96 protein-coding genes, 4 tRNA genes and 3 pseudogenes (1 of these 103 only partly in view) are annotated in these 115,343 nt (G+C 69.6%); 68 read left to right on the forward strand and 35 right to left on the reverse strand.

Going from position 1 to position 115,343, the window contains the following annotated elements; genetic code table 11:
* Window positions 1-1,605, forward strand: partial view of a polysaccharide biosynthesis tyrosine autokinase gene (locus tag MK786_RS08310; RefSeq protein ID WP_241111761.1) — the 3' portion only. 186 nt of this gene lie to the left of the window's left edge; only the last 1,605 of its 1,791 coding nucleotides appear in the window; its start codon lies beyond the left edge, outside the window; the stop codon is at window positions 1,603-1,605.
* Window positions 1,605-2,204: a hypothetical protein gene (locus MK786_RS08315; RefSeq protein WP_277397416.1), complete on the forward strand. Its 600-nt coding sequence runs from the start codon at window positions 1,605-1,607 to the stop codon at window positions 2,202-2,204. The genes MK786_RS08310 and MK786_RS08315 overlap by 1 nt, the downstream gene beginning before the upstream one ends.
* Here the strand turns inward: MK786_RS08315 and MK786_RS08320 are convergent, their stop codons facing one another.
* Window positions 2,205-3,350 (reverse strand): glycosyltransferase family 4 protein, encoded by a 1,146-nt coding sequence (locus tag MK786_RS08320; protein WP_241111763.1) that lies wholly within the window; start codon window positions 3,348-3,350, stop codon window positions 2,205-2,207.
* Window positions 3,350-4,666, reverse strand: coding sequence for an O-antigen ligase family protein (locus tag MK786_RS08325; RefSeq protein WP_241111764.1), 1,317 nt, complete (start codon window positions 4,664-4,666; stop codon window positions 3,350-3,352). The genes MK786_RS08320 and MK786_RS08325 overlap by 1 nt, the downstream gene beginning before the upstream one ends.
* Window positions 4,667-4,729: 63 nt before the next feature.
* Between MK786_RS08325 and MK786_RS08330 the strand changes: the two genes are divergently transcribed.
* Window positions 4,730-6,049 carry a glycosyltransferase family 4 protein gene (locus MK786_RS08330; RefSeq protein ID WP_241111765.1) on the forward strand — a complete coding sequence of 440 codons (1,320 nt, stop codon included), beginning with the start codon at window positions 4,730-4,732 and terminating at the stop codon, window positions 6,047-6,049.
* Here MK786_RS08330 and MK786_RS08335 read toward each other — a convergent pair.
* Genes MK786_RS08335 through MK786_RS08345 form a run of 3 tightly spaced genes read right to left on the reverse strand, consistent with a single transcriptional unit; the run spans window position 5,957 to window position 8,956 of the window.
* Window positions 5,957-6,967: a glycosyltransferase family 2 protein gene (locus MK786_RS08335; protein WP_241111766.1), complete on the reverse strand. Its 1,011-nt coding sequence runs from the start codon at window positions 6,965-6,967 to the stop codon at window positions 5,957-5,959. The two genes, MK786_RS08330 and MK786_RS08335, sit on opposite strands and share 93 nt — an antisense overlap.
* Window position 6,968: 1 nt before the next feature.
* Entirely contained in the window at window positions 6,969-8,132 is a 1,164-nt protein-coding gene (locus MK786_RS08340) for a glycosyltransferase family 4 protein (protein WP_241111767.1), read from the reverse strand.
* Window positions 8,132-8,956: a hypothetical protein gene (locus MK786_RS08345; protein ID WP_241111768.1), complete on the reverse strand. Its 825-nt coding sequence runs from the start codon at window positions 8,954-8,956 to the stop codon at window positions 8,132-8,134. Before MK786_RS08345 ends, MK786_RS08340 begins: the two co-directional genes overlap by 1 nt.
* Window positions 8,957-9,069: 113 nt before the next feature.
* Here MK786_RS08345 and MK786_RS08350 point away from each other — a divergent pair, with 113 nt between their 5' ends.
* The 3 genes from MK786_RS08350 to MK786_RS08360 all read left to right on the forward strand — a co-directional run bounded on the left by MK786_RS08350 (window position 9,070) and on the right by MK786_RS08360 (window position 12,105).
* On the forward strand, window positions 9,070-9,996 hold the full coding sequence (locus tag MK786_RS08350; RefSeq protein WP_241111769.1) for a glycosyltransferase family A protein: 927 nt from the start codon (window positions 9,070-9,072) through the stop codon (window positions 9,994-9,996).
* Between the two features lie 76 nt (window positions 9,997-10,072).
* Window positions 10,073-11,284 (forward strand): polysaccharide ABC transporter ATP-binding protein, encoded by a 1,212-nt coding sequence (locus MK786_RS08355; protein ID WP_241111770.1) that lies wholly within the window; start codon window positions 10,073-10,075, stop codon window positions 11,282-11,284.
* Window positions 11,281-12,105, forward strand: a complete 825-nt coding sequence (locus tag MK786_RS08360) for an ABC transporter permease (protein WP_241111771.1) — start codon at window positions 11,281-11,283, stop codon at window positions 12,103-12,105. Before MK786_RS08355 ends, MK786_RS08360 begins: the two co-directional genes overlap by 4 nt.
* Here the strand turns inward: MK786_RS08360 and MK786_RS16535 are convergent.
* A pseudogene (locus MK786_RS16535) lies at window positions 11,988-12,287 on the reverse strand (glycogen debranching N-terminal domain-containing protein); the annotation flags it as partial. The gene MK786_RS08360 and the pseudogene MK786_RS16535 overlap by 118 nt on opposite strands.
* Here MK786_RS16535 and MK786_RS08365 point away from each other — a divergent pair.
* Window positions 12,177-13,136: pseudogene (locus MK786_RS08365) on the forward strand (glycosyltransferase family 4 protein); the annotation flags it as partial. The pseudogenes MK786_RS16535 and MK786_RS08365 sit on opposite strands and share 111 nt — an antisense overlap.
* 24 nt (window positions 13,137-13,160) lie before the next feature.
* On the opposite strand, the gene MK786_RS08370 reads toward MK786_RS08365, so the two are convergent.
* On the reverse strand, window positions 13,161-14,075 hold the full coding sequence (locus tag MK786_RS08370; RefSeq protein WP_241111961.1) for a glycosyltransferase family A protein: 915 nt from the start codon (window positions 14,073-14,075) through the stop codon (window positions 13,161-13,163).
* A gap of 186 nt (window positions 14,076-14,261) precedes the next feature.
* Here MK786_RS08370 and MK786_RS08375 point away from each other — a divergent pair, with 186 nt between their 5' ends.
* On the forward strand, window positions 14,262-14,891 hold the full coding sequence (locus MK786_RS08375; protein ID WP_241111772.1) for a hypothetical protein: 630 nt from the start codon (window positions 14,262-14,264) through the stop codon (window positions 14,889-14,891).
* Here the strand turns inward: MK786_RS08375 and MK786_RS08380 are convergent.
* A complete protein-coding gene (locus MK786_RS08380; protein WP_241111773.1) occupies window positions 14,875-16,044 on the reverse strand; it encodes a GNAT family N-acetyltransferase in 1,170 nt (389 codons plus the stop codon). The genes MK786_RS08375 and MK786_RS08380 overlap by 17 nt on opposite strands.
* Before the next feature lie 217 nt (window positions 16,045-16,261).
* Here MK786_RS08380 and MK786_RS08385 point away from each other — a divergent pair, with 217 nt between their 5' ends.
* The 4 genes from MK786_RS08385 to MK786_RS08400 all read left to right on the forward strand — a co-directional run bounded on the left by MK786_RS08385 (window position 16,262) and on the right by MK786_RS08400 (window position 21,017).
* A complete protein-coding gene (locus tag MK786_RS08385; RefSeq protein ID WP_241111774.1) occupies window positions 16,262-17,734 on the forward strand; it encodes a glycosyltransferase family 39 protein in 1,473 nt (490 codons plus the stop codon).
* A gap of 81 nt (window positions 17,735-17,815) precedes the next feature.
* On the forward strand, window positions 17,816-18,874 hold the full coding sequence (locus MK786_RS08390) for a Gfo/Idh/MocA family protein (protein ID WP_241111775.1): 1,059 nt from the start codon (window positions 17,816-17,818) through the stop codon (window positions 18,872-18,874).
* On the forward strand, window positions 18,871-19,872 hold the full coding sequence (locus MK786_RS08395; RefSeq protein WP_241111776.1) for an NAD-dependent epimerase/dehydratase family protein: 1,002 nt from the start codon (window positions 18,871-18,873) through the stop codon (window positions 19,870-19,872). Before MK786_RS08390 ends, MK786_RS08395 begins: the two co-directional genes overlap by 4 nt.
* A complete protein-coding gene (locus tag MK786_RS08400) occupies window positions 19,869-21,017 on the forward strand; it encodes a DegT/DnrJ/EryC1/StrS aminotransferase family protein (RefSeq protein ID WP_241111777.1) in 1,149 nt (382 codons plus the stop codon). The genes MK786_RS08395 and MK786_RS08400 overlap by 4 nt, the downstream gene beginning before the upstream one ends.
* 6 nt (window positions 21,018-21,023) lie before the next feature.
* On the opposite strand, the gene MK786_RS08405 is transcribed toward MK786_RS08400, so the two are convergent.
* Window positions 21,024-21,983, reverse strand: a complete 960-nt coding sequence (locus tag MK786_RS08405) for a family 16 glycosylhydrolase (protein ID WP_241111778.1) — start codon at window positions 21,981-21,983, stop codon at window positions 21,024-21,026.
* Window positions 21,984-22,132: 149 nt separating this feature from the next.
* Here MK786_RS08405 and MK786_RS08410 point away from each other — a divergent pair, with 149 nt between their 5' ends.
* Entirely contained in the window at window positions 22,133-23,239 is a 1,107-nt protein-coding gene (locus MK786_RS08410) for a DegT/DnrJ/EryC1/StrS aminotransferase family protein (RefSeq protein ID WP_241111779.1), read from the forward strand.
* Window positions 23,240-23,261: 22 nt separating this feature from the next.
* On the opposite strand, the gene MK786_RS08415 is transcribed toward MK786_RS08410, so the two are convergent.
* Together MK786_RS08415 and MK786_RS08420 are read right to left on the reverse strand one after the other, a co-directional pair.
* Window positions 23,262-24,242: a GNAT family N-acetyltransferase gene (locus MK786_RS08415; RefSeq protein ID WP_241111780.1), complete on the reverse strand. Its 981-nt coding sequence runs from the start codon at window positions 24,240-24,242 to the stop codon at window positions 23,262-23,264.
* A gap of 147 nt (window positions 24,243-24,389) precedes the next feature.
* Entirely contained in the window at window positions 24,390-25,421 is a 1,032-nt protein-coding gene (locus MK786_RS08420; protein WP_241111781.1) for a glycosyltransferase family 2 protein, read from the reverse strand.
* 199 nt (window positions 25,422-25,620) lie between these two features.
* On the opposite strand from MK786_RS08420, the gene MK786_RS08425 reads away from it, so the two are divergent.
* Window positions 25,621-26,445: a polysaccharide deacetylase family protein gene (locus MK786_RS08425; protein WP_241111782.1), complete on the forward strand. Its 825-nt coding sequence runs from the start codon at window positions 25,621-25,623 to the stop codon at window positions 26,443-26,445.
* On the opposite strand, the gene MK786_RS08430 is transcribed toward MK786_RS08425, so the two are convergent.
* Entirely contained in the window at window positions 26,446-27,480 is a 1,035-nt protein-coding gene (locus MK786_RS08430) for a glycosyltransferase family 2 protein (protein WP_241111783.1), read from the reverse strand. It lies immediately after the preceding gene.
* Window positions 27,481-27,523: 43 nt separating this feature from the next.
* The gene (locus MK786_RS08435; protein WP_241111784.1) at window positions 27,524-28,513 is read right to left on the reverse strand and encodes a glycosyltransferase family 2 protein; all 990 of its coding nucleotides are present in this window, start codon (window positions 28,511-28,513) and stop codon (window positions 27,524-27,526) included.
* A gap of 122 nt (window positions 28,514-28,635) precedes the next feature.
* On the opposite strand from MK786_RS08435, the gene MK786_RS08440 reads away from it, so the two are divergent.
* Together MK786_RS08440 and MK786_RS08445 are read left to right on the forward strand one after the other, a co-directional pair.
* Window positions 28,636-29,511, forward strand: coding sequence for a glycosyltransferase family 2 protein (locus tag MK786_RS08440; RefSeq protein WP_241111785.1), 876 nt, complete (start codon window positions 28,636-28,638; stop codon window positions 29,509-29,511).
* 102 nt (window positions 29,512-29,613) lie between these two features.
* Window positions 29,614-30,747 (forward strand): acyltransferase family protein, encoded by a 1,134-nt coding sequence (locus tag MK786_RS08445; RefSeq protein ID WP_241111786.1) that lies wholly within the window; start codon window positions 29,614-29,616, stop codon window positions 30,745-30,747.
* Here MK786_RS08445 and MK786_RS08450 read toward each other — a convergent pair.
* Genes MK786_RS08450 through MK786_RS08460 form a run of 3 tightly spaced genes read right to left on the reverse strand, consistent with a single transcriptional unit; the run spans window position 30,733 to window position 33,815 of the window.
* On the reverse strand, window positions 30,733-32,175 hold the full coding sequence (locus MK786_RS08450) for an NAD(P)/FAD-dependent oxidoreductase (protein WP_241111787.1): 1,443 nt from the start codon (window positions 32,173-32,175) through the stop codon (window positions 30,733-30,735). The genes MK786_RS08445 and MK786_RS08450 overlap by 15 nt on opposite strands.
* Window positions 32,176-32,187: 12 nt before the next feature.
* Entirely contained in the window at window positions 32,188-33,273 is a 1,086-nt protein-coding gene (locus tag MK786_RS08455) for a hypothetical protein (protein ID WP_241111788.1), read from the reverse strand.
* Complete coding sequence (locus MK786_RS08460) at window positions 33,270-33,815, reverse strand: hypothetical protein (protein ID WP_241111789.1); 546 nt, start codon at window positions 33,813-33,815, stop codon at window positions 33,270-33,272. Before MK786_RS08460 ends, MK786_RS08455 begins: the two co-directional genes overlap by 4 nt.
* Window positions 33,816-34,037: 222 nt before the next feature.
* On the opposite strand from MK786_RS08460, the gene lhgO reads away from it, so the two are divergent.
* Window positions 34,038-35,228 (forward strand): L-2-hydroxyglutarate oxidase, encoded by a 1,191-nt coding sequence (gene lhgO, locus MK786_RS08465; RefSeq protein ID WP_241111790.1) that lies wholly within the window; start codon window positions 34,038-34,040, stop codon window positions 35,226-35,228.
* Window positions 35,229-35,340: 112 nt separating this feature from the next.
* Window positions 35,341-37,215, forward strand: a complete 1,875-nt coding sequence (locus MK786_RS08470) for a glycosyltransferase (protein WP_241111791.1) — start codon at window positions 35,341-35,343, stop codon at window positions 37,213-37,215.
* Between the two features lie 9 nt (window positions 37,216-37,224).
* On the opposite strand, the gene MK786_RS08475 is transcribed toward MK786_RS08470, so the two are convergent.
* Window positions 37,225-38,370 carry a glycosyltransferase family 4 protein gene (locus MK786_RS08475; RefSeq protein ID WP_241111792.1) on the reverse strand — a complete coding sequence of 382 codons (1,146 nt, stop codon included), beginning with the start codon at window positions 38,368-38,370 and terminating at the stop codon, window positions 37,225-37,227.
* A 404-nt stretch (window positions 38,371-38,774) separates the two neighbouring features.
* On the opposite strand from MK786_RS08475, the gene MK786_RS08480 reads away from it, so the two are divergent.
* Window positions 38,775-40,232, forward strand: a complete 1,458-nt coding sequence (locus MK786_RS08480; protein WP_241111793.1) for a sugar transferase — start codon at window positions 38,775-38,777, stop codon at window positions 40,230-40,232.
* A 7-nt stretch (window positions 40,233-40,239) separates the two neighbouring features.
* On the opposite strand, the gene MK786_RS16440 is transcribed toward MK786_RS08480, so the two are convergent.
* Window positions 40,240-41,358: a glycosyltransferase gene (locus MK786_RS16440; RefSeq protein WP_241111794.1), complete on the reverse strand. Its 1,119-nt coding sequence runs from the start codon at window positions 41,356-41,358 to the stop codon at window positions 40,240-40,242.
* Entirely contained in the window at window positions 41,355-42,371 is a 1,017-nt protein-coding gene (locus tag MK786_RS08490; RefSeq protein WP_241111795.1) for a glycosyltransferase family 4 protein, read from the reverse strand. Before MK786_RS08490 ends, MK786_RS16440 begins: the two co-directional genes overlap by 4 nt.
* A 77-nt stretch (window positions 42,372-42,448) precedes the next feature.
* Here MK786_RS08490 and MK786_RS08495 point away from each other — a divergent pair, with 77 nt between their 5' ends.
* Both MK786_RS08495 and MK786_RS08500 read left to right on the forward strand, forming a co-directional pair.
* Complete coding sequence (locus MK786_RS08495; RefSeq protein ID WP_241111796.1) at window positions 42,449-42,808, forward strand: hypothetical protein; 360 nt, start codon at window positions 42,449-42,451, stop codon at window positions 42,806-42,808.
* Window positions 42,809-42,841: 33 nt separating this feature from the next.
* On the forward strand, window positions 42,842-43,348 hold the full coding sequence (locus MK786_RS08500; protein ID WP_241111797.1) for a glycine cleavage system protein R: 507 nt from the start codon (window positions 42,842-42,844) through the stop codon (window positions 43,346-43,348).
* A gap of 154 nt (window positions 43,349-43,502) precedes the next feature.
* Here MK786_RS08500 and MK786_RS08505 read toward each other — a convergent pair whose 3' ends face one another.
* On the reverse strand, window positions 43,503-45,203 hold the full coding sequence (locus MK786_RS08505) for a hypothetical protein (protein WP_241111798.1): 1,701 nt from the start codon (window positions 45,201-45,203) through the stop codon (window positions 43,503-43,505).
* A 342-nt stretch (window positions 45,204-45,545) separates the two neighbouring features.
* Here MK786_RS08505 and MK786_RS08510 point away from each other — a divergent pair, with 342 nt between their 5' ends.
* Window positions 45,546-46,211 carry a DUF305 domain-containing protein gene (locus MK786_RS08510; protein ID WP_241111799.1) on the forward strand — a complete coding sequence of 222 codons (666 nt, stop codon included), beginning with the start codon at window positions 45,546-45,548 and terminating at the stop codon, window positions 46,209-46,211.
* Between the two features lie 380 nt (window positions 46,212-46,591).
* On the opposite strand, the gene MK786_RS08515 is transcribed toward MK786_RS08510, so the two are convergent.
* From MK786_RS08515 to MK786_RS08525, 3 genes are all read right to left on the reverse strand, one after another.
* Window positions 46,592-46,664 (reverse strand) — tRNA-Phe (locus MK786_RS08515).
* Window positions 46,665-46,740: 76 nt separating this feature from the next.
* Window positions 46,741-46,814: transfer RNA gene (locus tag MK786_RS08520), tRNA-Asp, on the reverse strand.
* A 29-nt stretch (window positions 46,815-46,843) separates the two neighbouring features.
* Window positions 46,844-46,916, reverse strand: a tRNA-Glu gene (locus tag MK786_RS08525).
* A gap of 219 nt (window positions 46,917-47,135) precedes the next feature.
* On the opposite strand from MK786_RS08525, the gene MK786_RS08530 reads away from it, so the two are divergent.
* Window positions 47,136-48,494, forward strand: a complete 1,359-nt coding sequence (locus MK786_RS08530) for a peptidoglycan DD-metalloendopeptidase family protein (RefSeq protein ID WP_241111800.1) — start codon at window positions 47,136-47,138, stop codon at window positions 48,492-48,494.
* 186 nt (window positions 48,495-48,680) lie between these two features.
* Here the strand turns inward: MK786_RS08530 and ppa are convergent, their stop codons facing one another.
* Window positions 48,681-49,214, reverse strand: coding sequence for an inorganic diphosphatase (gene ppa, locus MK786_RS08535; protein ID WP_241111801.1), 534 nt, complete (start codon window positions 49,212-49,214; stop codon window positions 48,681-48,683).
* 205 nt (window positions 49,215-49,419) lie between these two features.
* Here ppa and tilS point away from each other — a divergent pair, with 205 nt between their 5' ends.
* The 14 genes from tilS (at window position 49,420) to lysS (ending at window position 62,013) form a co-directional block, all read left to right on the forward strand.
* Window positions 49,420-50,424: a tRNA lysidine(34) synthetase TilS gene (gene tilS, locus MK786_RS08540; RefSeq protein ID WP_241111802.1), complete on the forward strand. Its 1,005-nt coding sequence runs from the start codon at window positions 49,420-49,422 to the stop codon at window positions 50,422-50,424.
* Between the two features lie 9 nt (window positions 50,425-50,433).
* Window positions 50,434-50,985: a hypoxanthine phosphoribosyltransferase gene (gene hpt / locus MK786_RS08545; protein WP_241111803.1), complete on the forward strand. Its 552-nt coding sequence runs from the start codon at window positions 50,434-50,436 to the stop codon at window positions 50,983-50,985.
* A gap of 183 nt (window positions 50,986-51,168) precedes the next feature.
* Window positions 51,169-53,175: an ATP-dependent zinc metalloprotease FtsH gene (gene ftsH, locus MK786_RS08550; protein ID WP_241111804.1), complete on the forward strand. Its 2,007-nt coding sequence runs from the start codon at window positions 51,169-51,171 to the stop codon at window positions 53,173-53,175.
* 9 nt (window positions 53,176-53,184) lie between these two features.
* Complete coding sequence (folE, locus tag MK786_RS08555; RefSeq protein WP_191765278.1) at window positions 53,185-53,772, forward strand: GTP cyclohydrolase I; 588 nt, start codon at window positions 53,185-53,187, stop codon at window positions 53,770-53,772.
* A complete protein-coding gene (gene folP / locus MK786_RS08560) occupies window positions 53,769-54,611 on the forward strand; it encodes a dihydropteroate synthase (RefSeq protein ID WP_241111805.1) in 843 nt (280 codons plus the stop codon). Before folE ends, folP begins: the two co-directional genes overlap by 4 nt.
* Entirely contained in the window at window positions 54,584-54,958 is a 375-nt protein-coding gene (gene folB, locus MK786_RS08565) for a dihydroneopterin aldolase (protein ID WP_241111806.1), read from the forward strand. The genes folP and folB overlap by 28 nt, the downstream gene beginning before the upstream one ends.
* Window positions 54,955-55,488, forward strand: a complete 534-nt coding sequence (gene folK / locus MK786_RS08570; RefSeq protein ID WP_241111807.1) for a 2-amino-4-hydroxy-6-hydroxymethyldihydropteridine diphosphokinase — start codon at window positions 54,955-54,957, stop codon at window positions 55,486-55,488. Before folB ends, folK begins: the two co-directional genes overlap by 4 nt.
* Window positions 55,485-55,979, forward strand: coding sequence for a DUF3180 domain-containing protein (locus MK786_RS08575; RefSeq protein ID WP_241111808.1), 495 nt, complete (start codon window positions 55,485-55,487; stop codon window positions 55,977-55,979). The genes folK and MK786_RS08575 overlap by 4 nt, the downstream gene beginning before the upstream one ends.
* Window positions 55,924-56,505, forward strand: coding sequence for a PH domain-containing protein (locus tag MK786_RS08580; protein ID WP_241111809.1), 582 nt, complete (start codon window positions 55,924-55,926; stop codon window positions 56,503-56,505). Before MK786_RS08575 ends, MK786_RS08580 begins: the two co-directional genes overlap by 56 nt.
* On the forward strand, window positions 56,502-58,340 hold the full coding sequence (locus MK786_RS08585; RefSeq protein ID WP_241111810.1) for a PH domain-containing protein: 1,839 nt from the start codon (window positions 56,502-56,504) through the stop codon (window positions 58,338-58,340). The genes MK786_RS08580 and MK786_RS08585 overlap by 4 nt, the downstream gene beginning before the upstream one ends.
* Complete coding sequence (locus tag MK786_RS08590; protein WP_241111811.1) at window positions 58,330-59,043, forward strand: DUF2520 domain-containing protein; 714 nt, start codon at window positions 58,330-58,332, stop codon at window positions 59,041-59,043. Before MK786_RS08585 ends, MK786_RS08590 begins: the two co-directional genes overlap by 11 nt.
* Complete coding sequence (gene panC / locus MK786_RS08595; protein WP_241111812.1) at window positions 59,040-59,888, forward strand: pantoate--beta-alanine ligase; 849 nt, start codon at window positions 59,040-59,042, stop codon at window positions 59,886-59,888. The genes MK786_RS08590 and panC overlap by 4 nt, the downstream gene beginning before the upstream one ends.
* Window positions 59,889-59,929: 41 nt before the next feature.
* A complete protein-coding gene (locus tag MK786_RS08600) occupies window positions 59,930-60,343 on the forward strand; it encodes a hypothetical protein (RefSeq protein WP_241111813.1) in 414 nt (137 codons plus the stop codon).
* Between the two features lie 140 nt (window positions 60,344-60,483).
* Window positions 60,484-62,013: a lysine--tRNA ligase gene (gene lysS, locus MK786_RS08605; RefSeq protein ID WP_241111814.1), complete on the forward strand. Its 1,530-nt coding sequence runs from the start codon at window positions 60,484-60,486 to the stop codon at window positions 62,011-62,013.
* A gap of 113 nt (window positions 62,014-62,126) precedes the next feature.
* Here the strand turns inward: lysS and MK786_RS08610 are convergent, their stop codons facing one another.
* Window positions 62,127-63,314 carry a DUF4192 family protein gene (locus MK786_RS08610; protein ID WP_241111815.1) on the reverse strand — a complete coding sequence of 396 codons (1,188 nt, stop codon included), beginning with the start codon at window positions 63,312-63,314 and terminating at the stop codon, window positions 62,127-62,129.
* Between the two features lie 160 nt (window positions 63,315-63,474).
* Between MK786_RS08610 and MK786_RS08615 the strand changes: the two genes are divergently transcribed.
* From MK786_RS08615 to MK786_RS08630, 4 genes are all read left to right on the forward strand, one after another.
* Window positions 63,475-63,681 (forward strand): hypothetical protein, encoded by a 207-nt coding sequence (locus MK786_RS08615; RefSeq protein WP_241111816.1) that lies wholly within the window; start codon window positions 63,475-63,477, stop codon window positions 63,679-63,681.
* A gap of 58 nt (window positions 63,682-63,739) precedes the next feature.
* Window positions 63,740-65,206 (forward strand): cardiolipin synthase, encoded by a 1,467-nt coding sequence (gene cls / locus MK786_RS08620; protein ID WP_241111817.1) that lies wholly within the window; start codon window positions 63,740-63,742, stop codon window positions 65,204-65,206.
* A gap of 129 nt (window positions 65,207-65,335) precedes the next feature.
* Complete coding sequence (locus MK786_RS08625; RefSeq protein WP_241111818.1) at window positions 65,336-66,073, forward strand: hypothetical protein; 738 nt, start codon at window positions 65,336-65,338, stop codon at window positions 66,071-66,073.
* A gap of 447 nt (window positions 66,074-66,520) precedes the next feature.
* Window positions 66,521-67,387, forward strand: coding sequence for a hypothetical protein (locus MK786_RS08630; RefSeq protein ID WP_241111819.1), 867 nt, complete (start codon window positions 66,521-66,523; stop codon window positions 67,385-67,387).
* A gap of 323 nt (window positions 67,388-67,710) precedes the next feature.
* Here MK786_RS08630 and MK786_RS08635 read toward each other — a convergent pair whose 3' ends face one another.
* The 3 genes from MK786_RS08635 to MK786_RS08645 are packed head-to-tail and all read right to left on the reverse strand — an operon-like array spanning window position 67,711 to window position 69,503.
* Entirely contained in the window at window positions 67,711-67,944 is a 234-nt protein-coding gene (locus MK786_RS08635) for a helix-turn-helix transcriptional regulator (protein ID WP_241111820.1), read from the reverse strand.
* Between the two features lie 46 nt (window positions 67,945-67,990).
* The gene (locus tag MK786_RS08640; RefSeq protein ID WP_241111821.1) at window positions 67,991-68,725 is read right to left on the reverse strand and encodes a hypothetical protein; all 735 of its coding nucleotides are present in this window, start codon (window positions 68,723-68,725) and stop codon (window positions 67,991-67,993) included.
* A gap of 40 nt (window positions 68,726-68,765) precedes the next feature.
* Window positions 68,766-69,503 carry a hypothetical protein gene (locus MK786_RS08645; RefSeq protein ID WP_241111822.1) on the reverse strand — a complete coding sequence of 246 codons (738 nt, stop codon included), beginning with the start codon at window positions 69,501-69,503 and terminating at the stop codon, window positions 68,766-68,768.
* Window positions 69,504-69,687: 184 nt separating this feature from the next.
* On the opposite strand from MK786_RS08645, the gene MK786_RS08650 reads away from it, so the two are divergent.
* The 3 genes from MK786_RS08650 to MK786_RS08660 all read left to right on the forward strand — a co-directional run bounded on the left by MK786_RS08650 (window position 69,688) and on the right by MK786_RS08660 (window position 73,598).
* Window positions 69,688-72,210 (forward strand): ATP-dependent Clp protease ATP-binding subunit, encoded by a 2,523-nt coding sequence (locus MK786_RS08650; RefSeq protein WP_241111823.1) that lies wholly within the window; start codon window positions 69,688-69,690, stop codon window positions 72,208-72,210.
* A gap of 80 nt (window positions 72,211-72,290) precedes the next feature.
* The gene (locus MK786_RS08655) at window positions 72,291-72,794 is read left to right on the forward strand and encodes an amino-acid N-acetyltransferase (RefSeq protein ID WP_308220033.1); all 504 of its coding nucleotides are present in this window, start codon (window positions 72,291-72,293) and stop codon (window positions 72,792-72,794) included.
* Between the two features lie 105 nt (window positions 72,795-72,899).
* Entirely contained in the window at window positions 72,900-73,598 is a 699-nt protein-coding gene (locus tag MK786_RS08660; RefSeq protein ID WP_241111824.1) for a hypothetical protein, read from the forward strand.
* Between the two features lie 878 nt (window positions 73,599-74,476).
* On the opposite strand, the gene MK786_RS08665 is transcribed toward MK786_RS08660, so the two are convergent.
* Window positions 74,477-76,201, reverse strand: coding sequence for an amino acid permease (locus tag MK786_RS08665; protein ID WP_241111825.1), 1,725 nt, complete (start codon window positions 76,199-76,201; stop codon window positions 74,477-74,479).
* A gap of 163 nt (window positions 76,202-76,364) precedes the next feature.
* Between MK786_RS08665 and MK786_RS08670 the strand changes: the two genes are divergently transcribed.
* The 7 genes from MK786_RS08670 (at window position 76,365) to MK786_RS08700 (ending at window position 82,743) form a co-directional block, all read left to right on the forward strand.
* Window positions 76,365-77,720 (forward strand): glutamine synthetase family protein, encoded by a 1,356-nt coding sequence (locus MK786_RS08670; protein ID WP_241111826.1) that lies wholly within the window; start codon window positions 76,365-76,367, stop codon window positions 77,718-77,720.
* Complete coding sequence (locus tag MK786_RS08675; RefSeq protein ID WP_241111827.1) at window positions 77,707-78,474, forward strand: gamma-glutamyl-gamma-aminobutyrate hydrolase family protein; 768 nt, start codon at window positions 77,707-77,709, stop codon at window positions 78,472-78,474. The genes MK786_RS08670 and MK786_RS08675 overlap by 14 nt, the downstream gene beginning before the upstream one ends.
* Window positions 78,471-79,835, forward strand: a complete 1,365-nt coding sequence (locus tag MK786_RS08680) for an aldehyde dehydrogenase (protein WP_241111828.1) — start codon at window positions 78,471-78,473, stop codon at window positions 79,833-79,835. Before MK786_RS08675 ends, MK786_RS08680 begins: the two co-directional genes overlap by 4 nt.
* Before the next feature lie 61 nt (window positions 79,836-79,896).
* Window positions 79,897-80,676, forward strand: a complete 780-nt coding sequence (locus MK786_RS08685; protein ID WP_241111829.1) for a 3-oxoacyl-ACP reductase — start codon at window positions 79,897-79,899, stop codon at window positions 80,674-80,676.
* 112 nt (window positions 80,677-80,788) lie between these two features.
* On the forward strand, window positions 80,789-81,505 hold the full coding sequence (locus MK786_RS08690) for a FadR/GntR family transcriptional regulator (protein WP_241111830.1): 717 nt from the start codon (window positions 80,789-80,791) through the stop codon (window positions 81,503-81,505).
* A gap of 359 nt (window positions 81,506-81,864) precedes the next feature.
* Window positions 81,865-82,272 (forward strand): dehydrogenase, encoded by a 408-nt coding sequence (locus MK786_RS08695; protein ID WP_241111831.1) that lies wholly within the window; start codon window positions 81,865-81,867, stop codon window positions 82,270-82,272.
* A gap of 78 nt (window positions 82,273-82,350) precedes the next feature.
* Window positions 82,351-82,743 (forward strand): hypothetical protein, encoded by a 393-nt coding sequence (locus MK786_RS08700; protein ID WP_241111832.1) that lies wholly within the window; start codon window positions 82,351-82,353, stop codon window positions 82,741-82,743.
* Between the two features lie 21 nt (window positions 82,744-82,764).
* Here MK786_RS08700 and radA read toward each other — a convergent pair whose 3' ends face one another.
* Window positions 82,765-84,135: a DNA repair protein RadA gene (gene radA / locus MK786_RS08705; RefSeq protein ID WP_241111833.1), complete on the reverse strand. Its 1,371-nt coding sequence runs from the start codon at window positions 84,133-84,135 to the stop codon at window positions 82,765-82,767.
* A gap of 58 nt (window positions 84,136-84,193) precedes the next feature.
* Here radA and MK786_RS08710 point away from each other — a divergent pair, with 58 nt between their 5' ends.
* Complete coding sequence (locus tag MK786_RS08710) at window positions 84,194-84,661, forward strand: SRPBCC domain-containing protein (protein ID WP_241111834.1); 468 nt, start codon at window positions 84,194-84,196, stop codon at window positions 84,659-84,661.
* 22 nt (window positions 84,662-84,683) lie between these two features.
* On the opposite strand, the gene MK786_RS08715 is transcribed toward MK786_RS08710, so the two are convergent.
* Window positions 84,684-85,457 carry a hypothetical protein gene (locus MK786_RS08715; protein ID WP_241111835.1) on the reverse strand — a complete coding sequence of 258 codons (774 nt, stop codon included), beginning with the start codon at window positions 85,455-85,457 and terminating at the stop codon, window positions 84,684-84,686.
* A 3-nt stretch (window positions 85,458-85,460) separates the two neighbouring features.
* A complete protein-coding gene (locus MK786_RS08720; RefSeq protein ID WP_241111836.1) occupies window positions 85,461-86,414 on the reverse strand; it encodes an L-lactate dehydrogenase in 954 nt (317 codons plus the stop codon).
* A 97-nt stretch (window positions 86,415-86,511) separates the two neighbouring features.
* On the opposite strand from MK786_RS08720, the gene MK786_RS08725 reads away from it, so the two are divergent.
* On the forward strand, window positions 86,512-87,399 hold the full coding sequence (locus tag MK786_RS08725; RefSeq protein ID WP_241111837.1) for a class II glutamine amidotransferase: 888 nt from the start codon (window positions 86,512-86,514) through the stop codon (window positions 87,397-87,399).
* On the opposite strand, the gene MK786_RS08730 is transcribed toward MK786_RS08725, so the two are convergent.
* The gene (locus tag MK786_RS08730) at window positions 87,375-88,769 is read right to left on the reverse strand and encodes an MFS transporter (RefSeq protein WP_241111838.1); all 1,395 of its coding nucleotides are present in this window, start codon (window positions 88,767-88,769) and stop codon (window positions 87,375-87,377) included. The two genes, MK786_RS08725 and MK786_RS08730, sit on opposite strands and share 25 nt — an antisense overlap.
* 236 nt (window positions 88,770-89,005) lie before the next feature.
* Between MK786_RS08730 and MK786_RS08735 the strand changes: the two genes are divergently transcribed.
* From MK786_RS08735 to MK786_RS08745, 3 genes are all read left to right on the forward strand, one after another.
* Window positions 89,006-95,860 (forward strand): DUF6603 domain-containing protein, encoded by a 6,855-nt coding sequence (locus MK786_RS08735; protein WP_241111839.1) that lies wholly within the window; start codon window positions 89,006-89,008, stop codon window positions 95,858-95,860.
* A complete protein-coding gene (locus tag MK786_RS08740; RefSeq protein WP_241111840.1) occupies window positions 95,860-99,612 on the forward strand; it encodes a hypothetical protein in 3,753 nt (1,250 codons plus the stop codon). Before MK786_RS08735 ends, MK786_RS08740 begins: the two co-directional genes overlap by 1 nt.
* A gap of 56 nt (window positions 99,613-99,668) precedes the next feature.
* Window positions 99,669-99,759: transfer RNA gene (locus MK786_RS08745), tRNA-Ser, on the forward strand.
* A gap of 107 nt (window positions 99,760-99,866) precedes the next feature.
* Here MK786_RS08745 and MK786_RS16540 read toward each other — a convergent pair.
* Together MK786_RS16540 and MK786_RS16545 are read right to left on the reverse strand one after the other, a co-directional pair.
* Window positions 99,867-100,037: a hypothetical protein gene (locus tag MK786_RS16540; protein ID WP_374200458.1), complete on the reverse strand. Its 171-nt coding sequence runs from the start codon at window positions 100,035-100,037 to the stop codon at window positions 99,867-99,869.
* A 6-nt stretch (window positions 100,038-100,043) separates the two neighbouring features.
* A pseudogene (locus MK786_RS16545) lies at window positions 100,044-100,154 on the reverse strand (hypothetical protein); the annotation flags it as partial.
* 165 nt (window positions 100,155-100,319) lie between these two features.
* Here MK786_RS16545 and MK786_RS08755 point away from each other — a divergent pair.
* The 12 genes from MK786_RS08755 to MK786_RS08810 all read left to right on the forward strand — a co-directional run bounded on the left by MK786_RS08755 (window position 100,320) and on the right by MK786_RS08810 (window position 114,138).
* Window positions 100,320-101,572 (forward strand): IS3 family transposase gene (locus tag MK786_RS08755; protein WP_241111841.1). Its coding sequence is split into 2 segments (ribosomal slippage): window positions 100,320-100,602 and window positions 100,602-101,572, totalling 1,254 coding nucleotides; the frame shifts between segments, so codons are not numbered across the junction.
* Between the two features lie 430 nt (window positions 101,573-102,002).
* A complete protein-coding gene (locus MK786_RS08760) occupies window positions 102,003-102,917 on the forward strand; it encodes an ABC transporter substrate-binding protein (protein WP_241111842.1) in 915 nt (304 codons plus the stop codon).
* Window positions 102,914-104,323 carry an asparaginase domain-containing protein gene (locus tag MK786_RS08765; RefSeq protein WP_241111843.1) on the forward strand — a complete coding sequence of 470 codons (1,410 nt, stop codon included), beginning with the start codon at window positions 102,914-102,916 and terminating at the stop codon, window positions 104,321-104,323. The genes MK786_RS08760 and MK786_RS08765 overlap by 4 nt, the downstream gene beginning before the upstream one ends.
* 75 nt (window positions 104,324-104,398) lie before the next feature.
* Complete coding sequence (locus MK786_RS08770) at window positions 104,399-105,301, forward strand: amino acid ABC transporter permease (protein ID WP_241111844.1); 903 nt, start codon at window positions 104,399-104,401, stop codon at window positions 105,299-105,301.
* Window positions 105,298-106,065: an amino acid ABC transporter ATP-binding protein gene (locus MK786_RS08775; protein ID WP_241111845.1), complete on the forward strand. Its 768-nt coding sequence runs from the start codon at window positions 105,298-105,300 to the stop codon at window positions 106,063-106,065. The genes MK786_RS08770 and MK786_RS08775 overlap by 4 nt, the downstream gene beginning before the upstream one ends.
* Window positions 106,066-106,079: 14 nt before the next feature.
* A complete protein-coding gene (locus MK786_RS08780) occupies window positions 106,080-107,708 on the forward strand; it encodes an NAD(P)/FAD-dependent oxidoreductase (RefSeq protein ID WP_241111846.1) in 1,629 nt (542 codons plus the stop codon).
* Window positions 107,705-108,802, forward strand: coding sequence for a pyridoxal phosphate-dependent aminotransferase (locus MK786_RS08785; RefSeq protein ID WP_241111847.1), 1,098 nt, complete (start codon window positions 107,705-107,707; stop codon window positions 108,800-108,802). Before MK786_RS08780 ends, MK786_RS08785 begins: the two co-directional genes overlap by 4 nt.
* Before the next feature lie 31 nt (window positions 108,803-108,833).
* Window positions 108,834-110,012 carry a Xaa-Pro peptidase family protein gene (locus tag MK786_RS08790; RefSeq protein ID WP_277397419.1) on the forward strand — a complete coding sequence of 393 codons (1,179 nt, stop codon included), beginning with the start codon at window positions 108,834-108,836 and terminating at the stop codon, window positions 110,010-110,012.
* A 20-nt stretch (window positions 110,013-110,032) separates the two neighbouring features.
* Entirely contained in the window at window positions 110,033-110,728 is a 696-nt protein-coding gene (locus MK786_RS08795; protein ID WP_241111849.1) for a GntR family transcriptional regulator, read from the forward strand.
* Entirely contained in the window at window positions 110,725-112,173 is a 1,449-nt protein-coding gene (locus tag MK786_RS08800) for an aldehyde dehydrogenase family protein (RefSeq protein ID WP_241111850.1), read from the forward strand. The genes MK786_RS08795 and MK786_RS08800 overlap by 4 nt, the downstream gene beginning before the upstream one ends.
* A 33-nt stretch (window positions 112,174-112,206) precedes the next feature.
* Entirely contained in the window at window positions 112,207-112,812 is a 606-nt protein-coding gene (locus MK786_RS08805; RefSeq protein WP_241111851.1) for an amino acid synthesis family protein, read from the forward strand.
* Between the two features lie 9 nt (window positions 112,813-112,821).
* Window positions 112,822-114,138, forward strand: a complete 1,317-nt coding sequence (locus MK786_RS08810) for an allantoate amidohydrolase (protein WP_308220034.1) — start codon at window positions 112,822-112,824, stop codon at window positions 114,136-114,138.
* The last annotated feature ends 1,205 nt before the right edge of the window (window positions 114,139-115,343 follow it).

Consider the following 115,343-nt stretch of genomic DNA (forward strand, 5'->3'; position numbering starts at 1 on the left):
GTCTCCGTCGACGTGAGCCCCGAGGCGGTGACGGGGCCGACCGTCCTCGAGGCGGCGGCCGCGCAGCTCGGAGAAGACCCCGCCGCACTCGCTGGTGCCGTCCGCGCGAACGTCGACGACTCGACGTCTCTCGCACGCATCCACATCAGCGCGATGGGCACCACCCCCGAACAGGCGCAGGCGCGAGCCGACGCGGTTCTGACGGCGTACGTCGCCCACGTCGACGAGCAGCTCAACCTGGCGCTGACGACCCTGCAGCAGCGGCAAGCCGAGGCCATCCAGAACGCGCGGGATCTGCAGCGCGAGGTCGCCGAGAACCCCGGCGACTCGATCGCGGCGACCAACCTCGCGACCGCACTCTCTCAGATGACGTCCGTCAACCTCGCCATCGAAGACGTCAACGACGCCGGTGCGGCGACAGCCATCGTGACGCCTCCGTCAGCAGGGGGTTCGACCGTGCCGTCGGTGCTGATCGTCCTGCTGCTCGCGCTGGCCACGGGTCTGATCGTCGGAATCGCGGCCGCACTCATCCGGGATCAGTTCGACAACCGCCTGCGTGGTGAGGACGAGATCGAGGCCATCTCCGGCGCCCGGTCGCTCGGCGAACTGAGCTGGGACCGCGGGGTCGCCGGGATGGATCCGCCTCTCCCCGTCGCGCACAACGAGCGCACCGACCTGAGCGAGCGGCTCCGCACGCTCCGCTCCACGCTGCAGGTCTTCCTTCCCCGACGGGAGGCCGTCGCTGTCGTCACGAGCGTCGAGCCCGGAGACGGCAAATCTTTCGTCTCGGCCAACCTCGCGATGGCCTGGGCTCGCGCGGGAAAGACCGTCATCCTCGTCGGTGGCGACCTGCGACGTCCCGATCTCGGGCGCTACTTCGGCGACGCGGCCGACGGAGACGGCCTCGCCGACATCCTGAGCGATCACGAGGTCGGAGAGACGCTGTCGCGCGGCGATGTCGAGTCTCGCCTGAACACCACGCGCTACCGCCGTCTGCGCATCCTCCCTGCCGGTGCCGAGCCGCCCGACCCCGCCGACCTGCTCGCCCGTCCGGTCCTCGGCGAATTGGTGGCGCACCTGCGCACGCTCGCGGACGTGGTGATCATCGACTCCCCTCCCGCGATCGGGATGGCCGATGCGGCACTACTCACACTCCAGTCCGACGGCGCGGTCGTCATCTCCTCCGTTCGCAAGACCGACCGCGTGCTGCTGTCCGATACTGTGGCCGCCCTGCGCGCCGCCGGCGCTGACGTGATCGGCGTCGTGGCGAACCGCAGCCGACGCAAACTGCCGAAGACCTACTCGTCGTACTACGTGTCGCAGCGGGCCGGGGATTCTGCGCCGCGGGCAGCCGCTCCGGTCATCGCAGACGACGTGACCCCCGGCGACGTCGAAGACCTGCGCAAGATCCTCAAGACCGGATCCACGGATGACCTCCGCTCGCGCAACCGGAACGGCACGCAGAAGTCGGGGACGACCGAGAACGAGCTCACGTCCGGCCCGGGCATCGCTGCGGACCTCGATGTCGATACCGACCTCGATGTCGATACCGACCTCGATGTCGACTCCTCCCAGGCGGAGAAAAGGACGTCCAGCGACCTGTGATGGCGCGTTCCCGCAGCCTCTCCCTGCCCGTCCGGTCACCAGACCGCGAGCACGGCGTCACACACGTGCTCTTCGTCTGCCAGGCGAACCGCTGCCGTTCGCCCTACGCTGCCGAGATCATGCGCCTTCTCGCAGATGATTCCCTCGACATCCACTCGGGGGGCCTCATGGCCGGGGGGCACCCGATGCCGCCCGCAGGGGTACAGACCGGCGCCCACCTCGGAATCGACTTCTCGTCGCATCGCAGCCGCGAGCTCGACCGGGGTGATCTCGGCGGATTCGACGTCATCCTCACCATGGCACGGGCACAGTCCCGCGAGCTCGCCGCCGACGACCCGCACGTGATCCACCGCATCTTCACCGTCAAGCAGTTCGCTCGATGGCTCACCGATCACCCGATCCCCGCCGGCATGGCCCTCGGCAAGTGGCTCGACGAGGCAGCGCACGATCGGTCGCGAGACGACTTCCTCGGCGATGACGAGAGCGACGATGTCGCCGACCCGATCGCGTCACCGCCCAGCGCCTGGGTCGCGATGGTCCGTGAGCTCACAGCGGTGCTCTCGACGATCGTCGTGGCGCTCGGAGCGGCGCGCGACTGATCACGCGAGTTGGTCGAGCGCCGCCCGCAGCTGTGCCCACGAGTGAGACCAGGAACGATCCTCTGCACGGCGACGGGCGGCGACTCCGATAGTGCGCCGCTTCCCCTCGTCGTCGAGGAGGGAGCGCAGCGCGTCGGCGAGGGCAGACTCGTCCCCAGGGCCGACAAGAACCCCGGCATCGCCGATCACGCTCGGGATACCGCCGGCGTCGCTGGCGACCACAGGAAGTCCGGTGGCCATCGCCTCGCCGACCGTGAGCCCGCTCGGCTCGGGCCAGCGGGAAGGTGCGACGAAGATGTCGGCCGACTGCAGCAGAGCCGGGAGCGCCTCGCGATCGACGAATGGGCGGAAGTCGACCCCGCCCGGCACCTGGGCGGCGAGTGCGCGAAGCTCCTGCTCGTAGCCGGACAGTTCGGCTGCGGGGTCGAACCCCTGGCTCCCGACGATCACGATCTCGAGGTCGTCGCGCTCCAGCATCCCCCCGGCGCGCAGCAGGACGTCGGGTCCTTTGTCGGCGACGACGCGTCCCACGAACATGACTCGCGTCCTCGCCGGCGCGGCGTCAGCGTCTCGCGGTCGGAACGCCTCGGTGTCGACGCCGTTCTCGACGACCCTGATCCGTCGCGCGAGCGACGGCGACACCCGTGCGGCGATGCGCTCGGCGAGGTCGTCGCTCACCGCGATCACGGCGGCCGCGGGCTGAAGGGCGCGGTCGGCCTCTGCCCGCGACATTCCTCGCGGCAGCTCGTTGTGGGCGTAGTAGACGGGGGTGTGCGCGGTGCGGGCGAGCATCGCCGGCAGGATCGGCGCGTTGTGGGCGACGACGACGCTCGCGGGCTGCCCCTCAAGCGCCGTGACCATCGGCTGGTACGAGCGTCGGGCGCGAACCCGCGGAAGGCCGACCTTCGAGAGTCCGAGGTCGACGGCTCGTTCCCAGCGACCAGGGAAGCCCGCCCCGACGTACTCGATCGCGTCGGCGCTCGAGTATCGCGGACGATAGGTCGACTCGTCGAGCAGGACGCGGTGCGTGTAGCGATCGTCGGATGCCGCGGCCTGGGCGAGCCCGTGCACGACCGTGGGGATCGCCGAGCCGGTCCTGGGTGAGAAGTGGTCGCCGGGGGTCAGCGCATGGACGACACCCCGCATCAGATGCGAACCCCCCGCGTGCGCCGCCAGAGCGTCTGCACGGGGTGGGGGATCCGCTCGATCCCGTCGGCTCTGTCGCGTTCCTGGACGCCGTAGCAGATGCCGGCGATGATCCAGAGGATGGAGGCGTGGCCGGCGACCCAGTAGAGGTCGAACTGGCTCTGGGCCAGCTTGGCGGCGACGACCGCGAGGCCGAGCGTGCCATACACCGGGTTCATCCGCGCGAGCGCCCAGAGCGCGCCGGCGAACATACCGAGGAAGCCGATGAGTCCCAGCACGCCTACGGTCGTCAGCACCTCCAGCTCGGCGTTCGGAGGCTGGAATCCGCCGAACCCGGTGTGCCACGTCGTCCACCATCGGTGGCCGACACCGAAGATCGGCGACTGCAGCCACACGATGATCGATTCGCCGTACCAGGTGATCCGCTGGGCGGCCGAACTGAAGTCATTGTCGGACGCGAGCTGGGAGGCGACTTCTTGGTAGACGAACCATCCGGTGGGGATGAGGATCAGCCACATCCACCTCGAGCGCTTCCCGTTGTGGAATCGCGGCCGGAGGCCGACGACGAAGATTCCGATCAGCCCCCCGACGATCGCCTGGCGCGACTGGGCGGCGGCCATGCCGACACCGCAGATCACGAAGGCCCCCCACGCCATCCACCCCGGCCAGCCCAGCCACGGGGGGTTGGCGAAGGCGATGACGAGACCGACCATCAAGAATGCGCCGATCGCATTCTTGTGCCACACGCCCAGGTAGACGGGCTGGAGTCCGTTGCCCAGCGCCATGACCCCGGCCGTCGCGCCCATGGCGACGCAGATCGCGACGAAGATTCCCAGTGCGAGACGGGCATGGCCCTCTCGGCCGATCACGAACCCGACGACCATCGCGCCGAGAACCAATACCAGTTCGTGGGCCCACTCGATGTAGTTCTCGGCGTAGCGGTTGAGGATGAGCTGAGGGGCGGTCAGTGCGACGTAGAAAGCCCCGGACCACAGCAGCGGCTGCATGGTGTGGAGACCGCGGCCGCGCACCAGCACCAGCGAGACCAGCACGGCTATGCCCAGGAGGAGGTCAGATCCGCTCATCGGGCCGATCCGCTGCACCGCGAAGACGGCCGGAACGGCGAGCACCGGCACGAGCGAGAGGTCGATCGCGGCGACAGCGATGAGCAGAACACCCAGCGCGAGGTAGATCGCGTAGTCGGGCAGGCGCGCGCTCGCCAAGCCCATGGAGGCACCGAGGACGAGCAGCACGAGGATCCCCAGGATCGTCGTGCCCACTCCCCGGATCGTCGTGCCTGTGGGCTGGAAGGTCACAGGGCAATGGTAGGGCTCGATCGCGGTGTACCGCTCGGCGAGCCTCTCCCTTAGGGTGTGCAGGTGGCATCTCCTCCTCGCAGCGCCCCTGCGCGGGTGGTGGTCGTCTCCCACACCGCAGATGTCGGGGGCGCAGAGATCGCGATTCTGCGTCTGCTCCGCGCTCGCGACCGCGACGCTTTCGACGTCTCGGCGATCGTGCTCGAGGAGGGTGCCTTTCCCGACCTCCTGCGCGCGGCCGGGGTGCCGACCGAAGTCATCGCGACCGCGGCGGTGCACCGCGTCACCCGCCGTGAGGCGGCGTCCGTGGGCGCTCTATGGCGAAATGCCGTCGCCACTCTGGCCGTCGCGCGCACCGTGCGCCGGAAGCTCCGTGGCCTCCGCGCCGAGTTGGTCGTCGCCAACTCGCTCAAGGGCGCTGTCATCACTTCGATCGCCCGTCCGCTCCGCACGCCATGGGTGTGGCACCTGCATGACCGGCTCGCACCCGACTACCTCCCCGTCCCGTTCGTCTTCGCGATGCGCGCTCTGGCGCGCTGGAGTCCGCGACTCGTGGTGGCGAACTCGTGGGCGACGGCGCAAACCCTTCGCTCGACGCCCGCCGAACGCATCGTCGTCGCGTATCCCGGGCTTCCTCGCGAAGCGTTCGCGGATCAGGGGCATCCGCCGGCAGCGACCGTGGGGATCGTCGGGAGGATCAGCGCCACGAAGGGCCAGCGTGTCTTCCTCGAAGCCGCCCGACGCGTCCTCGCCGAGAACCCCGCCGCGCGGTTCCGCATCGTCGGGGGCGCCCTGTTCGAAGACGCCGCCGAGGAGAACGAGCTGCGCACGCTCGTCGAGACCTCACCCGACCTGAGAGCCAGCGTGGAGTGGACCGGCTGGGTCGCAGACACCCCGGCCGAGCTCCGCCGGCTGTCGCTGGCGGTCCACGCGTCGCCGGTGCCTGAGCCATTCGGTCAGGTGATCGTGGAGGCGATGGCGGCCGGCGTGCCGGTGATCGGCACCGATGCCGGGGGAGTTCCCGAGATCATCGACCCCTCCTCGTGCGCTGTCGAACTCGCCGATGGCGTGCGTCGGAGCGATCTGGGACTGCTCGTCCGCCCCGGCGACGATCTCGCCCTCGCTCGGGCGATCGGGTGGATGCTGCGCCATGACATCGAAGCGCAGGTGATGGCGTCGGCCGCGCGGGAGGCAGCGTGGGAGCGCTACGGGATCACCCGCACGTGGTCCGTCGTCGGCGACGCGTGGGGGACCGCCCTCGACGCCCGCCGTGGGGAGCGCGGCGCAGGCTCAGGGGGTGCCGACCCCAGCGCGGCGGTCGCGACGACGACCGTCGATCCCCGCCCAGACGCCGGCGAAGAGACCCGCGATCTCGACGACTGACCGAGTGAGGATGATCGGCGAGGTCACGCGCCGCTGCATGGTCGCCTTCTCACCCTCAGCATCGCGCCCCTTCGCGATCAATCGACCGACCAGCGAGAAGTAGTGGCCCTGCTGTCGGAACGCCGTCACGTAGTACCGACGCAGATACGGGGTCCGCCAGCCGAACACCCGCGCCAGGAGCATGACGTGATTGCGGCGGGAGTAGTACAGATAGCGCCGGTCGAAGCGCTGGCCGCCGATCTGGTACGGCGCGGCCACGTGGCGTACCAGCGCCCGAGGCGCGAAAACCAGTCGGTACCCGGCAGCGGTGAGCCGCAGGCACGTGTCAGACTCTTCGCGCAGGCAGGTGCCGGGATAGTTGCCGCGGATGCCGCCGATCGATTCCAGGATCGAGCGCCGATACGACTGGTTCGCGCCGAGGAAGTGATCGACGTCGACCGGACGCAGCGAGTTCGCGCCGAAGTATCCGGTGAGATCCCCGTTGGGAAGCAGTCGGCCGATGGTGCCCACACCCTCGCGATCCTCGCCGGGGATGCCGTTGTCGGCACGTCCGCCTACTCCGGCGACGGTCGGGTCGTCGTCATAGACGCGGGTGAGCTCCGTCAGCCACTCGCGGTCGGCGTACGCGTCGTCATCGATGAATGCCACGATGTCTCCGGTCGCCGCCGCCAGCCCGAGCTGGCGCGATTCGGGCATCGTGCCCTTCCCCAGTTGGTGGCGGATGTACACGACATCGGGATGTTCAGCCGACACGAGGTCGCGCGTGCGGTCATCCGGCGAGCCGTCGACCACGATGATCTGATGCGGCCGGCGGGTCATCTCGTACAGATGGCGCAGGCACTCTGCGATGTACTGCGGCCGCGCGTACGTGATGATGATGACCGAGACGGTCGGGGCGGGCGGGTCCGGTGTGGTCATGTCAGTCGATTCCTCGGTTCTGCATCGCCGGGCGGTCCGCGACGACCGCGCTGCGGAACACCTCTTCGTAACCGTCGGCCACGCGATCCCACGTGAACCTGCGCACTGCGTCGCGGCCGCCCGAACCGAGCCTCGCCCGCAGCGGGGCATCCTCGGCCACGCGCGTGAGCAATCGCGCGAGTCCCTCGGGATCGCGGGGGTCGAAGAGCAGGCCGTCGGCGCCGTCGGTCATGAACTCGCCAGGGCCGCCGCGCTGTGTCGCCAGCACGGGGACGCCCGAACGCCACCCCTCCAGGATGACGAGCCCGAACGCCTCGACGTGGCTCGGTACGACGTGCACCAGGGCACCGTCAAGAAGAGTGCGCACCTGCCCGCGCGGGAGCGCCCCGACGAACCTCACGTGCGCGTCCACGCCGAGCTCGCGCGCCCAAGATTCGAGGTCGGCCCGTCGTGGACCGTCGCCGGCGATGATGAGCTCGGCGCCTCCCAGCCGGTCACGGGCGCGGGCGTACGCCTCGATCAGCACATCGAACCCCTTGTTCTCGACAAGGCGCCCGACGCCGGTGATGTAGGCGGCCGGCAGCGCGACAGCGAGAGACGAAGCCTCCGCGTCGAGGTCGATTCCGTTGCCGACGACCGCCACCTCGCGATGCGCCCCGAAACGATCGAGATCGGCAGCCGCGTAGCTCGAGCACGACGTCACGGCCCGCGCGTCGCGGAGCACGTCGGCGAGCGATCGGCGCAGAAGCTGGGAAGAGGCGAACGCGTCGTGTGCGTCCATGAACGTTTCGCCGTGGTTCGCGTAGACGAGTGGGATGCCTGCGCGCTTCGCGACGTGCGCCGCCCAGGGGCCGTTGGCGCCGAAGCACTGGACGACGATCACCTCCGGCGCATCCTGCCGCACAGCAGCGCGCCACGACCGCAGGGCGCTCGGTGCCGCGAGCGCGAACCGCATCACGCCGCCGGGCGATCGAGTCGGCAGCGGCGTCGGAAGGTACCGGAGCGGCGGGCCGTCGTCCTGGGGCGGCGCCTCGTCGCCCTGATCGACGGCCCACACGGTGACCTCGTGCCCCCGGGCTCGCAACCGGCGCCCGAGATGGAACACGTGCTCCTCGACTCCCCCGAGCCGGGGGAGGTATGAGCTCGCGACGAGGGCGATCCGCATCATGCGCCCTCGCCGGGGAAGTCGCGGACGCGGCTGAGCCGGTAGTGCCGCCACAGCGGGGCGAAGGGGGTCTTGAGCACGGTCATCCGCGGCCTGCGGGTCGAGTGCAGCCACATGCCGTACTTACCGCTGTGGCGCCATTCCTCGGAGTGCCCCGACCAGCCCACCTTGCGTGCGATGTCGGCAGCTGAGCGCACCCAGCTGTAGTGCAGCACGGCGGCCTCCGGCGATATCACCTCGTTGACGATCGTCTCGGGCGAGGCGGCCGGATCGGTGTTCCACGGGCGCACGTCCACCCGGTAGATCGGGAAGTCCGTCTGTCGCGCCAGCCGCAGCGGAACGCCGACCCGCACCGCGAGCGGGCCGGGGAACGAGCAGGCCAGTCGCCAGAATCGAGTGCTCGCTTCGAGGAATCGGCCCGGGGCGACTCGCGTGTACAGCCACCGTGCGGGGTAGTCCAGCGCCCAGGCGCCCGCGCGGTGCGCGCGCCGAACCATCTCGACGAAGACGTCGGGCTGTGGCATCACCTCGTCGGTGTCGAGCTGCAGCACCCAGTCGGCACCTTCTGCGGCCTGTACCAGCGCCGTCTGGCGCTGGTAGGTGTCATTCTCGAGCGGATCGAAGCCCTCCCGGCCGAAGTGCCCGGGGCGGTAGTCGCACTTGCCCTCGGTATCGACCTCGCGCAGGATCTCGAGGCAGCGCTCGATCGGGAGCGGCGTGCCCGTCCACGACGTCGCGCTCTCGTCGTACGACACGACGATGCGGTCCACGATCGAGTAGTAGGAGCGCACGCTCGGACCGAGGAAGGCAGGGTCACCGAGCATGATGTAAGCGTTGAGTCGCATCTCCCACAGATCTCGTCATGTGCGGTGGCCGGGCGGTCCGATCCTAGCCCGACGACGTCGGGTACTGTCTTTGCGATGTGGGATGGGGCGAGATGACCGACCGGACAGGGCTTGTGAGCGTCGTCGTGGCCACGAATCGAGCTTCGCCCTATCTGGCGGAGGCTCTTCGCTCCGTCGCCGAGCAGACGTACTCGGACTGGGAGCTCGTGATCGTCGACAACGGAGTGCCCGACCCGGTAGCTCTCGCAGAGCTCGTCGCCCAGCTTCCGCGATCGAGAGTGTTCCACGTGCCGCCGCCGGTGACGGTGTCGCTCGCCCGCAACGCCGGGGTCGCGGTATCCGAGGGGGCGTTCGTCGTCTTCCTGGACGACGATGACGTCTGGCACCCGGAGCGCCTCCAGACCCAAGTCGCGCTGCTGCGCGACGCTCCCGACGCGCCCGCCTCGTACTGCGGCGGATGGCACATGGATGCCGCGAGCCGGCGAATCCCGCCGTCGTGGCCTGCGTCGGTTTCGACGGCGCAGGACATGCTCGCCGGCAGGGCGCGGATGCCCCACATCTGCGGCGCGCTCTTGATCCGCCGCGAGTCCTTCGCCCAGGTCGGCGGATTCAGCCCTGAGCTGTCGATGATGGAAGACTTCGAGCTCATGCTGCGCCTGCTCCAGCGCGGAGACCTGGTGTGCGCACCGGGGGAACTCGTCGGCTATCGGCGGCACGATCGCAACGCCACGAGCACGTCGCTGTCCAACCTGCGAGTGCGGCGGGACGCCATTGACGGGATCCTTGCGCGCCACGCCTGGGCCGCGCGCATACGTGGCGATGCGCAGTCCGCAGCGCTCCTCGACTCCCACCGTGCGTTCGAGCGCCGGCGAGCGGCACGTGAGGCCTCGAGGGCGACTCTCTGGGCGGCGAGACGACTGCGGCTCGCGGATGCTCTCACTGAAGCGACATGGGGACTCCGGCACGATGCCGCGGGGTACGCCGGCGAATTCGTCCGACGGCTCGCCCGGCGCCGGTGACCGCGCGGGCGATGCTAGCCTGTTCGGCGTTGCGTCCTGCGCAGCGGGGTGGCGTGTCTTGGGGGGATGAAGCCGAATGGCCGATACAGCGATCACGGTCTCGAACCTGTCCAAGGCATACCGCATTCAGGTGACCGGTGCACAGACAGACCGAATCACGACCGCTGTGCTCAACCGCATCCGGCACCCGCTCACCCGAACGCACTTCGAGGACTTCCACGCGCTGACGGACCTATCGTTCGAGATTCCGTGGGGGGAGGCGGTCGGCATCGTCGGCAGGAACGGCGCCGGCAAGAGCACGCTCCTGAAGATCCTCACGCGGATCACCGCGCCGACCGCGGGTGTCATCGATCTCGGCGGGCGTGTCGGCTCGCTGCTCGAGGTGGGCACCGGCTTCTCGGGCGAGCTCACCGGTCGCGAGAACATCTATCAGAACGGCGCGCTGCTCGGCATGAGCCGCAAAGAGATCAAGCGCCGTTTCGACGAGATCGTCGACTTCTCCGGCGTCGAGAAGTTCCTCGACGTGCCGGTCAAGCGCTACTCATCGGGCATGTACGTGCGCCTGGCCTTCTCCGTCGCCGCCCACCTCGACACCGAGATCCTGGCGATCGACGAGGTGCTCGCCGTCGGCGACGCCGAGTTCCAGCGCAAGTCGCTCGCCAAGATGCGCGAGGTGGCACGCGACGGACGAACCGTGCTCTATGTGAGCCACCAGATGAACACGGTGACCGCCCTGTGCACCTCGGCGATCTTCCTCGACAAGGGCAGGCTCGGCTACCACGGGTCGGTCGACGGTGCGATCACCCACTACCGCGACACCTTCGAGAAGTTCCAGGTGCAGCAGCAGGACGCGGCTTCGCGTCCTGGAACGGGCGAGCTCCGACTGCAGCGGGTCGGCGTGACCGAGCAGACTCAGGAGCCCGCCGACGAGAAGGTCATCGAGTTCAACGTCGGGCGCAACCCCCACATGATCGGCAAGTACTTCGTATCGGCCCACATCACCGACGCGAACGGCGCCGTCGTGGTCCAGTGCGACTCGCGCCTCCTCGGCCAGTGGTTCGACCCGAGCAAGGAGCAGGCAGGCACTCTGCGCATCCAGAACCTCTGGCTGCGGCCCGGGCGGTACACGGTCGACATGTTCGTGTGCCAGGCGGGCATCCTCGACGCGTGGGAAGGGGCGGACGTCATCGAAGTCGTCGAGCACAGCCCGTACCCCGAGCTCGCGACCGACGACGCCCTGAGCCATGGCATGGTCCTGGCCGACTTCGAATACGAGGCGACCCGATGAGCCACCGCACCGTCATCCATCCCCCGGGGCGGTTCAATCTGCCGAACTGGGGTGAAGTCTGGGCGGCGCGCGAGATCTTCTTCCGGTTCGGTCAGAAGGAGATCCTGCTTCGTTACCGCCAGACCGCGGTGGGCGTGGCATGGGTGTTCGTCCAGCCGTTGGTGGCGGCCGGCGTCTTCACCATCGTCTTCGGCGGCATCGCGCAGCTTCCCAGCGGCGGCGTTCCCTACTTCATCTTCGCCTTCGCCGGCCAGATGGCGTGGTCGCTGTTCAATAACATCGTCAATCGCGGAGCAGGGTCGCTGGTGGCCAACCTGGCCCTCGTGCAGAAGGTCTTCTTCCCCCGCATCATCGTGCCGCTGTCGGTGCTCACCTCGATCCTTCTCGACTTCGCCGTCTCGTTCGGGCTGTTCGTCGTTCTGCTGTTCGTCTTCGGCATCAACCCGGGCTGGCCGATCCTGCTCCTGCCGATCTGGGTGCTGATGACGGTACTGCTCGCGATGGGCATCGGTCTGGCCGCGTCTTCGTGGATGGTCAAGTACCGCGACGTGCAGTACTTCCTGCCCTGGTTCATGCAGATCCTCATGTACGCCTCTCCGATCGCGTACTCGATGGAGGCCGTGGACGATGTCGGGCTTCAATGGCTGTTCAACCTGAATCCGATCACGTGGCTCATGGAGGCCTATCGCTGGTCGCTGCTCGGTCAGACGGCGCCGGAGGCGTGGCAGGTCATCGCTCTGGCGGTGGCTGCGCTCGTGTCGATCTCGTGGGGCATCCTGGTCTTCCAGCGCACTGAGCGCCTCTTCGCCGACATCATCTGAGCGGACCGTTCGTGCGCGTGGCGATGATCTCGTACTACCTCCCGAGCGGGAGCAAGATCGGAGTCGGATTCCAGGCTCACGAGCTCGCGAACGCGCTCGTGCGGCGCGGGCACGAGGTCGACATGTTCTCGGAATGCCCGCCGGTCGACGGCGCGCTCTACGGGCACCGTCAGGTGCACCTGGCGGGGTCGCTGCGCACCTTCCGATTCGCCTGGGCTCTGCGTCGGTTCGATTTCCGCGCGTACGACGTGATCCACGCCCATGGCGATGACTACTGGCTCTGGCGGCGCCGGGTGCCGGTGCACGTGCGGACGATGCACGGGTCGTCCTTCGAAGAAGCCGGGCGGGTACCGGGACTCTGGGAGAAGCTGCGGATGCTCCTGCTGGGGTTGAGCGAGGTCCTGGCGACAGCGGTGGCCGACGTGACGGTGGCAGTGTCTCCGGCGACGCGGCGGTGGACTCCATGGGTGCGACGCGTGATCCCCAACGGCGTGGACGTGGAGCGCTTCAGACCGGATCCGGAGAAGACGTCCTCGGTGCCCACCGTGCTGTTCGTCGGCACGTGGCGTAACCGCAAGCGCGGGCGCGACCTCGCTGCGGCATTCCAGCAGGTCGTGCTGCCGGCCGTTCCCGAGGCGCGGCTCCAGATGGTGTGCAGAGATGCGCCGGACGACCCTGGCCGCGGTATCGAGGTGCTGGGCGAGCTCAGCGCTGCTGAGCTGGTCGAGGCGTATCAGCGGGCGTGGGTGTTCTGCCTCCCGTCGGATTACGAGGGCTTCGGCATCCCCTATGCCGAGGCGATGGCCTGCGGATTGCCGGTGGCGGCGACTCCCAACGTCGGCGCGAGGTATGTGACGGACGAAGGGCGGGCGGGGGTCCTCACCGATCTCGGATCGCTCGGCGATGCCCTTGTCCGCATCCTGACCGACGAGGGGGAACGAGGGCGGCTCGCGCTAGCGAGTCTGGAGCGTTCGCGCGCGTTCGCGCTGACCTCGGTCGTCGACGAGTACGAGCAGCTCTACCGCCGTTAGCCGTTCGTCTCACTGCGTCTTCCATCAGGCGCGGCGCCGGCTCAGCCGTCGCACCACCGCGTCCAGCGGCGCGAACGGTGCGAACCGCAACGCCCACAACGCGTCGGAGACAGCCGTCCTGAACCTCCTCTGCGTCGCTTCGGTGCGGGCATGCCTGAGTGCGGCCCACCACGCGAACCTGTCGTTCGCGCGGAGACTCTCGCGATGGGCCGCGACGAGATCCCGATCACCAGCCTGACGCGCGAGAGCCATGTGTGCGCGCACGATCCCGTCGATCGAGATGGCCAGTTCCCGGTGGCGGGAGGTGTTGTTGGCGCCGTGCCAGCGGTAGTCGAAGAGTGCCTCCGGCGCGAACTCGAATGGCCCGCGCTCGGACAGACGCAGCACGAGGTCCAGGTCCTCTGCGAGGAGCAGACCGGCGTCGAAGCCTCCGACAGCAGCGAACTCGCTGCGGCGGATCATGAGGTTGCCGAGCAGGATGCCGGTTCGCCGCCGGGCGATCTCGATCCTGTCCCTGGCCGCGGTCTGGTCGGCCTCGACGAGCACTCGTCCGTCGGCGTCGATGGTGCGCATTCCGCAATAGCAGGCGACGGCTCGGGGTGAGGACGCGAGCGAGGCAGCCTGCCTCGCGAGGCGCTCCGGGTGTGACACGTCGTCGTCGTCCGCGAAGACGAGCAGGTCGCCCTCCGCGATCGCGGCGCCTGCGTTACGAGCGGCGGAGACTCCGCCGGGCTCTCGTCTCAGCACCCGCGCCGCGGGAATCACCGCACGGACGACGGCTTCGACAGACGAAGGATCGGGTGACCCGTCGTCGACGACGATCAGCTGCACATGCGGATGCGTCTGATGTGCGATCGACTCGAGCGCGGCTGTGAGAAACGGACTCACCCGATTCGTCGCGAGGACGACGCTGACGAGCGCCACAGCGCTGCTCTGCATCACGTCGCTTGCCCCCTCGATCCACCCGACCTCGCAGACCCACCCAGGGGCAGCACCGGGATTCCCATTCTGGCAGTATGCCTCCGGCCGCCACCCGTACTACGATTTGCCCACATCCAGCGGCCACACACGCAAGGCGGCGCGTCGGGTGGATCGAAACCGTTCACTGGGGAAGGTCGGTTCGGCATGGCATACCTCAAGCGGTTCGCGCGACGCGCGCGCCGCACCTTCGGGCGACAGGAGTCGTCGGCCGAGGCCGGCGGAGCCCCGGCTCTGCCGGCGTTCCCCGCGGACGGGCTCATCGGCACGTACGCGATCGTGCGGGCTTACCTGCGGGAGGATCTCCCGGGCCGCGCCGCGCTGGAGGAGAGTCAGGGCGTCCAGTGGGCGCAGATGCCCAAGATCGCCGACCGCATGGACTCCTTCTTCACCGAGTCGCATGCCGCTCTTGCGAACGGTCGAGGGCCATATCAGCTCGCGGTCGTCGGCAAGGCGGACGGCCGGTATGCCGGCGAGGTCTACGTCGAGACGTCCGGTGAGGCGAGCGCGACGTACGCCGCCGCGTACCTCCCCGAGTTCCGGCACACTCGAGTGTCGATGGAGTCGCTCATGCTGATCCCGGACTGGCTGATGACGACGTCGCTCCATCGCCTGGAGGCCAGCCACAGCATCGAGAACGTCCCCGCACATCGAGCGCTTCTGCGCATGAGCTTCCCCGTGGAGGGTGTGAAGCGCTTGGCCTACCCGCTCCGCACAGCCGACGGCATCGAGTGGTACGACGAGTGCTGTCACGCGATGGTCAACGAGAACGCCTGACCCGCCGGCGGAGGGCACCGATCGCCCGAAGAGCGAATCGATCCGCCCTGTTGGCGAGGTCCAGGGCCCTCCGCACGGCAGCGGAGCGCTCCGCCGGCGCGATCAGCCGAACGACCGTCGCGGGCACGAGCCCCACACCGACGACGACGTCGAGAAACTCCCGGCGATCGGGATAGATCTTCGACGCCTCGGGGTACTGGTCGTAGATGCCCGGGTTCATGCCCGTGATCTCCGGCACGCTGCGCAGGTGCGAGCACACCGCGGTGCGCGCAAGGCTTCCCGGCGAATACTGGCCGAACTCGTGCTCATAGGCGTCGAGGTAGCCCACCGCCACCCCGTCGGCGACGAAGATCACGGTGGTGTAGACGCAGTGCTCGCCGGCCCACAGCTCGAGTACCCTCAGATCGCCGGTTGCGCGGAAGGCATCGACCTTCTCGCGGAACGCCCGCTCGGCGCGGTGGTCGAGCGCGAGCGCGGTCCCCCCGCGATTCTGATCGCCTTTCCATCCCGATGCCTGAACCGAGACGAAGCGGTCGATCGCCGAGGGGTCGGCAGTGGCGTCGTGCAGGGCGAGGGGGCCTCCCGCGGCTTCGGTGAGGCGGCGGGCGCTGTTGCGCAGGACTCTGCGCGAGCCGTAGCTGCGGTACGGGGGCTCGACGTCGGCGGGGAGCACGTCGGCGCCTCGTGCGGGTGGAACCAGGTCGGGAGCGGGGTACGCCCATGCCGCCCAGCGGGTCCCGAGCACGTGAGTGCGGATCGTTGGCCGGTCGACGCCCCCGAGCGCATCCGCGAGGGGGCCGGTGGCAGGGTAGCCCCTCAGGATCAGATATCCGCCGCGAAGCAGGTGGCGCACGCCGTGCGCGATCGTGATGAGCGCCTCGGCCGTGCGACCCCGGTCGAGGACCGGATGGCACGGCCCGGCCACCGGGGGGTCCCACGTGCCGTACCCGGGCAGCATCAGCGATGACGGGGCCTGTGTGGGAAACACCCTCAGCACGCCGAACCACGCGTCGTCTTCTTCCGCCACGACGAACAGATGATCCTCGTCCGGACCCTTCCGTTCCGACGACAGGAAGCGCGGGTCGAGCACGACGTTCGCTTCGGCTGCCCGCTCGGCGAGAGCGGACCAGCGTGCGAAGTCTGAATCTGTCACGTCGGCAAGCCTCAGCAGCCTCGGCCGCATGTCGTCCTCCGTTCGGCGCACGATCTCCACCAGGTGCCGAGCGCGCCTGTCCCCGGCATCAGCCTAGTTGCGTCGACTTTCTCTCGGCGCGGAGGCCCCGCCGTGGCCTAGCATTGCGCCATGCGCGGGCTGTGGGCGCGCACCGCACTGCGCCGTGGGGCCGCGCAGGAAGACGCAGGGGAAGCGAATGCGAGTGAAGATGCAGCGGGCGCCGGACCCGCGCGCGTGGCCGTGGGCGGTCGTGCTCGGAGCGGTGGCCGTCCTCATCGGCGTGTGGCGGATCGGCGAGCCCTCCCTGATGGGTGATGAGGCGGTCACCGTCTCGATCGCGACGCGTTCGCCCGGCGCGCTGTGGGCGATGGTGTCGGCGAACATGGATGCCGTGCACGCGGCCTACTACGCCGGGATGCACGTGTGGTTCTCCATGTTCGGAGCGGATGCGGTGAGCCTGAGGGTGCCGAGTGCGATCGCTGTCGGGGTCGCCGTGGCCGGGGTCGTCCTCATCGGCAGTGTGTTCGTGTCACGGACCGTGGGAATCGTGGCCGGCATCCTGCTGATGGTCACCCCGGCGTCGCTTCTGGTCGCTACCATCGGGCGTTCCCAGGGTGTGCAGCTTGCGCTCGTGACCTGGCTCGCGTTCCTCCTACTGCTCGCGCTGGAGCGCGGGAGGACCTGGCGGTGGATCATCGTCGGGGCACTCGTGGCGCTCGCGATGGTCACCTTCCTGTTCACGGTCTTCGTCGTCGTCGCGTTCGGTGTGGCTGTCCTCATCCACCGGCCGTGGCGTTCGCGGCTTCTGCCGTTCATGGCCGCGGTCTTCGTCGGCGGGCTCGCCGCCGTGCCCGTTGCGCTCCTCGGCTACCGACAGCGCGGCCAGGTGTCGTGGATCGAGCCGATCGGATGGGACGTCTTCGACAACGTGCTGGTGAAGCAATGGTTCTCGGGGGTGATCTGGGTCGACTCCGCGTATCCAGGGTGGGTGGCCTACGTCACCGCAGTGATCTTCCTCGGTCTCGCCGTCCTCGGCGCCGTCGTCGGTGTGAAGGAGGGCGGGGTGTTGCGGGGCGTCACGTCGTTGAGCCTGGCCTGGATGCTGCTTCCCACCTTCCTTCTGGTCGCCGTGTCGCTGGTCGGAACGCCCTTCTACTCACCGCCGTACCTCGCCATGTCGGTCCCCGCGGTTGCGCTCCTGGGCGCCCTGGGCGTCGCGTCGCTCACCGCACGCTGGCTGCGGGTGGCGCTGGTCGCCGCGCTGATCGCCCTCGCGGTGCCGCCGTATCTTGCGATGCGTGCGGAGACGGCACACGGGACCGACTGGACCGCGATCGCGCGGACGCTCGACAGCGAGGGGGAGGCGGGTGATGCGGTGCTCGTCGAGAGCGAGCCGTGGGATCAGCCGCACCTGCTGTTCGAGCTGTATCCGGATGAGACGCGTGGGCTGCGCGACGTCGCCCTCAGCGGTCATACGAACCCTGTCGCGCTGTGGGGGGACCGGGCGGCGCCCGGCGACCTGCAGATCGCCGGCGACGTGGAGCGGGTGTGGATCGTCTCGACCTCCGACGGCAACGGCGAGTGGGACCAGCAGCTCCGTTCGGAGCGATTCCGCGAGGATACGGTGATCGAGCTCTCCTTCAGCACTCTGACGCTCTTCTCGCGCTGATCTCCCCTCGCGATACGCGCGCACGGCTTCCGTGCCATAAGGTCGGACGTGGGGCGAGTAGGGGATCAGTCAGGGGGGTCCATGCAGGACGATCGATTGAGCGTTGCCGTGGTCGGCGCCGGCTATTGGGGCCCGAACCTCGTACGGAACTTCAATCTCAGTCAGCACTGGCACGTCGCGGCGGTGTGCGATCTGGATCTCGAGCGGGCTGAACGACTGGCGCTGACCACTCGATCGGCGGTCGCGGTCCGATCGGTCGAAGAGGCGCTCGCCATCGAAGGGGTCGACGCGATCGCGATCGCCACCCCCGCTCGTACCCACGAGCCGATCGCCCTCGCCGCGATCGCGGCCGGCAAGCATGTGCTGACCGAGAAGCCGCTCGCCGACAGTGTGGGCAGCGGCGAGCGCATGGTCGCGGCGGCGGAGGCGGCCGGTGTCGTCCTGATGGCCGACCACACGTTCTGTTACACGCCGGCCGTGCTCAAGATCGCCGAGCTGATCGCGGAGGGCGAGCTCGGCGACATCACCTTCGTCGACTCTGTGCGCATCAATCACGGCCTCGTTCAGCCCGACGTCGACGTCTTCTGGGACCTCGCCCCGCACGATCTGTCCATCCTGGACTTCATCCTCCCTGACGGGCTGCGCCCCAGCGCGGTCTCGGCGCACGGCGGCGACCCGCTCGGTCTGGGGAAAGCGTGTGTCGGGTATCTCGTCATGCAGCTTGCGGACGGTGTGATCGCGCACGTCCACGCCAACTGGCTCAGCCCGACGAAGATCCGGCAGCTCGTCGTCGGCGGAACGCGCCGCACGCTGGTGTGGGACGACCTCAACCCCACTCAGCGCGTGAGCGTGTACGACCGGGGGATCGACTTCGTGACGGTGACCGAAGACGCCGAGCGAGCGGCGGCCCAGGTCTCGTACCGCTACGGCGACACCTGGGTGCCGGCGCTCCCCGAGGTCGAGGCGCTGTCTCTGATGGTGGGCGAGTTCGCCGCGGCCATCCACGAAGGTCGTGCCCCGCGTACTGACGGCCGGGCCGCGTTGCGCGTGCTGAAGGTATTGGACGCGACGTCGAGAAGCCTCGAGGCGCACAGCGCACCAGCCACAGTGGGTGCGGAGAAAGAGGAGACGATCGCATGACGGAGTTGGCAGGTGCCGACGTTCTCGTGACGGGGGGCGCAGGGACGATCGGATCCACGCTGGTCGATCAGCTGCTCGACGCGGGCGTGGCCCGGATCGATGTGCTCGACAACCTCGTGCGCGGCCGGCGCGCCAACCTCGACGCCGCTCTCGAGTCCGGGCGGGTGACGCTCATCGACGGCGATGTCCGCGACCGCGACACGGTTCACGACGTGGTGAGGGGCAAGGACGTGGTCTTCCACCAGGCCGCTATCCGCATCACGCAGTGTGCCGAAGAGCCGCGCCTCGCACTGGAGACGATGGTGGATGCCACGTTCAACGTTCTCGAGGCATCGGCAGAGCACGGGGTCTCCAAGCTCGTGGCCGCCTCGTCGGCCTCCGTCTACGGCATGGCCGAGTCGTTCCCGACGAACGAGCGTCACCACCCGTACAACAACGACACGTTCTACGGCGCGGCCAAGACCTTCAACGAGGGGATGGCGAAGAGCTTCCGGGCGATGTACGGCCTCGACTACGTCATGCTGCGCTACTTCAACGTGTACGGGCCGCGCATGGACGTCCACGGCTTCTACACCGAGGTCCTCGTGCGGTGGATGGAGCGGATCGCCGACGGCAAACCGCCCCTGATCTTCGGTGATGGCAAGCAGACGATGGACTTCATCTTCAGCGCCGACATCGCCCGATCGAACGTGCTCGCGGCGACGTCCGGCGTACAAGAGGGCACCTACAACATCGCCAGCGGCACCGAGACGAGCCTCCTCGAGCTCGCCGAGATGCTGCTGAAGGTGATGGAGTCCGATCTTCAGGTCGAGTTCGGTCCCGAGCGGGGCGTGAACAACGTCGTGCGACGGCTCGCCGACACGAGTGCCGCCGAGCGCGATCTCGGCTTCACGGCGACGACAGGCCTCGAGCAGGGGCTTCGGGAGCTGGTCGAGTGGTGGCGTCCTCTGCGTCAGGAGATCGCGGCAGGCCGGGAGCTGCGAGGTGACGACGCATGACGCGCGTCAACGTCATGAAGCCGTGGCTCGGGCCCGAAGAGGTCGCGGCGGTCACCGAGGTGATCGAGTCGGGCTGGGTCGCGCAGGGCCCCAAGGTGGCCGCCTTCGAAGAGGCATTCCGCACGAGGCAGCAGGCCGAGCACGCGGTGGCGGTGTCGAACTGCACGACCGCTCTGCACCTCGCCCTCAAGGTTGTCGGAGTCGAGTCGGGAGACGATGTCGTCGTCCCGTCGTTCTCCTTCATCGCGACGGCGAACGCGCCGACGTATCTCGGTGCGACTCCCGTCTTCGCCGAAATCGACCCGATCACCGGCAACCTCACCGCGTCGACCGTCGAGGCCGCGCTCACACCGCGCACCCGTGCGGTCATCGCCGTGGATCAGGGCGGTGTGCCGGTCGACCTCGACGCGATCCGCGAGGTGTGCGATCCGCGCGGGATCGTCGTGATCGAGGACGCCGCGTGCGGCGCGGGCTCCACGTACAAGGGCCGTCCTGTCGGCGCGGCGGCTGTGATCGCCGCGTGGTCGTTCCATCCGCGGAAGATCCTCACCACCGGCGAGGGCGGGATGATCACGACCTCGCGTGCCGACTGGGCCGACCGCGCGCGCTCGCTGCGGGAGCACGCGATGAGCGTGTCAGCGGCGGTGCGTCATGCCAGCGTGGTCGCACCCAAAGAGGCGTACACCGAGATCGGGTTCAACTACCGGATGACCGATCTCCAGGCCGCCGTCGGACTCGTGCAGCTCTCACGCCTCGATGAGGTGGTGCACCGACGTCGCGAGATCGCGTCGGTGTATGCCGACGCCATCTCGAAGATCGACGGGCTCCGCGCGGTGGCCGACCCGGCATACGGCACCGCGAACTTCCAGTCGTTCTGGGTCGAGGTCGAGCCCGGCTATCCGCTCGACCGTGAGCAGCTTCTGGCCGCACTGGGCGCGGCCGATGTCTCAGCCCGCCGCGGGATCATGGCGGCGCACCGCGAGCCGGCCTATGCGCACACCGGGGCCGCGCTGCCGGCGACCGAGCGTCTCACTGACAACACGCTCATCCTGCCGGTGTTCCATCAGATGACCGAGGACGAGCAGACACGGGTCATCGACGTCCTTCGCGTGAGCGCGGCAGCGGCCGGTTCCGAACCGGCGTAGCGAGGGTCACGGCGGCTTCGGCATCCACGACTCGGGCACGGTGCGCAGCTCCGAGTCGTACACCCGCACGTAGTCGACGAGCATCGCGGCGGGAAGGACGGCGTCCTCGATGTCGTCGCTGGGCCACCGCCCGCCGACAGCGACGTTCACGATGATGTGCGACGGGTTGTCGAACGTCCAGAGATTCCCCTCCTCGAGGTCCGACTTGCGGAAGGTGCCCAGGTCGCTGCCGTCGACCGAGTACGTGATCGCGTCGGGCGACCAGTCGACGGCGTATACGTGCCACTGCCCGCTCCAGCCGCCCTCCTCATCCGGGCGGGTCACGACCCAGTTCCACGGGTTGTCTTCGGTGTCCACCCCGATGGCCGCGCTCTGCAGCGTCATCGCCTTGTCGACGTACTCCATCATGTCGAGCTCACCGCGGCTGGCCCACGGCGCCCCGGGGGTGTGCTCGGTGCCCAGCATCCAGAATGCCGACCAGAGGCCGTAGCCGGAGGGGACGTTGATGCGCGCTTCGACGCGCCCGTACCGGAAGGTCTCGTAGGTCATCAGGCGCGCGGATGTGTAATCGGACCGATTCCCCTCGGCATCCTCGCTGGACTCCTTGCGCACCACGATGTGCAGGACGCCGTCGGCGACGAAGGAGTTCTGGGGGGAGGACGTGTAGTTCTGGAGCTCCTCGTTGCCCCAGCCGCGCGCACCCTCCATGCGCTTCCACGTCTTCCAACGGTCCGGGGAGTCATCGTCGAACTCATCGGCCCAGACGAGCCCGGTTCCGGCCTCCACGGACTCGAACGGCTGCGAGCCGCCAAGCGGTGCCGAAGGGGCTGCCGACGTCGTCGGCGGCGCGGGTGACGTCGCGCCGCCGCCGGTCTCGGCGGAGCATCCGGTCAGAATCGCGAGGGCGACCGTCGTGAACACACCCCATCGGATGAGTCGTCCTGGCCGTTCCTCTGTCTGCCGCATCGGCCCGACCCCCCGTTGCGCGGCATACGGCCGCAGATCCCCATTCTCGGCACTGCGTACTCCCTTGGCCATCGTACAAGCGCGTCAGCGACCGAGGGCCGGCCGGTAGTGTCGGAGTCTGTATCGTCCGGAGCCCGAGGAGTTCGTCCATGCAAGCACGGCGCACCGTCCCCTTCGTCGACCTCGCGTGGCAGACGGCGAGGATCCGCGAAGTCACGGATGCCGCGATCGCCCGGGTGATCGACTCTTCTGCGTTCATTCTGGGCGACGCAGCAGAGGCGTTCGAGCGTTCATTCGCGAGCTATTGCGGGGTCGACCACTGCCTCGGAGTGGCGAACGGCACCGACGCACTCGAACTCGCCCTCGAGGCGGTCGGGGTCGGTGGCGGCGACGAGGTCATCCTTCCGGCGAACACGTTCGCCGCCACTGCCGAAGCGGTCGCCCGTGTCGGCGCCGTCCCGGTGCTGGTCGACTGCACCGACGACTACCTGATCTCGGTCGAGGCGGTCGCCGAAGCAGTGACGCCGCGCACGCGCGTGGTGGCCGCCGTGCATCTCTACGGGCAGGCGGCCCCCGTCGAAGCGCTGCGCTCGGTCGTCGGTGACGACGTGCTCATCCTCGAAGACGCCGCCCAGTCCCAGGGTGCGCTCCGCGGCGGGGTGCCTGCCGGTGGTCTCGGCGATGTTGCCGCGACCAGCTTCTACCCCGGCAAGAACCTCGGCGCATTCGGGGACGCGGGAGCGGTGATGACCGACGACGTCGATCTCGCCGACACCATCCGCAAGCTGCGCAACCACGGCGGCATTGCCCGCTACGAGCACAGCGTCGTCGGCCGCAACTCGCGGCTCGACGGCATCCAGGCCGCCGTACTGTCGGCGAAGCTCGAGCACCTCGACGAGTGGAATCAGCTCCGCCGAGACGCCGCCGCGCGCTACGGCGACCTGCTCGGAGGCGACGAGCGTGTTCGGCTGCCGCTCGTCGCCGACGGCAACGAGCACGTCTATCACCTGTATGTCGTGCGGGTCTCCGACCGCGACCGAGTGCTCGCGGGTATGGCCGAGGCCGGCGTCGGCGTCGGCGTCCACTACCCGAAACCCATCCATCTCTTGCCCGCGTTCGGGTTCCTCGGCCTGGGTGAGGGCCGACACCCACGAGCCGAACGCTTCGCGACCGAGATCATCAGTCTGCCGATGTATCCGGGCATCACCGCCGACGATCAGGAGTACGTCGTCCACACCCTGCGTTCTCTGCTCTGACAGCCCGGTCCGGGATGTGCGACTAGTCCGCGTGCCGCCCGCGGACGGATGCGGCGAGCCGGCGTCCGCGACGCTTCACCGCGCGCGCGGCGCGCTCGGCCTGGGCGACGGTGTCCGCGGCGACGAGACGAGGTTCGATCTCGACGTTGTACGCCGTGCGCCCGGCGGGGGCGAGACGGCGCTTGTAGTGGTCGTGGAACCCTCCGATGTCGACCTTGGCAAGCCCGGCCCTGCGCGCCGCGTCGAAGCACTCGACTGCCACGAGCGTGCCGATCGATCCGACTCCCTGGACGCTCATGTCGCGGGCGGTGATCAGACCGACGAGCGTGTCGCCGTCGACGAGGTTGACGTTCGACGCGACGGGCGCGCCGTCGGCGGTGACGAGAGCGGTCGACATGAGCCGCCCTCGCCGAAGAAGCTCCGGCCAGATCGCTCTCAAATCCGCGGCGGCGCCGGCCTCTTCGTTGGGGTGGTCGGTCCAACGGCCTTCCCAGGTGTCGATCGACCACTTCACGATGTCGGCGTCGTCCTGCACGACCTGAAAGTCCGAGGCCTTCCGCTCGGCGCGGCGGATGTCTTCGCGCAGCCGGGTCGAACGCCAGTATGCGTCGAAGTCGAAGCCGTGCAGCGGTGCCACGTAGGAGTCGAACGGGTGGAGCTTCTGTCGAGGGAAGTCGCCCTTCGCATCACCGACGTGGTCGATGATGAGGATGGGGAGACCCAGTGCCGACAGGGCCGGCTCGAGCATCCCCTCCCGGTGGGGGATGGCGAACGCGGGGGCCGCGGTCGTGCTGGCGAGCTCCCAACGTTCCTGTCGCAGACGCAACGTCGTCGCGAGGACCGGCTCACCACGGTGCAAGACGACGACGTTGCGCTTGGGTACATCCGTCGGCTGAGCGAGGGTCGTGTGCACGAATCGGGCGAGGTCGTCGTCGGCCGGGACGAGGTGCTCCAGAGCGCGCGAGAACTCCCCGCCCGGGCGCTTCTCGATGACAACCTGCAACCCTCGCCACCGAGCCCTCAGCGTTTCCGCCAACAGGCTCACACGCTCCACTGCACCCACCGCGGCCCCCACTCTCTACACGGCAGTTCAGGTTCGAAGACCAAGCTAGCAGTCGCCGTCAGCCATCCTGACTGGACCGCGGGGTGGTCAGTAGACCCCGGTATCCTCGTTCGCGGCCTTGCTCCGGTCGGTCTGCCGCACCCGAGGCGCCACGACGATCCTGCGCACGCCGGTGCGAGCGAGGGTCTGCGCGAGCATCCGCCGTGTGCGCGACGCCGCCCACGCCGCTCGGCGCCGCGCTGCGGGGTCGAGCTCGGAGGCAAAGGCAACGAGCTCGTCGACGAAGTCGGGGTCTGCCGGGGCATCCCGCGCGATCCGGGCCAGCATGAGCGTGTACTTCGCGACGGCCCGCCGCGCCGCATTCAGGTACCGCGCTCCGCGGGGGAACTCCCTGGACGCGGTCTCGAACGCCGCCATGCGATGCCGCAGCTCGCTGAGCTCCCTGCGGTCGCCGACCATCCCGCCCTGTGTCATCGACATGTTGGACCCGTGCACGCGGTAGTAGGCCTGGGTGGTCCCGGCGACGAACCCGATGTTCGTCTGCGCGGCGAACCGCAGCCACATCTGCAGGTCGGAGGTGTACGGCACTGCTGGGTCGTAGTCGCCCACCTCGCGCATCGTCGACGCGCGCACGACCGCCTCGGGCGAGTAGATCTGATTCGCACCGTTGCGGAAGATCCGCTCCGCCCACGCCGTACCCTCCCAGATCACCCAGTGGCTGGCGGGGGCAGGCACGTCTGTCGGCAGATCCGGACCTGTCGAGTACACCACCGGGCCGTACGTCAACCCGACGTCCGGGTGGGCTTCCATGAGCGCCGCCGCACGCGACAGTGCCCCGGGAGCCAGCGCGTCGTCGGCCGAGATGAGCAGCGCATACGTACCGGTCACCATCGCGAGGCCCTTGTTGGCCGTGCCGATCAGTCCGAGGTTCTTCTCATTGTGAACGACCCGCACGCGGGGGTCGCGGGCGGCCAGCGCCTCCGCCACCTTGAGGCTGTCGTCGGTCGAGCAGTCGTCGATGATGATGACGTCGACTTCGACGCCCTCCTGTGTGCTGACGCTCTCGACGGCGATCGGCAGGTAGTGCGCGTAGTTGTAGCAAGGGATCACGACGCTCACGGTGGGCGTTGTGTTCAGTGCGACAGGATCGGCTTTCCTCATCGTGCGTGGTTCCCTCCGCGACAGGACGTGGTGACCGGCCCGCGATCCGAGCCGGCGTCCCCACCGTCGGCTCGGCCCCGCCGAACAGGTCCGTAGCCGAGCAGGTCCATAGTAGGGGGCGCCGGGCCACCCCAGCCGGCTCGGTTAGAGTGCGACGGTGGAGATCCGATTCGGACTGGGGATCCGCGCCCGCCTCGCGGCCGGCGCGGCGGCTGCGAAGGGCGGCGTGGAGGCCGCGCGACTCTTCATCGACCGACACACCTTGGCGAGCTTCGGCCGGGACACCCCTCGCGCGGGCGGCCGCATCCTGTGTTATCACTCGGTCGGACAGCCGCGGTGGGGCATCAACGACGTGGGCGTGCGTCGCTTCCACCGCCAGATCGAGTCTGCGCTCGATGCGGGCTATCGTTTCGTTCCGGCCGCCCAGCTGGCGCGCACGGGCGGGGGGCCTCGCGATCTCAGCATCACGTTCGACGACGGTCCTCGCAGCATCCTCACGACAGCCGCTCCCATCCTCGCTTCCTACGGCATCCCCTTTTCGGTCTTCGTCGTCTCGGGCTGGTCGGAGGACGGTCTCGGGGGCGATGCGTTGAGCTGGGCCGACGTGAGCCGTCTCGCCGAGCTCGGAGCAGACATCGGAAACCACTCCGCCACACACCCCGACTTCTCGCGCATCGACAAGGAGCGCGCGCTGCACGAGATCGGCGACGCGGAGGAACTCATCGCGAAGCGCACCGGCATTCGCACCACCAGCTTCGCCATCCCCTGGGGGCAGTCGCGCAACTGGCCCGCCGACGCCCACCAGGCCGCGCAGGAACTGGGCTACGACGTGATCTACGCGCAGGCGGAACAGACGAGGGTGCCGGGGACGGTCGCCCGCACGTTCGTCACGCGCGTCGACTCGCCGCGGGTGTTCGACGCGCTCCTGCGCGGTCGGTACGACCGCTGGGAGGAGTGGACCTGGCGCCTGCCCGCCAGATGACTACTCCGCGGGCGCCGCGAACGGCCGCTCCCGCTCGAGATAGCGACGGGCGAGGGATGCCTCCACCTGCGGCTCCGATGTGTCCACCCGGCCGACAACCCGCCCGAGGAAGAGACCGAGTGAGACGGCGGCGCGAAGGCGCAGCGATCGCACCGTACGGCGCGTGAACTGACTGCGCTCCTGACCGTCTCTCAGATAGAGCATCACGCGCCCCATGCGGGAGGGGGGCGGCTGCACGGCAGGCTGGGCCGCGCTCACCACCCCCGTTTCCCAGCCGGCCGCAGGTGCGCTCCCGCGCGCGGTGTCGAACTCCTCGATCACACGGGCGTAGCGGTGCCGCAATTGGCGCCTTCCGCGCTGGTAGCCGGCGAACTGACGCACCGTCGCAGCGAAGCCGTCCCGATGATGATGGACGATGAGCGCGTCGGGGGAATCGTTGAGGTGATATCCGGCGAGCTGCAGCCGCCACGACAGGTCGACGTCTTCACCGGTGCGCAGCGACTCGTCGAAGCCCCCGACGGCGGCGAACGCTTCGGCGCGCAGAGCGAGCCGCGAGCTGCTCCCGAACGCCAGCTCGGGAAGGAAGGGCATCCGCAGTGTCGTCACGAGGTCGTAGAGGGGGCGTTCGGGCGTAGAGTACGGCGACTCGACGCGCGCGCACGCGACGACGACCTCAGCCTCCGCGAGCGCGCGGAGCAGATGGGCGAGCCACTCATCGGTCACCTCGTCGTCGGCATCGCAGAAGGCGAAGAGGGGCGCGCGGGCGGCATCCGCGCCCGCATTCCGTGCCGCAGCGGGGCCGCGTCGCTCTGACGCGTCGACGACGCGCAACGGCAGTCGATCGGCCCACTCGCGGGCGATATCGGCGGTGCGGTCGGTCGAGCCGTTGTCGCTGACGATCACTTCCCAGGCGGCGTCGACCCTCTGGCGCGACAGCGCCGCCAACTGCCGGCCGATGGTCGCAGAGGCGTTGTACGCCGGGATGATGACACTGACAGCCGGAACAGCACCGCCGGGAGGATCGTCAGGTGTCACCCGGTGATCGTAGCGCGAGGCTCGCGCGCACCTCGGCGGCCGGTCAGAGGATGCGCGCCGCCGGCGGAAGCGGGTCGGGGACCGATACGTGCGTCACCTGGTCGACTCGTGCGGTGCGGTATCCCCACGCGAACGCGAGCGCGGCCACGTAAGGAGTGATCGCGGCCGGGTTTCGCGCGATCTCGGCCACCTTGCGCGGCACCCTCCGAAGCCGGTCCGCCGCGGCCGCCCAGCGGGGCCGTCTCGCGTCGGCCGAAGGGACAGGCATGGGATCGGTCACGGACGCGCCGGCGGCAGCCGGACGGGCTTCGTGCGCGTACGCCTCACGCACGAGCGCGAACCTCTCCGCGAGAATCCGGGTGCCCTCGCCCTTGGCGCGGCCCTGGCGAACTGCCGCGCGCAGCCCTCCCCGCTTGCGATAGTGGATGATCGCCGACGGGACGCCGACAAGCTGATGCCCGGCCAGCTGCACGCGCCAGGAGAAGTCGAGATCCTCGCCCGCACGGAGCGATTCGTCGAAGCCGCCGACTTCATCGAAGACCTCGCGGCGTACTCCCATGTTGCCCGAGCCGCAGGCGGGGAACTGCGGCAGTCCCGGATCGGAGAACAGAGGCTCGTTCCAGCCGAAGTCCCACTCCCGCCCCGGATTGAGCAGTCTGTGTTCGACGGCGCCGGCGACGAACACCGCGGCGCCCAGCGCGTCGTACAGCGAGCGCACCCACGTCTGCCCGACGACGTCGTCGGCGTCGCAGAACAGGAGCCGGGAGCTCCCTGCGGCATCCGCCCCGATGTTCCGCGCAGCCGACGCGCCACGGCGCGCCGACGCGTCGACCAGCCTCAGCCCCGCGAGTCTGGGCGTGAAGTCCTGCACGATCGCGGGTGTTCCGTCGGTGGAGCCGTTGTCGCACACCAGAACCTCGAAAGACGGCGCGTCGTGCTGGTCGGAGAGCGCACCGAGCTGCTGAGCGAGGAAGTCGGCGGCGTTGTAGGCGGGGATGATGACGCTTGCGGCAGGCCGATCGGGCGAAGCCATCTCTCGCTCCCCTCCCTCAGCCCACCGCGTCCCTGGACGCTGATTCCATCATGGGGGATCGCGGGCGTGGGGCGCGCGCTCCCCTAGGCTGGACCGCGCAGGCCAGGGAGGCGCCGTGCGCGATGGGGGATGCGATGGTCGACGGGCTCGAAGCCGGAGTCGAGATCGTCGTCGTCGCCTACGGCGCGCCCGACCTGATCCGCGAGGCGCTCGCCCCCGTCCGCGACTTCGCGGTGACGGTGGTGGACAACTCCTCGATGCCCGAGATCGAACGGATCGCTCGCGAAGCCGGTGCGGCCTACTGGGACACCGGGGCCAACCTCGGATTCGGCGGCGGCGTCAACCACGCGCTGGCCCGTCGGCGCCTGCCCGGTTCCGATGTGCTGCTGCTCAACCCCGATGCCGTCGTCAGCCCCGAAGTGATCTCCCGTCTGCACCAGGCCCTTCACGCGCAGCCGATGATAGCGACGGTCGGCCCGGCGCAGGTCTATGCCGACGGCAGTCACCAGCAGGTCACCTGGCCGTACCCGAAGCCGGCGCAGTTTCTGGCCGACGCGGTGAAGCTGGGCCGTCTCGTGAAGAGCGAGCCGCGGTACGTGATCGGCTCGGTGCTGCTGATGAATGCCGCAGCGCTCGAGGCCGTCGGCGGATTCGACGAGGACTTCTTCCTTTATGCCGAAGAGGCGGACTGGCAGTACCGGGCAATGAGGGCAGGGTGGCGCAACATCGCGGTCGAGGACGTCACCGCGATGCACGTGGGTGCGGGCACGAGCACTGACCTCGACCGCCGTGAGGTATTCCTGCAGGCGGGGCTCGAGCGATTTCTTCGCAAGCACCACGGCTGGCTCGGCTGGCAGCTCAGCCGGTGGTCGATCGTCATCGGCGGGGTTCCGCGGGTTCTCGTCTTCCGCGGTGAGCGGGGCCGCGCCGCGAGGGCGCGGATGGCGCTGTTCCGTCGCGGACCGGTGGCCGTCGAGGCCGGCATCCGCCCGAAATGATTCCCTGTCGGCATCCGGCTGTTCGGGGGTAGACTGCCCAGCGCAGAGTCTCGGGCCTCGCCCGCGACTGGGGATCTGCAGATGGGGAGCGGGGGTCTACGCATGCCCTCAGACAAGCCGCGCGAGCGTTGGATCGACATCGCGAAGGGGATCGCGATCATCTTGGTCGTCTTCCTCCATGCGACCTTTCCGGTGGTCACCGACGCGCACACCTGGCGCTGGGGTGACTGGTCGGTCGTCCTCGAGTCGTTCCGTATGCCGTTGTTCTTCTTCACGGCGGGGATCTTCGCCTCTCGGGTGCTATCGATGCGTTTGCGCGATGTGGTCGATCTGCGGGTCCTGAAGTTCACATGGCTCTACGTGCTCTGGTCGATCCTGACCGGTGTCCTCATCGTGTGGGGCGTCTTCCACGCCGTTGACCTGCCGTCGCAGGCCACTGATCTGCTGCTGGACGCCGGCGGGCCCAACGGCGCGACGTGGTTCATCTTCGCCATCGCCTTGTACTTCTTCGTCGGATGGTTCGTGAGGAAGCTGCCCCTTGCCGTGCAGCTCGGGCTGGCCTTCGTCCTCACGATGCTCTGCGAGTCGGGGCTCATCGTCGACCCCGCCAGCTCGTGGGGCAAAGTCGGGAAGTACTTCTTCTTTTTCCTGCTGGCGGTGGAGTTCGGCCCGCGACTGCGCCAGCTCGCGCCGCGGCTGCGTGCGTGGCACACCTTGATCGCTCCCGCCGTGTACGCTGCGCTGGTCGTCGCCGTCCGCAAGCTGGGGTGGCTCGGGACCGAATCCGGGTCCGCGCAGCATCTGGCCGTCTGGTTCCTGCTGAGCGTTCTCGCAGTCGTCGCGGGCTGCAGCGTGGCCATCCTCCTTGCCCGGTGGGCAGCATTCGACTGGCTGTTCTGGCTAGGATCGCGCACACTCTACGTGTATCTGCTTCAATGGTACCCGCTCGCCGCAGGCTGGCTCCTGATTGCGTCGCTCGCGGGCATCCCATCGGTGATCGAGCCATTCCTCGTACCGCTGCTCACCGCTTTCACGATCACCGTCGCCCTCGTGATCCACCGACTGACCAGACGGGCGGTGTTCCTCTACGAGCAGCCGCCGTGGCTGCATCTTCCACGGCGGCGACCGAGCACATCTGACTCCGGCACCGAGCCGGCGGATGCCGGGAAGCCCGCCGAGGCCGGGACGCAGACGCCGCCGGCAGTCAAGACCGCGGAGAGGTCATCGGAGCCGTAGATCGGGCGTCGCGAGGTCGCAGATGTCGCGCAAGGCGAGTCGCGCGGCATAGAACCCGCTCAGCCCGTGCACACCGCTCGCCGGGGGAGTGGACGACGAGCCGAGGTAGACACCGCGAACGGGTGTGCGCCACGGATGAGGCGAGAGGCGGGGACGCGCGATCAGCTGGGGCAGGGTGATGGCGCCGGCGGAGATGTCACCCCCCACCAGGTTCGGGTCCAGCCGTTCGAGCTGATGCGCCGTGTAAGCGTTGCTGGCGAGCACGAGGTCGCGAAAGCCGGGCGCTGCCGACTCGACCATCCGCATGACGTCGGCGGTCGGATCGTGTGCCGAACCGTGCGGCACGTGTATGTATGCCCAGAGCACGTGGCGCCCGGCGGGCGCCCGGCTGGGATCGACGATCGTGGGCTGGCTGACCAGCACGTAGGGGGCTTCGGCCGTGACTCCCGATGCCACGGCGGCTTCGGCTGCCCGGATCTCCCATCGCGTGCCGCCCAGGTGCACGGTGGGACTTCGCCGAGCGGGTTCGTACGCCCACGGCACGGGTCCCGAGAGTGCGAAGTCGACCTTCGCGACCCCGTCGCCGTACTTCAATCGGTCGAGCCGGCGCGCATATCGGCGGGGCAGGACCGATCGGCCGATCCGGGCCAGTGCGCGCGCCGATGTGTCCGCGATGACGATGCGGGCCCCTGCCAGTTCTCGCAGATCGGTTACCTCCACCCCGGTCTCGATGACGCCGCCGTGCGCCACGAGGTCGTCGGCCATGGCGTCGATGATCGCCTGGGAGCCGCCGATCGGTACCGGCCATCCCCGGGCATGCCCGTGCGCGGCGAGCACGAGGCCGACGGCGGCAGACGCCAGGCTGGGGATACGGCCGATGCTGTGACCGATGACGCCCGTGAGCAGGGCCGGGGCACGGGCTTCACGGAAGCGGACGTTCCAGAGTGGACTCCCCTGCTCGAGCGCGCGCAGACCGAAACGAGCGGCGGTGACCGGCGATCTGGGCAGTCGCAGCATCTGGTTTGCGGTGAAATCGGTCACGGAGTCGATGTGGCGAACCAGAGGACCGAACAGGCGCACCCAGGCGGATCCGTCCCGGCCGAGCTCAGCGGCTGTGCGTCCGAGCGAGCGGTAAGCGGCTGCGCCGGCCGCTCCCGCCAGCGGCTGCGCATATGAGACGTCGGGGACGGTGAGCTGGATTCGGCGGTCGAGTTCGAAAGCACGGAAGAACGGCGAGGCCAGCGCGAGCGGGTGGATCGCCGCTCCGACATCATGCCGGAACCCACTCAGCGTGAGCGGAAGGGTGCGCGCAGCTCCCCCGATGGAGTCCTCCTTCTCGAGCACGCGCACGCTCAGCCCCGCGCGGGCCAGGGTGACGGCAGCGGCCATTCCGTTGGGGCCGCTGCCGATGACGACCGCGTCATCCATCCCTGCGTCCTCTCACGGGCGAGGAGCTCCCGCCTCGTCGAGTGGAGCAGGCGAGGGCGCAGGTTCGGCGTCGGGGTGATCGGTGGCTCGCCTTCTCTGCGCGAGTCGCGTGAGGAAGGGAATGATCCGCTCCCACTCGATGAGGAGGAGGCAGACGATCTGGTACTCGTAGAACGGCAGGCCCATGAGGAAGCCGATCGTGGAGTGCATGCAGATGTATCCGACGAGCAGGGCGCTGCGCAGCCTCGGCACGAAGAGCAGGAAGCCGGCCAACTCCAGCAGGACGGTTGCGATGGAGAACGCCGCTGAAACGGCCGGCGTGTGCGCCATCCAGTCGACCAGGTTGGCCAGGACCGCCGGCTCGTAGTGACCGAACCTCGGGTTGGCGAAGGTGTACATCTGCAGCCCGAGGTCGTCGCGCCACGTGGGCGGGCCTCCGCCGACCGAGTACACGGTCTCTGTGGCCGTGACGCCTCGCAGGTAGAACCCGAGCGTCTCGCCGTTGAGCCATTGAAGTCCGCCGAAGCGGAGCTTCGACAGCCCGGATGCCGTGTAGGTGACGGCGAGCAGCGCCAGGATGAGGTACACACCCCATTGCCGATACGGGGTCGTCAGCGACGCCAGGAGATCCCTCCGTCCACCCCGCCACCACCGGATGAGGTGCTCCACCGAGACCGAGTTGGTGCCGGGAGCGAACACGAGCACGAACAGCACCTGCGTGGTGAGCGAGGACTCGTGGTCGAAGATCCCGTTGTTCCACGACATCGCGCGCGCGATAAGGCCGATGAGCACCAGCAGGAACAGCGCGGGGCGTGTCCCCAGCCCGATGACGCTCAGCACGATGAGGACGACGACGACCGCCGCCACGCGATTCGGATGGCTCACAAGGAGCTGGGTCACCGACTCGGGGACGACGCTCATCACCCAGCCGTGGCCGCCGTTGCGCGGGACGCCGACGTGCCAGGTTCCGATCAGGGCGAGTGTGCGCTCCCCGAAGGCGAGGGCGAGCGCGATCCGCATCCAGCTCAGCCGACCGATCCACACCAGGGAGAGGGCTCGCGTCAGTCGTGTCTCCGGTGCCGGTGTCTCAGTCGTCATCGCGACACCTCGTACGTCTGCGTGTACGTCTGGGTGGATGTGTCGTATGTCCCCACGGGCTTGGATTCGATCAGGGTGCCCGAGCTGTCCACGATGTCGACATACAGGCCGACAGAGTCGTACTCGATTCCGCGCTGGTCACGCAGAAAGCTCGTCAACGCGCCGAAGTACCCGGACATCACCGACGTGAAGCCCTCGGGACTCGATGCCTCGCCGCTCAGGTCACGGAACGGCGCATTGTCTGCGAGGGGCCGGTAGTACCACGATGCCAGCTGCCGCTGGAACTCGATCGGGTTGAGATTCGTCTCCTCGATCGGAAAGGGCTCGGCCGTGCCGTCTTTGACGACCTCGAGGCGCAGCGCGTACAGCTCGGAGTCGGGCCCGACGTAGTGGGCGAACATGGGCGCGGTCGTGAACGGGAAGTCCTCGACGCCGAGAGCGATCACCACGAGGTTTGGTATGAGCACCACGGCGGACACGACCGCAGGCAGGATGAACGAGCGTGCCCTCCTCGGGGAGGAGAGTTCGGATTGCGTCCGCATCGGGCGATCCCTTCGTAGAGTTGGGGGCCTTCCCATGCGGCTTGGGGGATCGGCTGGCGCCGACCGCAGGTGGATGCTGATACTGTAGCCCCTCCTTTCTTCTCCGTCAGCCGCGGCTGTGCGCGACCGCGCTCACCGGGGGCGTCGCTAGGCTGACAGGGGAAGGGCGCGGGCCCGTGTCCGTCGAGGCGGGAATCCGGCGAGGATGAGGGAGTTCGACCGGTGACAGAGCGCGTCGGTGTCGTCGGGGGCGGCATCGTGGGGATCGCGCTCGCGCGACTGCTCGCCGGCCGCGGCAGCGAGGTGACGGTCTTCGAGAAGGAGTCCCGGCTGGCCCAGCACCAGACAGGACGGAACTCAGGCGTCGTCCACGCCGGGCTCTACTACAAGCCCGGATCGCTGAAGGCGATGCTGTGCGCTGCGGGCAGGGTGCAGCTCCGCGAATTCTGCGAGGAGAAGGGCTTGCCGTTCCGGGAGGTGGGCAAGCTCGTCGTTGCCGTCGACGAGTCCGAGCTCCACGCGCTCGCCGAGATCGAGCGGCGCTCCATCGAGAACGGGGTCCCCGACCTTGCGCGTATCGACGACCCCGCAGGCCTTCGCGAGATCGAGCCCCACGTCGCCGGCATAGCGGCCGTACACTCGCCGCGCACGGCTGCCGTCGATTACTCGGCGATCACCGAGGCGATGGCCCAGGACGTGCGCGCGGCGGGCGGACGCATCCTCCTCGCGCATGAGGTGACCGCGATGACCTCCGAGAACGGGCGGGTCCGCGTGGTCACCGCGGCGACCGAGGACCGATTCGAGCGGGTCGTGGTGTGTGCGGGGCTCCACTCGGATGTCGTTGCGCGCTTCGTCGGCGCCGATGCCGCCCCCAAGATCCTGCCGATGCGGGGCGAGTACTGGGACATGACACCCGAGAGCGCCAAGCTCGTGCGGGGCATGATCTACCCCGTGCCGGATCCGCGCTTCCCGTTCCTCGGCGTCCACTTCACCCGAGGCGTCTACGACGGCGTGCACGTCGGACCCAACGCGGTGCCGGCGCTGGCCCGCGAGGGATACGGATGGCTGCGAATCTCGCCGAAGGACACCTGGGAGTCCCTCCGCTGGCCGGGTGCCCTGCCGCTCGTCCGTCAGCACTGGCGCATGGGCGTCGATGAGATCTCCGCATCGCTGCTCAAAGCGCTCTACTACCGGAAGGCCCGCCGCTTCGTTCCGGAGCTGAAGATGTCGGACCTCTCGCGTCGCGCCCCCGCCGGAGTCCGTGCACAGGCATGGGGCCGCGACGGAAGCCTGCTGGACGACTTCGCCGTCGACCAGGTCGGCGCCGTCACCGTGCTGCGCAACGCTCCTTCGCCGGCGGCGACCTCCTCGATGGCGATCGCGGAGTACGTCGCCGAGAAGTACCTGTCGTGATCGTCATGGCTAGAGTCGGACCGGGAGGGGCTGGATGAGGGTGCTGCGCGTCGCTCATCACGCTGTCGTGTCGGCGTGGCGGGATCGAGAACGAAGCCTGCGAGAGCGGGGCATGGACGTGCGACTGGTCTCGGCCGAGCGCTGGAACGAGGGCGGGCGGACCGTCGCGCTCGCGGCGGACGGCGACTCGTTCGTGGTCGGCGCCCGCACGATCGGCACCCACCCGAACGCCTTCCTCTACGACCCCCGTCCGATCTGGCGGCTGCTGCGCGGACGACCCGACCTGATCGACCTGCATGAGGAGCCCTTCTCGCTCGCCGCGGCCGAGGTGCTGCTGCTGCGCCGGATTCTGCGGCTGAAGGCCCCGTACGTGCTGTACTCGGCCCAGAACATCGAGAAGCGCTACCCGATCCCGTTTCGGTGGTTCGAATCGGCCGCGCTCCGCGGCGCGGCAGGTGCCTACGTGTGCAATCGGGAGGCGGGCGAGATCCTTCGACGCAAAGGTCTTCGCGGGCCGGCCGAGCTCATCCCCCTCGGTGTCGGCACCGAGCGCTTCAGCCCGGCCGACACGTCCTCACCGCGACCCGCGCCCGTCATCGGGTACATCGGCCGGGTCGAGCCGTACAAGGGCGTCGCGCACCTGCTCGAGGCTGCGGCATCCCGTCCTCACTGGCGCATCGAGATCAGCGGGGACGGCAGCCAGCGCGCCGAGCTCGTGGCGCTCGCCGCCCGCCTCGGCATCTCGGACCGCGTCACGTTCCTCGGGTTCGCACAGGGCGCCGAGCTCGCCGACCGCTATCGGCGGCTCGATGCGATCGCCGTGCCGTCGATTCCCTGGCCGGGGTGGCTCGAGCAGTTCTGCCGGGTCGCGGTCGAGGCGATGGCCTCTGGAGTGCCGGTCGTCGCCAGCCGCTCCGGTGCGATCCCCGATGTCGTCGCCGACGCGGGCGTGCTGGTCGAGGCGGGTGACCCCGAGGCGCTCGCCGCCGGACTCGACGAAGCGCTCGAGCCGTCCCGGTGGTCGGGCTTGCGCGAGCGGGGCCTCGCCCGCGCGACAGAGTTCACGTGGCAACGGGTCGCCGAGCAGCACGCCGCCCTGTATCGGAGCGTCGCCCCTCGTCGCGATGCCGGCGCCGGGCGTCCGCCGCAGGTCGTCGCGATCGCCTACGGCGATCCCGATCTGCTCGAGGGCGCCCTCGAAGGCATCGGCGCCGGCTTCGGCGTGACGATCGTCGACAACTCCTCCGCCGCCGAGACCAGAGCGCTCGCCGAGCGCCGCGGCGCGGTGTACATCGACCCGGGCGCGAATCTCGGGTTCGGCGCCGGGGTGAACGTCGCGCTCAGGTCTCTCGCCGATCGCGGGCTCGCATCCGACGACGTCCTTCTGCTCAATCCCGACGCGCGCATCTCGGCGGAGGGCATCTCCGCGATGCACGCGGCCCTCCAAGCCACGCCCTCGCTCGCGGCGGTGGGCGCAACCCAGACTGAGCCGTCCAGCGGCGAGACCGTGCGAGTGTGGTGGCCGTTCCCCAGCCCGCTCCGGGCGTGGATCGACGCGCTCGGCCTCGGACGGTTCGACAGGGCCAAGGGATTCGCGATCGGGTCGGTGCTGCTGCTGCGGGCCGAGGCGATCGCGCAGATCGGCCTGTTCGACGAGCAGTTCTTCCTCTACGCCGAGGAGGTCGACTGGCAGAAGCGGGCGCGCGACGCGGGGTGGAACATCGCTGTGGCGCCGGTGACCGCGACGCACGTGGGCGCGGGGACGGGCGGAGACGGCACCCGTCGCGAGGCACTGTTCTTCGCGAGCAACGAGAAGTACCAGCGCAAGCACTTCGGAGCCCTGGGCTGGCAGGTGTTCCGCGCGGGCGTCATCACAGGGGCGACCGTGCGCGCGTGGGTCGGGCGAGGCGCCCACCGCGAGGCCGCCCGACGCCGCCGCGCGATCTTCGTCGAGGGTCCGGTCGCGTACGCCGACCGCATCGGCTGATCCGTCCGGTCAGGCGGCGGATCGGGTGCGAAGCTTCTCCTCGGCGACCTCGGCGTACACGTCGAGCGTGCGCTGCGCCACCGCTTCCCACGAGGTGTAGGCCGAGGCATCCGCTCGCGCTTCTTCGCCCATGCGCCGGCGCAGGTCGCGGTCGGCGACGAGCGGTGCGACGGCCGCGGCGATCGATGCCCCGTCGCGCTCGATCAGGGCGCCGTTGCGCCCGTTCTCGATCATCTCCTCGGCGACCCCGAGCGGGGTGGCGACGACGGGGAGGCCCGCTGCCGCCGCCTCGAGCATGACCAGGCCGAACGCCTCGTAGATCGTCGGGAACACGAAGACATCGCCCGCCTGGAAGTACTCCTCGACGACCGGCGAGTGCCCCGTGAAGACGATCCGGTCGCCCACGCCCAGCGCGGCAGCCTGGGCACGGAACGGCCGGGGGTCGTCGCCGCCGACCACGAGCAGGCGCGCGGCCGGCGGCAGGAGCGGCAGCGCGTCGATGACCGCTGCCAGTCCCTTACGGCGGAATTCCTTGCCGACGAACAGCAGCACCACTTCGTCGTCGCCGTAGCCGTGGCGAGCGCGCACCTTCGCACGGATCGCGGGGGCGTCGGCCGGCTGGAAGCGCCGCACGTCGACGGCGTTCGGGATCACGGTGATGCGTCCGGGGTCGGCGCCGTAGTACTGGGTCAGCTCCCGGGCGACGCTCGGCGACACCGCGATCGCGCGACGGAACCGGCCGGGGCGGTAGTTGCGCTGCTCGACCTGCAGCACCGCGTGATGGAAGGGGTTGGCGATGGCGCGCAGCGCCTCACCGTTGCGGAACTTCATCTCCCACCACGCCCGGTGGCAGCTGTGCGCGGTGATGACGTCCTGCACCCGGGTCGCGCAGCCGCCCTGGTTGTGGACGATGTCGACGTCGAGGGCGCGGATGCTTCGGCTCGCCGCAGCCGAGTAGGTGACAGGGAGGGCGAACCCGGGCGAGGGTGCCATCGGCACTCGGTGCCACCGCAGCGGGGGCTGGGGAAGAGGGTCGATCTTCGCCGACACCAGGGTCAGATCGATGCGGTCCGCCATGCGGAGCGCCAGCTCATAGGACGCGCGCTCGATGCCCCCCTCGTTGTTGAAGGCATAGGACGACATCGCGACGCGCATCAACTCATGCTAGCCAGGCGCGCGCAGGGCAACGGTGGTCGCAGTGACCCTCGATTCTGCGGATCGCGCCCGTCGGTGGCGAATCCTGCAGAAATCGTGAGATAACTCTCACACTCCTGGGCCGGATGCCGATAGAGTGCGCTATGTATCTTCTGCTGGCGATCCTCCTCTTGGGAAGGTGAGGATCTGACAGCACTTCCAGCAGGAGTGCTTGGCTCGCGGTGTGGGATCGCGGGTGACTGGGGATAGTACGTGCGGCCGGGGGGTCGCGCGGCTTTTTGTGCCCACCTGGGGAGGGCCACGTCGTGACGACCGCTTTCGAGCGTCAGCTGTTGGGGACACGCCGTCCTTTGGCGACGCCGTCCGTGCAGATTTCTGCGCCGCCCGCGCAGACCACCGCAAGAGTGTCCGCCGCCGTCGCGCCGACGTCGAACGCGACCCTGGAGAACAGGCACCGCTGGGAGCGCGCCTACCGCCGGCGCCTGCGCCTCGCCGACACCGCGGTCGTGATCGGTTCGACGGGTGTCGCGGCGTGGATCCAGATCGCCGCCATCGCCCAGGTCGACCTGACCGACGCCCCCTGGCAGTACGGGCGCGTCTTCGTCCTGACCGCCGCCGTCTGGCTGCTCTTCCTGGCCCTCTTCCAGACGCGTTCACCGCGCGTGATCGGTCAGGGCATCGAATATCGACGCGTCCTGCACGCCACCGGCATGGCGTTCGGTGTCGCGGCCATCGCCTTCGTCATCATGCAGTCCCAGGGAATCCGCACGCAGCTGCTCATCGCGCTGCCCCTCGGCACTGCCGCAATCCTCGCCACCCGCTGGACTTCCCGCCGCTGGCTTCAGCGCCAGCGGGTGGCGGGCCACTTCGTCTCGCGCGCATTGGTCGTCGGCAACCGCTACGACGTCGAGTACGTCATCGACAGCCTGCAGACCGACGGCCTTCACGCCTACAAGGTCGTGGGCGTCATCCTCGATCAGCCGCACACCGAGATCATGGTCGACGGGCAGCGTTACGTCTCGGTCGGTTCGATCGACGACGTCGCGACTCACGCCGCTTCGCTCGGTGCCGACTCCGTCATCCTGGCGAGCATCCCCGAAGGCGACCGCGGGTACATCAAGCGCCTGACCTGGCAGCTGGAGGGGGCCGCAGCCGAACTGTCGCTCTCCAGCCCGCTCGTGGATGTCGCAGGACCGCGGATGTCCCTTCGCCCCGTCGAAGGACTGCCGCTGATCCAGGTCGAGATCCCGACGTTCGAAGGTGGCCGCCACCTCGCCAAGAGGGCGTTCGACATCGCCGTCGCCTCGATCGCGCTCGTGTTCGTCGCCATCGTGACTCCGTTCGTGGCACTGGCCATCAAGCTCGAGAGCAAGGGGCCGGTCTTCTTCGTCCAGCCGCGCGTCGGTCGTGACGGCGAGACCTTCCCGATGCTGAAGTTCCGCTCCATGCATGTCGACGCCGAGAACATGCTCCACACCGTGTCGGAGCTCAATGAGGGCTCCGGCCCGCTGTTCAAGATGAAGCGCGACCCGCGGGTCACCCGCGTCGGCACATTCCTGCGGAAGTTCTCCATCGACGAGCTTCCTCAGTTCGCGAACGTCCTGCTAGGGGACATGAGCATCGTCGGACCGCGCCCCCCGCTGCCGCGCGAGACGAGCCTGTACGAGAACGACACCTACCGCCGGCTGTACATCCGGCCCGGCATCACCGGACCGTGGCAGATCAGCGGACGTTCCCACCTGTCGTGGGAGGAGAGCGTTCGCCTGGACCTGCGCTACGTCGAGAACTGGTCGGTCACCGGTGACATGCTGATCCTGCTCAAGACCGTCGGGACGGTGTTCAAGGCCGAAGGCGCGTACTGACTCGGCCTCAGCGGCTCCAGAGCGGTTCGAGCAGCTCCGCGTAGGCCACGACCCGGTCCTCCCAGTCGGGCACACCCGAGACGAGGGCGGTCGGCCGGTGCTCGCCGAGCGCGGTGATCACCGCGCCGGGGAATCCGCCGGCTGACGCGATCGTGAGGGTCTCCGCGCTGAGCGATCGGAATCCGGCGACTGGGGTGCTGATGATCGGTCGCCCCACGGCGAGGTATTCGTACAGCTTGATCGGGTCGAGGCTGTCGGTGAAGCCGGTGACCACGTGCGGCACGATCAGCGCGGCGGCGTGCTGCAGGTAGGAGGGCACCGCCTCGAAGGGGCGCGGGCCGAGCATCGCCACCGCCGGATGGGCGGCCAACCGCGAGGAGTTCGCTTCCGAGAGGGCGCAGGGTCCGATGAGCACGACGGATCCGCCGACGGATGCCGCGGCATCCGCTGTCTGAATCACGAGGTCGACGTCGAGGCGGTCCTCATGCTGGGTCCCGACGTAGAGAGCCGAGCGCGCCGGAAGATCGTCGGGGCGCGGCGTGGGCTCACGGTAGCGGACGACGTCGACGGCGTTCGGGATGAGCACGACCTCCCGTCGGGACTGCCGAGTGTCGCGAAGTCCTTCGGAGCAGACCACGACGGCGGCGCTCCGCTCCATCAGCAGGTCCTCGTTCCGCGCGATGCGCCGCAGCTCCCGGGCGGGGCGGTCCGCTGCCAGCCAGTCGTCCGTCATGTCGTACACGGTCGGCCAGCCGGTCGCGGCGGACAGTCCCGCCCAACCCGGATCGTTGATCCAGAGCACCGGAGCACGCATCCCCAGACGGCGTGCGGTGCGGAGCACGCTCCGTCGCAGGAGGGCGTCGGCGAGGGGCCCCGCCACGCGGGGGAGAAGCTTGTCAGGCTGGAGGAGATGCAGTCGCCCCGCGTGGCGATCGGAGAGGCGAAGGCCGCGGCCGGGCTGGACTCCGCGACCGGAGAGCGCCGAGTGGAGCAGGTCGTTCGACGGCTCGACGAACAGCACGCGCAGCGACGGGTCGGCGCGCAGCAGGCCGTCGATCAGGTACTGATTGCGACGCCACACGTCGTCCCAGGCTTCGAGCGAGAGGACGACGAGGTCCCGGGTCACGCGAGCAGCCGATCGTAGACGGCTTGGACTCCCGCGATCTGGGCCTCGATGGTGAAGCGCTCACGCTGCAGGCGCTGCAGTGCGGCGCCGGAGGTGAGGCGCAGCTCAGGGTCGGCGACCAGCCGGTCCAGGAGCTGCGCGGCGGCCAGCGCGTCACCGGGTGGGTAGAGCAGGTCGGGCTGGGCCACGCCCACGGATTCGAGATGCCCGCCGCCGGCAGCGGCCACCACGGGGGTGGCGTGCGCCATCGACTCGAGAACGAGGATTCCCAGTCCCTCTCGTGGTGTGGGGGCGATCACCACGGCTGCGCGACTGAGGAGGTCGGGGATGTCCGTCCGGTGGCCCAGGAACTCGACGGAGTCGGCGACTCCGCGTTCGTGGGTGAGGGCGTGGAGGCGATCCCACTCGGAGCCATCCCCTGCGATGCGCAGCATCCACCCGGCTGCGGGGCCATCGGACAGCGCCCACGCTTCGATGACTTCAGACGTGTGCTTCTCGGGTTCGAGTCGTTGCGCGGCGAGCACGAACGGCGCACGCTCCGTCGAGCTGGGCTGATCCTCGACGCCGGAGTAGACGACCTGTGCGGGGCGCTCGACGTGTTCGGCGACGAAACGCGAGATGGCGATCTCCGCATCGAGCGATCTGCCGATCGGAGCGAACGCCGCGCGCGCCAACGTTCCGGTCCCACGAGACCCCGCGAAGTGGCGGGTGCTCACGTGGCGTGTGCTCTTGCGACCGCGTCGGCCGATCCAGCCGACGAGATCGGCTTGCGACATATGCGTGTGCAGCACGTCCATGTGACCGGTGGCCCGCAGGGACCTCAGAGCTTGGCGCATGTCGTCGCCGGGGAGCCATGCCACGCCCGTGCCCTCGAGAGCCGGCACCATGTGGCTCCGGCTTCCGCCGACGACCGTCACATCCGCTCCTCGGTTCGCAAGCCCTGCGGCCACGGTGACGATGTATCGCTCCACGCCCGCGAAGCCCGTCGAGCACACGACGTGGACTACTCGCACCAGCACCTCCTCGCCCCGCTCGTCCTGTGCAGTCTACGAGGCCGGTGTCGCGCTCACCCGCTGCTAGGCTCGCGGCCGTGCTGCCGACCTCCTGGATCGAACACCGCCGGCCCGACGGCGAGGTGCTGGGGTGGATGGCTGCCGATGGCGAGCGCTTCCGGGTTTTCGACCTGCTGGGCCGCGAGCGGACGGCTGAGCCCGTCGAGTGGCTCGAGGCCGAGGAGCTGCTCGAGGCGCTGGGCATCGGCTATCTCGCCGACCGCTGGACGCTCCGCCTGCACGACGGCACCGAGCGCCCGGTGCGCATCTCGGAGGCGAGCGCCCGCGGCATCACCGTCGTGGGCGACGAGTTCGGCGCGGCATCCGCTGTCGGCGCCGACCTCGACCGGTTCCGACTTCCCTTCCCCGCGCCGGACGAGCTGCAGCCGCGGGCCTGACCCCGCAGCGGGGTGGTCGCTACGCTGTCGCCCATGACAACTCTCGTGCTCACCGTGGTCGGCAGCGACCGTTCCGGGATCGTCGCCGCGGTCGCCGACGCCGTCGCCGCGCACGGCGGCAACTGGGAGAACAGTCAGCTGGCCGAGCTCGCCGGGGCGTTCGCGGGCATCGTCGAGGTGTCCGTCTCCGCCGAGAACGCCGATGCCCTGCGCGCCGCGCTCGCAGGGCTGGACGGTCTCCACACCGTCGCGGTGCAGGCGGGGACGGATGCTTCGCCCCCGCCGCACCAGGATCTTGTGCTGCACGTGCTGGGCAACGACCACCCGGGCATCGTGCGCGAGCTGTCGTCGGCGCTGAGCGCCCATGGGGTGAGCATCGACCGGATGACCACCGAGACGCGCGATGCGGCGATGGCGGGCGGGAGGCTGTTCGAGGCCACCGTCGTCGCCGCCGCCCCGGCCGATGTGGACATCGCGGCCGTGGCCGCCGAGATCGAGCGGCTCGCGGCCGAGATCCAGGTCGACGTCACCCTCGACTGAGCCGGGACGGTCGCGCGAACGGCCGCCTGGCCCACCGGCGCCGAGGGCGGCGGCGTGATCACCGGCGCCGGGGGTGCGGAACGAAGAGGGGCCCGGCGGTCCGAAGACCGCCGAGCCCCGTGGGAGGCCGGCGCGCGCCGGCCTCCCGGGTCGATCAGCTGAAGGTGCCGGCCAGTGCGACGAGCGCGGCCTCGACCTCCGAGCCCGGGACGCCGGCCTTGCGGACGGCGTTGTCGAACTGCGCCTTGACGGCACGAGGGTTCGCCGGTCCCGCGGCGAGCTTCTCGGCCTGGTCGACGTGCTTGCGCACCTCGGTCAGAGCCTTGCCGCTCAGGCTGCCGTCGCGCTCGGCCTGGTCGATGTACGAGCGCACCACAGCGAAGCTGGGGGCGTGGCCGTACTTCGGCTGTGCCTGGGCGTTGAACTCGGCGAGCTGGTACTCGCCGGCGGCGGTGATCTCGTTGGCGCTCAGGAACTCGCTCGGCTGGAGTGCGAGGCTGTCGAAGCCGCGGCCGATCTCGTTGCCGTAGACGTTGCCGTTGTACCAGTACGTCGACCAGTAGCCGCCGGTGACCAGGCTGGTCGCGCTGTTCGGACCGCGGTCGAAGAACGCGATCTCGACCGGGTTGGCGCTGTCGGTGAAGTCGAACACCGAGAGGCCGCCCTGGTACCAGGCCTGCACCATGATGTCGCGGCCGGGCACCGGGATCAGCGAGCCGTTGTGGGCGACGCAGTTCTCCTGTGCCGTCTGCGGCGCGGGCATCTTGTAGTAGCTGCGGAACTCGAGCTTGCCGTCGACGATGTCGAAGATCGCGTTGGCGCCCCAGTTCAGCGGGTCGGTCGCACGGCAACGCGCACCGCTGCCGCCGCCCCACTCGTCGGTGAAGACGACCTTGGTGCCGTCGTTGTTGAACGTGGCCGAGTGCCAGTACGCGAATCGCGGGTCCGTCACGGCGTCGATGCGTACCGGGTTCGCCGCGTCGCTGATGTCGATCAGGATGCCGTTGCCCTCACAGGCGCCGGCGGCCAGACCGATCTCGGGGTATGCCGTGATGTCGTGGCACGCGTCGGTGGCCGACGTGCTCTGCAGGCCTTCGCCGTGGCTGCCGCCCGGCCAGAGACCCGCGGGGCTTCCGGTCTCGGCATCCGTGAACAGGCGAGCCTTGTTGATGACCGCTGCGTCCTCCGGAGCGGCGAGCGGCACCTTGATGACCTCGACGAGGAAGCGCGAGCCCAGAATCGGATTACCCTGCGCGTCGAGCTGCGACTCCACGGTGTTGCCGTTGACGTTGGAGCAGCCGCCCTCGACCGCCGTGGTGGTCGTACGCGTGCCTCCGGTGCCCGAGACGTAAACGTAGACGTTCTCGGAATCGGAGGGGTCTTCGACGACCGTGTGGGTGTGCGAGCCGCGGCACGTCTGGACCGCGGCGACCTGCACCGGGTTCAGGATGTCGCTGATGTCGAACACGCGCACCCCGCGGAAGTTCTGCGGGTCGGTAGCGCCGACGCTCGTGGTGCCGCAGTCGAGGCGGCCGGGTGCCGATTCGACCGACATGAACAGCAGGTCGCCGTAGACCGAGACGTCACCCTGGCCACCGGGACACACGAAGGTGCCGGCGAGCTCGGGCGCCGCGGGATCGCTGACGTCGTAGATCTGGAAGCCGTAGTAGTTGCCGGCGATGGCGTAGTCGCCGGTGAAGGCGAGGTCGGAGTTCGTCGTGAACGGCGCGGTCTTCTGCTGCGCCGACAGGAGAGCGATGTTGCTCGCCGCCTGTCCTGCGTCGTGAAGCCCCGCACTCAGGCCCACGCGGGGGTCGGTCTCGGGTGTGTCGGCGCTGGCGGCGGTCGCGCTCATCATCGAGAATCCGAGCGTAAGCGCGCCGACGGCGGCGAGCGCTCGGGTTCTCCAGTGCGAGCCCTGGAGTGATCGTTTCGTCATGCGGGTAAGGCCCTCCCAAATCAGCATTGCGTCATCGATATGTCAGTTTGTTGCTCAGGCCGAGGTGCATTTCGCACCATTCGAGAAAGGCGCCGATTGCACTTCGCGTACTGCATGGATATGGAGTTATATGAATGGAACGTATCGGCGAAAAGCGCGTTACCGCTACCGAAATCGTTAACTTTTCGTTTCGAACGCTCCCGCTGGCGTTGTCTCGACCGCATGATGGAGCCACGCCCCCGATGAGAGGTCTCCCATATGACGCCGCCGATCCGGCTCGCATCACTCGGAATCGCCGCGCTCCTGATCGCCGGTCTGACGGCCTGCACCGCCGAGCCCGAAGGCGCCGCCCCGCTCCCCACGACCCCGGTCGTGCAGCTCGGCGGGCCGGGTGAGCCGAACCGGACGCTGTCGCCCGACGAGGCCGCCGCGCTGACCAGTCCGTCCTACGGCGAGGACGACGTGCTGTTCGTGCGCGACATGCTCCACCACCACTCCCAGGCCATCGAGATGACCGGCTTCGTGGTGGACCGCAGCGATGACGAAGACGTCCGGCTCCTCGCCGAACGGATGGACATCAGCCAGACCGACGAGATGGCCGTGCTGGAGAAGTGGCTGCAGGAGCGGGGTGAGCCGGTGCGGGATCCGGATGCATCGCACGCGCACTCCGCGGACTCGATGCCCGGTCTGCTCACGGACGCCGAGATCGCTCAGCTCGAGAGCGCCGAAGGCGAGGAGTTCGACATCCTCTTCCTGACCTTCATGATCAAGCACCATCAAGGCGCGATCCAGATGGTCCAGGAGCTCTACGCCGCAGGCGGCGGCCAGGAACCCGAGATCGACACGTTCGCCCGCCACGTCGAGGCCGACCAGGGCATCGAAATCGCACGCATGCAGGGAATGCTCGCGGAGCGCGAGGGCTGACGCTCAGCGGAAAGACAACGGCCTCCGGAGGAATTCCTCCGGAGGCCGTCCGCATCGCTGTGCGGAAAATCCCGTGGCTGCGAGGACCACGCCTCCCCCTTGGCACCGCGAATTCCCGGGCCGGCTCCCCAGAAGCCATCTCCCCAGATTGCCCGGGATTCGCAGTGGTTTGAATCTACCCTGTCCCCCATATGGGGGACACGCTGATCGAGCGATCTTCAGCAATTCCTGAGGTTCGGGATCGCGGCTCTCGCCGGGGCGATCGCGCGGGCCTTGTCCGGTTCGGCCGGAGACCGCGGCTCTCGCGCAGAGAAAGACGAAACCCCCGCGATGTAGAAGCTACGCGGGGGTTCCTGGGGCGACTGTAACGATCACCCTTGTGGCTCCGACCGGCATCGATCCGGTGACCTTTCGATTTTCAGTCGAACGCTCTACCAACTGAGCTACAGAGCCGCACGGTGGTATCTCATTCAAGACCTGCCGCGTCCTAGACGAAAGGCCCTCTCGAAAAAGGGCCCGTCGCTCGGAGCGACCCTGACGGGACTTGAACCCGCGACCTCCGCCGTGACAGGGCGGCACGCTAACCAACTGCGCTACAGGGCCATGCTTGTTAAGTTGTGTGTTCCGGGATGTGACCCCAACGGGATTCGAACCCGTGCTACCGCCGTGAAAGGGCGGCGTCCTAGGCCGCTAAACGATGGGGCCGGGTGAACCCGAGGGGCTCACGCTTACCGAGGGTCAAGCATACGCAATGGATCTCGATTGCGCCAATCGAGCGCGTGTCACCCTTGTGTGCGGCGGTCTCCCGGATGACACTGAGCGGGTGGTGCTCCTCCCGCGCATGGAGGGCGTTCCGCCGAACCGGTTGCGCATGTGACTGATGTTGCTAATGTGAATCACGACGATGTCACGAAGGGGGATCGGGTGGAGACCGACGACGCCCTCGATGAGTGTGGCTGCGCCCCGTCGCCGCGTGAGCGCCGACTGCTCTGGCCGGCCGTGAGTCGCCGTGGCGCCCTCGGCCTCGGAGCCATCGCCGTCGCGACGCTCGGCGCGATCGGCGGTCCGCTCGTCGCCCCGGCATTCGCCGCCTCGTACCCCTCGTGGGACGACGTGCAACGCGCCAAGGCGAACCAGGCGGCCAAGGCCGCCGAGGTCACCAAGATCAAGAACCTCATCCAGGCGCTCGCCGACGATGTCGCATCGAAGCGGGCGATCGCCGAGGCCGCCGCCGACGAGTTCTACGTCGCGCAGCAGGAGTACTTCGATGCGGCGCATCGTGCCGAGCAGCTGCAGTCCCAAGCCGACGAGCAAGCCCAGCTGGCACTGGATGCCGCGAACAAGGCCGGCCGCGTCGCCGCCCAGCTCTACCGCAACGGCGGAGACGACACCTCCCTCGAGCTCTTCTTCTCGGGATCGGCGGCCTCCGCCGACGATCTGCTCGCGCGGCTTGGCACCATGGACAAGCTCATCGAGCGCAACCAGGCCGTGTACGCCGACGCGATCACCGCGCGCGACTCGGCGCAGAGCCTCAGTGACCAGGCAGAGGTGCAGCGCGCCGAGCGCGACCGCCTGCAGCAGGTCGCCGAGCAGAAGATGGTCGCGTCCCAGCGCGCGGCCGACGAGGCCCAGGCGGCGCTCGACGAGCAGAACGCCCGCCGCGATCAGCTGGAGGCGCAGCTCGCCGCCCTCCAGGACACGACCGCCCGGACGGTCGCGCAGTACCAGGCCGGCGTCCGCGCCGCGGAGGAGGCGCGGCGCAAGGCCGCCGAAGAGGCGGCGCGCCGTGCCCGCGAGGAAGCCGACCGCCTGAACCAGGGCGGCGGAGGCGGCGGTGGCGGAGGCGGCGGTGGCGCAGTGGTCGGGTCCGGCTGGGCGCGGCCCTCGTCCGGCTGGCGCAGCTCCGGCTACGGGCCGCGCACCGTCCAGTGCGGGAGCGGCTACTGCTCCAGCGGCTTCCACTACGGCGTCGACCTCGCCGCCGGCTGCGGCGCGGGAATCTACGCCGCGCACGCCGGCACGGTCGACTATGCGGGCTACAACGGCGGATACGGCAACTACATCCGCATCAATCACGGCGGCGGCATCGGCACCGGCTACGGTCACATCAGGCCCGGCGGCATCTTCGTGCGCTCCGGCCAGTGGGTCAACGCCGGCCAGCTCATCGCGAGCGAGGGCAACACCGGCAATTCGTTCGGCTGCCACCTGCACTTCGAGACCTACGTGAACGGGTACCCGGTCAACCCGATCAACTTCATGCGCGACCGCGGCGTCTCGGTCTGACCCTCCCGCGGGGCGTGTCCGGCGAGGCGGTCGCCTGCACGGTCGAGGCTGCGGCCGTGCATCCGCTCACCTGTCGCGAATCGCTGCGACTGCCGGCGTGTTGCGACAGGTGAGCCACGACCACGACGCCCTGTGACGACGAAGAGCGGATGCCGCGACGGCATCCGCTCTCCTCGTGGATCGTCGTCAGAGCGTGCTCGGTGCGACGCCCTCACCCTGGGTGCGGGTCTCGCCCTCGTGCGCCTTGAAGCGGTCGAAGGCCTCGCTGACGAGGCGCTCCGCCTCAGCGGCATCCGCCCACTCGTCGACCTTGACCCACTTGTTGGGCTCGAGGTCCTTGTAGTGCTCGAAGAAGTGCGCGATCTCCTTCTGGAGGTACTCGGAGATGTCGCCGACGTCCTGGATGTGCGCCCACCGCGGGTCCTTGGCGAGCACCGCGACGACCTTGTCGTCGCCGCCGGCCTCGTCGCTCATCTTCAGCACGCCGACCGGGCGGACGCTCGCGAGGATGCCGGGCGAGAGCTCGACGTCGAGGATGACCAGCACATCGAGCGGGTCGCCGTCCTCGCCGAGGGTGTTCTCGAAGAAGCCGTAGTTCGTGGGGTACCCCATCGGCGTGTACAGGATGCGGTCGAGGAAGACCCGGCCGGTGCCGTGGTCGACCTCGTACTTCACGCGGCTGCCCCGCGGGATCTCGATGACGGCGTCGTACGCGCCCATGATGGTGCTCCTTCGGAAGAGACGGTGGGATGCCGCGACAAGCCTAGTCGCGGCCGCTTGCGGCGCCGCTCCGCACCGTTCTCGGGACTCACGGCGGCGAGGCGGGCGGTCGGCCCCGTGATCGTGCGGCGGCGCCGGCCGCGTCCATCGCGCCGGTCCTGAGTCTGGTACGACGCGGCCCGGGCACGCTGGGTACGGTGGGCGAGTGGAACAGCATCGTCCCGGCCTCGACCCGGCGGTCGCCGCCGTACGGCTCGCGGTGCGCCGCGCGCTGACCGGCCTCGAGCCGGGCTCGGCCGTCGTCGTCGCGCTCTCGGGCGGCGCCGACTCGCTCGCGCTCGTCGCGGCCACGGCGTTCGAGGCGCCGAAGCTGGGGCTCCGGACGGTCGCGGTGACGGTCGACCACGGACTTCAGGACGGGTCAGCGGATGCCGCGTCCGCCGCAGCGGCAGCGGCCGAGGCCCTCGGACTCGAGGCCCGCGTCGTGCGCGTCGAGGTCGCCGGGGAGGGCGGCCCCGAGGCGGCGGCGCGGGACGCGCGGTACCGGGCGCTCCGCGACGCGGCGCGCGAGGTCGGCGCCGCGGCGGTGCTCGTCGGTCATACGCTCGACGACCAGGCCGAGACCGTGCTGCTCGGCCTCGCCCGCGGTTCCGGCGGGGGCAGCCTGCAGGGCATGCCGGCGGCCGGGACCTTCGACGGACTCGTGCTGCTGCGGCCGCTGCTCGAGGTGCGACGCGCGGCGACGCGGGCGGCATGCGCGGCCGAAGGTCTCGAGCCGTGGGAGGACCCGCACAACGCCGACGCGAGGTTCGCGCGGGTGCGCGTGCGCGAGACGGTGCTGCCGGTGCTCGAGGCAGAGCTCGGTCCGGGCATCGCGGAAGCGCTCGCGCGCACTGCGGCCCAGCTGCGCGAGGATGCCGAGGCGTTCGACGAGATGATCGACGAGACGATCGAAGACATCGTCGAGCACGCCGAGGCGGGCATCTCGGTCTCCGTCGCCGCGCTCGCCGCGAATCCCGCCGCGCTGCGGGGGCGGATCATCCGCCACGTCGTGGCGAGCGAGTTCCACGAGAGCCTCACCCGCGGCCAGACGCTCGAGGTGGCGCGGCTGGTGACGGACTGGTCCGGCCAGGGGCCGATCGATCTGCCCGGATGCCGCGCCCGCCGCGTCGGCGGACGGATCGAGTTCACGGCCCGGGGCGACGCCTAGACTCTGAGCATGCGCGCGGCCGACATCCAGAGCGAACTGACCGAGATCCTCGTCACCGAGGAGCAGATCCGAGAGAAGCTCCAGGAGATCGCGGCCCGTGTCGCCGAGGACTACGCCGGCAAGGACCTGCTGCTGGTCGGCGTGCTCAAGGGCGCGGTCATGGTGATGGCGGACTTCTCGCGCTACCTGCCGTCCTCGGTGCCGATGGATTGGATGGCGGTCTCGTCGTACGGCGCCGGAACGAAGTCGAGCGGGGTGGTGCAGATCCGCAAGGACCTCGACACCGACCTGCACGACAAGCACGTGCTGATCGTCGAGGACATCATCGACTCCGGTCTGACCCTCAGCTGGCTGCTCGAGAACTTCGAATCGCGCGGCGCCGCCTCGATCGAGGTCTTCGCGCTGCTGCGCAAACCCGAGGCAGCGAAGGTTCAGGTCGACTGCAAGTACGTCGGCTTCGACATCCCGAACGAGTTCGTCATCGGGTACGGACTGGACTACGCCGAGAAGTACCGCAACCTGCGCGATGTCGCGGTGCTCGCCCCGCACGTCTACTCCTGACCCTGCGCGTCGCTCTCGCCGACACGGGCACACCCGGGAGCGGTCGCCGGAGCCTTACGCCGTCGGCGAATGCACAGTCAGCGCCTAGGAACCCCGCGATACCCTGATCCCACCGCTTCGCGCGCCATTCTGTAGACGCGCAGCCGGTTCGCAGACGAAAGGGATCGGGCGCGCGCCCGCACCATGGACTTCAAGAAGATCACCCGCAATCCGCTGTTCTATGTGCTGCTGATCGGCGTCTTCCTCATTGTGGGGTTCTCGCTCATCTCCAGCCTGAACGGCGCGAAGCAGATCTCCACGCAGGAGGGCCTCGAGCTGCTCGGCGGCAGCACCGTGACCGAGGTCGTGAACACCGACGGTGATCAGCGCGTCGACATGAAGCTCTCCGACGAGTACGAGGGCGCGAGCGACGTGCAGTTCTACTACGTCTCGGCGCGTGCGGACGAGGTCGTCAGCGCCATCAACGAGGCCGACCCGAAGGACGGCTTCAACGACGCCGTCCCGCGCGCGACCTGGTTCGACGGGTTCCTCTCGCTGCTGCTCCCGATCCTCCTCCTGGGCCTGCTGTTCTGGTTCCTGCTGTCGAGCGCGCAGGGCGGCGGCAGCAAGGTCATGCAGTTCGGCAAGTCGCGCGCGAAGCTCGTGACGAAGGAGATGCCGCAGGTCACGTTCGGCGATGTCGCCGGCGCCGACGAGGCGATCGAGGAGCTCGAGGAGATCAAGGACTTCCTCAAGGATCCGGCCAAGTTCCAGGCGGTCGGCGCGCGCATCCCGAAGGGCGTGCTGCTGTACGGCCCTCCCGGAACCGGAAAGACCCTGCTGGCCCGCGCCGTCGCGGGCGAGGCGGGCGTGCCGTTCTACTCGATCTCGGGTTCGGACTTCGTCGAGATGTTCGTCGGCGTCGGCGCCAGCCGCGTGCGCGACCTCTTCAACCAGGCGAAGGAGACCTCTCCCGCGATCATCTTCATCGACGAGATCGACGCCGTGGGTCGCCACCGCGGCGCCGGCATGGGCGGCGGTCACGACGAGCGCGAGCAGACGCTCAACCAGATGCTCGTCGAGATGGACGGCTTCGACCCCAAGGCGAACGTCATCGTGATCGCGGCGACGAACCGTCCCGACATCCTCGACCCCGCCCTCCTGCGTCCGGGGCGCTTCGACCGTCAGATCGGCGTGGACGCGCCCGACCTCAAGGGCCGCCAGCGCATCCTCGAGGTGCACGGCCGCGGCAAGCCGCTCGCCGACGGCGTCGACCTCGAGGTCGTCGCGCGCAAGACGCCGGGCTTCACCGGCGCCGACCTGGCGAACGTCCTCAACGAGGCCGCGCTGCTCACCGCCCGCTCGAACGCGCAGCTGATCGACAACCGCGCGCTCGACGAGGCCATCGACCGCGTGATCGCCGGGCCGCAGCGCCGCACCCGCGTGATGAGGGACAAGGAGAAGCTCATCACCGCGTACCACGAGGGCGGCCACGCCCTCGTCGCGGCGGCGATGAACCACAGCGACCCCGTCACCAAGATCACGATCCTCCCGCGCGGCAAGGCGCTGGGCTACACGATGGTGATGCCCCTCGACGACAAGTACTCCGTGACCCGCAACGAGCTGCAGGACCAGCTCGCGTGGGCGATGGGCGGCCGCGTCGCCGAGGAGATCATCTTCCACGACCCCACCACCGGTGCCTCGAACGACATCGAGAAGGCGACGAACATCGCCCGCAAGATGGTCACCGAGTACGGCATGACGGCCGACGTCGGCCCCGTCAAGCTGGGTCAGTCCTCCGGCGAGGTGTTCATGGGCCGCGACATGGGCCACGGCCGCGACTTCTCGGAGCGCGTCGCCGAGCGCGTCGACACCCAGGTGCGCGGGCTCATCGAGCAGGCGCACAACGAGGCCTACCAGGTGCTCAACGAGAACCGGGAGGTCCTCGACCGGCTCGCGCTCGCGCTGCTCGAGAAGGAGACCCTCGACCACCTCGAGATCGCCGAGATCTTCAGCGACGTCAAGCGGCTCCCGCCGCGCCCGCAATGGCTGTCGAGCGAGCAGCGTCCGGTGTCGGTGCTCCCGCCCGTCGAGGTGCCCGCCCGCCCGCAGCCGGTCGGCGCCGCCGCCCAGACCGAGGCGGAGCAGCCCTCGGCCGAGAAGGCCGCCAAGCGTCGCCCGACCGGTCAGGCTCGTCCCGCGACCGCATAGGCTCCCGTCATGGCCGTCGACCGAGAGCGCGTCGCCGCGCTCGTGCGCGAGCTGCTCGAGGCGATCGGGGAAGACCCGGATCGCCCCGGGCTGAAGCTCACCCCGGGCCGTGTGGCCGACGCGTACGCGGAGTTCTTCGCCGGGGTGGGTGAGGATGCCGCGGCCCCGCTCGCGCACACCATCTCGGTGACCCGGGGGCCGGCGCCCGAGACGCTTCCGTCCGGTGCCGTGATGGTGCGCGACATCCGCTTCCGCTCGATCTGCGAGCACCACCTGCTGCCCTTCCGCGGGCACGCGCACATCGCGTACCTTCCCGGCGAGCAGGTCGTCGGGCTCGGCGCCCTGCCGAAGGTGGTCGACATCCTCTCGTCGCGGCCGCAGGTGCAGGAGCGGCTGGGCGAGCAGATCGCCGACGCGATCGCCGGATCACTCGACACCCGCGGCGTGCTGGTCGTGCTGGACGCCACCCACGAGTGCGTCACGATGCGCGGAGGACGACAGTCCGATGCCTCGACCGTCACGATCGCCGCTCGCGGAGAGCTCGCCGAGCCGGCGGCGCGCGCCGAGCTGATCGTGCTCCTCGGGAGCCGCGAATGACGCTGGTCATGGGCATCGTGAACGTCACGCCCGATTCCTTCAGCGACGGCGGCCGGTTCCTGGATGCCGGTGCCGCGGTCGCGCACGGGCTCTCCCTCCGGCAGCAGGGCGCGGACATCCTCGACGTCGGCGGCGAGTCGACCCGGCCGGGCTCCGAGCGTGTCGCCCCGGGCGTCGAGCAGGAGCGCGTGCTGCCGGTCGTGCGGGCACTCGCCGGGGCGGGTGCCTATGTCAGCATCGACACCATGAACGCCTCCACCGCAGCGGCCGCCGTCGAGGCGGGCGCGCGCCTGGTGAACGACGTGTCGGGCGGACTCGCCGATCCTGACCTGCTCGCCGCGGTCGCGGCATCCGGCGCCGACATCGCCCTCGGTCACTGGCGCGGGCCGTCGGCCGACATGTACGCCCGTGCCGCGTACGCCGACGTCGCGGCCGAGGTGATCGCGGAGCTGAGCGGTCGAGTCGATGCCGCGGCTGCTGCCGGCATCCCGCCGTCACGCGTCATCGTCGACCCGGGCATCGGGTTCGGCAAGAAGGGCGAGCAGAACTGGGCGACGCTGCGGGCCACGGAGCGCATCGCCGCCATGGGGCATCGCGTGCTCGTCGGCACGAGCCGCAAGCGGTTCCTCGCCGAGACGCTCGGTGCGGCCGGCGGCGATCCGTCCGAGGTGAGCGAGCGCCGGCGCGACCTCGCGACCGCGGTGACCAGCGTGCTCGCCGCGCAGGCGGGCGCATGGGCGGTGCGTGTGCACGACGTGGGCGCGACCCGTGATGCGCTGCGCGTCGCGACGGCGTGGGAAGGGGAGAGCCGATGGGCGGCGCCGACGAGATCACTCTGACGGGGCTCCGCGTCTTCGGGCACCACGGCGTCTACGACGAGGAGCGTCGCGTCGGGCAGGACTTCGTGGTCGACGTCACGCTGCGGCTCGACACGCGCGCGGCGGCGGCGACCGACGACGTGGCCGACACCGTGCACTACGGCGAGCTGGCCGAGCAGATCGCGGCGATCGTCGGCGGCGAGCCGGTCGACCTGCTCGAGACGCTCGCCGCCCGCATCGCCGATCAGGTGCTCACGTCCGAGCTCGTCGACAGCGTGCGCGTGACCGTGCACAAGCCGTACGCGCCGATCGCGCTCTCGTTCACCGACGTCGCCGTCACGATCGAGCGCGCGCGGAGGCCCCGATGAACCGGCGTCTGGCGCAGGGGTTCCAGGGCGACGCAGCGCACACCGACCGCGCCCCCGTGGTCGCGGTGGTCGCACTCGGTGCGAATCTCGGCGAACGCGCGGCGACGATGGCGGCGGCGATCGAGGCGCTGCGACGCCTGCCGCTCGTCGACGCGGTGCGCGCGTCGGAGCCGGTCGAGTCGGTCGCGGTGAAGCCGGATGGTCCGGATGCCTCGGCCCCGTCCTACCTCAACACCGTCGCGCTCGTCACCACGCGGCTGGCCCCGTCGGTGCTGCTCGCGTATCTGCACGCGATCGAGACGCATCACGGCCGGGAGCGCCGTGAGCGGTGGGGCGACCGCACGCTCGACCTCGACCTCATCGCCTACGGCGACCTCCGCAGCGACGACCCCGATCTGCTCCTTCCGCATCCGCGCGCCGCCGAGCGCGACTTCGTGCTGGAGCCGTGGCTCTCGATCGATCCCGAGGCGACGCTCCCGGGCGCCGGCCGGGTCGAAGCCCTGCTCGCGAAGCTCCGAGGGGACCGATGAAGCGCACCGGAGCCGGCATCCTCCTCGCCGCCGCCGCCCTCGGCGTCGCGGCGGGATTCCTCCTCGACCAGGTGCTGACGTCGTCGGGGCGTGCCACCTTCACGCCTGCGGTCACCCTTCCGATCCTGCTGGTGATGCTCGGCGCGGTGGTCGTCGTGCTCGCGGTGCCGATCCGGCAGGCGACACGCGGCTCGGCGTCGAGGATGGTGAACCCGTTCCGCGCCGTGCGCGTGGCGATGCTCGCGAAGGCGGCCAGCATCGTCGGCGCGGCGATCGGCGGGGTGGCGCTCGGGCTGCTGCTGTTCCTCGTGACCCGACCCGTCGTGCCGTCGATAGGCTCGATGGCGACGGTGATCGCGACGGCGGTCTGCGGGGCCCTCCTCGTGGCCGCCGCGCTCGTCGCGGAGCATCTGTGCACCATCCGGAAGGACGATGATGACGAACACCCCGGCGGGGATCCCGGACTCGAGCCCCGCATCCACGGGCACTGACCCGGCGGCCGGAGGCTACAGCAGCCTGGCCGAACCGCGTTCCGAGAACCGCCTCGTGCTGGAGTCGGGGGTGTGGCACCAGATCTCGCCGAAGTACGTGCGGGTGCAGTTCATCTCGACCGGCTCGTTCCTGCTGATCGTCGTCGCGGCAATGCTCGTGCTCACGCTGCTGATGCACCAGACCTGGGCCTGGATCCCGGGCGGAATCCTCACGGTGGTCCTGGTGTGGACCCTCGCCATCCTGCCTCGCCAGGCTCGCTCGATCGGCTATCAGCTGCGCGACGACGATCTGGTGTTCCGCCGGGGGATCCTGTGGCAGCGCTTCGTCGCCGTGCCCTACGGCCGGATGCAGCTCGTCGACATCACGCACGGCCCGCTCGACCGTGGCTTCGGCATCGCGCAGCTCAAGTTCGTCACCGCCGCGGCGACGACGGGTGTGGTGATCCCCGGGCTCGAGCAGCAGACCGCCGAGACACTGCGCGATCACCTCATCGAAGTCGCAGAGAGCCGGCGCACGGGACTATGACCGATCCGACCCCGTCGCACGACGCTCCGCCGCAGGAGCTCGTGCGCTCGCCTCTCAGCGACGGCGAGTGGCATCGCCTGCATCCGCTCACGCCCCTGCTGCGCGGCGGGCTGTTCCTGCTCGTCGTCATCGGCATCGTGGTCGCGAACCTGCGGGACCGGCTCGTGTTCCTGTTCCTGCCGTGGCTCGCCCCCGAACTCGGCGACGAACTCGGCGACGAGGTCCGCGAGTGGGAGGGCACCGGCGACCCCGTCGACTTCATCATCGCCAACAACCTCTACGTCCTGGCGCTGCTCGCCGTCCTCGCCGCGCTCATCGTGATCGTCGCGGTGTTCTACACGTCGTGGCGCTTCCACACGTTCCGGATCACCGACGACGACGTCGAGGTGCGCAGCGGCATCCTCTTCCGCACCCAACGCCGTGCTCCGCTCGACCGGGTGCAGGGCGTGAACCTCACACGGCCGATGATCGCCCGGCTCCTCGGCATGGCCAAGCTCGAGGTGGTGGGCGCGGGGACCGACTCGAACGTCAAGCTGGAGTACCTCTCGACTGCGAACGCCGAAGCCGTGCGCGCGGACATCCTGCGGCTCGCCTCCGGCAGAAGACTTGCGGATGCCGCGTCCCACGCCGCGCCGGCGCGTCCGGCGGGCCGCGTGGCCGCGCTCGGGCAGACCGTGGGCAGGGAGCTCACCGGCCTCATCGAAGGACCTGAACTGCCGGTCGCGGTGCCGGACTCGGTCGTCAACATCCCGGTCGGCCGGCTCGTGGCATCCCATCTGGTGAGCATGTCGACGGTGGGGCTGCTGGTCGCGGCCGTCGCGATCGGCGTCGGGGTCTCACAGGGCGTGACGTGGCTGCTGTTCGGCTTCGTGCCCGCGATCATCGGTTTCGGCGCCTACTGGGTGCGCTCGATCGTGCGGTCGCTGCGGTACTCGATCGCGCCGACGCCCGACGGCGTGCGCATCACGTTCGGGCTGCTCACGACGATCACCGAGATCGTGCCGCCGGGTCGCATCCATGCCGTCGAGGTGACCCAGCCGATCCTGTGGCGGCCCGCTGGCTGGTGGACGATCCGCATCAACCGGCTCACCGGGCGCAGCGCGACCGATGCCAACACCGACCAGTTCACGACGGTGCTGCCGGTGGGCACGTCCGCCGACGTCGAGCGGGTGCTGCGGCTGGTGCAGCCGCACGTCGCCGAGACCGAGTGGCCGCTGATCGTCGAGCAGGGCGTGCTCGGGCCTCGCGACCGTGACTCCTTCACGAACTCGCCGCGCCGCGCATTGTGGATCAGGCCGTTCTCGTACCGGCGCAACGGCTTCCGCCTCACCCCCGACGTGCTCCTGCTGCGGCGCGGGGTCGTGTGGCGCAAGCTCGCGATCCTTCCCCTCGCCCGCCTGCAGAGCATCGGACTGCACCAGGGGCCGCTCGACAGGCTGACACGCGTCGCATCGCTGCGCGGCCACGTCGTGAGCGGGCCGGTCTACGCGCACCTCGCCGCGATCGATCGTGACGAGGCGCTGCGGCTGTTCGACGACGTCGCTCAGGCCACCGTCGACGCGGCGGGAGGGGACCGCTCGCACCGATGGGCGGAGGCCGAGCTTGATCAGGCGACCGCGCCGCTCGCCGGGCCCGGTGCGACGGATGCGGGGAACGAGCGGGCCGACGAACCCGACGGGCCGGCAGCGCCCGCCACCGGATCGCCCGCCGAGCCGGCGGCCGGGGCTGAGGTTCCCGCGGCGCGGACCGCCTCCGGATCGCCCGCCGAGCCGGCGGCCGGGGCTGAGATTCCCGCGGCGCGGACCTCCTCCGATGGGAGCGCGCATGAATCGTGACGGCCGCCTCGGCGTCGGGATCATCGGCGCTGGTCGCGTCGGCCCCGTGATCGGCGCGGCGCTCGCCGGTGCGGGGCACGCGATCATCGGGATCACGATGGGCTCCGACGCTGAGCGCGTCGAGGCGATCCTTCCCGGGGTTCCGGTGCTCGAGGCGACCGAGGTCGTGCGGCGGAGCGAGCTCGTCGTGATCGCCGTTCCGCATGACCAGCTCGCCGGGCTCGTGGCGGGCCTCGCGGCCGTGGGCGCCTGGCAGCCAGGGCAGCTCGTGCTGCATACCGACGCCGCGTACGGCACGGGGGTGCTCGCACCGGCCATGGCGCAGGGCGCCATCCCGCTCGCCGTGCATCCCGCGATCGTGTTCGCGGGCACGTCGATGGACCTGCGGACGCTGTCGACCGGGTACGCGGCCGTGACGGCGCCCGGACCGGTGCTGCCGATCGCGCAGGCGCTCGCGGTCGAGCTCGGCTGCGAGCCCGTCGTGGTCGCCGAGGACGACCGCGCGACATACGCCGAGGCGATCGCGGCAGCGACCGAGTTCTCACGGTCGATCGTGCGCCAGGCAGCCGGGCTGCTCAGCCAGGCCGGGGTTCCCCACCCTGCGGCGTTGCTCTCCGGGCTCGTGCACACCACGGTCGACCACGCGCTCGCCGCTGCGGGTTCCGGGGATCCCGGCGAACCCGCCGATACGATCAACGGATGATCAGCACCGCCGACGAGCTGCGCGCCCGGCTGGCAGACGCCAGAGCCGCAGCTCCGCAGGGGACCCGGATCGCGCTCATCTCGACGATCGGCGCTCTCCACGACGGCCACATCGACCTCGTCCACCGCGCACGCGAAGTCGCCGACATCGTCGTGGTGTCGGTCTTCGTCAACCCACTGCGGTTCGCCACCACGGCGGAATTCGCGGCGTACCCGCGCACGCCCGGCGAGGACGCGAAGCTGCTGGAATCGCTCGGCGTCGACGTGGTCTTCATGCCCGACGCCGCCGAGCTGCTGCCGAACGGCACAGCCACGACGAAGGTGAGCGCCGGCGATCTCGGGCTGCGTTACGAGGGCCGGGCGCGCCCGTTCTACTTCGACGGCCTGCTCACGGTCGAGGCGAAGCTCCTCAACCTCGTGCGCCCTGACGTCGCGGTCTACGGCGAGCGCGATCCGCAGCGCATCTTCCTCGTGCGTCGCATGATCCGGGACCTCTGCTTCGACGTCGAGGTGGCCACGGTCGAGACGGTGCGAGGCGACGACGGCCTGCCCGTGTCGACGCGCGTCGGCATGCTGGAGGATCGCGACCTCGCCGCCGCAGGCCTGCTGCCGGCCGCTCTCGATGCCGCGGCGTCGAACGCCGACCGCGGCGTGGACGCCTGCATCGCCGCGGCGCAGTCGACCCTCATGGGCGAGCCGCGGATCCGTCTGGAGTACCTCAGCGTCGTCGACCCCGAGTCCTTCCTCCCGGTCGACGAAGGCCACCGCGGCCCTGCGCTCGCGCTCATCGCGGCGAGCGTGGCCGGGCACCGGTTCATCGACAACGCGCAGATCTACATCGACTGAGTAGTGGAGCACTGGCCGCGCGGATCGGGGAGACTGGACCCATGTGGGACACATCGCGTGAGACGCATCCGCTGACCACCGTGCTGCCCGAGACGAGCTGGATCCACTCCGAGCTCCTCGCCGCCTGCCGCAGGGTCATCGCCGTCACCCGCACCACCGGGACGCAGACGTTCACCGGTACCACCTCTCGCGACGGGACGAGCCTCGCAGCGTTCGACGTCGTCTTCAGCAGCGATACCGCTGAGAACGTCCGCACCTCGCTCGTCCTCGACGTCCGTGACGACGCCGCACAGCGCACCCTCTCCACCGCGGAAGCGCTCGGCGACCTGTGCCACGGCGCCGCTTCCGGCGACAGCGATGCGCAGCAGTCCCTCCTGAACCTCGTCGGCGCCGACTACTACGCCTACCTGACTCGCTTCGCCCGCGAACACCCCGGATCCGGCGACTCCCCCTGACCCGCCGCGAGGCAGGGCCCCCGTTCCGACGCTCTCGCGGGTGAGCCACCGTCTCACCCGCGAGGATCCTGAGCGTGAGGGCAGGGACCGGCGAGGCCGCGCAGATAGACTTGGCGGCGACTTTTGCGAGGAGCCCGTCGATGACCGAAACGCCTGCGAACACGCCTGCCGAGACGCCTGAACCCACCGAAGAGGACATTTTCGAGCAGAAGGCCGTCCGTCTGGCCAAGCGTGAGCGGCTCATGGCGGAGCGGACGGATGCCTCGGGCGGTGCCTACCCCGTGAGCGTTCCGGTCACCGACACGATCCCCGCGCTGCGCGAGCGTTTCGGCGACCTGGAGGCCGGTGCCGAGACGGGAGTGACCGCCGCGGTCGCCGGCCGTGTCGTGTTCAGCCGCAACACCGGCAAGCTCTGCTTCGCCACGCTGCAGTCCGGCGACGGCAGCCGTCTCCAGGCGATGGTGTCGCTTGCTGCCGTGGGCGAGGAGTCGCTCCAGCAGTGGAAGGAGCTCGTCGACCTCGGCGACCACGTCTTCGTCGAGGGCGAGGTCATCTCCAGCCGTCGCGGCGAGCTGTCGATCATGGTGTCGACGTGGCAGATCGCTGCCAAGGCCGTGCTCCCGCTGCCGAACATGTACGCCGACCTGAGCGAGGAGAGCCGCGTTCGCAGCCGCTTCCTCGACCTCATCGTGCGCGACCGGGCACGTCAGACGGTCGTCGCGCGGGCGAAGGCCAACGCGAGCGTGCGCCAGACGTTCGCGGACCACGGATTCCTCGAAGTGGAGACGCCGATGCTGCAGGTGCAGCACGGTGGCGCATCGGCGCGCCCGTTCATCACGAACTCGAACGCGTTCGACACCGACCTGTACCTGCGCATCGCGCCGGAGCTGTTCCTGAAGCGCGCGGTCGTCGGCGGCATCGAGCGGGTCTTCGAGATCAACCGCAACTTCCGCAACGAGGGCGCCGACTCCACGCACAGCCCCGAGTTCGTCATGATCGAGGCGTACCAGGCGTACACCGACTACAACGGGATCGCCGACCTCACCCAGGAGATCATCCAGAACGCCGCGATCGCGGTCACCGGCTCGACCCTGGTCACGTGGGCGGACGGCACCGAGTACGACCTCGGCGGTCAGTGGGAGCGCCTGCCGATGTACGGCTCGCTCTCGGAGACGTCCGGTCGCGATATCACGCCCGAGACGTCGCTCGACGAACTCGTCGCGTTCGCGAACGAGGTGGGCGTCGACCTTCCGCCGCACGCCACGCACGGCAAGCTCGTCGAAGAGCTGTGGGAGCACTTCGTGAAGCCGGGCCTCACGCGCCCGACGTTCGTGATGGACTTCCCGATCGACACCAGCCCGCTCGTGCGGGAGCATCGCTCTATCGCGGGCGTCGTGGAGAAATGGGACCTGTACACGCGCGGCTTCGAGCTCGCGACGGGCTACTCGGAGCTCATCGACCCGGTCATCCAGCGTGAGCGCTTCGTCGAGCAGGCGAAGCTGGCCGCGCGCGGCGACCTCGAGGCGATGCGCATCGACGAGGAGTTCCTGCGAGCGCTCGAGCACGGCATGCCCCCCACCGGGGGCATGGGCATGGGCATCGACCGCCTCCTCATGGCCATCACCGGCCTCGGCATCCGTGAGACGATCCTCTTCCCGCTCGTCAAGTAGCAGAACGGCGGTCGCCCAGCCTCCCGCCGACACGCCCGGCACCGGCTGAGCACGGCGCGCGCTCACCGGGCAGGTCAGCGACACGCTCGGCACCGCCTCAGCACGGCGCGCGCTCACCGCGCAGACCGGCGGAAAGCCCAGTCCGGCAGGTGCCCGGCGTGCACGAAGGACCGGACGATCTCGCTGAGGCCATGCTCGGGCTCGATCGCGCACGCCTGCTCGGCATAGAGGTCGGCGTGCGTCGAGAGACCGAGCGCCCACGACAGCCACGCGCACATCGCGAGCGGTCCCGGACGAGACGCGCGCGGTGCCGCAGCCGCCGCGAACCTCACGAGCCGCAGCGCGCGTGCGAGACGGCCCGGGTCGGGCTGATCCCCTTCGCCCCACATGCGCATCGCGAGGTGCGTCGGATACTCCTCGCCGGACTCCCACCGCAGCTGCGCGTCGAACGCCTCGTCACCGGCGGTCATCGTCGCGCTCCACTGCACGAGGGCGATGTCGCGCAGCGACGGCCGCGACAGGCACCAGACGAGCATCGCGGCGTCGTACGGGCTCAGGTCGTCGGCATCCCAGTCCAGTGCGTCTTCGAACAGGCAGGGCAGATCGTCGAGCGCGCATACCGCAGCCAGCGCCGCCGGGTCGATGCGGTCGCCGCCGGCCGGGGCGACGTCATCGTCGTCCGGATCGCTGCCGGGCACGGCATCCGCTCCTCCACCCGGTCCGCACAGCACGTCGACCGCCCGCTCGAGCGATACGAGCGCGCGGGCTACCCGTTCGCTCTGCGCGGGTCCGATGCGGGGGAGCTCGGCGCCCGACGCCTGGTCGCCCGTCGCGGCCCCGCCATCGTCGCCCGGCCCCGCCTCATTCGCCGTCGAGAGGTCGAGGTCGGTGAGCGGCCGTCCGCCCGCGGGACAGTGCGGGTCGAGAAGGGAACCCCAGGCGTCCTGGGCGACGCACAGGGCGTCGGTCCACCGCAGCCCGCAGATGTCGGCGCGCCGCTCGAGCGCGCGCAGAAGGCCGGTGTGCGGCATCCGATTCCCGCCTGCGAAGGTCGCGTCGGTGAACGCGATCGCGGCGACGGCGTCGGCCTCGGGGAGACGGCACACCGTCCCGATGACGGTCGCCGCCACGCGGTCGACGGACTCGGGGTCGTCGTCGGGAAGGTCGAAGCGCATCGCGCCGATGCTGCGCGAACCGGCGAACGGGACCATCACGAGGCTGCGCGTGGGGACGTAGCCGAGCATGCGGGGGACGAGGGACAGGAACTCCGCGGCGCCCGCGGCTTTGACGATCGTGGTCATGGGTCGACTGTCGCGGCACGGGCGGGGTGAGCACGGAAGCCCATCGGCGACGGGGGATCGTCCACGCAGTACCCGGGGTTGGGGAGGAACCGCCGCCACCGGCGACCGCCGCCGCGAGCACCGGGAAACCGCCCCTGCGCCGGCCGCGTATCCTTGAGGCATGGACGATTACTGGGTCGCCGTCGTGTGGACGCTGCTCCCGACGATCGTCGTCAGCGCCATCTTCTTCTTCGTGCTGCGCAGCGTGATCCGCGCCGACCGCAACGAGCGCCGTGAATACGCCCGCGTCGAGGCCAAGGAGCGCGCGAAACTCGGGATGCCGCCCGCCGCGGCACCCGTCGATGCACCTGCCGCCTCCGAGCGCTGACCGCCGTCCCCACTAAGGTGGGGCTCACGCTGTCCGGGGAACGTCAGGAGCCACAAGAGTGATCACCGTCACGTTCGATGCGACGTGGTGGCTGGTGCTGGTCTTCGTCGTCGACCTGGTCATCCGCGTCGCCGCGATCATCATCGTGCCGCGCAACCGCCGCCCCACCGCGGCGATGGCCTGGCTGCTGGCCATCTACTTCATCCCGATCATCGGCGTGTTCCTCTTCCTGCTGATCGGCAACCCTCGCCTGCCCCGCAAGCGACGGCGCAAGCAGGAACGCATCAACGAGTACATCCGTGACACCAGCGCCTCGCTCGACTTCGGCACACTGCGCCCGCACGCGCCGTCCTGGTTCACGTCGCTGGTCACCCTCAACCGCAATCTCGGCGCGATGCCGCTCGCCGGCGACAACGCCGCCCACATCATCGGCGGCTACCAGGACAGCCTCGACGCGATGGCCGACGCCATCCGCGGTGCGAAGCGCTATGTGCACGTCGAGTTCTACATCTTCCAGTCGGATGCCTCGACCGCGAACTTCTTCCGTGCGCTCGAAGAGGTCAGCGCGCGCGGCGTGACCGTGCGCGTGCTGCTCGACCATTGGGCCAACCGCGGCAAGCCGTTCTACAAGCACACCCTCAAGCGCCTCGACGCCATGGGTGCGCAGTGGCGCCTGATGCTTCCCGTCCAGCCCCTCAAGGGGAAGTACCAGCGGCCCGACCTGCGCAACCACCGCAAGCTGCTCGTCGTCGACGGCCGCGTCGCGTTCACCGGATCGCAGAACGTCACCGACTCCACGTACAACCTGCGCAAGAACATCAAGCGCGGCCTGCACTGGGTCGACCTCATGGTGCGCATCGAGGGCCCGGTCGTGGCATCCGTCAATGCCGTCTTCCTGTCCGACTGGTACAGCGAGACCGACCAGATCCTCACCGACGAGATCGACCTCTTCGACGTCGAGTCCGGCCCCGGCGACCTGGACTGCCAGATCGTGCCGTCCGGGCCGGGGTTCGAGTTCCAGAACAACCTCAAGCTGTTCGCGGGACTCCTCTATGCCGCGCAGCGCAAGATCGTCGTCGTCAGCCCGTACTTCGTGCCCGACGAGGCGCTGCTGCTCGCGATCACGACGGCGTGCCAGCGCGGCATCCACGTCGAGCTCTTCGTGTCGGAAGAGGGCGACCAGGCGCTCGTCTATCACGCACAGCGCAGCTACTACGAGGCGCTCCTGCGGGCGGGCGTGAGGATCTGGATGTATCAGCGCCCATTCATCCTGCACTCCAAGTCGATGACGATCGACGACGAGGTCGCGATCGTCGGCTCGAGCAACATGGACATGCGCTCCTTCGGTCTCAACCTCGAGATCTCCATGCTCGTGCGCGGCGAGGAGTTCGTGCGCGAGATGCGCCGGATCGAAGACAGCTACCGCGCCCTGAGCCGCGAGCTGACCCTCGAGGAGTGGGAGAAGCAGCCGCTGCGCTCCACCGTGCTCGACAACCTCGCGCGGCTGACCTCCGCGCTGCAGTGATCACCCCTTCGGGGTGATTGTGACCAGCGCGTTACCGAGAACCGTGAGATCACGCGCCGATCTGCGACACCATATGGCTGACGGATGCCGCGGTCTCGGGCGTCCGCGCTGCTCAGGGAAGGACCTCGCATGACCCCTCGCATCCGCTCGGTGCTCGCCGGGCTCGGCATCGCCGCGCTCCTCGCGGGCGCGCTCACCGCCTGCGCGACCACCTCGGGCGGCACCGCGCCCACCGCGCCCTCGGACACGTCGTCGACCGACGTCGACGACGCGAACGAGCAGGAGGTCGGCGCCGCGTGGCTCGATGGCGGCCGCCTGATCGGCATCGTCACCCAGGGCAGCTCGACCTGTATCCCGACCGCCGAAGCGGCGACGTACGAAGACGGCGTGATGAAGGTCACGCTCGTCGACGTCGAGGGTGACACGGCCTGCACCGCCGACCTCGCGCCCCGGGTCTCGCTGGTCGGCGTTCCCGAGGGGGTCGATCCGACCCAGGACCTCGAGATCGAGGTGACCGGTGACGGCTGGACGGGCGAAACCGAGCTCGGCGGGGTGGCCGACCTCGGCGGCGGCGGCGAGACCGACTACCTGCCCTCCGCCGGGTGGACCGACGTCGACGGCCAGTTCGTCGTGTTGTCGTGGGGATCGTCGTCGTGCGCCCCGGTGGTCGAGAACACCGAGGCCACGAGCGCGACCGAGGTCACCGTCACGTTCGCGACCCCGCCCGCCGACCAGGTCTGCACGATGGACATGGCCCCGCGCGCCGTGGTGACCTCGGTGCTCGAGGCCGAGGACGACGCCGACACGTTCGCGATCCTCACAGGCGGCGAGTTCGACAACATCCGGGTGCCGATCTACCCCAACTGAGGCGCGCCTCTCTCCTGCTTCCCTCTGCTCCCGCTGCGTCCCACTGCTCACCTGTCACGAGGTGTCGCTGAGAGTGACATTTCGTGACAGGGGGACTGTCTTCGACGTGCGTCCCTCTGCTCACCTGTCACGAGGTGTCGCTGAGAGTGACATTTCGTGACAGGGGGACTGTCTTCGACGTGCGTCCCACTGCTCACCTGTCACGAGGTGTCGCTGAGAGTGACATTTCGTGACAGGGGAACGACGACAAAGGCGGATGCTGCTTCCTCCGGAGGCCGCGTCTCTCACCCCCCTCTCCACAGGGACGCCGTGAGCCGGTGTTGCACACGCGGCTGAAGGCACGCTCGTGAGGTGATGCGACCACTTCCGACCGAGCTCGGACCCCGATTCTCCGTCCAGCAGGCCAAGGACGCCGGGGTCCCGAAGGGGAGACTCCGGCGAAAAGACATGCACAAGCCCTTCCATGGTGTGCGAGTGGTGAGCGACGCGGTGCTGCCCGCAGATCTCGAGACCGATCGCTACGGCCGCGCTCTCGGGCCGGCCGAGCAAGCGCACCTCGCACAGGCCCTTGCATACGCACCCCGGATGTCCGAGGACGAGTTCTTCAGTCATGTCACCGCGGCGGTCATCCACGGAATCCCCCTCCCGTACGCTGTCGTCGCGCGGTCGCTGTTGCACGTGTCGGTGCTCCGGCCACGGCGGCTTCCTCGCAGTGCGGGTGTCCGCGGACATGAGGCGAAGCCCTCGCTCGTGACCACCAGACGCGATGATCGCACCGGTCTGCTCATCGCGTCGCCGGCGTCGGTGTGGGTGAGCCTTGGACGGCAGCTGACCGACCCGTATGACCTTGTCGCCGCCGGGGATGCTGTCGTGCGGACGTGGCGCGTCGACTCGCCGCTCGCGACACTCGCCGAGCTCGAGTCGGCGGTCGCTGCGGGACGACGAGTCGGCGTGGCGGCTGCCCGGCTCGCGCTCCCTCGAGTGCGAACCGATTCCGCATCTCGCACTGAGTCCTGGCTTCGCCTGACACTCGTCGATCATGGGCTCCCTGAGCCTGCGCGGAACCACGAGGTCTTCGAGAGAGGCGTCTACCTCGGGTGTGTGGATCTCGCGTATCCCACCGTCAAGATCGCGATCGAGTACGAGGGGGAGCACCACCTCCTCGATCCCGAGCAGTGGTCCCGTGATATCGCTCGGTACGAGGCGCTTCGCGCGGCCGGATGGATCGTCGTCCAGATCACCAAGTCGGAACTGTTCAACACCCCCACGGTCGCGGTCCAGCGGGTGCGAGCGGCGATCCGCCGTCGCGGCTGAGCCGAGCGTGGGCCTGCTCGCCTGTCACGAAGTGCAGGGATCCGCGGCATTCTGCGGCAGGTGAGCGGCTCGAGCCGGGCGCGCCTGCTCGCCTGTCACGAAGTGCTGGGATCCGCGGCATTCTGCGGCAGGTGAGCGGCTCGAGCCGAGCGCGTGCCTGCTCGCCTGTCACGAAGTGCTGAGACCCGCGGCATTCTGCGGCAGGTGAGCGGCTCGAGCCGAGCGCGCGCCTGCTCGGCTGTCACGAAGTGCTGGGACCCACGGCATTCTGCGGCAGGTGAGCGGGGTTAGGGTGCGGGGACAGCAACGAGCGGATGCCGCGGCTACGCGTCGGCACGGACGAGCAGGTCGCCGATCTCGCAGTCGAGGGCCTGGCAGATGGCCGACAGCGTCGAGTAACGGATCGCCCGGGCCCGGTCGTTCTTCAGGATCGACAGATTCACGACCGAAACCCCCACCAGTTCGGACAGGCGCGTGAGGGTCATGCCGCGCTCCTCGAGCAGCTCGTCGAGCCGGCAGTGGACCCCGCTCGGGCCCTCGTCTTCGGCCGGAGTCATACGTGCCCCCGGGGCTGGCGCCGCATCCGGCCGGTGTCGCCGGCCATCACACCAGCGCCTCGGTGTCGTGCTGCAGGCGGGCGCCATGACGGAAGATCGCAGCCAGCGCGCCGAGTGCGGCTGCTCCGCAGATCGGCCACCATGACACCGAGACACGATAGATGCCCGTCGACACCACGTCGGCACCGTGCGCGGGGAAGATCTCGTTCGCGAGGACGGTGCGTCCCAGGCTGCCGAGAAGCTCGCCGCCGAGCCCGGCGACGAGCACCGTGACGGCGCCGATGAGCAGCCAGCGGCCCACCACGCGCGAGAAAGGCGCGCCCTTCAGCGCTTGGCCGCACGCGATGGTGAGCACGACGCCGGGAACCGCGATCGCGATGAGCGTGAGTACGTCGCCTGCGGCGAGCAGCATCCGCAGACCGGCGCCGACCCCGGCGACCGTGACGTCGACCCCCGACACGGTTCCGCACACGAGCGTCGGCGTGGTGGCCACGACCGGCTCGTCGATGCCGCCGCACGACAGGCCCGGTACGCTCGCCGCTACCAGCAGATCCGCGATCCAGACATCGCCGCCGAACCAGCGCCAGGCCGACAACAGCATCCCGACGCCGGTGAACGCGACCCAGATCCGCGCCAGCGCGCCGGCGACCTCGATCACGACGGAGGAGCTGCGCCGTCGCCGGGCATCCCATGCGATGAAGCCGATGAACCCGGCGACGAGCAGCAGGCCGCCGGTGATCCAGAGAAGTGCGCCGGGCAGATCCGGCCAGCCGATGTTCACGAGGTCTCCTTCGCCGTGCCCGTCATCGAAGAGCGCGCCATCAGACCAGCGCCTCCGTGTCCTTCTGCATGCGGGTGCCGATCTGGAACGCGGCGGCGACCAGCGCCAGCCCGAGCGCCCAGCCGATCGGTCCGAGGTCGAGCGTCAGCACCCACCCCGTCAGACCTTCGTACGGACCGTCGCCCATGTCGCCGGCGGTGATGGTCCGCTCGCCGAGGAATCCGACCACCGACGCCCGTGCGAAGCTGCCGAACACCTGCGATCCGAGTCCGCCGACGAGCACCGCGATCGCGGTGACACCGATCACGTGCGGCAGCGAGCGCACGAATGGGCGTCCGCGCAGCAGGCCGATCGCGAGCCACGCCACGGCCACGCCGATCGCGAGGGCGGCGAGGAGCGGCAGCGCGGCCTCGAGGTAGAGCAGCCAGCGCGTCTCGCCGGGGAGCCCGGTGACCTCCAGCCAGACCGACTCGTACCCCGCGCCGACGATCGCATCCGACTTGTCCGCGAACGACGGCACGGCGGCGTTCGCGAGCGGGAAGCCGTCGATGCGCAGAGGGTCGACGGTGAAGACCTGGATGCCCGCGAGCACGAGCATGATCGCGCTCCCGGCCGCGACGAGCATCGCGCCGGTTCCGACGACGGCGACCACCCACTCCTCGAGCCTCGAGAGTCCGCCGGGCTCGGCGGCGCGCCGGGCGCGCACCAGCAGGATCACGAAGATCGTGCCGACGACGATCGGCAGTCCGACCCACAGCGCAAGGAATCCCGACCCCATGCCGGCACCTCCATATCGATTGTCGTTGTTATCGAAAAACGATAAACCGAACGGATGCCGCGGCGCAAGCATCCGGTGCACTATGCCCCTGGCGAACACGGGCTCACCCGATCCCCCCTCTCGTTACCCTCGATGTAAGGCGCCGAGGGCTCGACAGACCCTCTCTGCCCCGAAGGAGTGAACGATGTTCGAGAGATTCACCGACCGTGCCCGTCGTGTGGTCGTCCTCGCCCAGGAAGAGGCGAAGATGCTCAACCACAACTACATCGGCACCGAGCACATCCTGCTCGGGCTGATCCACGAGGGCGAGGGGGTCGCAGCCAAGGCGCTGGAGTCCCTCGGCATCTCGCTCGACGCCGTGCGCGAGCAGGTCCAGGACATCATCGGCCAGGGCCAGCAGCAGCCGACCGGGCACATCCCCTTCACCCCGCGTGCCAAGAAGGTGCTCGAGCTCTCCCTGCGCGAGGCGCTGCAGCTCGGCCACAACTACATCGGCACCGAGCACATCCTCCTCGGCCTCATCCGCGAGGGCGAGGGCGTCGCCGCCCAGGTGCTGGTCAAGCTCGGCGCCGACCTCAACAAGGTGCGCCAGCAGGTCATCCAGCTGCTCTCGGGCTACCAGGGCAAGGAGCCGGCCGCCGTCTCGGGCGCCGCGCACGACAACCCGCAGTCCGCCCAGGGCGGCTCGCAGGTGCTGGACCAGTTCGGCCGCAACCTCACGCAGGCCGCGCGCGACAACAAGCTCGACCCCGTGATCGGGCGCGAGAAGGAGATCGAGCGCGTCATGCAGATCCTGTCGCGCCGGTCCAAGAACAACCCCGTTCTCATCGGCGAGCCCGGCGTCGGCAAGACCGCCGTGGTCGAGGGCCTCGCGCAGGCGATCGTCAAGAACGACGTGCCCGAGACGCTGAAGGACAAGCAGCTCTACTCGCTCGACCTCGGCTCGCTCATCGCCGGCTCACGCTACCGCGGAGACTTCGAGGAGCGCCTCAAGAAGGTGACGAAGGAGATCCGCACGCGCGGCGACATCATCGTCTTCATCGACGAGATCCACACCCTGGTGGGTGCCGGTGCCGCCGAGGGTGCGATCGACGCCGCCTCGATCCTCAAGCCGCTCCTCGCACGCGGCGAGCTGCAGACGATCGGTGCGACGACCCTCGACGAGTACCGCAAGCACTTCGAGAAGGATGCCGCGCTCGAGCGCCGCTTCCAGCCGATCCAGGTCGCCGAGCCGAGCCTGCCTCACGCGATCAACATCCTGAAGGGGCTGCGCGACCGCTACGAGGCGCACCACAAGGTGCAGATCACCGACGGCGCGATCGTCGCCGCGGCGAACCTCGCCGACCGCTACATCTCCGACCGCTTCCTGCCCGACAAGGCGATCGACCTGATCGACGAGGCCGGCGCCCGGCTGCGCCTGTCGATCCTCTCGAGCCCGCCCGAGCTGCGCGAGTTCGACGAGAAGATCGCCAAGGTGCGCGAGCAGAAGGAAGTCGCCTCTGAGGAGCAGGACTTCGAGAAGGCCGCGTCGCTGCGCGACGAGGAGAAGTCGCTCCTCGCAGAGCGCCTGCGCCTCGAGAAGCAGTGGCGCTCGGGCGACGTCGCGTCGCATGCGGTCGTTGACGAGGGCCTGATCGCGGAGGTGCTCGCCCAGGCGACCGGCATCCCGGTGTTCAAACTCACCGAGGAGGAGTCGAGCCGCCTCGTCTTCATGGAGAAGGCGCTTCACCAGCGCGTCATCGGTCAGGAAGAGGCGATCGCCGCCCTCGCCAAGACGATCCGTCGTCAGCGCGCCGGCCTCAAGGACCCGAAGCGCCCGTCTGGCTCGTTCATCTTCGCCGGCCCCACGGGCGTCGGAAAGACCGAGCTCGCGAAGGCCCTCGCGGAGTTCCTGTTCGACGACGAGGCCGCGCTGATCTCGCTCGACATGTCGGAGTTCGGTGAGAAGCACACCGTCTCGCGGCTGTTCGGTGCCCCTCCCGGATTCGTCGGCTTCGAAGAGGGCGGCCAGCTCACCGAGAAGGTGCGCCGCAAGCCGTTCTCGGTCGTGCTCTTCGACGAGATCGAGAAGGCGCACCCCGACATCTTCAACTCGCTGCTGCAGATCCTCGAAGAGGGTCGCCTGACCGACGGTCAGGGCCGCGTCATCGACTTCAAGAACACGGTCATCATCATGACGACCAACCTCGGATCGTCGGCGATCGCCGGCGGCCCCGTGGGCTTCCAGGTCGAGGGCAACAGCGGCACGACCTACGAGCGCATGAAGGGCAAGGTCAACGAGGAGCTCAAGCGCAACTTCAAGCCCGAGTTCCTCAATCGTGTCGACGACATCATCGTCTTCCCTCAGCTCGACAAGGACGAGCTGCGCCAGATCGTGGGCCTGTTCACCAAGCGCCTCGGCGAGCGTCTGCTCGACCGCGACATGACGCTCGAGCTGACGGATGCCGCGAAGGACAAGCTCATCGAGATCGGGTTCGACCCCGCGCTCGGCGCCCGTCCGCTGCGCCGTGCGATGCAGCGCGAGGTCGAGGACCGCCTGTCGGAGAAGATCCTGCACGGCGAGCTCGACCCGGGCGACCACGTGAAGGTCGACGCCGTCGACGGCGAGTTCGTCTTCGAGCACGGCCCGCGCGGCGAGAAGGTCGCGGTGGGCGTCGTCCACAACGGTGAGATCACGGCCACGCCAGACCTGGCGGCCAATTCGTAAGGGCCGGAACGAACGAAGAGCGGATGCCTCCCGGCATCCGCTCTTCGTCGTCTCGGCGGTCCGCGCTCTACGCTGGAGGGGTGAGGGCGATAAAGGTGCGGGCCGCGCGCACGCGCGATGTGCGTGGCATCCAGGCGATGCTTGAGCCCTTCGTTCAGCGCCGCATCCTCCTCGGCAAGGACCTGGTCGTGCTCTACGAGGCGACGCAGCAGTTCCTGGTCGCCGAGGACGGCGAGGGCAACCTCATCGGCTGCGGCGCGCTGCACGTGATGTGGGAGGACCTCGGCGAGATCCGCACGCTCATCGTCGTGGACGAGTGGCTCCACCACGGCGTCGGCCGAGCGCTCGTCGAAGGGCTCGAGGGGCAGGCCCGCACGCTCGGGCTCACGCGCCTGTTCTGCCTCACCTTCGAGGTGGACTTCTTCACGCGGCGCGGCTTCTCGCCGATCGGCGAGCAGATCGTCGACCCCGACGTCTACTCGCAGCTCATCCGCTCTCCGGATGAGGGCGTCGCCGAGTTCCTCGACCTCGCGCACGTGAAGCCCAACACGCTCGGCAACACGCGGATGATCAAGAACCTCTGAGCGGATGCCGCGACCTGCGGCCGCGCGAGCGTGACGCGGGCAGTGAACCCGGGGCGGCGGGCGTGCCGACGCGGGTAGCCGGACGCCTCCGCCTACCCTGGTCTCATGACCGGCGAGACTCCCCGCAGACGGCACTCCCCGGCGGTGTACCGCCGCCGTCGGATCGTCCTGCTCATCGGGCTGCTGCTGGTCGCCGTCCTCATCTGGCTGCTCGTCGCCCAGCCGTGGCGGAGCACCGCGTCGGAAGGCGCCGAGCCCCAGACCGAGAAGACCCAGGATGCGGCGGGATCGCTGCCCGTGCCGACCGCGGGGGCGACGCCGGGCGTCACCCCGACGGGAGACGCCGCCGCCGGCGACGCGACGCCGAAGCCGACACCGTCGGGAACGCCCGCCGCCCAACCGTGCGTCGGGAGCGACATCACCGTCGAGGCGGTGACGAGCCAGGAGTCGTACTCGAACGACCAGGTGCCGTCGTTCTCGATCCGGCTCACCAACGACGGCGACTCCGACTGCACGCTCAACGTCGGCACGAGCGGCCAGGTCTTCACCGTGACCAGCGGCAGCGACACCTGGTGGCGGTCGACCGACTGCCAGAGCGAGCCCAGCGACATGGTCGTGCTGCTGACGGCAGGGCAGACCGTCTCGAGCGCCTCGCCACTCACGTGGGACCGCACGCGCTCAGCTGTCGGCACCTGCGACGACGAGACGCGGCCGCGGGCTCCCGGCGGCGGCGCGTCGTACCACCTCGCGGTCGAGATCGGCGGGGTCGCCTCGACCGAGACGACCCAGTTCCTGCTGTACTGACGGCATCCCCGGGAACCGGTGACCGCAGCTCCTGCGGGGGCACCGTGGGCGGTCGATACATACATTCGCATGAAAGGGTGTAGACGCGGCGCTCTCGACGCTCTACATTTTGATCACTGGCACCCATCACGGCTGTCCCCACAGTCCGCGAATCGCGTTCCCCAGGCGCACATCGCACAGGTGGTCAGTTGAGGAGACGCCCCCCTCGAGGTGGATAGGCAGAGCCTGTGGATCTGCACCTCGAGGGAGGCGTCTCTCTGCGTCCGAACTCCCCAGTTCTGGAACGCCCCAGCGCACGATGACCAGGCTCGCGAGCGAGGGAGTCGAGACATCGGCGTGCTAAATGTAAACCCAGCAGACGACACTCACAACCTGTTTCGTGAGCACGTCCGCGCGGTTCACAGCCGACGCTCAGGCTGAGACCCGCCCCTGCGGCGCGGCGGCATCCGTGTGAGGCGTCCGGTCCGGCCGGAGGGCAGGAAAAGGCCCCCGGGGTTGGGGACTCCCGGGGGCCTGCCATCGTCCTGCGGTTCGGGCACACCCCAAGGCGCGCGATGCTCGACGATGGAAGAGAAAGTGCTGGGGACACTGTTCTCGGAGGTGCTGGGGACACCTCGTGTACAAGGTTATGCGGATTGGCACTACCTTGTATGTCCCCATTTCGGTGGACAAATGTGAGATTCTCATGAGAGTTTCATCCGACTTGTCCCCCAGATGGGGGACATCGCGGAATTTCGAGGACTACCCTTGGCGTCAGCTCCCGTATTCCGGCTCGACGCTGTCCCCCACAGCGAACTCGTAACCCCAGCGAGGAGATCGAACGGCCGGTGAGCAGTGGGCCCTCTCGAGCCGCCGTGGGAACGGCGCGAGAGGGCCGCTCAATGCCCGGACGCCGCACGCCCCCGGACGCCGCACGCGCCCATGCCCGGACGTCGCAGGCACTCGTGCCCGGACGCCGCGCGCGCCCGTGCCCGGACGCCGCACGGCTCAGCTCGTCGACACAGCAGCGGGGGGGGGGGGGGCCCCCCCCCCCCCCCCCCCCCCCCCCCCCCCCGCCTAAGCCTGGGGGGGGCCCGCACACACGGCGCCCACGGGGGGGGGCCCTCCGCCTGCGGGTCGCCGTGCGTTCCGCCCGAGAGCGCGTACTCCTCTTCCGGCGAGAGCACCAGGCGGTGCCGGAAGAACAGTGCGAAGCCGGCGAGGATGACGACGTACACGATGAAGATCGCGATGATCGCCGGCACGAAGGTCGGGTTCAGCAGGAATCCCACGAAGATGAGCGCCGCGATGACTGCCGCGATCACGGCGCCGGGAATGCCCCACGGGCTGCGGTATGGGCGGCTCGCATTCGGGAACTTCCTGCGGAGGATGATGAACGAGATCATCTGCAGCAGGTAGGCGAGGACTGCGCCCCAGACCGCGATGTTGAGCACGATCGCACCCGCGACGGCGCCGGCGCCTTCGTTCACCGCCGCCACGGTGTCGAGCACACCCAGAGCGATGAAGCCGATGACCGCGCCGACAGCGAGCGCCACCCAGGGCGTCTGGCGCTTGCCCGTGAGCGAGAGGAAGCGCGGGTAATAGCCGGCGCGCGACAGCGAGTACATGTTGCGGCCGTAGGCGAACATGATGCCCTGAAGCGAGGCGAGCAGGCCGACGAGGGCGAAGAGCGCGAGCACGGCGGCCAGGCCGTCGCCCACGATCGCGCGGAAGCCGTCGAGCAGCGGCTCGGCCGCCTTTCCTGTCGCGTCTGCGCCGATCACCCCGGTGTTGAGGAAGAGCACGAGCAGGCCGGTCACGATGAGCGTCCCGCGGGCCCAGAAGCCGGCGCGAGGGATGTCGCGCACCGGGTTGTGCGACTCCTCGGCGGCGAGGGGCAGCTCCTCGATTCCGAGGAAGAACCACATCGCGAACGGAAGTGCGAAGAGGATCGGCAGCACCCCGTGCGGGAGGAACTCGGTCTGTCCGGGGTCGGGCGCGATGTCCCACAGGTTCGCCCACTGGAAGGCGCCGGAGAAGATCGCCATCGCGGAGAAGACCAGGATGATGCCGATCGAGATGATCGACACGACGATGGCGAACTTGAAGGAGATGTTCGCGCCGGCGGCGTTGAGGCCGATGAACACCAGATACAGCACGACCCACCACACCCACGCGGGCAGTGAGACACCGAGGAGCTCGGATGTGATGGCATCGGCATACGACGCCGAGAAGTAGACGATGACGGCCGTGGTCGCGACGTACTCGATCGTCTCCGCCGCCCCGGTGACGAGACCGCCCCACGGGCCCATGGCCGATCGGGCGAACGAGTACGCGCCGCCCGTATGAGGCATGGCCGAGGCCATCTCGCCGATCGAGAAGATCATGCCGTAGTACATGGCCACCAGGATCACGAAGGCGATCAGCATGCCACCGAAGCCGGCGAACGCGATGCCGAAGTTCCAGCCGGAGAAGTCGCCGGAGATGACGGCTGCGACGGCGAGGCCCCACAGGCCCCATACGCCCGCGGCTCGCTTCAGCGTCCGCTTCTGGAAGTAGTCCTGACCAGCCCGCGTATAGGTCGCGCCGGCGACCTTCGCGGGACCATCGCTCGACTGAGACATCGATCCTCCGTGCTCTCGGGTGGGACGCGGCGGCGTCTTTGCGCATGATTGTGATACCTATTGGCGGGTTGTGTCTACCTTTGGAGCGAGATTCGTCGTTACAGTGGACCGGATCCGACACGGCTCGTACGTTCCCAATGGTCGGATCCGGAAGGATGGACGTATGCCGGGCAACCTCAGCGTCGACGAACTGGACGCCGCCATCGCGGCCGGTGAGATCGACACGGTGATCGTCGCCTTCGCCGATGCGCAAGGCCGCCTGGTCGGCAAACGCGTCTCGGCGCGCCTCTTCCAGGAGGAGGTGCTCCTTCATGGTGCCGAGGCCTGCAACTACCTGCTGTCGGTCGATGTCGACATGAACACCGTCGACGGGTACGCGATGTCGAGCTGGGAGACGGGCTACGGCGACATGATGCTGCTCAGCGACACCGACACGCTTCGTCGCGTGCCGTGGGTGCCGGGGAGCGCGCTCGTCATCGCCGATCTCGGCTGGGAGAACGGCGACCCCGTCGTGCAGTCGCCCCGGGCGATCCTCAGGCGGCAGCGCGAGCGGCTCGCCGACCGGGGCCTCGTCGCCTACTCGGGCACCGAGCTCGAGTTCATCGTGTTCGACGATTCGTATCGGGATGCCTGGGCCAAGGGCTACCGCGACCTCACCCCCTCGACCGACTACAACGTCGACTACGACCTGCTCGCATCGGGGCGTCTCGAGCCGCTGCTGCGCGACATCCGCCTCAGCATGGACGGCGCCGGGCTGTACACCGAGGGCGTGAAGGGCGAGTGCAACCTCGGCCAGCAGGAGATCGCGTTCCGCTACGCCGAGGTGCTCGAGACGGCCGACCAGCACACGATCTACAAGAACGGCGCGAAGTCGATCGCCGACGCGCATGGCAAGTCGATCACGTTCATGGCCAAGTTCAACGAGCGCGAGGGCAGCAGCTGCCACGTCCACCTGTCGCTGCGCTCCGAAGACGGCACTCCGGTGATGGCGGGCGACCGCCCCCACGGCTTCAGCCCGCTGATGGAGCACTGGATCGCCGGCATCCTCGCCACGCTCCGCGAGTTCACGTTCCTGTACGCGCCGACGATCAACTCGTACAAGCGGTTCGCCCCGGGCTCGTTCGCTCCGACCGGCATCGCGTGGGGCGTCGACAACCGCACGTGCGCGCTGCGCGTGGTCGGCCACGGCTCGTCGCTCCGGGTGGAGAACCGCGTGCCGGGCGGCGACGTGAATCCGTACCTGGCGATCTCGGCGATCATCGCCGGCGGGCTGCACGGCGTGGAGCACGAGCTGCCGCTGCCCCACCCGCTCACCGGCAACGCCTACGCCGCAGGCGTCGAACACCTGCCGACCACGCTGCGCGAGGCCGCGCGGCTCTTCGACGAGTCCGCGATCGCCCGAGCCGCCTTCGGTGACGACGTGGTCGACCACTACCTGAACCAGGCGCGCATCGAGGTCGAGGCCTACGACGCCGCCGTGACCGATTGGGAGAGGGTGCGTGGATTTGAGCGCCTCTGACGCTGCGGCGGTCGTGCGGAGGCCGGTCATCGGCCTCACGACCTACCTCGAGCGTGCGAAGCAGGGGGTGTGGGATGTGCGCGCCGCGTTCCTGCCGCAGCAGTACTTCGACGCGGTCACCGCGTCGGGCGGCATCGCGGTTCTGCTTCCTCCTCAGCCGGGTCCGGATGCCGCCGCCGCCGCAGTTCTCGACGGACTCGACGGCCTCATCCTGACCGGCGGCTTGGACGTGCAGCCCGAGCTGTACGGCGCGGAGCGGCATCCGCTCACGGATCCCGGGCGACCCGACCGTGACGAGTGGGAGCTCGCGCTGTTCCGCGGGGCCGAGGAGCGGCGCATGCCGGTGCTCGCGATCTGCCGCGGGCTGCAGCTCGTCAACGTGGCCCGCGGCGGCACGCTGCACCAGCACCTGCCGGACGCGCTCGGCACCGAGCGCTACCGCATCGGCGGCGGCGTGTTCGCGACGAACGAGGTGATGGTCGACGACGGGTCCCGGCTGGCCGCGCTGGTCGGTGCGGGCACGGTCGACGTGCACAGCTACCACCATCAGGGCGTCGATCGGGTCGGTGCGGGGCTGGTCGTCACGGCGCGCACGGACGACGGACTGGTTCAGGCCGTCGAGTCGGACGACGACCAGTACCTCGTGGGAGTGCAGTGGCATCCCGAGGAGAATCTCGAGGACCGCCGCCTCTTCGCTGGGCTCGTGGCCGAGGCATCCGCCTACCGCGCCGCTTCTCAGGGGGTCTCCGCATGAGCGCCACGTTCACGGTCATCAACCCGGCGACGGCGCAGCCGATCCGCGAGATCGGGCGTGCGAGCCTCGATGAGGTCGACGACGCCATCGCCCGGGCCGTCCGCGCGCAGCGGGCATGGGCTGGTAGTGCGCCTGTCGCCCGGGCCGACGCGCTGCGCGCGTTCGCCCGTGCGGTCGAGGACCACGTCGAAGAGCTCGCGCAGCTCGAGGTGCTCAACTCGGGCCATCCGATCGGATCCGCCCGCTGGGAGGCGGCGCACGTCGCCCAGGTGCTCAACTTCTACGCGGGCGCGCCCGAGCGGCTGAGCGGTCAGCAGATCCCGGTCGCCGGGGGACTCGACGTGACCTTCCACGAGCCGTACGGCGTGGTCGGCATCATCGTGCCGTGGAACTTCCCGATGACGATCGCGTCGTGGGGCTTCGCACCGGCGCTCGCCGCGGGCAACGCCGTCGTGCTCAAGCCCGCCGAGCTCACGCCGCTCACCGCGCTGCGGCTGGGTGAGCTTGCACTCGAGGCAGGGATGCCCGAGGGGCTTTTCACGGTTGTGACGGGCTCGGGCTCGGTCGTCGGTCAGCGGTTCGTGTCGCACCCCGACGTGCGCAAGGTGGTGTTCACCGGCTCGACGGGGGTGGGGACCGATGTCGCGGCCGGCTGCGCCCGCAACCTCAAGCCCGTCACCCTCGAACTCGGCGGCAAGAGCGCCAACATCGTGTTCGACGACGCCGATCTCGAGCTCGCGGCGGCGTCGGCTCCCGGTGCGGTGTTCGACAACGCCGGACAGGACTGCTGCGCGCGCAGCCGCATCCTGGTCCAGCGCTCGGTGTACGACCGGTTCCTCGAACTTCTCGAGCCGGCGGTGCGCGACTGGCAGGTCGGGGATCCGGCGCTCGAGTCGACCCAGATGGGGCCGCTGATCTCGGCCTCGCACCGGTCGACGGTCGCGTCGTTCCTGGACGGGGCAGACGTCGCGTTCCGCGGCTCGGCTCCGGAGGGCGACGGGTTCTGGTTCGCGCCGCACGTCGTGCTGGCCTCCCCGCAGGATCGCCTCGCACAGGAGGAGGTGTTCGGGCCGGTGGTCGCCGTGCTGCCGTTCGACGACGAGGCCGACGGCATCCGTCTCGCCAACGACACGATCTACGGGCTCGCGGGCTCGATCTGGACCGAGAACCTCGGCCGCGCTGTGCGTGTCTCGCGCGCCGTGAAGAGCGGCGTGCTCTCGGTCAACTCGCATTCCTCGGTGCGCTACTGGACCCCGTTCGGCGGCATGAAGGCCTCGGGACTGGGCGGTGAGCTCGGTCCCGACGCCGCCGAGCACTTCACCGAGACCAAAAACGTCTTCTTCGCGACGGATGCCCCGTGACCGGCCTCCGGTCGCTGAGCGAGCGAAGCGAGACCGAACGCCCCGGACGAACGGAGAACCCATGACCATCGACCTCACCCAGCGCCTCAAGGACCGGGTCGCGATCATCACCGGCGGCGCGTCCGGGATCGGGCTCGCGACGGCGCGCCGCTTCGCCGCCGAGGGTGCGAAGGTCGTCATCGCCGACCTCGACCCGGCGTCGGGCCAGGCCGCGGCTGCCGAGGTCGGAGGCGTGTACCGGCACGTGAACGTGGCGGACGAGGCATCCGTCAACGACCTCTTCGACGGAGTCGCCGCCGATTTCGGCCGGCTCGACATCGCGTTCAACAACGCCGGGATCTCGCCCGCCGACGACGACTCGATCGAGACGACCGAGCTGCCGGCGTGGGACCGCGTGCAGGACGTCAACCTCAAGAGCGTCTACCTGTGCTCGCGCGCAGCGCTGCGGCACATGGTCCCGGCGGGCAAGGGCTCGATCATCAACACGGCGTCATTCGTCGCCCTGCTCGGCTCGGCGACCTCGCAGATCTCCTACACGGCTTCGAAGGGCGGCGTGCTCGCGATGACCCGCGAGCTCGGCGTGCAGTTCGCGCGCCAGGGCGTGCGCGTGAACGCGCTGTGCCCCGGCCCCGTGAACACGCCGCTGCTGCAAGAGCTCTTCGCGAAGGATCCTGAGCGCGCGCAGCGCCGGCTCGTGCACGTGCCCATGGGCCGCTTCGCCGAGCCCGAGGAGCTCGCGGCCTCGGTCGCGTTCCTCGCCTCGGACGACGCGTCGTTCATCACGGCCACGGCCTTCGTCGTCGACGGCGGCATCACCAACGCGTACGTCACGCCGCTCTGACGATGAGCGTGTGCACAGTGTCGGCAACTCGGTCCGCATCCCGCGCTGACACAGACCTATCGGGCGGTTCGAGCCGGGATCGCCGACGTTGTGCTGGCTGCGAGGAGGCGCCATGACCGAGACGCCGATGCGCGAGGTGCGCCGTGCCGTGTACCGGCCGGTGCGCGAGGGGAATGCCCTCGAAGACACCGTCGCGCGCCTGGTGCAGACGATCCGGCTCGGGGTCGTGGCGCCGGGAGAGTCCCTGCCGGCCGAGCGCGAGCTGGCGACGCTGTACGCGGTGAGCCGTGACACCGTGCGCGAGGCCATCCGAGAGCTTGCCGACACCGGCTACCTCGTGCGCCGGCGCGGCCGGTACGGCGGCACGTTCGTCGCCGATCCGCTGCCTCAGCCGCCGCATCCCGGACAGGTCGATTCCGCCCAGCTCGACGATGTCCTCGGGCTGCGGCGCGTGCTCGAAGCCGGAGCGGCTCGGGCGGCGGCATCCCGTTCCCTCAGTCCCGAGCAGCGGGACGAGCTGTGGGCGCGCTACGAGGCGGTGTCGGCGGCGTCCGCCACCGATTACCGCCGGCTCGACACCCTCCTGCACCTCGTGATCGCCGAGGTCGCCGGAATCCCGTCGCTCGTCGCACTCGCCGCCGAGAACCGGGCGCAGGTGAACGCGTGGCTCGACACGTTCCCACTGCTGCCGCGCAACATCGAGCACGCGAACGCCCAGCACGAGCACATCGTGACCGCGGTCCTGGCCGGGCGAGCGGATGCCGCGGAGGCCGCGGTGCTCGACCACCTGGCCGGCACGGAGGCCCTGCTTCGCGGCTTCCTCGCCTGACCGGGTGAGCGCGGGGAGGCTCACCTGTCGCATTGTGCTGGTGGCCCCGACACTTCGTGACAGGTGAGCGGGGTGGGGGTGGAGGGTGCGGGGTTCGCCTGTCGCATTGTGCTGGTCGCCCCGACGCTTCGTGACAGGTGAGCGGGGTGGGGGCGGAAGGTGCGGGGTTCGCCTGTCGCATTGTGCTGGTCGCCTCGACGTTTCGTGACAGGTGAGCGGGGTGGGGGTGGAGGGTGTGGGTTCGCCTGTCGCATTGTGCTGGTCGCCCCGACGTCTCGTGACAGGTGAGCGAGGGTGGGGTGGGGTGGGAGGCGCGAGGGCGCGGCTACCTCGCCTGACCGGGCGTCTACGCTGGACGGGTGGCCGGCAAGAAGCGCGCGAAGAAGAAGGAACCCCTCGAGTTCCGCAACACGCAGCTGAGCGACGCGCTGCAGACCCAGGACATGGCGGCCGTCGCGTTCGCGCTGCGGCACGGGCCGACCGTCGTGCCGCTGATGCGCCCCGGTCAGCGTGACAACCCGCTCGACGTCGGCGAGGTCTGGACCTACCGCGACCCCCGCACCGGCGACATCGCCCTGCTGCTCTTCAGCGACGTGGCGCACAAGCCCGAGACCCTCCCGCCGGGGGTCGCGCTGCAGTCTCCGGCGTGGCTGCGAGCCTTCCTCGGCACGCACGAGGAGGAGATCACCACGGTCTTCTTCGACATCGCCGGCCCCCACCCGCTGCAGGCGACGCCGGCCGATCTGATCGCCGCGCTCGACGCCTGATCGCCTCGGCCCGGCACTGCGGGCTCTCTTCGCCTCGCGCGCCCGAGCACGCGCGGATCGCGATGCTAGCCTCGGGCCATGTTCCGAGTGGTGGGATGCCTCGTGCTCGCGGTCGTCAGCGCCGCAGTGCTCAGCGCGTGCACGTCCGCCGCGGACATCCCCGATTCCGGGCCCCTCGCCGTGCACCCACGACCGGAAGCCGGCATGGACGCCCTCCTCGAGGGCGTCCTCCGCGCCGACGACGGCTGCGTGCGCGTCGAGCACGAGGGGGGCACCGCGGTGCCGACGTTCCCTGCGGGCGACGCCTCATGGTCGGGCGACACGCTGACCTGGCGCGGCGACGAATACACCGACGGCGATGCGATCGCCCTCGGCGGTGGCTTCATGGGCACAGCGTCGGCTCCGTCGTCGGACGGCTACATGCCGGAGGCCTGCGTCGGGCTCGAGGTCTTCGTCGTGTCTCCGTACTGACCGCGCGGAAGAACCGACGGCTCAGAACTCGGGAACGTCGCCTCCGCGCACCGGCCGCACGCGCGCCCGGACGTCGTTGAGTGCCCCGCGGAGCGTGCCCGACCGGTTGTCGATCACGTCGGTGTAGCCGAGCCGCCCGGCCTCGGACCGCCGCTGCACCGCCTGGGTCACCGGGCGCACCTCGCCGGCGAGACTGAGCTCGCCCACTGCGGCGAGCGTCTTGGGCGACGACTCGTTGTTCACGGCGCCCGCGACGGCGATCGCGATCGCGAGGTCGGCCGCCGGCTCGGTGAACCGCACGCCGCCGACGGTCGAGACGTAGACGTCCTTGTCGCTGGTCTTGATGCCGCCCCGCTTCTCGAGCACCGCCAGGACCAACGCCACGCGGGCGGCGTCGACGCCGTTCACGATGCGGCGGGGGTTGGGGCTCGTCGCTGTGATCGTGAGGGCCTGCACCTCGACGGGCATGGCGCGCTTGCCTTCGAGCGCGATAGCCACGCACGTGCCGGGCTCGGGAGAGCCGTGGCCGAGGAACAGTGCGCTCGGGTCGGGGACCTCGGCGATGCCGGCGCCGGTCATGTCGAAGCATCCGACCTCGTCTGTCGGCCCGAAGCGGTTCTTGAGCGCCCGCACGAACCTCAGCGATGTCTGCCGGTCGCCCTCGAAGTGGCACACCACATCGACCAGGTGCTCGAGGATGCGCGGGCCCGCGATCGTGCCGTCCTTGGTCACGTGCCCGACGATGATCACGGGCAGCCCGCGCTCCTTCGCGACCCGGATGAGAGTGGAGGCCACCTCTCGCACCTGCGACGGGTGCCCGGCCATGCCCTCGGACAGCGACGACGCGACGGTCTGCACGGAGTCGACGATCAGCAGCTCGGGCCGCACCTCGTCGACGTGCCCGAGGATCGTCGCGAGGTCGGTCTCGCTCGCGAGATAGAGCTCGTCGTGCAGCGCGCCGGTGCGCTCGGCGCGCAGGCGCACCTGGGCGGTGGACTCCTCGGCAGAGGCGTACAGCACCCGCCGCCCCGCCTTGGCCGACTGCGCCGCCACCTCGAGCAGCAGCGTCGACTTGCCGACGCCCGGTTCGCCCGACAGCAGGATCGCCGCGCCCGGCACGACTCCACCGCCGAGCACGCGGTCGAACTCGCCGACGCCGCTCGTGCGCCGGGGCGCGTCGGTCGTGTCGATCCGCGTGATGGGCTGCGCCGCCCGGCCGGCGCCGGGGGCGATCGGCGTCATCGATCGCAGGAGCCCCGTGGGCTCGGATGCCTCGACCACGGTGCCCCACTGCTGGCACTCGCCGCAGCGGCCGACCCACTTGATCGTCGTCCACCCGCACTCGGTGCAGCGAAACGGCGCGGTCTGCGTGGGTCGTCGGGTGGCGGCCATGGCCTCAGCGTACGTCGAGGTCGCGACATCGCTCCCAGGCGCGGCGTAGGGTGACCGCATGCGGGTGGATGCGGCATCCCGATTCATCGCGGCGGAGCCCGACGACGTCTTCCGCGCGTTCGTCGACCCGGTCGCGGTGGTCGCCTGGCTGCCGCCCGACGGCATGACCGCGCGGTTGGAGCGCTTCGATGCCGCGGCCGGCTACCGCATGGTGCTGACCTACGACGAACCGCCGGCGCAGGGCGGGAAGGCGACGGCGGAGTCGGATGTCGCGGACGTGCGCCGCATCGCCGTCGAGGTCGGCGAGCGCATCGTCGAGGAGGTCGACTTCCCGTCCGACGATCCGGCGTTCGCCGGCACCATGACGATGACGTGGACGTTCACCGAGGGCGACGGCGGGACGTACGTCGACGTCGTGGCGACCGGGGTGCCGCCCGGGATCGACCCCGACGACCACGCCGCCGGGCTGGCGTCGTCGCTGAGCAACCTGGCACGGTTCGTCGAGGGCGGCTCCGGCATCCGCTGATCTTCGCGAAGCCCCACGCGACTCACGCGTCCGGCGTCACGTACGCGGCACCGAGCGCGGCCACCGCCTGCCGTCGCTCCTCGAGCCGGCGATGCAGTTCGCGCTGCGCGTGCTCGATGGTCGCCGCGTCGAGCGGCACGCTGTCGACGCGGGCGACGCCGTGGTGCTCGCGGATGTAGGCCGCGAGCTCGGGGCCCGACTCCCACGACGTGATCAGGCCGTAGCGCGGGCGGTCGCCGCGGTGCCACACAGCGTGCCAGAAGCGCTGGGTGTCGACGATCACGCGGGAGCCGGCGGGCAACGGGATGCGCAGCTCTGTCGACGGGTCGAACCGGTCCCGGCGAAGGAGCAGCAGCGAGTCGGGGTCGTCGGTCAGGTTGAAGAACGCGCGTACGACCCAGCCGGTGCCCTCAGGGTTGAGGCGGTTGTTGTCATCCTGGTGCAGGTTGTAGACCGCGTCGTCGTACGTGTTCGGCTGCAGCTCGATCACCCGGCAGCGCCCGACTCCCGCCCCGGCCTCCTGCGCACGACGCGTCAGGTTCGGGGCGCGGGCGACCTGCGACGGTATCCACACCCCGTCCTTGTCGGCGCGCGGCGGCGTGTGGTTCCAGAAGCCGTTGCACTCGATCTCGCCGGCGTAGCTGGTGAGCGGGGCGAAGCGCGTCACGCCCGACGACCGCCAGCCGGTGTACTCGAGGTCGTGCCACTCGACCGGGTCGCGAGCCTGGTCGTAGCGGTCGAGAACGACGTAGCCCGTCTCGGCGAGTGCCGGAACGGTGATGTGGCCGGGCGTCACGGGTCAGCTCCGCAGCGAGTCGGCCACCTCGCGCAGCGCTTCGGCGGACCGGTGGAAGAGGTCGAGCTCGTGCGAGGCGAACTGGGTCTCGCGCACCGGATGTGCGCCGGTCGCGCTCACGACCGACGGCACCGAGAGGGCGACGCCGTCGACGCCGTGGAAGTCGCGCAGCACGGCCGACACGGGCATCACAGCGTGCTCGTCGTGGAGGATGGCCTCGATGATGCGCGCGCTCGACAGTCCGATCGCGTAGTTCGTCGCACCCTTGCCCTGGATGACCTTGTAGGCGGCGTCGCGCACGTCGACGGCGATCTGATCGAGCTCGGCCGCGCTCATGCGGTCGCCCGCCGGCGTGACCCAGTCGAGGATCGGCACCGTGCCGATGGTCGCACGCGACCACAGCGGGAACTCGGTGTCGCCGTGCTCACCCACGATGTACGCGTGCACGCTTCCGGTCGAGACGCCCGCGCGCTCGGCGAGCTTCCAGCGCAGGCGCGACGTGTCGAGCACCGTGCCCGACGCGAAGATGCGCTCGGGCGGCAGTCCGGTCGCCTCCTGCGCGAGCACCGTGAGCACGTCGCACGGGTTCGTGACGATGACGTAGATCGCCTCGGGCGCCGCCTCGAGCAGCTGCGGCATCATCTTCTTCATGATCCCGGCGTTGACGCCCGCGAGCTCGATCCGGGTCTGGCCGGGGTTCTGCTTCGCGCCCGCCGTGATGACGACGACGTGGGAGCCCTCGACCACCGAGACGTCGCTGCCGCCGATGATGTCGCTCGAACCCGTGAACTGCGTGCCGTGGGCCAGATCGAGCACCTCGGCCTCGACCTTCTCGGTCGCGATGTCGTAGAGCGCCACGTGCCGCGCCGACCCGCGGATCAGCGCGGCGTACGCCGTGCTCGATCCGACGCTTCCGGCGCCGACGATGGTGACTTTCGAATTCTCGATGACGGCCATGCCGCCAGTCTTGCAGTGAGCGGATGCCGCGGGCCAGGCGTGCGCCGTGACAATCACCCTGTTCGGGGTAGGCGCGGTCGCTGTGCCCGGTCGTACGATGACTCGCACCGGGCCGAACGGCCCGTTCCGTCGCGGGTTCGGAGGCAGGATGTGCCGCTGGCTGGCCTACACCGGAGAGCCGCTGCAGCCCTCCACGCTCGTCCTCGACGCGCAGCACTCGGTCGTGGCGATGGCGCTCAACTCGCCCCTTGGCGCGGAGACCGTGAACGGCGACGGGTTCGGGTTGGGCTGGTATCCGGCGGATGCCGCTTCCCCGAGGCATCCCGCTGTCTTCCGCAGCATCGAGCCGGCGTGGCATGACCAGAACCTGCGTGAGATCAGCCAGGCGGTGCGCAGCCCGCTGTTCTTCACGCACGTGCGCGCGGCCGCCGGACCGCCCATCCAGCAGACGAACTGCCATCCGTTCCGGTACGACCGGTGGCTGTTCATGCACAACGGCGGGATCGCGCAGTTCGGACTGATCAAGCGCGACCTGATGCTGGCGGTCGACCCGTCGCTGTACCCGCACATCCAGGGCACGACCGACTCGGAGGTGCTGTTCCACCTCGCTTTGACGTACGGGCTCGCCGACGATCCGGTCGCCGCAGTCGGTACGGCGATCCGTCGCGTCGAGGAGGTGGGGCACGCGGCCGGCGTGCAGTTCCCCATGCAGGGCACACTCGCGGTGTCGGACGGCGAGACGCTGTGGGCGTTCCGGTACTCGTCGCAGGGCCGGTCGCGCACGCTGTTCCACTCCGCGGACGTGCCCGCCCTGCGGACGATGTATCCCGACGCCTCGCGCCTGGAGGCCTTCGGCGATCACGCGCAGGTCGTGGTTTCGGAGCCGCTCAACGACCTGCCCGGCGTGTTCCTCGAGGTGCCCGAGTCTTCCGTCGCCGTGCTCGACCGGGACGGCTTTCGTCACGCGGCGTTCTTGGACGCCTGATCGTCCCCGACCGGGGCCTCGGGATTGCGGATGCCCGCCCACGACACCAGCCCGCCGGCGACCATCATGGCCGCCGTCACGATGGCCGCGCGGTGGAAGCCCTCGAGATCGAGCTGCCCGCCCACGATCGTGGCGAGCATGGCGATCGTGACGAGGCCGGCGACGCGGGCGACCGCGTTGTTCACCGCGGACGCGATGCCGGAGCGCTCGGTGTCGATCGCGCCGAGGATGGCCGAGGTCAGCGGTGCGACGGTGAGCGCGAGCCCCAGCCCCATGAGGATCATGCTCGGCAGCACCTGCCACCAGTAGTCGAAGGCCTCCGACACCGTGAGCAGCAGCAGCGCGCCCGCGCCCATGGTGATCGGGCCGACCGTCATGAACAGCCGCGGACCCCACTTGCCGGCGAGCGCCCCGACCCGCGAGCTGAGCAGGATGAGCAGGATCGTCACGGGAAGGCTCGCCAGCCCGGCGAGCGTGGCAGGGAGTCCGGGCCCCTGCTGCAGGTAGACCACGACGACGAAGCCGTTCAGCGCGAGCGCTCCGTAGATGAACGTGGTCGCGACATTGCCGGTCCAGAAGTTGCGCACCCGGAAGAGATCGAGAGGGAGGATCGGATGCCGCGCGAAGCGCTGGCGGATGATGAACGTCGCGAACAGCCCTGCGCCGACGAGGAGCGGCAGCCAGATCGCCGGTGACGTCCACCCCAGCCGCGGCTGCTCGATGAGCGCGAACACCATCAGGCCGAGGCCGAGGGTGCACAGGGCGGCGCTGAGCCAGTCGATCGCGGCATCCGCTCGTCTGGCGTCTTTCACTCCTGCGCGGGACAGCAGCCACAGCGTGATCGCGATGGGGACCACGTTGATGAGGAAGACGAGGCGCCACGACAGGAAGTCGACGAAGAGGCCGCCGAGGATGGGGCCGGCGATCATCGCCGTGGTGGTCATGGCTGTCCAGATGCCGATCGCCCGGCCCTGCGCGGCTCCGCGGAAGGTCGACGTGATGAGCGCGAGCGAGCTCGGCACGAGGAACGCGCCGGCAGCGCCCTGCAGCGCCCGCGAGACGATGAGGAACTCGGCGGTCGGTGCGAGGGCGATCGCGACGCTGGTGATGCCGAAGCCGATCAGGCCGATGCGCATGACGAACGCCCGGCCGTAGGCGTCTGCGACCGAGCCCGCGACCAGAATGAGGGCGCCGAGGGTGATCAGGTAGGCATCCACCACCCACTGCTGCGTCGTGAGGCCGCCGCCGAGCTCGTCGCTGATCGCGGGGAGGGCGACGTTGACCACCGTGCCGTCGAGGAACGCGACGAACGACGCCAGCACCGCGATGGCGAGGATCGTGCGTTCGCGGCCGGTCATGGTCTGGGGCATGCCGCCAACCTATCCCCGGGGGCGGACGGTGCGGGCCGCTGTGCCCGACGCGTGCCTCTTGCGCACCTCGCGTGCTGGGAGGAAGATGTGGCTCGCCGCAATGGGGGCCCTGTGGACGCGCCGAGTGGGAGTCGACGCGCCGGCATCGGAGTTGCGACCGTTCCACGGAAGTTCCACACAACGAGTGCGCCTTCGGGTGTCGCTCTTTCGGTGATCCATCCTGCGGAAAGGGCGCCATGAGCCTTTGGGACACGCTGTCCGGCGCGGGCGGCGGCGCGGATCGGCTGCGCCCCCTGCTCGAGCAGATGACCGACTCGGTCACCACCTCGACCGACACCGACGAGTTCGGCACGTGGGACGTCACCTCGGTGACGCAGAGCGTGACGAGCATTCCCGGCCTCGATCTCGCGACCGGCGGCATCGGCGGGAGCGGGTCGCTGCTGCAGCTGCGAGATCCGAACCTCACCGTCGCGGTGGGCGAGCTGCGGGCTCCCGCGTCGGGCTGGCGCGTCATCGTCACCGCGCCGCTCGCGGCCATCAGGGTGCCGGGACTCGTCGGCGCCAAGCTCGACGCGCAGGGGCAGCTGATCCCCGACCCGGCCTTCCCCGACGTCTCGTTCGTCGTGCCCCAGCTGCGCGTGCGGGTCATGCAGTTCGCCGGGCAGTCGGTCGCGGTCAAGCTGCTGTCGTCGGCGACGAGCTCTGGCGGCGGCACCGAAGACATCTACGAGTTCGTGCGCATGGAGCCGCCGTACGCGCTCATCGGCCCCGGCTCCACCGTCGGGTTCGCCTACCGCACGGCCGTGCTCGACCTATCGGGCGAGGCGGCGCCGTCGGGCGTGCCACCCGAGGCACGGGTGCAGCCCGCCGCGTGGCAGGGGCTCTTCCTCCCCGAGGTTCGGCTGTTCGTCTCGCCCCAGGGGCTCGAGGGCGTCGCCGTCAGTGCCGGCGTGCGCAACCTCTGGATCGGCGTCGGCGAGCATCAGGGCGTCACCGGCATCTTCGAGGCCGAAGTCGTCAACCGCGGCGGCGCGCCGCGGATCCACGCCAGCTTCCGCGGCCCGGGCGGCCGCTACATCGCCGACCCCGGCATGGGCACCGCGAGGCTGCCTGAGAACTCCGAGATCGTGGTCGACACCGAGGGCGGGATCGCCCCCGTCGCGATCACGATCACCGTCGGGTCGGGGAGTCCGGTGACCGACGATCGGGCGCCCGTCGTCACGCCTGCCACGGGAACCATGACCATCACCGTGACGGCCGACGACGCCGGCCCCGCGTCCGCCGTCGTACGCACCATCACGGTCGCCCGCGACACGACGGGCACCGGCGGGTCGGGCCCCGGCGGCTCCACGACCGAGGTGCGGCCGACGCAGCGCGGCACCCACGTGATCGTCAAGGACAGCGAGACCGCGACGCACGTCACTGTGCGGCTGGAGCCTCGCCGCAGCGTCGCGTGGACGTGGAGCGGCGGCAGCTCGACCGGTGAGACCCTCACGGTGCCGGTCGCCGCCGGCGCGCCGGTGACGGTCACCGCGACCATCCCCGCAGGCATCGCGCAGACGGCCGGATGCTGGTTCCACTACGATCGCCCGACCGCCGGCCAGCTCCCCCCGGCGCCGGTCCCGGCTCCTGTGCCGCCGCTGTCGCCCGAGGAGCAGACGCGCGAGGACGCCCGCCTGGCGTGGGCCGACAGCAACGCCGACATGAGGGACCGCCCCGCGTCCGGGCGCACGACCAGCGCGACCGGGGGCTCCGCGTTCGAGACCGCGATGGCCGCGCGGGTCGCGCAGGTGGGCGCCGGGCAGCAGATCACCGTCGACGGCTACGCCTCGCACGAGGACCCGGGGTCGACCGCTCAGGACAGCCACAACCTGCTGCTCTCGCGACGCCGCATGGAGGCCGCGATGCGCGCCCTCCGCAACGCGGGCTTCACCAACGTGCAGGCGGGGACGCCGCACGGCTCGGCGTTCGCGAACTCGACCGCGACGATCCCCGGGCTGATGGACGGGGTGACTCCCCGGCCCGCCCGGGGTGCGTCGTACTGGTGGCTCGCCGTCGCGCGCTGGCAGCCGATGCCCGCGGTCGAGGAGATCTGCCGCGCCGACGTCACCCGCACGGTGCTGCCGCCCGCCCCGCGCACCGACCCCCGCCCGCCGCAGGCGCAACGGCCGGACTGCTTCCGCAAGATCGGTGTGCGCGTCGAGATCGTGCGCGACACGCTCGTGCGGGCGGAGATCTACGGCGAGTTCGACATCGAGACCGCAGCGGAGTCGTCGCTCGCCCGCCGCGGCGAGAGCCCGCTGCGTTCGGGCGCGCGCAACGCGTCGGACGGCATCTGCCTGTTCCTCGTGCGCCTGCGACTCAGCGAGGACCGGGCGGCCTGGGATGTGACGGCGGAGTTCCGCGCGGCCGAGCAGGACCTCGACGGGCTCGCGATCATGACCGAGGGCGAGGCGAACCCCGACACCCTCAACGTGCTCGGCGCGCTCGCCGTGATGGCGCCCCTCACCGCCAGTGCCGTCGAGCTCTCGCCCGCGGCCGGCGCGATCGTCGCGCTCGGCAGCGTCGCGCTCGGCGCCAGCGACGTGCTGCACACGCACGAGCTGATGCTGCGCGGCGGGGAACTCGTGGTGTCGAGCGGCGTGCTCGGACCGGACGGCATCACCGCGGCATCCGATCGGGGTGTGCAGATCAGCATCCTGCTGGATCTCGAGATCGCGTTCAGCTTCGACATCGAACTGGTGCGCGTCGACCCGGCCAAGCCGATCAAGGCACGCTACAAGGCGATCGGCGTGCGGTCGGAGTGGGGCACCGGCTCGACTCCCCTCGAGTACGTGCCGCTGCCGGTGTTCGACCCGAGCCGCGGCTACTCGCTCGACGTTCCGGCCGGGGCGCTCACGGCCACGCCCCCACTCGACGAGATCCTGCGGATCCTCGGCTTCCGCGTGAGCCGCGACAACCCGACCTATCTCGAGGTCGAGGTGGGCCTCGGCGTCGACCTCGGCATCGTCAGCGTCGACGCCGTGCGCGTGCGCGTGCGGCTCGACGGGCCGCCTCTCGACCTGCAGATCACGAAGCTGCGGGCGAGCATCGAGATCCCCGGCACCCTCCACGGGTCAGGATCGCTCGAGTTCACCGAGTTCGGCTTCCGCGGCGCGTTCGACCTCACGGTGACGCCCGTGAACATCCGCGTCGCCGCTGTGCTCGCGGTCGAGCGCGACCCGGCGCGCGGCGTGACGGGCGTGCTCGTCGGCGGGCGCGTCGAGTTCCCGGTGCCGATCCTGCTCGGCAACTCGGGGCTCGGCATCTACGGCTTCATGGGCGGCGTCGGCGTCAACTACCGCCGTGACGAGTCGCCCTTCGCCGGGTCGCTCACGCCGGCGCTGGACTGGGTCATGGCCCAGTACCCGCGAACGGGGCAGGTGATGGCGCCGGAGGGCTGGACGCTCGAGCCCGGCGCGTTCGCGTTCGCGGCCGGCATCGCGGTCGGGACCGTCGACGGCGGGTTCACCGTGCACCTCGACGGCATCGTGCTCATCGAGCTGCCAGGCCCGCGACTGCTGCTCATCATGAAGGCCGACGTGCTGAGTCTTCCTCCGATGTTCGGCAGCAACCAGACGGCGACGTTCCTCGCCGTGCTCGACATCGACTTCGCCGCGGGCAAGATCCTGATCGGCATCGTCGCCGCCTACGAGATCGAGAGCATCCTCAAAGTACGCGTGCCCGTCACCGCGAGCTTCGAGACGGCGAACCCCGAGAACTGGTTCGTCGACCTCGGCCGGTTCCCCGAGGCGGAGCGCGTCACCGTCTCGGTGCTCGACGTGATCCGCGGCAGCGGCTACCTGATGGTGCACGGCAACGGCATCACCCTCGCCACCGAGCCGGTGCTCTCGGTGCCCTCCGGCTTCGCGGTCGCGACCGGCTTCCATCTGCAGGCCGTGCTGATGGGGAGCAAATCGGTCGGCCTGTACCTCGAGGTCGCCGCCGGCTTCGACGCGATCCTCGGGCTCGACCCGTTCTACCTGGCCGGCATCATCTACGTGCGCGGCGAGCTGCGCCTGTGGATCGTGGGCATCTCGGCCAGCGCGAAGCTCGAGGTGCAGGTCGGCACGCGGGAGAACCCCGACGGCACCATCACCCAGGAGCCGTACGTGCATGGCGAGGTGTGCGGCAGCGTCGACTTCTTCTTCTTCTCCGTCAAGGGATGCGTGAGCCTCACGATCGGCGCACCCCCGACGCCCACGCCGAAGCCGCGCGACCTGGTCGCGGGCGTCTCGCTCATCTCGAGGACCCCCGCGAAGGTCGAGGGCACCGGAGCCGGCGACGTCATCGACGGCAAGCTCGGCGACGCGGCGCGCTCGGGCACCGCCGAGCCGGTGCCCGTGGTGCCCATCGACGCGATCCCGCTGATCGCGTTCCACACCGCGCCGCAGATGAACGGCGGCCCGGGCGGGACCGACGTCGAGATCCTCGGCGAACCGCCGGTCAACCTGCCCGCGGGCGGTCCGAACTTCTGGACCCGTGTCGGCGACCGCTGGTGGCGCTACCGCGTCAACGCGGTCACGCTCACCGGAGGCGTCGGCCCCGGCGATGCGCCGAGCACGTGGATCAAGCCGCTCGCCGCCACCGGACCGCACGCCGGCCCGACGCTGGCTCTGCTCGACTGGCTGCCGACGGCCACGCCGACCGCGGTGCCGTACGGCGAGAACCTCGTCGAGACGGTCCGCCACCAGTGGGGCAACGTGTGCTCGCAGGGCGCGCCGCCTGCCCGCGTGCTGTGGACATTCCACGACAGCCCCGACGGCCCGAGCGACGACGGGTGGCGTCTCACCGGTGTCGCGTGGCCGGATCCGCCCGACACCGTGCGCACGCAGGCCGCCGACCTGCGGGTGCGGGTCATCGAGCTGTGGCGCGTCGCCCCGCGCATCGACCTCGTGCAGGGCACGGCGCCGGCGATCGTGATCGGCGACCAAGTGGTGTGCTTCGACCCGGCTGCCGATCCCGTCGACCCGCGTGACCCCTTCGGCCGCTGGGACGGACTGCTGCCCGCCACGTTCAGCGCCGGCGCGTTCGCGAGCGCGGCGTCGCTCGCCGAGGCGACCGCGTTCCTGAGCGACGGCGGATCCCTGCACGATCTCGCGGCGGTGGCCCAGCGGACCGGCTGGGAGGCGCAGGCGGCGGTCCCGATCGAGGACGGCGTGCGTGAGCGCGAGCCCGTGCGTCGGCAGCGGAGAGGGAAGAGCGGATGCCGCGGCGCCGTGCTCCGCTCGCCGTACCGCGACCTCGATCAGCCGGCGCCGTGGGGCACCGAGGAGGACCAGGTGCTTGTCAAGAAAGCGTGGGACGAGACCGGATTCCGGCCCCACGAGCTCGCAGACGCCGTCGCGTTCGTCCGCGACGACGACACGTTCGTCGCCTTCTCGGTACTGCTCCTCGTCGACGAGCGCGGCCTGAACGACGGTGTCGTGATCCGCTGCGAGGCCGCCGACGGCACCGCGCTCGACGAGCGCCCCGTCAGCGGCTCCGACATGCTCGGCGGCGTTCACCGGCTTCCCGACGAGTGGGTCGAGCCCGGCGGGCCGTGGGCCGATCCGGTGTGGCGCGCCGGCGTGATCGCCGGACGGCTGCACCACGGCGGACCGCTGCTGCTGCCGGTCTTCGTGCCGCTCAAGTGGGTGCCCGACGGCACGTCGCGCATCGTCATCGGCCGCCGCCGCGACGACGGGCGGAAGCAGCTCAGCGACCCGTTCGTCGTGGTCGCGGCGACCGGCTCGTTCGCCAGCGAGCGCGAGCGCCACGAGTGGGACGAGCTGACGATCGACCGTGACCGCACGGCGCTCTCGAACGCCTTGTCGAAGGGCGCGGACGACGTCGCGCTGCTCCATCCCGGCACCGACTACAGCATCGCGGTGACGTGGGAGGCGACCAGCAAAGAGGGCGAGGCGCAGCCCGGCATGGGCGACGACGGCGACGGCTGGAACCCCGTCGGCGCGCCGCAGACCTTCGCGTTCCGCACGGCAGACACCGCCCCGATCGATCTCGATCCGTGGATCACGAGCACGTCGCCGAGCATGGACGAGGTCGGCGTGTTCACGCGCGAGAAGGTGAAGATCGTCTTCGCGACCCAGCGGGTCACCGGCCTCTTCAATGCGTACGGCCGCGAACTGCGGGTGACCGTGCGCGCGGCATCCGGAGATCACCCCTCCCCTCCGGGAGGCGGCTCGCCGGCCGACGGCGTGGTGCTTCCGCTCGATCCCGACGGCGTGATCGCGACCCTCGAGAGCGCGGACGGCGTGCTCAAGCCGTGGCACACCGCGGTGCTCGAGGTGATCGGCGAGGACGGCCTCGACTGCGTGAACGTCGACGAAGACGCGACGAACGTCTACACGACGACGCTCGAGTACGACTTCGAGCCGCTGACCGACTACCTCGTCGACGTGCACAGCGTGGTGAAGGGGACGGGTGCCGATCCGATCCTGGTGCACCGCGTCGGGTTCACGACGTCGCGGTTCCGCGACACCGCCGACCTCGCCGCCCTCACCTCGGGTGCGGTCGTCGAGCACCGCGCGGTCGCCGACTTCTCGGCGATCACGGCGCTCGCCGATCAGCCGACCGGCGCCGCCGTCGACGATGCGCTGCAACGCGCCGGACTCGACGTGGAGCCGGTGCCCGACTGGCCGCGCACGCGAGTGCTGTGGAGCGCGGATGCCACGCCGCAGCCTCTCGCCGTGATCGTCGAGGGCAGCGAGCCGCTGTGGCGCACCCGCACGGTTCCGACCTGGGTGTCCGCTCCGCCGGACGCGCCCGATCCGAGCCACGGCTACTGGGCCGGGCGGCCCGGCGAGTGGCTCGTGCTGCGCGCCGACGCCACGGCCGCGGTCGCCGGCGACCTGCCGCGTGCGACGATCCAGCGCATCGTCCGCGGGCCGGGCGGCACGCGGGCCATCGCGATCCTCGGGCCGTCGTCGCGCGGGCGCGAGGCGCGATTCGCCCTGGTGCACCGCGACGTGATGCCCACGACGACGACCGAGACCGCGACGACCGCCGTGCGCGTCGATCTGCAGCGGGCGCCCTGGGAGGTGGAGGACTGATGGCACGCATCGCCGATCCGTTCCGCATGCGGGCGCAGGCAGTCGAAATCGACTGGACCCGGGTCGCCCGCGAGCGCGAGCAGCTGCTGGGCGAGAAGGTCGACTGGGAGCGCATCAAGCGCCGGTTCGGCGACGTCCGCGTCGTGTGGGCGTGCTCCGCCGAGCTCGGCGTGCCGCACGGGCCGTTCACGGTGTGGCGGCGCCCCGTGTCGCAGCGGCGCAAGCCCGAGCCGATCGACGCCGAGGTCATCGGCACCGCCGACGGGTTGCGGCTGAGCTGGGGAGGAGTGGATGCCGGCCGGGTCGTCGTGCACTGCGCACCCTCCGACCCGGCCCAGCCGGTCGGGCTGTTCCTGTACCGGGTGGGCCGCGACGGCCTGGCCGGCACGGTCGGTGCGGCCGCGGTGCGCGTCGCGGCGGGGGCGACAGCCCACTTCGACGTGCGCACCGGCGGCGCGACCTGGGCCGTACTCGTCAACGGCCACACCCCGTCGGTCGCGATCACGACGCTGCACGACATCGTCAACGCCGACGACTGGGAGCCGCTCGAGCTCGTCGGGCTCCCCGTCGACGGCCCCCTGGGTGACTATGACACGAGCGACCAGGGTTGGGTGCACGCGCTGGAGCGTCCGTTCGACGCCGCGGTCCGTCGCCTCAGGCGGGGCGCACCGCCCCTCGGCTGGGACGGGCTGACGCCCTCGGGCGTGCAGGCGCCGCCATGGGAGGAGCCCGACCCGCCCTCGCTCGTCGAGGAGGTGCGGAAGTTCGTCTTCCCCGCCGTCGAGGCGCTGTACGACCCGGGACTCCCCGAGTTCGGCCAGATGCAGACCGAGGCGTGGACGCCGACCACGGCGCCGCACGTCGATGAGGCCTCGACGTCGTCGCTCGACGCGAACGCCGATGTGCGCCCGTGGGCGGTGCTCGGGCTGACGGCGCACGTGGACCCGTTCCTCAATCTCGCGACCGGGTTCGGCTCGGTCTATGTCGTCGAGCCGATCGGCGACGACGACCAGATCCCCATCGGCGGCGACGAGCTGCTCATCACCGCGAAGTACGCGAACGTGCTCGCCCCCGGCGAGCAGGTCATCGAGGGCCAGCCGCTGCCTGGCGGCATGGGATCCGCCGAGTTCGCCGCCTACGCTCCGCGCGGGGCCCGTCTCACGCAGGTGCCCTCACCCGTGCAGCTGACCGCGACACGGGCCGGACTGGTCGAACCGAGACAGCCCGACGAGGCGTGGGGTGAGAGCATCCGACTCTCCTACAAGCGCGCACTTGCGTCGGCCATGCTCGGAACACCCACGCAGCAGGCGGCGATCGTCTCCGACGCGGGCGCTCCGGCCGCCGACGCGATCATCGAGCGACGCAGCCCGCAGGGGTGGCGCACCGTCGCGATCTCGCCGGATGCACCCCAGGGTCAGCCCGGGTTCGATCGTGCGTCACTCATGCACGCGCCCGCCGTCATCCCGCTCGGCAGCGGCGGCCGCTCGGTGCGGTACGGCGTCGCGGTCGCCGACGTGTTCGGTGTGTGGTCGCCGTGGCGCGATGCGGCGTACACCGGGAACGAGCCTGCTCCCGAGCTGTCGGCCATCGTGACCGCGAAGCTCGACACGCGCTATGCCGGATCGACCGCCGCGCCGACGACGCTCGAGGTCGACGTCGCGACGGAGTGGACCCAGCGACGGCCGTCGCGCATCGATGTGCGGGTCGTCTTCCATCCAGTCTCTCCGCCACCCTCCTCGGCGCCGGTGTTATCGCCCACCGGTCCGGTGCCCGCGGGCGGCTTCGCCCGCGACCTCACGGTGACGTTCGCCGGTGACACTCCGACGGGCGTCGGGTGCACGGTCCTGGAGCTGAACGAGGAGGGCACGGCTCCGCTCGGCGGTGGCCCGCGCGGTTCCGGCGCCCGGCGCTACCGGCTGACGACGACGATCCCGACGCTCGACTTCGCGACGGTGCGGCGGTGGGGTGCGGCGCTGTGGACACGTCGCCACCTGCTCGCCGGGCCGACGCCCACCCCGTTCGGCGCGCAGACCGACATTCAGGCGGCGAGCCCCGTGCCGGTGCATCCGCTGCCCCCGCCCCTGCTTCCGGACGTGCCGCTGGCGAGCCTGCCCGACGCCGCGGGCTGTTCGCACGCGTCGGTGTCGTGGAGCCTGCCCGCGGGCGCCGACGCCCGCACTGCCGTCGTGTGGGAGTGCGCCGAGACCGCTCTGCGCCAGACGGCTGGGCTGTCGCCGCAGGCCGACCCGGCGCTCAGTCCGTCCGAGCGGCTGGTCGCGCTGCGTGAGGCGTACGACGCGCTCACGCCCGACCGCCAGCGCGGTGCCTTCCGCCGACTGGTCGAGGTGGACGCCGCCGCGGGTAAGACCGACGTCACGCTGCCGCGCGGATCCACCGACATCCACCTCTTCGCCGTCACGATCGTCTCGTCGACCGCGATCGAGTCGCCCTGGCCGCAGGGCACCGGTGGGACCCAGCCGCACGAGCACCTGCGCGTCGTCATCGCCCCGCGCCTGAGTCGTCCCGAACCGCCCGTGGTGCGGTCGTCGCCGGTCGCCGTGACGACGGGGACTGAAGTGCTCCTCCGGCTCCAGGCCGCGAGCGCGCTGCCCGTCGAGACGTTCCGCCTGCTGCGCACCCGCAGCGACCGGGCCGCCCTGCGTGCCGACACGATGGGACCGGCGTTCGCCGAAGCGGTCGCGCAGGTGAAGCTCGACGGCACGACGCCCGTGCGCGACGCGGTCACGGGCCAGCTCGTCTACGAGGCGCAGTGGCAGGGCACGCTGCCGCCGGCGTGGACGCCGTGGCTGGTGCGGGCGATCGCCGTGCCGCAGGCGATCGAGCCCCAGCGCGCGGTCCGCGGGCTCCACTCGCCCGCGTCGGACGTCGTCACGGTGCTCGCCGCGCCCGACACCCCGCCGGTGCTCGAAGACCTCGTGTCGGCCGAGACCGACGCCGCCCACACCGGCCTGGTCGTCCGCTCTGCCACGACGGCCCCCATCGCCGCGGTCGATCTCGGCGAGCACACGCTGCGCGCCGTGATCACCGGGGCAGGTCCGGCGCCGATCGAGGTCGGGCCGGTGTCGCTGGCGTCGCTCGACGAGACTCCGCTCACCACGCCTCCCGGCGGGCCGGCGGTGATTCAGCGGGGGGTGCGGTCGGCGGGCCGGTCGCCGCTTGCGCTGTGGTTCGAGAGAGCGGATGCCGCGGCATCCGTCACCGTGGATCTCACGATCACCGACCCCCGCGGCCGGAGCACCACCCGCTCGATCGCGATCGAAGGGTGGACGCCTCCGCCACCTCCGCCGGCCGCAACGCTGGATCTGATCGGGATCACGCCGCGCGCGCTCGCCGGGGTCGTGGTCGTGGTCGCGACGGATGCCTCGCTCGACCAGCCGTACCGGCTGCGGGTGAGCGCTGCGCGCGGGCGCGGGCGTGATCCGTTCGGGCGTGATCCGTTCGGGCGTGATCCGTTCGAGCGTGACCCGTTCCGGCGCCCGCAGCCGTTCCCGCCGGGGCCGTTCTTCCCGCCGCTGCGCGGGCTGCGGGCCGAGGTGGAGCTGGCCTCCGTTCCGCTCACGCCGAGGCCGCCGCTCGTCGACGGGACGATCTCGTTCCGGCGTGTGCGGCGCATCGGCCGGTTCATCGGATCGACCGTCGAGATCGGCGTGCCGCTGGGGGCGCCGGTGTCGGTCGTGGTCACGCTGATCGCGCCCGACGGCGCCGAGGTGTCGGTCACCGCGGAGGCGTGAGGCAGGCTCGGCGGCTCGATTGGCGGGTTCGCGCGGCGTGACGTAAACTTTTCCGCGGTGACGTGTCCGAGCGGCCGAAGGTGCAACTCTCGAAAAGTTGTGTAGGGTAACCCCCTACCGTGGGTTCAAATCCCACCGTCACCGCCACTTCGAAGCCCCGCGAACCAGTGGAAACACTGGGATCGCGGGGCTCTTCTATTCCCACGTTTCGCCCCGTGAGAACAGATTGAGAACAATCGTTGCTGATCTCGTTCTTAGAGGCCGATGCCTGGCGCCGTCGGTGGCAGCGGGAACGGCGCCTGTACGGCGGCGTGGATCGATCGGTCTCGCGCCTGGCTGAGGGCGGTTGCGCCGGCATCTAGGTCGTCGTCGAACAGGTCGGCGTAGGTATCGAGGGTCATCGCGGCCGAGGCGTGGCCGAGCATGCGTTGGACGGCCTTGACGTTTGCGCCGGCGCTGATCGCGAGGCTTGCTGCTGTGTGGCGGAGGTCGTGGGGCGTGACGCGTGGGAAGGTCGGGTCGTCTCGTTGAGCACGTTTCACTGCCTTGGCGAACCAGCCGTCCTGCGAGTTGGGAAGGCGGAGGTGATCTGTCCCGTCGCCAAAGAGGAGGTTCGTTGAGTCCTTGCCGGCGAGCAGCGGTCGGATGACGGGGTCTGACTCACCCCGGCATGTCCGGAGACATGATTCCTTGGAAGGATCTGTCTCATGGGACGTCCCAGCAAGTATCCGCGCGAGCTTCGTGAGCGCGCTGTCCGCATGGTCGCCGAGTTGCGGCCCGACTATCCGAGTGAGTACGCCGCGATGACGGCGACCGCGCAGATGCTCGGCATCGGCTCGCCGGAAACCATCCGGACCTGGATCCGCCGCAACCAGGTCGACACCGGGCAACGGCCGGGGGTCACGACCGAGGCGGCGGAGGAGATCAAGCGGCTCAAGCGGGAGAATGCCGAGTTGCGTCGCGCGAACGAGATCTTGAAGGCGGCATCGGCTTTCTTCGCGGCCGAGCTCGACCGGCCACAGAAGCGATAGTCGCGTTCATCAGCGACCACAAGGACCGCCGTGATGGCGGGCTGCGATGGGGTGTCGAGTCGATCTGCGCCGTGCTCACCCAGCACGGCTGCAAGGTGGCCCCATCGACCTACTACGATGCTCGCGGGCGCGGGTCGTCGTCGCGGAAACTGTTGGATGAGCGGTGGAAGCCGATCATCCTGCAGACGTGGATCGACCATCGAAAGGTTCTCGGCGCCCGCAAGCTCTGGCTGCGGCTCCGCCGTGATGGGCACGACATCGCGCGTTGCACGGTCGAACGCCTCATGCGAGAACTCGGGATCGCTGGCGTCGTCCGCGGGAAGCGCAAGCGCCCGGTCGACACGGATCTGCGGGAGACCAGGCCAGCCGACCTCGTCGACCGGCACTTCGCGAGGTTCCGCACGAACCAGTTCTGGGTCGCCGACTTCACCTACGTCTGGATGTGGTCGGGGTGGGTCTATGTCGCGTTCGTGTTCGATGCGCACTCCCGCCGCATCCTCGGCTGGCGCGCCGCCACGAGCATGACCACGCCGCTCGTGCTGGACTGCCTCGACATGGCTCTGTGGACCCGCCGTCGTGAAGGCGTCGCTGGGTTCGGCGGGCTCACGCATCACACCGATGCGGGCAGCGTCTACACGTCGATCGCCTTCACCGACCGGCTCTTCGACGAGGGCATCGATCCGTCCGTCGGCAGCGTCGGCGACGCCTACGAGAACTCTCTCGCAGAGTCGCAGATCGGGCTCTACAAGTCCGAACTCATCCACCACGACGGCCCGTGGCGGGACGTCGACCAGGTCGAGGCGGCGACTGCGTCCTGGGTGCTGTGGTTCAACACCGAACGCACCCACGGCTCGATCGACGACCTCACCCCACTCGAGGTCGAGCAGCTCGACTACGCTCGCATCGAACCGGTCGAGAGAGCCGGCTGACACCAACAACAACTCTCCGGACATGCCGGGGTGAGTCAAACCCAAGATCAGGCAGACTGACCGAACGACAACGAGGTGGCCTCGTTTTCACACGTCGCAATGGCCTAATTTTCGAGCGTCGTCGACAGCACTGCCGGAGGGTGCAATCGGGCGCGTGCGCCCGCCCTCCCGGGACCGGAAGCGACGCTCTTCGTGCGATCCAGCCTGACCCGCTCGGCCCCGCGAGGCGTCGGCGGGAGGCCAAGCTCCGCGACGCGGTAGAGAGTCGCTCTCCGTGGATCCCGACGAGTTCGGCCGTTCCTAGATGCGCGGCGATCCCGTTCGCCCTGATGGCGCGAGAGATGCGACGTTTACAAAGGCGCAACAAAAGAGGTCTGTACGCAATTCGATATAGCGAGTAGCGTGTGGTGCACATCGAAAGGAGCAGTGAATGAACAACGAACGAAAGCACCGTCCTTACTCACTGATCGGCGCTGCAGCAGCGCTGATCCTCACGCTGTCGGCCTGTGCTTCCACGCCGAACGCAGGCGAACCCACAGGCGGTTCCTCTGCCGATCCGGGCGCGGTGGACCAAGAGCTCGTCGCGCTGCTCCCCGACGACATCCGGGAGCGCGGAACGCTCGTCATTGGCGCCTCTCTGGACTATCCGCCCGACAACTTCATGGAGGATGACGGCACCACGCCCACCGGGTACATGGTCGACATCCTCCAGGCCGTCGCAGACCGCGTCGGAGTCGAGATCGACTATCAGCGCGTCGATTTCGCCAGCGTGCTCACCGGCATCGAAGCCGGCCGGTACGACGGCGGCATCAGCTTCCTCGACTCCAAGGAGCGACAGGAGGTCGTCAACGTGGTTGGCGTCTACGGTGCAGCGCAGTCCTTCCTCGTCATGGACGGCAACGACATCGACGTCCCCCCGTGCGGGCTGAAGGTCGGTGTGGGCGCCGGATCCATCGAGGAGACGTACCTCGGCCGGATGTCGGACGACGAGTGTGTCGCCGAGGGCGAAGAGCCCATCGAGATCCTCACCTCGCCGAGCAACCCGCAAGCGCAGACGGCGATGTCGTCCGGCCGGGTCGAGGCTGTCTTCGGCTCCACCGCCGCTGCGGCGTGGGCAGTCGAAGAGTCGGACGGTGCGTTCGCCATCGCGGGCGAGCCCTTCAAGCTGACCGACAGCCCTCTGACTGGAATCGCCGTCAACAAGGAGCGCATGGACATCGCCGAAGCGCTCCAGGCCGTCGTGCAGGCGCTGATCGACGACGGCACCTATCAGAGCATTCTCGACGAGTGGGGTGTGGCGGGCATCGCCGTCGACACGGCGACCGTGAACGGGGCGACGGAGTGACCGACGCCGAGGTCCGCCCCCTCATCGCGGTCATCACCGGACCCACCGCGACGGTCGTGAACACGACACCGATCGCCGCAGGTTCTGGCGCGCTCGCTCCGCAGCGGATCGCGCGATCGATCGAGGTGGAGGTGGACCTCGGCAGCGCCCACCCGCAGATCCGCGGCCTGAAGGGTTCGACGACCCTCACCCTTCCGGCCGGCAGTCTCATCCCTCTGCCGGTGGGAACCGACGTCGAACCCGAGCAAACCTTCTTCGCCGACGCATCCCGCCTCTACGAGGAGATCGACGCGCTCGAACTCGACGACGACGGTGTTCCGTTCGCGCTGGCCAGGCAAGCGGACTTCACGCATCACCGGGCTGGCGCCCCCGGCGGTCTCCCCGGAGAGACGCCCGGTGTGGACTACTTCGCCTACGGCGACGGACCGCATCGTTCTGAGCCCGACTTCTCCGCGCTGCTAAGGATCACGAACGCCGTGCAGGTGGTCGCAGATGGGCCCTGCACTGGTATCCAGTGGCTCGAGGGCACGCCGGTCATCGAGGAGACGCTGTACTGGCTCGGTCTGCTGATCGATACGCGCAAGCCGATCGTCGGCCAGGTCGCGCAGCGACTGCATCGGAGCATCAGCCACGACGGACCCAGGAACATCGCGGACGGAGTTCGATTCATCGCCTCGGGAGCGTGGGATGCTTCCGAGCCGATCGGCCCCGTCCTGGTTGCCGACGGGCTCGTGTTCTCGGGGCGGGATGTCGTCAAGACGGCCGCCCGGCCCGGCGGCTACAGCGGCGGCCTATACGGGCCGCTCGCGACGATCGATGCGATCGAGCGGCTCGGCATGCACTATCTGCCGACGCGGCGCACGCTGGCCTCGTCGGAGCTGAATGTCTCTGCGCTTCCGCGTCGGGTCAGGGGCCTCCGCGGCGACGTGGAGATCACGACGACCGGCGACCGGCCGAGGCTCGTCGAGTCGGTTCAGGTGGCGGTCGACATCGTGAAGTACGGCCGGTACGAGCTCTCGGGATCCGCGGACCCGAGCGGGATCGAACGACGAGTCGAACAGCTCGCGCAGGTGGCCGACCTCGGTGGATTCGTCCTCGAGGGCCTCACGCAGAACGGCTGGGCGACCATCGGGATCGAACGCGCCCTGCGAGCCGCGCACTTCTCGGGCATGCCGGTGGTGTGGACAGGTCGCGGTCAGCCGGCCGGCCCCGGCGGTCTGCCGCCGGCGCCCTTCATCTCGGCGGCGGGGCTCCCCGCGCAGAAGGCCCGCATCCTCCTGATGGCCGCCCTGCTCCGCTTCGGAGCCGCACCCTCGGCCGCCGACCCCATCCATCCGACCGACGCCGAGCGTGCCGCGATCGACGAGCACACCTCGATGATCCAGCGCGTCTTCGACTCGCACTGACAGCAAGGGAGATGCTGTGAAAACTGCAATGTCGCGTATCACGCCGAACCCGATCACCCGAGACGTGAGCCTGCCATGAGGGCGACCGCACGGGAGGCCATCCAGGCCTCGATCGAGGCGCCGCCACAGGTGCATCCCGCCCGACACCGGTGGAGGTGGGTCGCGGTCGTCATCGCCGCACTGATCATCGCCCAGGTCCTCCTGTCGATGATGACCAACGAGGCATTCCGGTGGGGCACGTTCCTCGAGTATCTGTTCAGCGCGCAGATCCTCGACGGGCTGGCCGTGACGCTCATGCTGACCGCCATCAGCATGACTCTGGGCATCGTCCTCGGCACGGTCGTCGCTGTCTGGCGCATGTCGTCGAACCGGGTCCTGAGCGGCTTCGCATGGTTCTTCGCCTGGCTCTTCCGAGGTGTCCCCACCCTCGTGCAGCTCGTCTTCTTCTACAACTTCGCCGCGCTGTACCCCACGATCTCGATCGGTGTGCCATTCCTCGAGCCGTGGGTCTCGTGGGACACCAACACGCTGATCACGCCGATGCTCGCAGCCATCCTCGGCCTCGGGCTGAACGAGGCGGCCTACATGAGCGAGATCATCCGCGGCGGGCTCATGTCGGTGCCGCGCGGACAGGTCGAGGCGGCACGGGGGCTCGGGATGACGCCTTGGCAGGCGTTCAGCCGCATCGTGATGCCGCAGGCGACGCGAGTGATCACTCCGGCGACGTTCGGTCAGATGATCGGGATGCTCAAGTACACATCGCTGGTCAGCGTGCTGTCGATCGGCGACCTGCTCTACAACGCCGAGCAAATCTTCTCGCGCAACTTCCAACCCATCCCGCTCCTCATGGTCGCCTCCGTCTGGTACCTGTTCTGCACGTCGGTCCTCATGCTGGCGCAGTACTTCATCGAGCGGCGGATCAACCGCGGGCATCGCCCCGTCGTCGTCACCCGCAGCCGAGTGGAGGAGAAGCCATGAGCCTCGTCGAGATCACGAAGGTCCACAAGAGCTTCGGCGACGTGGAAGTCCTCAAGGGCGTGTCGCTGCAGGTCGAAGAAGGAGAGGTCGTCTCGCTCATCGGGCGATCGGGGTCGGGCAAGACCACCCTCCTGCGGTGCATCAACCACCTCGAGACGGTGGATGCCGGATCGATCAAGGTGGGCGGCACGGCCGTCGGGTATCGCGAGCAGCGCGACGGGTTCCACGAGCTTCCTGAGCGCCTGGTCGCCAAGAACCGGCGCCGCATCGGGATCGTCTTCCAGCATTTCAACCTGTTCCCCCACATGTCAGTACTCGAGAACGTCACCGAGGCGCCCATCCGGGTTCTCCAGACGCCGAAGCGCGAAGCGCGCGAGCGCGGCATGGCGCTGCTGGACCGCGTGGGACTCGCCGACAAGGCGGGTCAGTACCCCGCCTCGCTCAGCGGCGGCCAGCAGCAGCGGGTCGCTATCGCGCGGGCGCTCGCCATGAAGCCGCAGCTGATGCTGTTCGACGAGCCGACCTCCGCTCTGGACCCCGAGCTCGTCGCCGAGGTCCTGGATGTGGTGCGCGACCTGGCCAACGACGGCATGACGATGATCATCGTCACCCACGAGCTCCGCTTCGCCAGCGAGGTGAGCGATCGCATCGTATTCATGCACGAGGGGTCGATCGCCGCCAGCGGAGCGCCCCGAGAACTCTTCACGAACCCGACCTGCGAGCCCCTGCGCGCCTTCCTGGCGCGGTCGGCGTTCGCGAACTGATGGGAGAACGCGGCATGCAACCCCGAGCCTCGAGATATGACGCCCTGATCGTCGGCGGAGGCCACAACGGTCTCGTCGCATCCTTCTACCTCGCCCGCGCGGGGCTCAAGGTCCTGGTCGTCGAGCAACGCGACCGAGTCGGAGGTCTCGTCGCCCCCATCGAGTTCTTCCCGGGATTCCGCGGCGCGATGACGAACACCCCGAGTGCGCTCGAGCCGCTCGTCGCCGCGGACATGCGACTGGAGGACTTCGGCCTCACCTACGAGCGACCCGATCCGACCATGGTCTTCCCGCTTCCCGACGGCGACGCTCTGCTCGCGTGGCGCGACCGGGGGAAGGTGCGCGACGAGATCGCCCGGATCGCGCCGGACGATGTCGACGCGTACTTCGACGTCCTGGCGTTCTTCGACGACTTCGCGCAGACGATCGGAGTCTCGGTCCGGGAGGCGCCGCCGACCCTGGCGGAAGTGACCGCAAAGCTGAACACGCCGGAGCTGGAGCACGCATTCAACCAGATCTTCTTCGGGTCGATCGAGGACCTCCTCTCGCAGAGAATCTCGAGCCCTCATCTCCTCGCGCTGCTCTCGAGCCTGGCGATGTCGGCGGGAAACGTCGCGCCCTCGACTCCCGGCTCTCCCCTGGGGCTGCTGAGGCGCCCGCTGTCCTCCGTGGGCGCCGGCCAGATCGCCCAGGACCCGCGACGAGCGCCGCTGCGTGGCTCGACCGGGCTCCCGCGAGGCGGGATGGGCTCCATCGTGGAGGCGATGGAGCGGTCGATCCGGGAGCTGGGCGTGGAGATCATCACGGGTACGAGGGTCGATCGCATCGTCACGGACGGCGACGCGGTGAGGGGCATCGTGACGACGGAGGGTGTCGAGATCGACGCGTCCCTCGTCCTCTCGAACCTCCACCCACGAACGACCCTGCTGGACCTCGTCGACGAGGCTGCGATCCCCGGCACCGTACGCGACCAGTTGGGGGCGACGAGCACCGCGGGCGGGGCCTACAAGCTCATCCTCGCCATGGACGGCATCCCGACGCACCGCTCGGCGACGAGCAAGGACGATGCGGTGCGCCGCGCCTCCTGCCAATTCCGGTACTCGCCGACCGTCGGCTACCTCGAGGACGCCTACCAGGACTTCGCTGCGGGGCGCGTGTCCGCACGGCCGAAGATGCTCGGCCTCGTCCCCTCCATCTCCGACGACTCCCTCGCCCCGGCCGGCCGGCACATCATGACCGTAAGCGTGTGGTTCGCGCCGTACGAGCTGGCGGAGGGGGCATGGGGTCAGCCGATGAAGGACCGGTTTGACGAGATCTGCCTGGACACCATCGAAGAGTTCATGCCCGACATCCGCGACGTCGTCACCGACCGGGTGAGCTTCAGCCCCCTCGATCTCGAGAACGAGTACGGGCTCGTCGGCGGCAATCAGCAGCACGGCGACATGACACCCCTGGGATTCTTCGCTCGGCCGACGCCCTCCCTGCGGAAGTACCGCACCCCGGTGCGGGGTCTGTACCTGTGCGGCTCGGGTGCGTGGCCGGGCGGCACGGTCACGGGCCTTCCCGGGCACAACAGCGCACATGCGGTCCTGAGCGACATCGCAGGCCCGCGCGCTGACGACCCCGAGACGGTGCCCTCGTGATCGCCACGGCCACGGACATCATCGACCTCGGTGTCGGCGCACCCGACATCCCCACCCCGGCCGTGGCGGCACGGGCCGCGAGGGAAGCGATCGACTCGGGGCGCACGAAGTACGCCGGGGCGCGGGGGATCCTTCCCCTCCGCGAGCGGATCGCCGAGCGCTTCTCGGTGGATAAGGGCTTCGAGGCCGCCCCGGACGACATCGTCGTCTCCGCGGGGGCGAAGCTCACGCTGTTCTGCGTGCTCGCGGCGGCCGGCGCGACCGGCGGAAACGTCGTCTACACGACACCGCACTACGGCGGCTATCCCCACCTCATCCGCCGCGCTGGGCTCGAGGGCCGCCCCGTGCAGACGAGCGCCGTGGACGGATACGCCCTCGACACCGACCGGCTGCGAGCGGCGATCGACGACGACACGGTGGCGGTCATCCTCAATTCGCCGTCGAACCCGACCGGAGCCATGTACGACGCCGCGTCGCTGGATGCGATCGTCGAAGTCGTCACCTCCTGCAGCAGCGCCCTGATCATCAGCGACGAGATCTACTCCGCTTTTGCCTACGACGAGGACGCGATCTCCGTCGGGCGCATCGCGCCGCGCGAGCGCATGGTCGTCATCGACGGCGTCTCGAAGGCGTACGGGATGTCGGGATGGCGGGTGGGCTACGCGGCGGGCCCGCGGGCGCTGATCGCGGCAGCGGGAGCGGTCAACAGTCAACTGACGAACTGCGCCAGCTCGATCAGCCAGCACGCCGCGGCCGCGGCGCTCACGCTGCGACCGTCCGAGTGCGCCGATGTCGACCGTCACCGGAATCTCAGGGACGAAGTGCACGCCCGGGCGAGTTCACTGTCTGGTGCGGTGTCCGTGAAGCCCAAGGGCGGCATCTACCAGAGCATCCAGCTCAACCCGGCTCAGATCGATGCGCTGACGTCGACGGGAGAGTCCGTCGCGGATGCGCTGCTGCGCCGCGGCGGCGTGCGCCTGCCCCAGGACTCCACCTTCGGAACCCCTGGTCTGCTGCGCGTGACCTTCTCGGTCCCGCGTCCGACTCTGCAGGACGGGATGTCGCGCCTTGCCCGCGTCCTCGAAGAACTCTGAATCACCGCGCCACGAAAGGGCTGACACAAAGATGTATTTCACTGAAGACGAGTATGCCGAGCGGCTCACAAAGGTCCGGGCATCGATGTCCGCTTCCGACCTCGATGTCCTCCTGGTCACTGGGCCGGAGAACATCACCTACCTGACCGGGTACACGACCCCCGGGTACCACATCTTCCAGTGCGTGATCGTTCCGATCGACGCGCCGCTGACCTTCGTCGTCCGCAACACGGAGCGCACGAACGTACCCGACCTTCCCTGGATCGGGGAGAGCGTGCCGATCGGCGTGGCAAACCTCTCCGACCCGGCCCCCATCCTTCTCGGCGCGATCAAGGCAACCGTGGGCGGTGCGAGGCGCATCGGATTTGATTCGGCCGCGCTGTTCCTCCCCCCGAAGGTCTACCTCGCACTCGCCGCGGAGCTGGGCGACAAGCTCGTCGAAGCGCCGGGGCTGGTCGAGCAGGCGCGCAGGCTCAAGTCCCCCGATGAGATCGCGCTCATCGAGCGGGCAACGCTCCTCGCCGAAGCCGGGATCGTCTCGGGCCTCGACGCATTCGGCCACACGACGACCGACAGCGACGTCGCGTCCGCGGCACTCGCCCGCGTCGCCGAACTCGGCGGCGAGTACACCGGTTCCCCGGCGTATATCGTTCCCGGTGTCTCTTCCCTGATCTCGCACACGACTCATGCGCAACGACCCGTGCGCGACGACGAGCCACTGCGCCTCGAGGTGTGCGCGTCGATCGGCCGCTACCACGGCGTGCTCACGCGGACGGTGACGCGCTTCGAGCCGACGGACGAGCTTCGACGCTACTTCGATCTGTCCGCCGCCGCCGGGGAGGCGATGCGCCAGGCCGCGCGCCCAGGCGCGACGATCGGCGAGGTCGACTTCGCCGGACGCTCGCTGGTCGAAGCCGAGGTGCCCGCCGAGTACTGGCCGAACCGTGGCGGCTACAGCATGGGCATCGCCTACCCGCCCGGCCTGGGTGAGGGCGACGTGCTCGACATCCGGGCCGGTGACGAAAGGCCGATCGAAGTGGGGATGGTCTTCCACATCCTTCCCACACTTCGCGTCCCGGGGCTTGCCGCTGTGGGCTGCACGGATACTTTTGCCGTGGAGGAACATGACACACGCTTCCTCAGCACCCTGCCCCGACGCGTCCTCACATCGGCCGATGCCGCGGCACTCGATGTGACTGCAACCGTTTAGCCCTACCACCAGCGAGGTCAATGATGCTCAATGACGGCTTGATCGACATCCAGCCACTCGGGCGGGTGGAGAGCCTGGCATCCCGCGCGGCGACCACACTGCGCGAGGCGATCGTCAGCGGGGCCATCCCGACGGGCACCGACATCTCGGTGCCGCGACTCGCGCGGCTGTGCGGGGTGAGCGTCACCCCGGTCCGCGAGGCGGTCATCCATCTCGCGGAGGCCGGACTGGTAACCGTCCACGACCGCGGGGTGCGTATCACGGCCCCCACGCGTGACGCGCTCATCGCCGCGTTCGAGGTGCGCGAGGCCGTCGAGGGGATGACGGCGAGGCTCGCGGCGCAGCGGACGACGGGGCCGCTCGCCGACGACGTGCGAGAGCTCGCCCGCCGGAGCGTCGATGCCGCGCAGGGCGACGACGTGGGCGAGTTCCGCCTGCTTGACTCGCAGTTCCACGAGGCGGTCATACGACTCGCCGCGTCACCCCAGCTCGCCCGGTATGCCCGCAACGCGCTCGATCTGTCGCAGACGCTGCGCAACATCCGGCCCGCCCAGCAGGTCTTCCAAGCGGACTCCGCCCACCGGCACATCGAGGTCGCCGATGCCATTGCGCGCGGCGACGCGGACGCCGCGGAGGAGTTCATGCGCCTGCACGTCCGCGAGGTGCTCGCTCACATGCTCGACACGATGACGGGCGAGGACGGTGAAAGCCGGTGAGCGTCAGCGAGATGACGCAGGTGCGGGACGTGCGGCACTTCGTCGGCGGCGCGTGGATCGATCGCGAGTCGACGGAGTCCCGGACCAACCCGGCGGATCCGACCGACCTCGTCTCGCGCGCGCCCGACGCCGACCGCGGAGTGGTGGCGGAGGCGGTCGAGGCCGCGCAGGAGGCCACGCACCCGTGGGGCGCGCTGTCTGCGCAGGAACGAGGAGCTGTCGTCGCCGAGGCTGCCAGGATCCTGGACGGCAGAGCGGCCGAGATCGCGCAGCTGCTGACGCGGGAGGAGGGCAAGACACTCGCCGAGGCTGCGGGGGAAGTCGACCGCGCCGTGCGGATGCTGACGTTCTACGCCGCCCAGGCGTGGCATCCGCTCGGTGCCACCCTGCCGTCTGCCGACGGGCGCACTCACCTGTACACCACGCGGGTGCCGGTCGGAGTGGTCGGCCTGATCACGCCGTGGAACTTCCCCGTTGCGATCCCGGTGTGGAAGCTGGCACCTGCGCTCGTCGCGGGTAACTCCGTGGTCCTCAAGCCGTCGTCGTATGTCCCGGCCACCACCCAGGCGCTCCTGGAGTGCTTCGTCGAGGCGGGCATTCCCGCCGGAGTCCTGAACGTCGTCTACGGATCGGGATCCCGAGCAGGACAGGCGCTGGTCGACGACGAGCGCGTCGCCGCACTCAGCTTCACCGGCTCCAGTGGGGTGGGGCGCGGCATCAATCTGGCCGCCGCCGCCCGCATGGCCCGAGTGCAGCTGGAGATGGGGGGGAAGAACGCGATGGTCGTGCTGCCCGACGCCGACCCCGCTGCGGCCGCGGACCTCTGCGTGCGGGGCGCCTTCGGTCTGACCGGACAGGCGTGCACGGCCACCAGCCGCGTGATCGTTCTACGCGGGGACGAGCACCGTCTCCTGGACGCACTGGTCGCCCGCACGGCTGAGATCGTCACAGGCGACCCGCTCGATCCCCGAACCACGATGGGACCCGTCGTCACCGATCGGCAGCTCGCCACCGACGTCGGCTACGTGGACCAGGCGCTCGCTGCGGGCGCGGAGCTCGTGGCCGGCGGAACGGCCGAGGGGCTCTTCCTCGAGCCGACGATCCTCCGTAACGTCCATCGCGACAGCGCCATCGCCAACGAGGAGGTCTTCGGTCCCGTGCTCAGCGTCCTCGTCGCCGATTCGCGCGAGGATGCGGTGAACCTGCTCAACAGCACAGAGTACGGGCTCACGGCCGGCGTGGTGACGAACGACGTCGAGAGCGCGATGTCGTTCGCGCGGGACGCCGACGCCGGCGTGATCAAGATCAACCGGCAGACCCCGGGCACCGACGTCAACGCGCCGTTCGGTGGCAACAGATCATCTTCCAACGGGCTCTTCCGTGAGCAGGGCCTGACCGCGACCGAGTTCTTCACCCGAGTGAAGACCGTCTACCTCGGGTACTGAGAGACCCACCCCATTTAGAGGAGCAGTGAGCACATGATCGCCATCGATGAATACGCGGAGGGCCTCGCCAGCGTGCGGGCGCGGAGGTTCGTGGTCCACGTGGACGAGGTCCTCGAGGAGGGCGGGGTTGCCGCGCCGCAGCCTCTTCGGCGCGCCGTCGCTGCCGCCGTGATCCGGAACCCCTGGGCGGGCCAGGGATACGTCGACGACCTCTGGGACGAGATGAACCGGGTGGGCCGCGTCTTGAGCGAGATCCTCGCCGGCCGCCTGATCGACGTCTTCGGTGGTGAGGAGGGGATCCACGGATTCGGCAAGGGCGCGATCGTCGGGATCAATGGCGAGATCGAGCACGCGTCGGGCATCCTGCACGGCCCCGCCTTCGGGCCGAACTTCCGCCGCCTGGTCGACGGCACCGCGGGGATCAGCGCCGCCGAGCGACGGGGCGCTGCGGGGACGAGCATCGCGATCCCGACGAATCACAAGACGGACCGGGCGATCCGCAACTACTACCAGTCCGTCGAGTTCGTGGTTCCCGACGCGCCTCACGCCGACGAGATGGTCATCGCCTTCGCCGCCACGGGCGGTCCGCGCGTGCATGCTCGCGTCGGTGATCTGACGACGGATCACCTCCGCGCGTAGGGGCCCGGCGTGGAATCGCTGCACTCATCGGCACCGCCGTCGATGCTCCCGGTCTTCGAGCGCTTCGACGCGATGTGGGCTGGGCTGGAGCCGATCGGGCGGGACGACACGACCGGCGGGTACCGGCGTTACGCCTGGACCGAGGACGAGCTGCACTGCCGCGAATGGTTCCGAGCCCAGGCTCGGGTCCGCGGTCTGCGGATGGAGACGGACGGCAACGGCAACATGTGGGCATGGTGGGGCGATACCGCGCGGGGCCGTGCCGTGGTCATGGGATCGCACCTCGACTCGGTGCCCGACGGGGGCGCCTTCGACGGGCCGCTGGGCGTCGTCTCGGCGTTCAGCGCCGTCGATGCGATGCGGGAACGAGGGATCGTGCCGCGCCGACCGGTGGCCATCGTCGCGTTCGCCGACGAGGAGGGTGCGCGGTTCGGAGTCGCCTGCGCGGGATCTCGCCTGCTCACAGGCGAACTCGGTCGCGACCGGGCGCTGGCGCTGACGGACAGGAGCGGGGTGACGATGGAGGAAGCCATGCGGTCGGCCGGGCATGATCCCTCGCGGGTCGGTCCCGACCGGGCTCGGCTCAGCTCGATCGCCGCCTTCATCGAGTTGCACGTCGAACAGGGACGTGTGCCTGTCGTCACCGAGACCGGAGCCGTCGTGAACGGTCTTCACGGCTGCTCAGCGGCGGTCGGAACAGCATCCGCCATCCTGCCCCACGGACGCTGGCGGTTCGACCTGATCGGCAGAGCCGACCATGCGGGTACCACGGCGCTCGCCGATCGCGACGACCCCATGCTCCGACTGGCTCGTCTGATCCAGGCTGCGCGCGAATCCGCCGAGCGGGTGGGTGCGGTGGCCACCGTTGGACGCGTCGACGTTCAGCCGAACGGGGTCAATGCGATCCCGTCGTTGGTGCGTGCCTGGCTCGACGTCCGCGGACCCGATGAAGCGCTGGTGCGCCGCGTGGTGTCAGAGGCGGAGGTCGCGACTGGGTCGGCAGCAGCCGAGGAATCGTGGACCCCCAGCGTCGTCTTCGACGAGGCGCTTCGCGACCGCGTCGAGCAGATCCTCGTCCGTCGATTCGGTGGGGGCCCGACGCTCTCGACTGCAGCGGGACATGACGCCGGCATCCTGTCGAACGCGGGCGTACCGACGGCAATGCTGTTCGTGCGGAACCACGACGGCACATCTCATTCGCCCCACGAGTTCGTCGAGCCGATGGATCGCCACAGCGGCGTTGCAGCACTGGCCGATGTGATCAGCGACCTGTCGACGTCCGAAGATGTCGGAAGCTCGATCGACAGGCCGCTGAGTATCCGATGACTCGACTCAGCCGCGGTCCGCGCCGATCGGCGCGCCGTCGCTCGACACCGCCGCACGCTTCCCGTTCCGCCGACGCCGTCTGGTCCCCCAACCGGTGCCGGCGGCTGGCCGTTGAGGCCAAGAGAGTAGAAACACGCAATGCCCGCGATCAGGCCGACCGCCTGCCCCACGAGCGCCTTCTTCGAGCGGGCTGATTCGTTCTCGGCGATTCGAAGGAGAACATGACCGTGGGGGCCCGGCGCTTGGTAGCAGCCAGGTTGCTTGAGCACAAGCCTGACGGTTCCAGCTAGGGCGAGCGCGACGACCCTACCCGGCCGCGCCGGCGGGTTTGCGGCAGCCGCGTGCCCGGGCGGGCGATCATCGTGCGACCAATAGTGCGCGGACGCGCAGCGACGACGCTCATCGGTGGACTCAGCCAATCGCGACGTGGACCTCACTCCTGAACATGAGCGCACCGGCGAGACCGGCTCCGGCAAGAAGCGAGGCGACCCCGGCGACGATCGCTGTGAGCCGCAGCCTCGGCGAGGCCGCTCGGTGCGCGCGCTCCTAAACGCTTCCGAAGGCTCCCATCGCGTGGCGTCCGTCGCAAATTCCGAACTAACGGTTCGGATAGAACCGCCGCTCGCGGACTCGGAGTACATGAACGATATCGAAAGAGAGTGATGCCCATGGGAGGACTCGAAAACACTGCAGCGCTCAGGTGACCGCGTCTTGCGCATTCCTTGCGGAAACGTTCAGCGTCACAGTTTGTCCCCCGAATGGGGGACAGCTACCGTAGTCGATGGAGGCGCCGTGAGGGGCACTGGGGAGATCTGGGGATCTTCGCCCCCACCCGCGACCACACTGGGGAAACACCAATCCGACGGGCACGCTCGGGGCTGGGGGCAGCCCCTCGGGCCGGACTCAAACCAACCGAGCGGCCCGAGGGGACCGGACTGATTCGCGACGCCGGGCCTGTGGGGACAGGCCCGGCTCAGGCCCCGCTGGGGACAGGGCTAACCATATGCGGCCGCTGGGGACGGCCATGGCGACGCGAACGTCAGTCTTACCCTACGGTTCACGCCCTGCCGATGGCATCAATGCAGTAGATGAACGATTAACCCTCTGATCAGCCCAAACGCGTTCACTTGTTGCAGATGGGCGTGAAGGCGCCCCCCTTGTGGCTGGGAAAGGTGCACCGACCAGCGCAAGGGGGCGGAACCTGC

Origin of the sequence: Microbacterium sp. CFH 31415 (genome assembly GCF_022538185.1) — a bacterium.
Classification (GTDB): Bacteria; Actinomycetota; Actinomycetes; order Actinomycetales; family Microbacteriaceae; genus Microbacterium.

Coding starts and splice junctions, on each gene's coding strand:
- MK786_RS08315 (WP_277397416.1), top strand. CDS start 1,605: ATGGCGCGTTCCCGCAGCCTCTCCCTGCCCGTCCGGTCACCAGACCGC.
- MK786_RS08320 (WP_241111763.1), bottom strand. CDS start 3,350: ATGCGGGGTGTCGTCCATGCGCTGACCCCCGGCGACCACTTCTCACCC.
- MK786_RS08335 (WP_241111766.1), bottom strand. CDS start 6,967: ATGACCACACCGGACCCGCCCGCCCCGACCGTCTCGGTCATCATCATC.
- MK786_RS08340 (WP_241111767.1), bottom strand. CDS start 8,132: ATGCGGATCGCCCTCGTCGCGAGCTCATACCTCCCCCGGCTCGGGGGA.
- MK786_RS08345 (WP_241111768.1), bottom strand. CDS start 8,956: ATGCTCGGTGACCCTGCCTTCCTCGGTCCGAGCGTGCGCTCCTACTAC.
- MK786_RS08350 (WP_241111769.1), top strand. CDS start 9,070: ATGACCGACCGGACAGGGCTTGTGAGCGTCGTCGTGGCCACGAATCGA.
- MK786_RS08355 (WP_241111770.1), top strand. CDS start 10,073: ATGGCCGATACAGCGATCACGGTCTCGAACCTGTCCAAGGCATACCGC.
- MK786_RS08360 (WP_241111771.1), top strand. CDS start 11,281: ATGAGCCACCGCACCGTCATCCATCCCCCGGGGCGGTTCAATCTGCCG.
- MK786_RS08370 (WP_241111961.1), bottom strand. CDS start 14,075: ATGCAGAGCAGCGCTGTGGCGCTCGTCAGCGTCGTCCTCGCGACGAAT.
- MK786_RS08375 (WP_241111772.1), top strand. CDS start 14,262: ATGGCATACCTCAAGCGGTTCGCGCGACGCGCGCGCCGCACCTTCGGG.
- MK786_RS08385 (WP_241111774.1), top strand. CDS start 16,262: ATGCGAGTGAAGATGCAGCGGGCGCCGGACCCGCGCGCGTGGCCGTGG.
- MK786_RS08390 (WP_241111775.1), top strand. CDS start 17,816: ATGCAGGACGATCGATTGAGCGTTGCCGTGGTCGGCGCCGGCTATTGG.
- MK786_RS08395 (WP_241111776.1), top strand. CDS start 18,871: ATGACGGAGTTGGCAGGTGCCGACGTTCTCGTGACGGGGGGCGCAGGG.
- MK786_RS08400 (WP_241111777.1), top strand. CDS start 19,869: ATGACGCGCGTCAACGTCATGAAGCCGTGGCTCGGGCCCGAAGAGGTC.
- MK786_RS08405 (WP_241111778.1), bottom strand. CDS start 21,983: ATGCGGCAGACAGAGGAACGGCCAGGACGACTCATCCGATGGGGTGTG.
- MK786_RS08410 (WP_241111779.1), top strand. CDS start 22,133: ATGCAAGCACGGCGCACCGTCCCCTTCGTCGACCTCGCGTGGCAGACG.
- MK786_RS08435 (WP_241111784.1), bottom strand. CDS start 28,513: ATGGCTTCGCCCGATCGGCCTGCCGCAAGCGTCATCATCCCCGCCTAC.
- MK786_RS08440 (WP_241111785.1), top strand. CDS start 28,636: ATGGGGGATGCGATGGTCGACGGGCTCGAAGCCGGAGTCGAGATCGTC.
- MK786_RS08445 (WP_241111786.1), top strand. CDS start 29,614: ATGCCCTCAGACAAGCCGCGCGAGCGTTGGATCGACATCGCGAAGGGG.
- MK786_RS08450 (WP_241111787.1), bottom strand. CDS start 32,175: ATGGATGACGCGGTCGTCATCGGCAGCGGCCCCAACGGAATGGCCGCT.
- MK786_RS08455 (WP_241111788.1), bottom strand. CDS start 33,273: ATGACGACTGAGACACCGGCACCGGAGACACGACTGACGCGAGCCCTC.
- MK786_RS08460 (WP_241111789.1), bottom strand. CDS start 33,815: ATGCGGACGCAATCCGAACTCTCCTCCCCGAGGAGGGCACGCTCGTTC.
- MK786_RS08470 (WP_241111791.1), top strand. CDS start 35,341: ATGGACGTGCGACTGGTCTCGGCCGAGCGCTGGAACGAGGGCGGGCGG.
- MK786_RS08475 (WP_241111792.1), bottom strand. CDS start 38,370: ATGCGCGTCGCGATGTCGTCCTATGCCTTCAACAACGAGGGGGGCATC.
- MK786_RS08500 (WP_241111797.1), top strand. CDS start 42,842: ATGACAACTCTCGTGCTCACCGTGGTCGGCAGCGACCGTTCCGGGATC.
- MK786_RS08505 (WP_241111798.1), bottom strand. CDS start 45,203: ATGAGCGCGACCGCCGCCAGCGCCGACACACCCGAGACCGACCCCCGC.
- MK786_RS08510 (WP_241111799.1), top strand. CDS start 45,546: ATGACGCCGCCGATCCGGCTCGCATCACTCGGAATCGCCGCGCTCCTG.
- ppa (WP_241111801.1), bottom strand. CDS start 49,214: ATGGGCGCGTACGACGCCGTCATCGAGATCCCGCGGGGCAGCCGCGTG.
- hpt (WP_241111803.1), top strand. CDS start 50,434: ATGCGCGCGGCCGACATCCAGAGCGAACTGACCGAGATCCTCGTCACC.
- ftsH (WP_241111804.1), top strand. CDS start 51,169: ATGGACTTCAAGAAGATCACCCGCAATCCGCTGTTCTATGTGCTGCTG.
- folE (WP_191765278.1), top strand. CDS start 53,185: ATGGCCGTCGACCGAGAGCGCGTCGCCGCGCTCGTGCGCGAGCTGCTC.
- folP (WP_241111805.1), top strand. CDS start 53,769: ATGACGCTGGTCATGGGCATCGTGAACGTCACGCCCGATTCCTTCAGC.
- folB (WP_241111806.1), top strand. CDS start 54,584: ATGGGCGGCGCCGACGAGATCACTCTGACGGGGCTCCGCGTCTTCGGG.
- folK (WP_241111807.1), top strand. CDS start 54,955: ATGAACCGGCGTCTGGCGCAGGGGTTCCAGGGCGACGCAGCGCACACC.
- MK786_RS08575 (WP_241111808.1), top strand. CDS start 55,485: ATGAAGCGCACCGGAGCCGGCATCCTCCTCGCCGCCGCCGCCCTCGGC.
- MK786_RS08580 (WP_241111809.1), top strand. CDS start 55,924: ATGACGAACACCCCGGCGGGGATCCCGGACTCGAGCCCCGCATCCACG.
- MK786_RS08585 (WP_241111810.1), top strand. CDS start 56,502: ATGACCGATCCGACCCCGTCGCACGACGCTCCGCCGCAGGAGCTCGTG.
- MK786_RS08590 (WP_241111811.1), top strand. CDS start 58,330: ATGAATCGTGACGGCCGCCTCGGCGTCGGGATCATCGGCGCTGGTCGC.
- panC (WP_241111812.1), top strand. CDS start 59,040: ATGATCAGCACCGCCGACGAGCTGCGCGCCCGGCTGGCAGACGCCAGA.
- MK786_RS08600 (WP_241111813.1), top strand. CDS start 59,930: ATGTGGGACACATCGCGTGAGACGCATCCGCTGACCACCGTGCTGCCC.
- lysS (WP_241111814.1), top strand. CDS start 60,484: ATGACCGAAACGCCTGCGAACACGCCTGCCGAGACGCCTGAACCCACC.
- MK786_RS08610 (WP_241111815.1), bottom strand. CDS start 63,314: ATGACCACGATCGTCAAAGCCGCGGGCGCCGCGGAGTTCCTGTCCCTC.
- MK786_RS08615 (WP_241111816.1), top strand. CDS start 63,475: ATGGACGATTACTGGGTCGCCGTCGTGTGGACGCTGCTCCCGACGATC.
- MK786_RS08625 (WP_241111818.1), top strand. CDS start 65,336: ATGACCCCTCGCATCCGCTCGGTGCTCGCCGGGCTCGGCATCGCCGCG.
- MK786_RS08630 (WP_241111819.1), top strand. CDS start 66,521: ATGCACAAGCCCTTCCATGGTGTGCGAGTGGTGAGCGACGCGGTGCTG.
- MK786_RS08635 (WP_241111820.1), bottom strand. CDS start 67,944: ATGACTCCGGCCGAAGACGAGGGCCCGAGCGGGGTCCACTGCCGGCTC.
- MK786_RS08645 (WP_241111822.1), bottom strand. CDS start 69,503: ATGGGGTCGGGATTCCTTGCGCTGTGGGTCGGACTGCCGATCGTCGTC.
- MK786_RS08650 (WP_241111823.1), top strand. CDS start 69,688: ATGTTCGAGAGATTCACCGACCGTGCCCGTCGTGTGGTCGTCCTCGCC.
- MK786_RS08660 (WP_241111824.1), top strand. CDS start 72,900: ATGACCGGCGAGACTCCCCGCAGACGGCACTCCCCGGCGGTGTACCGC.
- MK786_RS08665 (WP_241111825.1), bottom strand. CDS start 76,201: ATGTCTCAGTCGAGCGATGGTCCCGCGAAGGTCGCCGGCGCGACCTAT.
- MK786_RS08670 (WP_241111826.1), top strand. CDS start 76,365: ATGCCGGGCAACCTCAGCGTCGACGAACTGGACGCCGCCATCGCGGCC.
- MK786_RS08680 (WP_241111828.1), top strand. CDS start 78,471: ATGAGCGCCACGTTCACGGTCATCAACCCGGCGACGGCGCAGCCGATC.
- MK786_RS08685 (WP_241111829.1), top strand. CDS start 79,897: ATGACCATCGACCTCACCCAGCGCCTCAAGGACCGGGTCGCGATCATC.
- MK786_RS08690 (WP_241111830.1), top strand. CDS start 80,789: ATGACCGAGACGCCGATGCGCGAGGTGCGCCGTGCCGTGTACCGGCCG.
- MK786_RS08700 (WP_241111832.1), top strand. CDS start 82,351: ATGTTCCGAGTGGTGGGATGCCTCGTGCTCGCGGTCGTCAGCGCCGCA.
- radA (WP_241111833.1), bottom strand. CDS start 84,135: ATGGCCGCCACCCGACGACCCACGCAGACCGCGCCGTTTCGCTGCACC.
- MK786_RS08710 (WP_241111834.1), top strand. CDS start 84,194: ATGCGGGTGGATGCGGCATCCCGATTCATCGCGGCGGAGCCCGACGAC.
- MK786_RS08720 (WP_241111836.1), bottom strand. CDS start 86,414: ATGGCCGTCATCGAGAATTCGAAAGTCACCATCGTCGGCGCCGGAAGC.
- MK786_RS08725 (WP_241111837.1), top strand. CDS start 86,512: ATGACTCGCACCGGGCCGAACGGCCCGTTCCGTCGCGGGTTCGGAGGC.
- MK786_RS08730 (WP_241111838.1), bottom strand. CDS start 88,769: ATGCCCCAGACCATGACCGGCCGCGAACGCACGATCCTCGCCATCGCG.
- MK786_RS08735 (WP_241111839.1), top strand. CDS start 89,006: ATGAGCCTTTGGGACACGCTGTCCGGCGCGGGCGGCGGCGCGGATCGG.
- MK786_RS08740 (WP_241111840.1), top strand. CDS start 95,860: ATGGCACGCATCGCCGATCCGTTCCGCATGCGGGCGCAGGCAGTCGAA.
- MK786_RS16540 (WP_374200458.1), bottom strand. CDS start 100,037: ATGCTCGGCCACGCCTCGGCCGCGATGACCCTCGATACCTACGCCGAC.
- MK786_RS08760 (WP_241111842.1), top strand. CDS start 102,003: ATGAACAACGAACGAAAGCACCGTCCTTACTCACTGATCGGCGCTGCA.
- MK786_RS08770 (WP_241111844.1), top strand. CDS start 104,399: ATGAGGGCGACCGCACGGGAGGCCATCCAGGCCTCGATCGAGGCGCCG.
- MK786_RS08775 (WP_241111845.1), top strand. CDS start 105,298: ATGAGCCTCGTCGAGATCACGAAGGTCCACAAGAGCTTCGGCGACGTG.
- MK786_RS08780 (WP_241111846.1), top strand. CDS start 106,080: ATGCAACCCCGAGCCTCGAGATATGACGCCCTGATCGTCGGCGGAGGC.
- MK786_RS08790 (WP_277397419.1), top strand. CDS start 108,834: ATGTATTTCACTGAAGACGAGTATGCCGAGCGGCTCACAAAGGTCCGG.
- MK786_RS08795 (WP_241111849.1), top strand. CDS start 110,033: ATGATGCTCAATGACGGCTTGATCGACATCCAGCCACTCGGGCGGGTG.
- MK786_RS08805 (WP_241111851.1), top strand. CDS start 112,207: ATGATCGCCATCGATGAATACGCGGAGGGCCTCGCCAGCGTGCGGGCG.